The following is a 112,718-nucleotide window of genomic DNA, read 5'->3' on the forward strand; positions in this document are numbered from 1 at the left end:
TACTCAATCATTCTCAAAGGAACCTCATACGAGGTTCTATATAAGCTCTACTGGCTTAGTTCACTAGCACACTGTTGAGTTCTCAAGCAACACACCTCGAGTCGCACCGCTTTCACGCGGCCTTACTCGAAGCGAGTATTCCTAGCAGTTTTTGGTGGGACACCCACTCAATCGCGGTGAGCGAGAGCTTGGTTCGTATCCCCGCCGCCCGGTTTCCCTGGCGACTTGGAGAACTTTACATGCCGAAAAAGGGCCCGAAACAGGGGGGTCCCTTAACAAGATCAGCGCAGGTCAGACCCCATGACGGAGCCCGCCTGAGGCCCAGTGTGCCCCGAACCGGCCGCGGGCGCCAGGGAAATGACATTGCTCCGAGTACATTGCACCGTATTGCACCGCGCCAAAGCTCCGCCTAGCGTCGGCCGCATGACCCTCGCCCACGACGACCTCGGCCCGAAGAACGGCCGGCCGGTCCTCCTCGTCCACGGCCACCCCTTCGACCGCTCGATGTGGCGTCCCCAGGCCGCGCACCTGGCCGGGCGCGGCCACCGCGTCGTGACCCCCGACCTCCGCGGCTACGGGGAGTCCCCCGGGCACGGCACCAAGACCACCCTCGACGTCTTCGCGAACGACCTCGTCGAGCTGGCCGACCACCTGGGGATGGAGCGCTTCGTCCTCGGCGGCCTCTCCATGGGCGGCCAGATCGTCATGGAGCTCGTCGCCCGCCACCCGGAACGGGTGACCGCCCTCGTCCTCGCCGACACCTTCCCCGGCCTCGACACCCCGGCGGCGAGGCAAGCCCGCATCGACACCGCCGCGAGGATCACCGAGGAAGGCATGGCGGACTACGCCGACGAGCTCCTCCCCAAGATGATCTCGAAGCAGACCCGCGCGGCCAGGCCAGACGTCGAAGCGCACGTCCGCGGGATGATGCGCAACGCACCCGAGAAGGGAGCCGCGGCCGCGCTCAGGAGACGCGCCGAGCGCCCCGACTACACCGGAGGACTGAAGAACATCTCCGTGCCGACCCTGGTCGTCGTCGGCAGCGAGGACGAGTTCACGCCGGTCGCCGACGCCGAGCTGATCCACCGCGAGATCGCAGCTTCGACCCTGGTGGTCGTCGAGGGCGCGGGCCACCTGCCTAACCTGGAATGCGAGACCGAGTTCAACCAGGCACTCGACACGTTCCTGACGAGCAGCAGCGGAGCCACGCCATGACCCAGCAGACCGTGTTCGTGACCGGCGCCAGCGCCGGCTTCGGTGACGCCATCGCGCGCCGGTTCGTCGCCGAGGGCGCCCGGGTGATCGCCGTCGCCCGCAGCGAGGACAAGCTCGAGAAGCTGGCCGGCGAGCTCGGTGACGCCGTCCTCGCCGTCAAGCTCGACGTCAGCGACACCGAAGCGGTCAAAACCACCATCGAAGGCCTCCCCGCGGACTGGCGCGAGGTGGACGTCCTGGTCAACAACGCCGGCCTGGCGAAGGGCCTCGAGCCCGCGCAGCGCGCCGACCTCCAGGACTGGGACGAGATGATCGCGACCAACGTCCGCGGCCTCGCCCACGTCACGCGCGCGCTGCTACCCGGGATGGTCGAGCGCGGCCGCGGCCACGTGATCAACATCGGCTCGATCGCCGGCACCTACCCCTACCCCGGCGGCAATGTCTACGGCGCGACCAAGGCGTTCGTCCACCAGTTCAGCCTCAACCTGCGCAGCGACCTGCACGGCACCGGCGTCCGCGTGACGAACGTCGAGCCCGGGATGGTCGGCGGCACGGACTTCTCGAAGGTCCGCTTCGACGGCGACCAGGAGAAGGCGGACAAGGTCTACCAGGGCACCACGCCGCTGACCGCGGACGACGTCGCGGAGTCCGTCTTCTGGGCGGCGAACCAGCCGAAGCACGTGAACATCAACGTCATCGAGCTGATGCCCGTGGTCCAGAGCTTCTCCGCGCTGCAGATCTACCGGGAGTCCTGAAACAGCGAGAAGAGCGCCTGCTGGGCCGGGTCCCGCTCGGTCGGCAGGCGCTTCGTCCGCGGCCGCCCGCCGGTGGACGGGTAGCGCAGCACCAGCTCGCCGATGCCCGCGAGCTGATCGAGCAGCTCGCGCACGGACAGGTTCATCCCGGCCCGGTCGGCCTCGCGCCGCATCAGGTGCGTCACGGTCGCCGCGAGCACCGACACGAGCCCGTGCGCGGCGATCCGCTGCCGCGTCCACTCCCAGCGCGGGGTCGGCCCGGTCACGGCCGGGCCGGTGAGCCAGCGGAACGTGGATTCGAGGTGGGTCCGCGCGCGGTACGCCGTGACGACGTCCCCGATCGGCCAGTCCCGGTCGGTGACCAGCACCTGCTTGCCGAAGAACTCCTCGTCGAGGCGGGCGACGGCGGCGGTGTCGATCCGCCGTTCCAGCCGGATCTCGCCGGGTTTCGTGCCGCTCAGCACCGCCGTCAGCACGCGCTCGACGCGCCGGCCGCGGGTGACGCGGCCGATCTCGGCGTGCACCTGGGCACGGTCGCCGCGGTGGGTGCCGGCGGCGAGGGCTTCGGCCAGTCCGTCGAGCTCGCGGGTCGCGGTGGCCAGCTCGTCGGCGAACGCGCGGGACTGGGCCGCGTGCAGCGTCGCCGAATGCGTGAGGATCACCCGCCGCCGGACGCCGTCGACGACGGCGTGCGTGTCCAGCGCGGTGAGGCCGGCGAACCGTTCGGGGTCGACGCGCTTGCGGGCGGACGCGGGCTGCGTCAGCAGCTCGGGGTGGTCGGGCAGCGGCAGCGAGCCGACGAAGCCGCTGCGGGAGCCCAGGTCGAGCTGGGCCGCCTGGCCGGTGTGGAAGATCAGCGTCGCCGGGCCCAGCTCCGCGGTCAGCGAGGCGAACGTCGGGGAGTCGTCACGCCGGTAGAGCCGGGACGCCAGCGGGATGGCGCCGTCGCGGGTCACCCGCAGGCCCGCGCCCGCCAGCACCTCCCGGCAGGCCGAGGGCAGCGTGCAGTCCGCGGGCGCGAACACCGCGAACTGCGGGACGTCCACGGCGAGGGCCGCGTGGTCGTCGAGCGTGGCCAGGACCGCCTCGGCGACGGTTTCCTCGATGCGCTCCAGACGGTCCGGGGTCAGCCGGTCCAGTGCCCGCCAGTAACCGTCCATCGAGGTCACCTTCGGCCGGACGAGATCGGCCACGGCGCAGTCCGCCCACCACTCGCCGATCGGCAAGCCGGGCGCGGTCGCGCGGTGCAGCACCGCGATCGCCAGCGTGGCGCCCAGGCTGGGCTTGGCGCGCACGACGTCGTCGACGCGGCGGACGAAGTCGAGCCGCTCGAGGGTCGCCCACACCGCGGCGACGTCGCCGTACGTCCGGTACGAAGCCGACGCGGGTTCGCCGCCCGGGACGGCGCGCGCGATCTCCTCGGCGGTCCCGAGATAGCGCTGGGTCACCACCCGCGGCTTGCCGTCGACCCGGGCGGACTCCGCCAGGTAGTAGTACGTCCGTCCGCCGATCTTCTTCCCGACCACCGATGCCACCCTTTAGGTAATACACGCCGGCGCACTGATCGACAACCAGCCGAGCATCCTGACCTGCGACGACGATCACGCGCACCGATCGGGTCAGAGAGGTGCGGAACGCACACTGGCTGGTCCCGCGAGGACGGTCCTAGCGTGGGTGGAATGGGACCCGAACCCGACGCCACCGCCCCGACCACCTCCGCGATGCGCCGCGCGCTCGCCCGGGCGCGTGACGGGAAGACACTGGACGTTGCCGAAGCGAGCGTCCTGCTGCACGCCCGCGGCGACGACCTCACCACGCTTTCCGAGTACGCCTCCCGCATCCGCGACGCGGGCCTGGCCGAGGCCGGCCGCGCCGGCGTCATCACCTACAGCCGCAAGGTGTTCATCCCGCTGACCCGGCTCTGCCGCGACCGCTGCGGCTACTGCACGTTCGTCACGGTGCCGGGCCGGCTCGAATCGCCGTTCCTGTCCCCGGACGAGGTCCTCGACATCGCCCGCAAGGGCGCGGAGATGGGCTGCAAGGAAGCCCTCTTCACCCTCGGCGACCGGCCCGAGGACCGCTGGAAGGCCGCCCGCGACTGGCTGGACGCGCACGGCTACGACGACACGCTCTCCTACGTCCGCGCGATGGCGATCCGGGTGCTGGAGGAGACCGGCCTGCTGCCGCACCTCAACCCGGGCGTGCTGTCCTGGCAGGACTTCCAGCGCCTCAAGCCGGTCGCGCCGTCGATGGGCATGATGCTGGAGACCACCGCGACCCGGTTGTGGAGCGAGAAGGGCGGGCCGCACTACGGGTCACCCGACAAGGATCCCGCGGTCCGGCTGAGGGTCCTCGAAGACGCAGGCCGCAGCAGCGTCCCGTTCACCACCGGTGTCCTGATCGGCATCGGCGAGACGTTCGAGGAGCGCGCCGACGCGCTGTTCGAGATCCGCAAGATCGCCAAGACCTACGGTGGCATCCAGGAAGTCATCGTCCAGAACTTCCGGGCCAAGCCGGACACGAAGATGCGCGCGACGCCGGACGCCGACCTCGAAGAGCTGGCCGCGAACATCGCCGTGGCGCGGCTCGTGCTCGGCCCGAAGATGCGCATCCAGGCGCCGCCGAACCTGATCGGGCGCCAGTACGACCTGATGATCCGCGCCGGCATCGACGACTGGGGCGGCGTCTCGCCGCTGACCCCGGACCACGTCAACCCGGAACGCGCGTGGCCGCAGATCGACGAGCTGGCCCGCCGCACCGGGGAAGCCGGTTTCGACCTCAAGGAACGGCTCACGATCTACCCGGAGTACGTCAACGCCGGCGAGCCGTGGCTGGACCCGCGGATCACCCGGCACGTCGCCGCGCTCGTCGACGCCAAGACCGGGATGGCCCGCGAAGGCGCGATGCCGGTCGGCATCCCGTGGCAGGAGCCGGACGGCGGCTGGCAGGAGTCCGGGCGCACCGACCTGCACACCGAGATCGACACCACCGGCCGCACCGAGGACCGCCGCAGCGACTTCGACTCCGTCTACGGGGACTGGAAGGAGATCGGCGACCGGATCAAGACCGGGCCGCAGAAGTTCGACTCCACCGTGCTGGAAGCCTTGCGCAGCGCGGAAAAGGACCCCGCCGGGCTGTCCGACGACGCCGCGCTCGCGCTGCTGTCCGCCGACGGCAAGGAACTGGACGCGTTCACGAAGCTGGCCGACGACCTGCGCCGCGAGACGGTCGGCGACGACGTCACGTTCGTCGTCACGCGGAACATCAACTTCACCAACGTCTGCTACACGGGTTGCCGCTTCTGCGCCTTCGCCCAGCGTCGCACCGACGCCGACGCGTACACGCTCTCGCTGGAGCAGGTCGGCGACCGCGTCGACGAGGCGTGGGCCGCCGGCGCGACCGAGATCTGCATGCAGGGCGGGATCCACCCGGACCTGCCGGGCACCGCGTACTTCGACCTCGCGGCCGAGGTCAAGCGCCGGCAGCCGGAGATCCACCTGCACTCCTACAGCCCGATGGAGGTCGTGAACGGCGCTTCACGCACCAACCTGTCGCTGAAGGACTGGCTCATCAAGGCCAAGGAAGCCGGCGTCGACTCCCTGCCGGGTACGGCCGCGGAGATCCTCGACGACGACGTCCGCTGGGTGCTCACCAAGGGCAAGCTGCCGACGTCGGAGTGGATCAAGGTTGTCACCACGGCGCACGAGATCGGGCTGCCGACGACGTCCACGATGATGTACGGCCACGTCGACACTCCCGCGCACTGGGTCGCGCACCTGAAGCTGCTCGCGAAGCTGCAGCGCGAAGGCCTGGAGAAGCACGGGCGACGCGGGTTCAGCGAGTTCGTGCTGCTGCCGTTCATCCACCAGAGCTCGCCGATCTACCTCGCCGGCCTCGCCCGCCCGGGCGCGACGCAGAACGAGAACCGCGCGGTGCACGCGCTGGCCCGGCTGCTGCTGCACGGGATGATCGACAACATCCAGAGCTCCTGGGTGAAGCTCGGCACCGAGGGCAGCCGCGCGGTGCTGCAGGGCGGCGTCAACGACATCGGCGGCACGCTGATGGAGGAGACGATCAGCCGGATGGCCGGCGCGTCGAACGGGTCGTACAAGACGATCAGCGACATGCGCGAGATGGTCGAACCCCTGGGCCGCCCGCTCGTGCAGCGCACCACGGGTTACGGCCGGCCGTCGGCCGAGCGGATCGCCGCGGCGGAGGCTTCGGACGGCGTCGCGACCGCGGTCCGCAAGCCGCTGCTTCCCCTGCTCACGCCGTAAAAGCGGTAGCGGGCGCCCGGCTCCGGGGCGCCCGCTACTCTTCCGGTCCATGGGGGTTTCTCGCTTCGCACCACTTCTCTTCGTCGCGCTTCTCGCCGGTTGCAGCACTCCGCCGCCACCACCACCGGCCCCGACACCCACGGCGACGCCGAGCCCGACGTACGCGCCGCCGCCGTCGGCCGGACTGTCGCTTTCGGTCGGTCAGGTCGAGGCCGGCCTCGGGCACCGCGCGAGCGTCCTGACGCTGACCAACCGGGACACCACACCGCGGAAGGTCACCGGCTACCCGGACCTGAAGATCCTCGCGGGCGACGGTTCGTCGCTCGAGGTGAAGGTCGAGCACGGGACGTCGTACTTCGCGCGGGACCTCGGTCCGCAGGACCTGACCGTCCAACCGGGTGAGAAGGTCGTCGCGGTGCTCGCGTGGTCGGCCACCGTCACCGATGGCGACAAGCGCTCCGGCGCGGCGATCTCGGTGGTGCCCGTTCCCGGCGAGCCCGCGCAGGCGCAGCCGCTGGACACCGACCTCGGCACCACGGACACCGTCACCGTCAGCTCGTGGGCCACCGAGGTCGGCGCGTGATGACCTTGTGTCACCGATCACAAACCGACAGTTGACCAGCCGGACTCTGTGCTAACTCTGTTCCTTCACCCGCCGGAAGGGACCTCGATGAGCACCTCCGTAGCGCCACTGGAAATGGTCGACACCGACCGCTACCCGCTCACCGATCCGGACAGTCCCGCGTGGCGCGTGACCGTCGACCGCACCCGCGCGGACCTGGCCGACGTCGGCTGCAGCGTGCTCGCCGACTTCATCCGCCCGGAACTGCACGACGTTCTCCGCGCGGAGTGCGCGGCGCTCGAACCGCACGCGTACACGAAGATCGAAAAGGTCAACGCGTACAACACCGCGATCGACGAGCCGCTGCCCGACGACCACCCGGGCCGGACGATCATGGAGCGCGGCAACGCCTTCGTCGCGCGTGACCGCGTCCCGGCGTCGTCGCTGATCAGCCGGCTCTACACGAGCCCGCTGTTCCAGCGGTTCGTCGCCGACTGCTTCGGCCTGCCGGAGCTGCACGAGCTCGCCGACCCGCTGTCCGGGCTGACGCTCAACGTGATCGCGCCCGGCCGCGCGCACCCGTGGCACTTCGACACGAACTCCTACACCGTCAGCATGCTGACGCAGGCCGCGGACGACGGCGGAACCTTCGAATACTGCCCGGGCATCCGGTCGGCGACCGACGAAAACTTCCCGGCCGTCCGGGCCGTGCTCGACGGCGAAAGCACCCGTCCGGCCCAGCGCCTGAGCCTCCGTCCGGGCGATCTGCAGCTCTTTCAAGGGCGCTTCGCCTTGCACCGGGTCAGTACGGTGAGGGGCGAGGTCGCGCGTCACTCGGCGATCTTCGCCTACAGCGAGCGCCCGGGGGTCATCGGCAGCGCGGAGCGGACCAGGCAGTTGTTCGGCCGGGTCCTGCCGGCGCACCTGGCCGGGCGCACCGACCGGGGCGACGAGCTGCTCGACTAGATCAGGAGCCTGGCCTGTGCCTTTCGACTCGACCGGCAAGATCTCGTTCGACCACATCTACACCGCACCCGACCCGCGGCCGTTCTTCGGCACGCTGCGTCGCGTCGGCTACGAAATCCCCCAGCTCGCGAAGCCGTACTTCGCGACGCTGATCGGCGAACACCCCGCCGACCAGCCGACCGTGCTCGACGTCGGCTGCTCGTACGGCGTGAACGCCGCGCTCCGCCGCTGCGACGCCACGATGGACGACCTCTACGCGCACTACACCGCCCCGGACGTGCTGGCGCTGAACCACGCGGGGCTGATCGAGGCCGACCGGGCCCTGATCACCGGCTCGGGCGGCGCCAAGTTCTTCGGCCTCGACGCGGCGGCGCCGGCGCTCGAGTACGCGCTTTCCGCCGGGTTCCTCGACGAGGCGATCCACGCGGACTTCGAAAGCGACGACCCGGACAGCACCCAGCGGAAGCTGCTCGACGACGTCGACCTGGTGATCTCGACCGGCTGCGTCGGCTACGTCACCGAGAAGACGCTCGCCCGGATCGCCCGGGGCTCGCGGCCGTGGATGGCGCACTTCGTGCTGCGGATGTTCTCCTACGAGCCGGTGGCCGACAGCCTGGCCGGGCTCGGGTACGAGACCGCGCAGGTGCCGGGCGTGTTCCGGCAGCGGCGGTTCGCCTCCGCCGAAGAGCGGACGCAGATCCTCGACACCCTCGACGCCGCCGGGGTCGACCCGGCCGGCGTGGAGTCCGACGGCTGGCTCTACGCGCAGCTGTATGTTTCCCGCCCTGAAGGCGCGGCCGCGGAACTCGCGGCCGTGCTCGCCACTTCCCAGCAAGAAGGATGACCGTGAGCAGTCCGGATTGGTCCACCCGCACCTTCGGCAACGAGGACCGGCTCCCCCGCGTCCCCGTCCCTGCGCTGGAGGACAGCGGCCGCCGCTTCCTCGAGTGGTGCGCGCCGCTGCTGACGCCGGACGAGCTGGCCGAGACCGAAGCGGCCGTCGCGGAGTTCCTGGCCGGCCCCGGGCCGGAGCTGCAGGCCGCGCTCGAGGAGTACGACCGTTCGCCGGGCGTGCACAGCTGGCTCGACACGTTCTGGCCGTACCGCTACCTCGGCCGCCGCGACCGGATCGCGCTCAACGCCAACTTCTTCTTCCTGTTCCAGGACTCCCCGCTGGGCCAGGTGGAGCGCGCGGCCGAGCTGGCCGCGTCCGCCGTGGACTACAAGCTGAAGCTCGACGACGAGCTGCTGCCGCCGGTGCTCGTGCGCGGCGTGCCGCAGTCGATGGTGCAGCACAAGTACCTGTTCTCGGCGACGCGCATCCCGGGCGAGCTGCTCGACACCGCGCGCACGCGGTTCCCGTCGCCCGAGCGGCACATCGTGGTGTTCCACCGCGACACGCCGTTCCGGCTCGACGTCATCGCCGAGGACGGCCGCCCGTACTCGCCCGAGCAGATCGCCGACGGCCTGCGGGCGATCCTCAAGGACGACCACGTCACCGACGTCCCCGTCGGGCACTTCACGACGAAGGCGCGTGCGGAATGGGCGGTCACCCGTAAGGCACTGCTCGACGCGGGCAACGCTCCGGCACTCGAGACCATCGAGACGGCGTTGTTCTGCCTGTGCTTGGACGACTTCACGCCGTCCGACGCCCTGGAAGCGAGTGACCGGCTGCTGCACGGCGACAACCGCTGGTACGACAAGGCCGTGTCGCTCATCGTGTTCGAGGACGGCACCGCGGGGATCAACGTCGAGCACTGCGAACTCGACGGCACCACGATCCTCGGCCTCACCGACGCGCTGCTGAGCGGCTCGCGGGAAACCCGGGAAAGCGCCGAGGGCGTCCCCGGCCACGAGGTCGTCGAGTTCACGCTGACCGACGCTCTGCGCGAAGACGCCCAGGCCGCGGGAGCTGCCTTCCGGGCGTACGCGGACGCGACGGCGACGCAGACCGTGTCGTTCGACTTCGGCGCCAACCGGGCGAAAGAACTGAAGATGTCGCCGGACGCCTTCGCGCAGATGGCGTACCAGCTGGCGCACCGCCGGGCGAAGGGCCTCACGGGCGCGACGTACGAGTCGATCGCCACCCGGCAGTTCCGGAACGGCCGCACCGAGGCGATGCGGGTCGTGACGCCGGAGGTCGTGCGCTTCGCCGACGTCCTGACCTCCGACGCCTCCGTGGAAGAGAAGCGTTCAGCGTTTCGCGCGGCGGCCGCGAAGCACGTCTCGCGGGCGAAGGAGTGTCAGGCCGGCGACGCGCCGGAGCAGCACCTGTGGGAGCTGCAGCTGATCGGGAAGCGCCGGGGCGACCCCGAGGTCGCGGCGCTGTACAGCTCGCCGGGCTGGGTCAAGACGCGCGACGACTACCTGAGCACCAGCTCGGCGCCGTCGGTCAACATCCAGTACTTCGGGTTCGGTTCGACGAGCCCGCAGTGCATCGGCATCGCGTACGTGCTGCTGCCGGACCGCTGGAACATCTACCTCAGCACGCCGAAGCACGTCTCGGCCGAGATGTACCGCTTCGCCGACGAACTGGCTGTCGCGGTGCGGGAGCTGCAGGAGCTACTGGCCGAGTAGGCGCCGCAACCAGGTCAGCCGGGCTGCGCGCGCGGCCCGGCTGACCCGCGCTTCCGGGGCCAGCGAGTCGAAGCCGTGGAAGCCGCCGGGCCAGACGTGCAGCTCGGCTTCGCCGCCCGCCTGCCAGAGCCGGCTCGCGTAGGCGACGACCTCGTCGCGAAACGTCTCCGCCGTGCCGACGTCCAGGAACGCCGGTGGCAGGCCGGAAAGGTCGGTGGCGCGGGCCGCGGCGGCGTAGGGCGGGACGTCGTCGAGGTCGCCCAGGTACGCCGTCCAGCCGACGGCGTTGGCCGTGCGGTCCCAGAGGCCGCGTCCGTCGAGGTCGACCGCCGAGGGCGTGTCGTTGCGGTCGTCGAGCATCGGGCAGAGCAGCAGCTGCCCGGCGACTTCCGGTCCGCCGCGGTCGCGGGCGAGCAGCGCCGTGGCCGCCGCGAGCCCGCCGCCCGCGCTGATGCCGCCGAGCACCACCGGGCCGGCGTGGTGCTCGACCGTCCACAAGAGACCGGCGTAGCAGTCTTCGACCGGTACCGGGTAAGGGTGTTCGGGCGCGAGCCGGTAGCCCGGCGAGACGATCGTCAGGTCGAGGCCGCCCGCCCAGTCCAGCAGGTTCGGCACGTCCTGGCCGAGGTGGCTGCCGACGATCGTGCCGCCGCCGTGCACGTAGTACAGGACCCCCGCGCTCGACGCCGGCGTCATGACCAGCAGCGGAACGTCCCCCGCGTACTCCTCGGCGACCTTGTGCGCCGGGTACGCGGCGGCCAGCTCTTCCACGGTCCGGTGCTCGGCGGCGTTCAGCTCACGACGGCCGGGGATGTCGTCGAGCGAAGCCAGCGGCGGGCGCAGCGCCCGCAGGGTTTCGACGACCGGCGCCAGCTCCGGGTCGAACGGCGGCGGCGTCATCCCGTCGGGTCCGAGACGACGAGGACCAGCGAGCCTTCGAACGTCTGCTGCTCGCGCAGGCGGCCGTAGCGGCGTTCCCACGTGCCGTCGTCGAGGTCGTGCTGCAGCTCGGCGGCGAACCGGTGGTGCACGCGGTCGTCGACGAAGCTCCACGCCGAGCACGACAGCCGCGCGCCCGGGTCGAGCAGGCGCTCCGGGCGGGCGTAGTAGGCCTCGTTGAAGCCGTCGGTGCAGTCGATCGGGATGGGCACGGGGACGATCGACGTGTGGCCGCCGAGCCCGTCGGCGATGTCGTCGACCGACGGGTAGCGCCGCGCTTCGGTCTCGATCACCTCGGGCGCGTAGTCGAGCAGCCAGAACCGCCGCAGCAGAGCCGGGTCGCAGGTCAGGATGGCGATCGGGCCGCGGGTGACGCGGCGCAGCTCCTTCAGCCCGGTCCACAGGTCGTTCCACTGGTGGACGCTGAACGTGCTCATCGCGCCCTCGAACGCCCGGTCCGGGAACGGCAGCTTCTCGGCCACGGCGTCGACCGCGGGCGGCAGGTCCGCCGGGCGCTGCGCGCGCATCGACGCGGACGGCTCGACCGCGGTCACTTCCCGGTCTTCGGGTTCGTAGGCGCCGGCGCCCGCGCCGACGTTGAGCACGGTCCGCGCGTCCCCCAGCGCGTCGAGGATGTACTGGCCGATGCGGGGATCCGGCTTGCGGTAGTCGGTGTAGACCCCGCCGATCGCGCCGTAGTCCGCGTCCCCGGCGCTGCCGTCCGCACGTCGCTGGCTCATGACTGAAAACTATCAGCGCCTCCCCACCGCCGAGGCGTTGCTCCGCCGGGCGTAAGCGGACGTCGGACATCCGGCGCAGTCGTCAATTCCTGTCGCAAAGTTGCGTAAGTTAGTCCAACTATTGCGATTTCTTGTCCGAGATTCGTATGATCCGGATCACAGAGGTCCCCACCTGCTGCGGAAAGGCCAGTGCCGCCCATGTCTCCCAGCTCTGTCTTCAGCGCGCCCGAAAAAGCCCCGGATCGCCTCCGGGCCAAGAGATTCGGTGCTCTCGCCGCCGCCGTGACCGTCGCGGCCGGCCTGACGATCGCCGCCGTTCCCGCCGGCGGGTCGGCCCTCGCGGCCGGCCGCGGTGCGAGCGTGCCCTTCCTCGAACAAGAGGCGGAGAACGCCGCCACGAACGGCTCGGTCATCGGCCCGAACCGCAACGCGGGCACACTCGCCGGCGAGGCGTCCGGCCGCAAAGCCGTGACGCTGTCCGGCCAGGGCCAGTACGTCGAGTTCACGCTCACCGCCGCGGCGAACTCGATCGACTTCCGCTACAGCGTCCCGGATTCGGTGAACGGCACGATCTCGCTGTACGTCGGCGGCGCGCACAACCGCGACGTCCCGCTGACGTCGAAGTGGGCTTGGTACTACGGCTCGTACCCGTTCACCAACAACCCGGGTGACGGCCACGCGCACCACTTCTACGACGAGACCCGCGCGCTGCTCGGCACGTCGTACCCGGCCGGCACGAAGATCAAGCTGCAGGTCGACGCGGGCGACGTCCCGGCGACGATCGACCTCGCGGACTTCGAGCAGGTCGGCGGGGCGGCCACGCGGCCGGCGAACTCGGTGTCCGTCACCGACTACGGCGCCACGGCCGGTGACACGAGCGACGACGCTTCGGCGTTCGACTCGGCTGTCGCGGCCGCTCGCAGCCAGGGCAAGGAGGTCTGGATCCCGTCCGGCACCTTCACGCTCGGGCACCACATCACCGTCGACCAGGTGACGATCCGCGGCGCCGGCCCGTGGTACTCGGTGCTGACCGGCCCACGCGCCGGGATCTTCGGCAAGGGCGAACCGGCCAGCTGCGGGACGTCGACGTACCCCGGCAACGGCGCGGTCCCGGGCACGAGCAGCGCCGTGAAGCTGTACGACTTCGCGATCATCGGCCAGGTCGACGCCCGTGTCGACTGCGACCAGTCGAACGCCATCGGGGGCGCGCTGGGCGGCGGCTCGGTCGTGCAGAACCTGTGGCTGCAGCACACGAAGGTCGGACTGTGGCTGGACGGGCCGTTCGACGGGCTCACCGTGTCCGGCAACCGGATCCTCGACCAGACCGCCGACGGGCTGAACCTGCACCAGGGCATCAGCAACGTCACCGTGACGAACAACTTCCTGCGCAACACCGGCGACGACGGCCTGGCGATGTGGTCCGAGCACGACGCCGACCACCACAACACGTTCTCGTTCAACACCGTCCTGCTGCCGATCCTCGCCAACAACATCGCGATCTACGGCGGGCACGACAACACCGTCGCCGACAACGTCGTGGCCGACAACCAGGACCAGGGCGGCGGCATCCACATCGCCAACCGGTTCAGCGCGGTGCCACTGGCCGGCACGACGACCGTCGCGCGCAACACCGCGATCCGCACCGGCGTGCTCGACTCGAACTGGCAGTTCGGCGTCGGCGCGTTGTGGTTCGACGGCCGCGACTCGGCGATCACCGGCCGCGTCGACGTCACCGACCTCGACCTGCAGGACAACAACTACGAGGCGATCCAGTTCATCGACAGCGCGACGACCGACGTGCACTTCACCAACGTCCGGATCACCGGGGCGGGCACGTTCGCGTGGCAGATCCAGGCCAAGCCGACGGGGTCGGTGAAGAACGTCGTCGCGACCGGCGTCGGGCGGGCCGGCGTCTACAACTGCATGGGCGCGGACGCGATGGCCGGGCTGGCCGACCAGGGTGGCAACTCCGGCTGGTCGACGACGTTCTGCGGTTCTTGGCCGACGCCGGTGTACGGCTCGGACAACGGCGGCACGACAACCACGCCGCCGACCACTACCCCGCCGACCACCACTCCCACCCAGCCGAGCGGGAACCTGGCGCTGCACAAGGCGATCAGCGCGTCCGGCTCCCAGGGCGGCTTCCCGCCGGCCAACGCGGTCGACGGCGACGCGAACTCTTACTGGGAGAGCGCGAACAACGCGTTCCCGCAGACGCTGACCGTCGACTTCGGCAGCACGGTTTCGGTGTCGCGGCTGGTGCTGAAGCTGCCGCCGTCCTCGGCGTGGGGTACGCGCACCCAGACGATCGCCGTCGACGGCGTCAAGGCCGCGGCGGGCTACACGTTCAACCCCGCGTCGGGGAACACCGCGACCATCACGTTCCCGGCGACGTCCGCGCGCACCCTGCGGCTGACCTTCACCGGCAACACCGGCTGGCCCGCCGGGCAGCTGTCCGAACTCGAAGCCTATTCATCCTGAGAGGTGATGACGATGTCCCGCATCCCGGCTCTCCTCGCCGTCGCGCTCGCCGCGTCCGGCCTGGCGGTGCTGTCCGGCAGCACTCCGGCCGCGGCCGCCACCTGCCCGACGACGGCGTCCGGCGGCGCGAGCGTGCCGTTCCGGACCGTCGAAGCCGAGTGTTCCGCCACGAACGGCTCGGCCGTCGGCCCTGACTACACGCAGGCTTCGATCGCCTCGGAGGCCTCCGGGCGGCAGGCCGTGCGGATCACGACCGGCCAGTACGTCGAGTTCACGCTGCCCGCGGCGGCGAACTCGATCAACGTCCACTACAACCTGCCGGACGGCTCGTCCGGGCGGCTTTCGGTGACGGTCAACGGGTCCAAGCTCGCGCTGCCCGTGACGTCGCGCTACACCTATGTGGACACCGGCTTCATCACGGGCTCGAAGACGCACCACTTCTTCGACGACGCCCGCCTGCTGCTCGGGCAGAACTTGGCGGCGGGCGCGAAGGTCCGGGTCTCGGCCGACTCCGGTGACGTCGGGCAGGCGACCATCGACCTCGCCGACTTCGAGCAGGTCGGCGGCGCGGGCACGAAACCGTCGGCCGCGTTGTCGGTGACCGACTACGGTGCCACGGCGAATGACTCGTCCGACGACTCGCAGGCGTTCCGCAACGCCCTTTCGGCGGCGCGCTCGCAGGGTCGCGAGGTGTGGGTGCCGTCCGGGCGGTTCGAGATCGGGTCGGCGCTGCAGATCGACCAGACGACCGTCCGCGGCGCCGGTCAGTGGTACACGGTGTTGCACGGCAACAACATCTTCAACAACGGCAGCGCGTCCGGGAACATCAAGCTGCACGACTTCGCGGTGTTCGGCGACGTCACCGAGCGCAACGACGGCAGCCCGGACAACGCGTTCCACGGCGTCCTCGGGAACGGCTCGGTCGTCAGCGGCCTGTGGATCCAGGACACGAAGTGCGGGCTGTGGCTGATGAACGGCGCGTCGTCCAACCTCACCATCGAGAACAACCGCATCCTGGACACGCAGGCCGACGGCGTGAACTTCGACGGCGCGGTGACGAACTCGACGTTGCGCAACAACTACCTGCGCAACAACGGCGACGACGGACTCGCGCTGTGGTCCAACGGCCAGGCCGACTCGGGCAACTCGCTGATCGACAACACCGTCGTGCAGCCGAACCTGGCCAACGGCATCGCGCTGTACGGTGGCTCGAACAACACGGTGAGCGGGAACCTCGTCCAGGACACGAACGCGCTCGGCGGCGGGTACCTGGTGGCGAACCGGTTCAACTCGGTGCCGCTCGGCGGCACGGTGACGCTGGCGAACAACACGGCGCTGCGAGCCGGGGCGCTCGACCCGAACTGGCAGTTCGGCGTCGGGGCGCTGTGGTTCGACGCGCGCGACCAGGCGATCACCGGCGTCACGATCCGCGTCACCGGGTTCACCGCGATCCAGAGCCCGTACGAGGCGATCCAGTTCATCGACGGCGACGGGCAGGGCAAGCAGATCCAGGGCATCACGATCGACGGCGTCTCGGTGCAGGGCGCCGGGACGTTCGTGGCGCAGTCGCAGACGCAGGGGTCGGTGTCGATCAGCAACCTGACGGCGTCCGGCGTCGGCGTGACCGGGACGTACAACTGCCCGTACCCGACGTCGATCCCGCGGATGACGTTCGGCGGGTCGGGCAACAACGGCTGGACGGGCACCTGGAGTGACTGTTCGACGTGGCCCGCGCCGAACTCGGGGCCGCCGCAGCCGCCCACGTCCGGCAGCAACCTCGCGCGGGGGAAGGCGATCAGCGCGTCGGCGTCGGTCGGTGGGTTCCCGCCGTCGAACGCGGTGGACGGGGACGCCGGCTCGTACTGGGAGAGCGCGAACAACGCGTTCCCGCAGACGCTGACGGTGGACCTGGGCGCAGCGGCGTCGATCAACAAGGTGACGCTGAAGCTGCCGCCGTCGTCGGCGTGGGGCGCGCGGACGCAGACGGTGACGATCTCCGGCAGCCAGGACGGCGGCTCGTACACAACGCTGGTGGGTTCGCGCGGCTACGCGTTCGACCCGGCTTCCGGCAACACGGCGTCCGCTTCTTTCACGGCGACGTCCCAGCGTTTCGTGCGGCTGACGTTCACCGGCAACACGGGCTGGCCCGCGGGTCAGGTGTCCGAGTTCGAAGTGGCGGCTTCGTAGCCGGTCACCCGGCGAGCCCGTACCGGTCCCCGGGACCGGTACGGGCTTGTCATACTTTTGCGCCCGGTTGCTGTAAAGTTTCACTCATGACGCGTCGTCTTGCCGAAGTCGCCCGCCAGGTCGGGGTCAGCGAAGCCACGGTCAGCCGGGTGCTCAACGGCCGGTCCGGGGTGTCCGCGAGCACCCGGGCCGCCGTGCTCACCGCGCTGGACGTGATGGGCTACGAACGCCCCACCCAGCTGCGCGGCGAGCGGGCCCGCCTGGTCGGGCTGGTGCTGCCGGAGCTGCAGAACCCCATCTTCCCCGCGCTGGCCGAGATCATGGGCAACGCCCTCGCGCAGCAGGGGTTCACGCCGGTGCTGTGCACGCGGACCGCGGGCGGGGTGTCGGAGGCGGAGTACGTCGAGCTGCTCCTGCAGCAGCAGGTGTCGGGCGTGGTGTTCGCCGGCGGGCTGTACGCGCAGGCGGACGCGATCCACTCGCACTACCACCACCTCGTCGAGCGGCGGCTCCCGACGGTGCTCATCAACGCGGCGGTCGACCACCTCGGCCTGCCCCAGGTGTCGTGCGACGACGCGGTGGCGGTCGAGCAGGTCGTCGGGCACCTGAGTTCGCTCGGGCACGAGAAGATCGGGCTGGTCCTGGGGCCGTCGGACCACGTGCCGTCCCAGCGCAAGCTCGAGGCGTTCCAGTCGTACGCGGCGAAGCTCGGGTTGCCGGTACTGGACGAGCTGGTGGAGCACGGCATGTTCTCGATCGAGGGCGGCCACGCGGCGGCGGCCAGGCTGTACCCCCGCGGCGCGACGGCGGTGTTGTGCGCGAGCGACCTGCTGGCCCTGGGCGCGGTGCGCGCGGCGCGTCGGCAGGGGTTGTCGGTGCCGGAGGACATTTCGGTGGTCGGCTACGACGACTCGGCCCTGATGAACTGCACCGACCCGCCCCTGACGACCACCCGCCAGCCGATCGAGGCAATGGGCCGCGCGGTGGTGGAGCTGCTGGTGAAGCGCATCAACGGCGGCGAGGTGGCGGCCGAGGAGCTGCTGTTCGCGCCGGAGCTGGTGGTCCGGGGCTCCACGGCCCGCCGCACCGCCTGAGGCAGGCCCAAGAGGGCGCGGCGACTCCGGTCGTCGCGCCCTTTTTCGCGCCCGCGGGTCGCCCGAGGTGAGCGACGGGTTCGAAACCCGTCGCTCACCTCGCACTGGCGCTCACCAACCACTCGCGGCCTGTTCGTAACTTGCAACTTCTCGTCGCCTTATTGCGTCGATCTGCTCTCACACTTTAGAGTGACCGCAATCACGTGACAGCCGTCGCGACCCCGAGAAGAGGCTTGAGATGAGCAGTCCCTGGTCCCGGACCGTGTCCCGCCGCACGTTGTGCCTGATAGCCGCGGGAGGTCTGGCACTCTCGCTGGCCGCCTGTGGCGATGGGGACACCGCCGCCCAGACCGGCGGCAAGGTGAAGATCACGGTCACCGGCCAGCCGCCGACCAGCCAGCCGTTCGAGCGCAGCGTGTTCGACGCCGACGTCAAGGAGTTCGAGGCCGCCCACCCGAACATCCAGATCGAGCCCCACGAGGGGTTCATGGACCCGAAGACGTTCTCCGCGAAGCTCGCCGGCGGGCAGCTCGAGGACGTCTACTACGTCTACTTCACCGACCCCGCGCAGATCATCGCGCGCCGTCAAGCCGCCGACATCACGGAAGCCGCGAAGAGCGTTCCGCACATCAACGACATCAAGCCGGAACTGCTCGACAACTTCCGTGACGCGAACGGCAAGCTCTACGGCCTGCCGACCATGAACTACACGATGGGCCTGGTCTACAGCCGTCCGCTGTTCCAGAAGGCCGGGCTCGACCCCGACAAGCCGCCGACCACCTGGGACGAGGTCCGCGCGGACGCGAAGAAGATCGCCGCGCTGGGCAACGGCGTCGTCGGGTATGCCGACTACAGCAAGAACAACCAGGGCGGCTGGCACATGACCGGCTGGATGTACTCGATGGGCGGCGACATCGCCCGCAAGGACGGCGACAAGTGGGTCGCCGACTTCGACAACGAGAAGGGCAAGCAGGCCCTGCAGTACCTGCACGACATGCGCTGGACCGACAACTCCATGGGCGCCAAGCAGCTCCTGGAAGCCACGGACGTCCAGCGCATGATGGGCGCCGGCCAGCTCGGCATGTACATGGCCGCTCCGGACAACGTCCCGGTGCTCGTCAAGCAGTTCAACGGCAAGTACGAGGACTACGGCATCGCCGGCATGCCCGGCGGCCAGGGCACGCTCCTCGGCGGCGAGGGCTACATGATCAACCCGAAGGCCTCGCCGGACAAGGTCAAGGCCGGCCTCGAGTGGATCCAGTGGAAGTACCTCAACCCGGACCGCTTCGAGAAGCACATCCAGCAGTACGTCGACGGCAAGCAGCCGGTCGGCCTGCCCGCGGAGCCCACGCCGGACGTCTGGACGGGCTCGGTCCGCGAGCAGCAGCTGGCCCTGAAGGCCAAGTTCGCGAACGTCCCCGCGAAGAACTACCAGTCCTATGTGGACACGACCAGCAAGATCAAGGGCAGCATCGAGCCGCCGGGCGCGCAGCAGATCTACGCCGCGCTCGACAGCGTGATGCAGGCGGTCCTCACCGACCAGAACGCGAACCTCGACCAGCAGCTGTCGTCCGCGTCCTCGAAGGTCAACAGTGTCCTCGCCCAGGTCAAGTAGCCTCCTCGCCTGGCCCGCGACGTCTTCGTCGCGGGCCAGGCGGCCGGTCGCCTCGCCGGAAGAACGCCGCCGCACCGGCCTCAAGCGCAAGCTCAAGGAGAACCTCACCGCGTACGGCCTGCTCTGCGCCGCGCTCGTGGTGTTCGCGCTCTTCTCCTGGTACCCGATCGTGCGCGGCGTGCTGCTGAGCTTCCAGCAGGTCGACTTCGTCAACGCGCCGACGTGGGTCGGGTTCGACAACTTCCAGCGCCTGTTCGACGACCCGCTGTTCGGCGTCGCCTGGCGCAACACGCTGCTGTTCACCGGGCTGGCGCTGGTCTTCGGCTTCGCCGTCCCGTTCCTCACGGCCGTGCTGCTCAACGAGATCCGGCACGCGAAGGCGTTCTTCCGGCTCGCCGTCTACCTGCCGGTGATGCTGCCGCCGGTCGTGACGGCGCTGATGTGGAAGTGGTTCTACGACCCGGGTCCCGGCCTGTTCAACTCCGCGCTCGGCGCGGTGGGCCTGCCCGGCGGCCAGTGGCTCGACTCGTCCACCACCGCGATGCTCTCCCTGGTCTTCGTCTCGACATGGGCCAACATGGGCAGCACCACGCTCATCTACCTGGCCGCGCTCGGCACGATCCCCGGCGAGCTGTACGAAGCAGCGGAGCTCGACGGCGCCGGGCTGTGGAAGCGGTTGCGGCACGTGACGTTCCCGCAGACGCGGTTCGTGCTGCTGGTGCTCCTGCTGCTGCAGATCGTCGCGACCATGCAGGTGTTCACCGAGCCGTACGTGATGACCGGCGGCGGGCCGGACGACTCGACGGTCACCGTGCTCCTGCTGCTCTATCGCTACGCCTTCGTCTACAACGACTTCGGCTCGGCGAGCGCGATGAGCCTGCTGCTCTTCATCGCACTCGGCGTGTTCTCGGCGTGGTACGTCCGGCTGACGCGGAAGGCGGACCAGTCATGAGGACCCTCGTTTCGCCCGGCGCGTTGCGCAGCCCGCGCGGCAAAGTCGTCTACGGCGTCGTCTTCGCGTGCACGCTCGCGGTGTTCGTCCTGGCCTTCATGTTCCCGCTCTACTGGGTGATCACCGGCGCGATGAAGTCCCCGCAAGAGCTGGCGCAGACACCGGCGACGCTCGTCCCGTACGAGTGGCACCCGGAGACCTTCGCCGACGCCTGGAGCCAGCTGAGCCTGGGCAAGTACTTCCTCAACACGCTCGTCGTCGCCGGTGGCGCGTGGCTGGTGCAGCTGGCCATCGACGTCCCGGCCGCCTTCGCGCTGTCGAAGCTGCGGCCGAAGTTCGGCAACGTCGTGCTCGGGTTGATGCTGGCCACGCTGATGCTGCCGGCCACGGCATTGCTCGTGCCGACGTACGTGACGGTGACGGACCTGCCGCTGCTGCACCTCAACCTGATCAACTCGCCGACCGCGGTCTGGCTGCCCGCGGCGGCGAACGCGTTCAACATCTACCTGCTGAAGCGGTTCTTCGACCAGATCCCGGACGAGCTGATCGAGGCGGCGCGCATCGACGGCGCCGGGCCGGTGCGCACGCTCTGGCGGATCATCCTGCCGATCTCGCGGCCGATCCTGGCCGTGGTGTCGATCCTCGCGGTGGTCACCGCGTGGAAGGACTTCATCTGGCCGCTGCTGGTGTTCCCGGACACCGAAAAGCAGACGCTCTCGGTGATGCTGCAACGGGTGGCGATCGACATGCCGCTCAACGTGCTCGTCGCCGGGATGGTGCTGGCCAGCCTGCCGATGGTGGCGCTGTTCCTGGCGTTCCAGCGGCAGATCCTCGCCGGGCTGACCGCCGGCGCCGTCAAGGGCTGAGCCGCACCCGGGGTTTCCACAACGACTAGGAGGGCACTTTCGTGACCGACAAGACCGGCTGGTGGCGGAGCGCGGCGATCTACCAGGTCTACATCCGCAGCTTCGCGGACGGCAACGGCGACGGCATCGGCGACCTCGCCGGCGTCCGCGCCCGGCTGGACCACCTGGCCGACCTGGGGATCGACGCGATCTGGTTCACCCCGTGGTACCCCTCGCCGATGGACGACGGCGGCTACGACGTCGCCGACTTCCGCGACATCGAGCCGCTCTTCGGCACGCTCGCCGAGGCGGAGGACCTGATCGCCGAGGCGCACGCGCGCGGCATCCGGGTGATCATCGACATCGTGCCCAACCACTGCTCCGACGAGCACCGGTGGTTCCAGGCCGCGCTGGAGGCGGGCCCGGGATCGCCGGAGCGGCAACGGTTCTGGTTCCGGCCCGGCCGCGGACCGGACGGCGCCGAGCCGCCGAACAACTGGAAGTCGCGCTTCGGCGGGTCCGCGTGGACGCGCGTCGGAGACGGCGAGTGGTACCTGCACCTCTACAGCTCGCGCCAGCCCGACTTCAACTGGGACAACCCGGAGATCCGCACGGAGTTCGAGGACGTGCTGCGGTTCTGGTTCGACCGCGGGGTGGACGGCTTCCGCATCGACGTCGCCGACGGGCTCGTGAAGGACCCGCGGCTGCCCGACGTCGACGAGGGCGACGAGACGCCGTTCTCCGACATGGAGGGCCTGCACGAGATCTACCGGTCGTGGCGCAAGATCGCCGACAGCTACGCGGGCGAGCGCGTGCTGGTCGGCGAGATGTGGCTGCCGGACATGTCCCGCGCGGCGCGCTACCTGCGCCGCGACGAGCTGCACTCGGCGTTCAACTTCGACTTCCTGGTGTGCCCGTGGGACTCCGCGCGCTTCCGGGACGTCATCTCCCGGACGTTGCGCGCGCACGACGAGGTCGGCGCGCCGGCCGCGTGGGTTTTGTCGAACCACGACGTCACGCGGCACGTCACGCGTTACGGCCGCCAGGGTGACACGGGGTTCAGCTTCGCGAACCGGCTGCACGAGCTGCCGGTGGACCTCGAGCTGGGCACCCGGCGGGCCAGGGCGGCGGCGCTGCTGACGCTGGCGCTGCCCGGCGGCCTGTACGTCTACCAGGGCGAGGAGCTGGGGCTGTGGGAGATCCTGGACATCGCCGACGACCTGCGCCAGGACCCGGTGTGGGCCCGCACGAACGGCACCGACCCGGGCCGCGACGGCTGCCGCGTGCCGATCCCGTGGTCCGGCGACGAACCGCCGTTCGGCTTCGGGTCCGGGGACGCGTGGCTGCCCCAGCCGGCGGAGTGGAAGGCCTACACGGCGGAAGTGGAGGCGGCGGACCCGGCGTCGATGCTCTCGCTGTACCGCGACGGCCTGCGCCTGCGGCGGGACCTCCCGGCGGGTGAGCTGGAGTGGCTCTCCCTCGGCGCCGACGTGCTGGCGTTCCGGATCGGGACGGAGTTCACGTTCGCGCTGAACTTCTCGGCCGCACCGGTGCCCCTGCCATCGGGTGAGGTGCTGCTGGCCAGCGGGCCGGTCGACGCGCAGCTGCCCACGGACACCGCCGTCTGGCTCCGCTCCTGAAACGCACCGGAGGCCGTCGCCGAGCGGACTCGGCGGCGGCCTCCGGTGGATCAAGCCCTACTTCGTGAGCTGCAGGACGTCGATGCCGCGGACGTTGTCGGCCACGTAGACGTACTTGCCGTGCCAGTACGGCGCCCACGCGCTCGCGTCACCCGGGCGGTAGTACGCGATCTGGCGCGGGTTCGTCGGGTCGCTGACGTCGAGGAACCGGGTGCCCTGCGCGTAGAACGACTGCACCAGGATCTTGCCGCGGACGTCGAAGTAGTGCGCGGAGCAGTCGTCCGACGCCGGGTCGCTGCCCTCCTGGCCGTTGACGCCCCACGTGCCGACGCTCTGCAGGCGGAACGGCTGCTCGGGCGTCGAACGCCAGCCTTCGCCGTGGTAGGAGCCCTTCAGCGACGAGATCGTCAGGACGCCGTCGCCCGCGCAGCCGTCGACGAAGTTCTCCTCCGTCGCGTAGATCAGGTCCTGGCCGCGCCACGCGCCGTCGCCGGCGCGGTTCCCGGCCGGGTGGAAGCTGTTGTGCATGAACCGCGAGGGCGCCGCGGTCTCGGCGATGCCACCACCGGCGTACGGCACCGGCTCGTGCGCCGTCGCGCGGCGGATCCGGCCGGTCAGCGGGTCTCGGTGAATCCCGGAAGTCCAGTAGCCGCGCACGCCGCCGCGGCCGGACACCCAGGCCACGCCGTCGCCGTCGACCTGGACGTCGTGCACGTAGTCGGTCTTGCCGTCGTTGCGCGCCAGCTCGATCGGCTGCGGGTTCACCTTGGGGTGGCGCGGGTCGCGGACGTCGGTGACCCAGATCGGGCGGCCGCCCCAGTCGGCCGGCTGGTCATCGGCCTTCGCCGGGCCGCCGGTCCACAGGTACCGGCAGCCGTCGACGCAGCTGGTCGTGTGCCCGGCCGGGACCTTCGTGTAGCTCAGGATCGCCGGGGCCTCGGGCTTCGAGACGTCGACGACGTAGATGCCGGACTCGCCGGTGTGCGTGGTGCCGCCGAACGCGCGCGGGTCGCGGGACAGGAACACCAGCTTGCGGGCCTGGTCGACCTCGGTGTCCTCGGTCTCCCACAGCCCCGGCAGGCTGACCTGCCCGACCAGCTTCGGCGCGGCCGGGTTCTTCGTCAGGTCGTAGACCTTCAGCCCGAACTCGCCGGAGACGACCATGACGTCGCGGCGGCCGTAGTCGAGGAAGTTGACCGAGATGGCGCCGGCGGCGTCCGGCACGTTGCCGACGGCTTTGACGTTCTTGATCGCCCCCGGGTCACCCAGGGTGCGGGTGGCGGGAACTGCGGGTTTGTCGTCTTCGCCGCAGGCGGCGGCCGGAAGCCCGGTCGCGACCAGCGTGGCGCTGACGGTGACGGCGGCGAAACACGACCGGAGCCAGGTGCGCACGAAACCTCCCAGAACGCGTGATCCCGGGGAACGGTACGACGGAGATCAACCGGACACAACCGCCTTTGGTTGCCTCCTGACTGGTAGGACTGGCGCATGCGCTTGCTCGTCCTGCTCGCCTCGCTCGTCACGGTGGCCCTCGCCGTCACGGGCTGTTCCGATTCCGACGCCGCCCGGCCCGGCGTCCTGTCCGCCGGCATCCGCGAGCCCGCGACGCTGCTGCCCGCCGACGTCACCGACCAGGCCGGCCGGCTGGTGACCGGGGCGCTGTGGACCCCGCTCGCCGACTACGACGCGGCGACCGGGAAGCTCACGCCGCGCGCGGCCGAGTCGATCGAGAGCACCGACCGGGTGCACTGGACGGTCAAGCTGCGGCCGGCGACGTTCCACGACGGCACCCCGGTCACCGCTCAGTCCTATGTGGACACCTGGAAGGCGATTGCGGCTTCACAATGGGCATCCGCGCCGGTGCTGACGAAGTTGTTGCGCGCCCGTGAGATCCGGGCGTCCACTCCGGACACGATCACGCTCGCCTTGGATCGCCCGTCCGGCCAGGTGCCGGCCTTGCTCTCGGCGCCGGGCCTGGTGCCGCTGCCCGCGTCGGTACTCACGTCGCACGACTGGAAGGGCTTCGCCGCGGCACCCGTCGGGAACGGCCCGTACCGGCTCGACGGCGCGTGGCGGCCCGGCTCCGGCGGCACGCTGAAGCGAGTCGGTTCCGGGCAGGCCGAGGAGATCGAGCTGCGCGTCGGCGATCCGACGGCCCAGTACGACGCGGTCAAGGCGGGCACCCTCGACCTCGCCACCGAGGTCCCCGGCGAGAAGCACGACGCCATGCACGGCGACTTCGGCGAAGACCACCACGCGACCTGGGCGCTGCCGCGGGCCGGCTACCTGGCGTTCCCGGTGGCGAACCCCCGCTTCGCCGACGCGACGGTCCGTCACGGCTTCGCACTGGGCGTCGACCGCGCGGCCCTCGAGGCCGGCCCACTGGCCCACCAGGTCGACCCGGCCAAGGCCCTGCTGCCCCCGGCGGACGCACCCGGCGAGCGATCGGGCACGTGCCGGCCGTGCAGCTTCGATGCGGCGGCGGGCAAGGCCCTCCTGCGGCAGGCAGCCTTCCCCGGCGGCGCGACCGTCTACTTCGGACCTTCGACCGAGGCCTGGACGCGGACGCTGGTCGTCGGCCTGCACAAGTCGTTGGACATTTCAGTGACCGCGCAACCCTTGTCCGGCCCGCCGGACGGACCGTCCACACTGGACGTCTCACTGGCCACCGCGAGCCCGTACGAACTGCTGTCGACGCTGGCCGCGGAGTCGGGGTACACCGACGAGGTGTTCCGCCAGAACCTGGCACTCGCGGACGCGGCGGCGACGCCGGAGGAGTCGGGCGAGCTGTACCGGCTGGCGGAGAACCAGCTGCTGCGCGACCTCCCGGTGGCCCCGCTGTGGTCGGGCCACGGCCACGCGGTCTGGGCACCCCGCGTCCACGACGTCCTGACGACGCCGTTCACCGGCCCGGTGCTGGCCGGAATCGGGGTCTCGTGACCTGGGACCCGGCGCCGCTGCCCGAGGTCGTCGAGCTGTTCTCGCGCCTCCGCGCGCCCTGGTGGATCGCGGGCGGCTACGCGATCGAGCTCGCGGTCGGGCACGCGTTCCGCAACCACGGCGACGTCGACGTCCTGCTCCTCCGGCGCGACCAGCTCGCGGTCCAGGAGGCACTGACGACGTGGGAGTGGTGGGCTGCGGACCCGCCCGGCACGCTCCGGCCGTGGCGGCGCGGCGAGCTGCTGCCGCCGGGCGTCGACGACATCTGGTGCCGCCCGTCGGCGTCGGCGCCGTGGCGGATCCAGGTCATGCTCGACGAGACCGAAGGCGACTCGTGGATCTCTCGCCGGGACCCGGCCGTGCGGCGGGCCGTCACCGAGCTGGGCGCGGTCACGGCGGGCGGAATCCCCTACCTGGCACCGGAAGTCCAGCTTTTCGCCAAGGCCCGGCACCCCCGCCCCAAGGACGAGCTGGACTTCTTGGCGGCGCTGCCGGTCCTGGACGACTCCCAGCGGCAGTGGCTCGCGGACGCACTCGGGCGCACGTACGGCTCGCACGCCTGGCTCGACCGGCTTTAGACCACGGCGTGCTCGACCAGGGTGTCGATGAACGCCGTGGTCAGCGGGTCCGGCGCGGCCCGCGTGTAGGCCGCCAACGTCCGGCGCACCGATGTCGAAGGCCGCAAGACTCGCCCCTCGAACCTCGCCGGCAGGACGTTCGCCGGAACCAGCGCCGGCCCCAGACCCGCCGCCGCGAGAGTGGGAGCCGCCGCCGTCTGCTCGGTGCGGACCGCCGCTCGCGGGCGGAACCCGGCCGCCGCGCAGGCCGCGTCGACCAGCTCCGCCAGGCCGTTGCCCGGCGCGTAGTGCACCCACGCGCAGTCCGCCAGCGTCGCGAGGTCGACCTCACCGGTCGCGTCGTCCTCCGAAGCACCGTCCGCCGGGAGCACCACCACGAACTCCTCGACCCCCAGCTCGCGCACCGGCCCCGGCCAAGGTGACGGCAGCGGGCCGAGCGCGACGTCGGCCTCGCCCGCGGCCATCGCGTCACGCAGCTCGTCGGCGTGCCGGAACTCGAGCAGCCGGACGTCGACGCCGGGCCGGTCGCGCCGCCACACGCGCAACGCCGGTGGCAGCACGCCGAGGCTCATCGAGTAGACCGTCGCGACCTGCAGCTCCCCCGCCGTCGTGCCGGACGCGAGGCGGGCGGCGCAGCGCGCGCGTTCGGCGTCGGCCAGCGCCGCCCGCGCGTGCGGCAGCATCGCCCGGCCCATCGGCGTGAGCCGCACGCCGCGGGGCAGCCGTTCCAGCAGCGGCCCGCCGAGGCCCTGTTCGAGGGCCCGCATCTGGTGCGACAACGCGGGCTGCGTCACGTGGAGCTGCTCGGCCGCGCGCGTGAACGAGCCGGTGTCGACCACCGTGACCAGGTACTCGAGCTGCCGCAGGCTTGTCATGAACTCAACTTATCGCAACGGTGAGAACTAAGCCTTGGACTTATCACGAGCGCGCGACCAGCCTGGAAGACATGGAACGCAAGACAGCCCTGGTCGCCGGGGCGAACGGGATCATCGGCCGGAACCTCGTCGAGCACCTGCGAGCGGACGGGCGCTGGGACGTCATCGGGCTCTCCCGCCGCGGTGGTCTCGCCGTCGACCTGCTCGACGCCGCCGACACGCGGGCGAAGGTCGGCGCGCTGACCGGGGTCACGCACCTCTTCTACGCGGCGTACCAGGACCGGCCGACGTGGGCCGAGCTGGTCCCGCCGAACCTGGCGATGCTGACGAACCTCGTCGAGGCCCTGGACCCGGCCGCGCTCGAGCACGTCAGCCTGATGCAGGGCTACAAGGTCTACGGCGCGCACCTCGGCCCGTTCAAGACGCCGGCACGCGAGACCGACGCCGGGCACATGCCGCCGGAGTTCAACGTCGACCAGCAGCGGTTCCTGGAGCGGCGAGGGGGTTCGTGGTCGGCGATCCGGCCGTCGGTGGTCGGCGGCACGGCGTTGGGCAACCCGATGAACCTCGCGCTGGTGATCGCGGTGTACGCGTCGATCTCGAAGGAGCTCGGCCTGCCGCTGCGGTTCCCGGGCAAGCCCGGCGCGTACGACAGCCTGCTGGAGATGACGGACGCGGGCCTGCTGGCCGACGCGACGATCTGGGCGACGGACCAGGAGGGCGCGTTCAACATAGCGAACGGCGACCTGTTCCGCTGGCGCGAGCTGTGGCCGAAACTGGCGGCGTACTTCGACCTCGAAGTCGCACCCCCGCTGCAGATGTCCCTTGTGGACGTCATGGCCGACAAAGCTCCACTGTGGACTTCGATGGCCGCTCACCACGGCCTGTCGGCGTCCTACGCGGACGTGTCGGCCTCGTGGGGCTTCGGCGACTTCGTGTTCGGCTGGGACTACGACATGTTCGCGGACACGTCGAAGTCACGCCGCGCGGGGTTCCACGGGTACGTGGAGACGGAGCAGATGTTCTACCGGCTCTTCGACGAGTTCCGGAAGGCGCGGGTGATCCCCTAGCCGGTCACGTCCCGGCCGGAGATCACCGTCGACCGGACGCGAATGATGCTTTCGTCAAGCTTGCGCAGCTCACGGAACGGATTGGCAATCCTCCGGTCGCGTCGCATGACGATCCAGTGAAGCGCGGCGGTGACGGTGGCCAGGGTGATCGCCGCGGTGAGCAGCATCGGCAGGCCGATCCAGCCGATGAAAGTCACCACCGCGAGCACCGCGGCGCCCGGAATCGAAACTCCAAAACCGACCAGAGCCGTCAGTATCGTCAGATCCTCGCCGTCACCACTGGGCGACAAGGCATCGAGCAAATTGTCAAGTCGGTCCAATTCTCCCGCCAGCCCAAACAATCCGAAGCCGACGAAGGTGAGCGCCACGCCGATCGTCGTAGCCCAGCCGAGCCACTGCAGCCCCCACGGCCACCACCCGAACGCTGTTCCGGTCGCTCTGGTCACCCCGGTCACATACGGAACCAGCAGGAGGATCGTGAGGGCGGTCCGGGCCGACGGCCGGAGGACGACCGGCTCGTGCGGGTCCTCTGTCACCGCCTTCCACTGGTTCTCCGTCACGCGGAAACCGGCCCGGCCGAACCGGTACACCAGATCCAGAAGGATCGGGGTCGGCAGAGTGCCCAGCAGAGCACGGTGGTTCGGGAGCACCTGGGCGTCGTCGAGGACGAGGTCCACCCCTGTCCGCGCTTCGTCCGGGTACTCCAAGTAGAGCCTGCTGAGCGCCATTCCGTTGCTCAGGTGGTCGCGGGTCGCGAAACCGACCGAGTCGCCGATGTCCCGGATGCGCTGATCGAGCGGCTCATGGTCGACCGGAGTGTAGGTTCGCGACGCGCCGAGCACCCCGATCGGCAGCGCCAGCCGTGGATCGATCCGGCCAAGATCGAGTGGTATATCGTAAAGCGGGCTGGAGTTGTCGATCAAGAACCCGATTCGGCCCATGATTTCGTTGATCGCCCGCGGCCCGTCCCGGTTGAACGGCACCCAGAGCCAGTCGTGGCGCGGTTCCGCTGCTGTTCCGCGCTCGGCGCGGTACAGCTCTTCCTCGATGTCCGGGTTGTTCACCAGCGCCGCCAAACGCCAAGCAGCAGTGAAGGACACCTGGGTCTGGTCGCCCAGCAGGTCGACGAGCGCCAGGGCCGCGGCCGCGGTGCCGACCGCGGCGATGTCGTCGACCGCGGCCCTTGACCCCGCCTTCGCACGCTCGGCGAGCACCGGGATCGCCAGCTCACCGGTCGAACGCAATGCCATCCGAGCCGCGGGGACGTCGTCGGCCAGATCGCTGAGCGTCTCGACCGCGAAACGCAATCGGGACGCGGCCAGCGCCTCGATCGCCAGTTCGTCGTGCTCCCGCGCCGCTCGGGTGAGCCGGGCCAGCAGCGCCGCGCCCCGAGGTCCGGGATCCGCGGCAACCGTGCCGAGCGCCGCCACCACCAGGTGGTCGGCGGCCTCGCCCTGCCCGAGCGTCGCCTCGAAGTGGTCCAACACCTTGCCGGCGAGGTCTTCGTCGATCTGGCGGGCCTCCGCCAGGCACTCAAGAGCCAGCAGCTTGTCCCGGTCGTCCCCCGCGAAGATCTGCTCGACGACCGGAGTGCAGTCGCGGTTCGCACCACCGCACCACAGCTTCACCGTCTCGCGCCAGCGGTGGGGGTTGCCAGCGTAGAGGTGCAGCAGCCGCTCCGGGCTGTCCGCCAGCTCCATGGCGGCGAGGTACTCCTGCAGCGTCAGGTGCGGGAACTCATAGAGCAGGTTCCCCTCGTCCACCTTGACCAGCAGCCCACTGCGGTCGACGATCTCTTCGAGCATTCCGGCGGCGTGCTTCGCCTCCAGGTTGAACCGGCCGAGCACCCGCGTGATGTTCGTGAGGAGCTCGCTTTCGGACACGGTCCGGCGGTCCGTCCCGGGCGCGATGGCCCCCTGCGCCTGGACCGCGATGGCCCGCAACGCCATCAGCTTGTGCCCGGCCTTGTAGATCGCGAGCTCGCGGCTGCGGCCGAGCTGGGAGTCGCGCCGCAGCAGGTGCATCACGGCCATCTCGTAGAACTCGGTGCGTGAGTTCGGCAGCATCGGGCCGAGCCCGGGGTCCGCGTCGTGCAGCGACGCGATCATGGTGAGCAGCAACGGGGTCCTGGCCAGCCGCATGATGGCCGGGCTGGCCCGCAAGCCGGACATCATCTGCTCGACCTCGTACCGCGCGTCGTCCAAGTGCTTCGACTTGAACCAGAGTCCCAGGAACCGGCGGATGGCCGCGTCGTCGAAGCCGGCCACCCGGACGTCCTGCTCGAAGTCCGGCTGCAGGTCGAAATCGTAGACCGCGTCGCGGCAGGTGACGACGATCTGACACTTCGGCCATTTTTCGGCGAACTGCTTCAGCTGTTGTGACACTTCTACTTTGCGGTCCGTCACGATTTCGTCGAAGCCGTCGAAGAAGACGCTCAGGAGACCGTCCGCCAACGCCCGTTCGAGAAAACGGTCCGGCTTCTTCACCCCGCCGCGCGTGAACGCATCGGCGATCAGGTCGAGGAGCGAGTCTTCCCCGCGATTGCGGCGGAAGAGCTCGACGAAGACGGGGACGCGGTCGAAGGCCCCCGGCTCGTTCGCCCATTTGACCATGGAGTTCTTCAACAGCATGGATTTGCCGGCACCGGCAGCGCCGAGCACGACCATCCTGGACTTGGTGCGGATGCTGCCGTAGATGTCCTCGCGACGACCGTCGACCTCGTGCTGGAGGGGAACGTAGACATCGCTGACCGTGATCTTGGTGTTGGCGAGGAAACCGAGGGCGTGATTGTTGTAGCTCTCCGCGACACCACCCGCATACCGTCGCAGGTCACGTTTTCCGAGGGTACGGCGGCGACTGTGGAGCACGCGTGGCCAGAACTGCTGACCGAGGTGCTTCGCTCCTTCACCGAGAAATTGCTTGACCAAAAATGTGGCGGCCGCGAAAAATATCGCCAGAACGGCAGCTAAAGTCCATTGCGTCGGCACGGCTCGACCCTTGTGCTCGGTTTCTGCGGATTTCCGGTTTACCAACCGATCCGCCCGGCCGTCGACCGCCGGATACCGAGTTCACCTGAATGTCGGAGTTCTAGCCGCGGCCGATGAACGGCATGGTCGTCGCGGTGACGGTGAGGAACTGGACGTTGGCGTCCAGCGGCAGCGAAGCCATGTACCGCACCGCGTCGGCCACGTACCGGACGTCGAACGTCGGCTCGGCCACGATCCGGCCGTCGGCCTGCGGGATGCCCGCCGCCATCCGCTCGGTCATCTCGGTGGCCGCGTTGCCGATGTCGATCTGCCCGCACGCGACGTTCCACGCGCGGCCGTCCAGCGAGATCGAGCGGGTGAGGCCGGTGATCGCGTGCTTGGTCGCGGTGTAGGCGACGCTGGCGGGCCGCGGGACGTGGGCGGAGATCGAGCCGTTGTTGACGATCCGGCCGCCACGCGGGGCCTGGTCCTTCATCAGCCGGACGGCCTGCTGCGCGCAGAGGAACATCCCGGTGAGGTTGACGTCGACGGTCCGTTTCCAGTCCTCGACGGACAGATCGGCCACGGTCCCCGCGGCGCCGATCCCGGCGTTGTTGACGAGCAGGTCGAGCCGTCCCCACCGCTCGCGAACCGCGGCGAACAACTCGGCGACGGAGTCTTCCCGCGCCACATCGGTGGGCACGACGAGCGCGCCTTCGAAGCCCGCGGCGGTTTCCTCGAGAGCGGCAGCGCGCCGGCCGGCGAGGGCGACCGACCAGCCGTCCTCGAGAAGGGCCCGCGCCACCGCCCGCCCGATGCCCGAGCCGGCCCCGGTCACCACTGCCGTCTTCGCCATCACGCCTCCTAGACTGCCCACATGGGACTTCGCGAGCGCTTCCAGGCCGGGCTGGCCCGGCAACTCGGCCACCCTAGCGGCCTGCGCGGACGTCTGGTCGGGTCGGCGCTCAACCGCCGGAACCGGGAAGCGGTCGTGAAAGCGGTCGCAGCGCTGGAGCTGTCGGACGGCGGAACGGCACTGGACATCGGCTTCGGCGGCGGGCTGGGTCTTTCCTTGCTCCTGGGGAAAGCCGGCAAGGTGCACGGCGTCGAGGTCTCGGCGACGATGCTCGAGCGGGCACGCGGGACGTTCCGCGGGGAGATCGCCGCGGGCAGGCTGGTGCTGAGCGAGGGACCGATGACGGCACTGCCACTCGACGACGATTCCGTGGACGCGATCGTCACGACGAACACGGTCTACTTCGTCGACGACCTCGCCGCGGCGTTCGCCGAGATCGCCCGGGTGCTCGCGCCGGGCGGGCGCTTCGTGCTGGGCGTCGGCGATCCGGACCTGATGGGCCGCGCGCGGATGCTGACCGAGAACGGCTTCCGCATCCGGCCCCTGCCCGAGCTGGAGGCGGCGCTGACCTCGGCCGGGCTGAGTGTCGTCCGGCACGACCGGTTCGCCCACAGCGGCCTGGGCTTCCACCTGCTGGTCAGCGGCGAATAGCGGGGCCCGGCGCACGCCGGACCCCGCCACGAACCTACTTCGCCGCCACGCCCAGCGCCGCGAGGGCCGGGCCGGCCATGATCACGCCGTTGCCCGTCACCGTGTCGAAGCCGGGCGTGCCCAGGTCGATCGCCGACGACACCAGTACCGAGCGGATCTGGGCCGGGGTCGCCGTCGGCTTGCCCGACAGCAACAGCGCCGCGATCGCCGCCGCGTGCGGGGCCGCCGCCGACGTCCCGTAGAACGGCTGGAAGCCCGTCACCGACGTCGCCACGCCGTCGGCCGCCGTGATGTCCGGCTTGCTGCGGGTCGTGCCGCCCGTCGAGGACACGTTGCCGGCCGTGATCGCCGTGCCGTCCGCGTTGTAGAACAGGTGGCGCTTGCCGTCGGAGGAGAAGCGCTCCCACTTGCTCGCCGCGGTGAACTGGCCCGGGTACGGGCCCGCCGGGTTGGCCGGGTCACCGGTCTCCAGCGGCCGCGTGAACGCCGGGCCGGCCGGGGCCGCCGCCACGCTGAACGCGTTCGCCGCCGCCGAGTGGCCGTTCGTGACTCCGTTGGTGCTGAACGCCTTCAGCGAACCCGAAGCCACGAACCGGCCGCGGATCACGTTGAGCGCGATGAACCGGTCCGCGCCGCTGTACTTGACCACCGCGACCTTGTAGCCGGAGCCCGTGGAAGGCACCGAAGCGATCTCGTACGGGTTCTGCGAGCCGGACTGGCCGTTCTCGCTCGACGCCACGACGCTGCCGGCCGAGTTCAGGATGAACAGGTCGTAGTCGTTGGCGGACTTGCCCCACGGGTCGGACCAGAACAGCGTCACCGGCTTGCCGAGCGAGCCGGCCGAAAGCGCGTCGAAGTTCTGCGTCGTGGCGCTCGGGTCGAAGTCGTGCGGGGTGCCGGTGACGCCGCTGATCTTCGACGACGAGGCGCGGAAGTCGCCTTCGTAGTAGCCGCTGGTGCCGTCGGTCGCGTTGCCCGAGTTGCCGGCCGAGGAGAAGTACAGGACGCCGGCCGCGGTGACCTCGTTGACCGCCTGCGCGACCTGCGTGTCCTGGAACGGCGACTCGTCGAAGTAGGCGACGTCGTCGACGATGATCGTGCAGTGGCCGGTGGTGCGCAGCGCGCGGATGTTCGCGGCGAAGCTGGCTTCGCTCGTGAACGCGGTCGCGAAGCCGAGGGCGGCGTTCGGCGCGAGGTCGTGGACGATCTCCAGCATCGCGGTGCCTTCGTCGCCGCTGCCCTTCTGGCCGGACAGGACGTCCACCGCGGGCAGCTCGCCGGCGCTCTGCGACTTCGCGAGCGAGTCGACGCCGTCGGAGAGCACGCAGACCTTGACGCCGGAACCGCTGACGCCGTAGGTGGTGCGGGCGGTGTCGGCGCCGTGCGCCTTGTCGCCTTCGGACACCTGGGTCGCGGCGGCGGCCTGCGCGGCGGCGACGCGGAAGTCGCGGTTGCCCTGCTCGCTCCAGGTCGTCGCCTGCGCGGCCGGCTTGATCTCGGCAACGTCGGCGCGGCCGGCGATCGCGTCCACGGCGGACAGCGGGAGGTCGGCGCGGACACCATCGGGTGAGGCGAAGCGGACGGTGCCGCCCGCGGCCTTGACCGCGTTCGCGACGGCCTGGTCACGGGTGGCGGTGATCTCGACGGAGACGGTGCCGGCGGTGCTGACGCCGAGGCCGGAGCGGTAGTCGGGCAGCTTCGCGGCCAGGGAGCGGTCGGACCGCAACCGCTTCTCGACGACCAGTTGGCTCGATTGCTTGCGCTCGGCGGGAGTCAGGCTCTTCTTGATGCTCTGGAGCGCGTTGATGCCCGCCTCGGTGCGCGCGGTCGCCGCGTCCACCGTGGACGGCTGCGCCACCGAAACCCCCGTCGTCAGCAGCAACGCACCGACCGTCAGCGGAACCGCGTGCGCGGCGACCCGGCTGAATCTCACCATCGATTTCTCCCTGCGCTACTCGGTCACTCGACCGAATGACACCCGACCGGGTGTAATGGGGAGAATCTAAGGAGTGACCGGACGGGGAACCAGCGACCAAAGTCGGGAACGTCCGTGCGCCCACATACTGGAACGCCCACGGAAATGTGAGAACGTTTCGCCACACCGGAACTGTCGGTACCCCGCCGTACGCTCCGCGGCGTGGACAAGATCGAAATCCTGCGCGCCACGGCCGGCCAGGCCGGCGCCCTGACCGCGTTGATGCTCGCTTCTTCGGCCTACCAAGGCGACTACGCGTCCATCCTCGACGGCTACGCGGTCACGCCCGGCTACGTCGAGCGCAACCCGACCTTCGTGGCCATGGCCGGCGACGAGCTGCTCGGCTTCTACTCGCTGCTCGAAGCCCCACCGGAGCTCGACATCCTGTTCGTGGCGGACGCCGCGCAGGGGCTCGGCCTCGGGGCGCGACTGGTCGCGCACCTGCTCGGGGAAGCCCGCGCGCGCGGCATCACGAGCGTCCGCGTCGTCTCGCACCCGCCCGCGCTGGCGTTCTACCTCCGGATGGGCGCGCGGCGCACCGGCACGATCCCGCCGTCCCCGCCCAAGGTCCGGTGGGAGCGGCCGGAGCTCCGCTTCGACGTCCCTACAGGTTGATCATGTGCCCGGCGAGGCCGTGCAGAGCTTCCTTGACCGCCTCGCCCAGCGTCGGGTGGGCGTGGACGTTCCGGGAAACCTCGTGCACCGTCAGGTCCCACTGCTGGGCCAAAGTCAGCTCCGGCAGCAGCTCGGTGACGTCCGGACCGATCAGGTGCCCGCCGATCAGCTCCCCGTACTTCGCGTCGCTGATCAGCTTCACGAACCCGCCCGCGTCACCGAGGCCCTGGGCCTTTCCGTTGGCCGTGAAGGGGAACTTGGCGACGCGGACGTCGAAGCCCTTGTCGCGCGCCTGCTCCTCCGTCCAGCCGAAGCTGGCGATCTGGGGCTGGCAGTACGTCGCGCGCGGGATCATCGGGAAGTCGAGCTCCATCGTCTCCGCGCCCGCGATCGTCTCCGCCGCCACCACGCCCATCGACTCCGACGCGTGCGCCAGCATCAGCTTCGCCGTGACGTCGCCGATCGCGAAGATGTGGTCGACGTTCGTGCGGCCCCGGCCGTCGATCGCGATCGCGCCGCGGTCGGTCAGCGCGACACCCGTCTTCTCCAGGCCGTAGCCCTCGACCCGCGGCTGGAAGCCGATGGCCTGCAGCACCTTGTCGGCCTCGAGGACCCGCGTGCCGTCCTTCTCCGAAGTCACCGTCACCCGCACCGACGAACCGGATTCGTCGATCGACTCGACGCGGGTCGAGGTCAGCACCTTGATGCCGAGCTTGCGGTAGCGGCGCGCCAGCTCCGCCGACACCTCGGCGTCCTCCAGCGGCACCATCCGGTCGAGGAACTCGACGATCGTGACGTCGACGCCGTAGTTGTGCAGCACGTAGGCGAACTCGACGCCGATCGCGCCCGCGCCGGCGATCACGATGCTCGACGGCAGCTCGCTCGAGAGGATCTGCTCTTCGTAGGTCACCACGCGCGAGCTGCGCGAGGTCCCCGGCAGCAGGCGGGTCGTGGCGCCCGTGGCGATGATGCAGTGCCCGAACGTGATCCGCGAGCCGTTCACCTCGAGGGTGTGGTCGTCGACGAAGGTGCCGTGCCCGTCGAACTCGGTGATCTTGTTCTTCTTCATGAGGAAGTGCACGCCCTTGACGCGCCCGTCGGCGACCTTCCGGCTCCGCTCGTAGGCGGCCGTGTAGTCGACGCGGATCGGGCTGTCGGAGGAGATGCCGAACGCCTTCGCCTCCTGCGTCACGACGTGCGCCAGCTCGGCGTTGCGCAGCAGCGCCTTCGACGGGATGCACCCGACGTTCAGGCAGACGCCACCCCAGTACTTCTCCTCGACCACCGCGGCGCTCAGCCCCAGCTGCGACGCGCGGATCGCCGCGACGTAGCCGCCCACTCCGGCCCCCAGTACGACGACATCAAAGTGTTGTGCACTCATACGCCCGAAACTACCCCTTCGGACAGGCACGGGCGGGGTGACGCGGACCTCAGGCGGCGACCGGCGGCTCCTCGCCGCGCAGCGTCACCAGCAGCGCGGTCACCGCCGCCATGATGCGGGCCGTCGCCTCCTCCAGCACCTCGCGGGTGAGCGGCCGGTCGAGCAGGTCGGACAGGTCGACCGGCGGTCCCGCAACCAGCTCGACCGTCTTGCGCGGCACCCCGCGGGGGAACCAGGCCGTCGACGGCAGCAGGTGATGGGTGCCCCAGTTGGCCACCGGGATCACCGGCGCGCCGGTCGCCAGCGCGGCGCGCACGATGCCGGTCTTGCCGCGCATCGGCCAGCCGGCCGGGTCGTTCGAGAACGTGCCTTCGGGGAAGACCGCGACGCACTCGCCGTCCCGCACCGAGGCGACGAGGTCGCGGTAGGCCTCCGCCGCCGTCGCCGCGCCGCGGTACACGGGGATGTGCCGCCCCGAGCGCATCACGCGGCCCAGGACCGGCACCTTCCACAGCGACGCCTTCGCCAGGTAGCGCGGCACGCGGCCGGCGGCGAGGCAGAACGCCGTCAGCGTCGCCGGGTCGGCGAACGACAGGTGGTTCGACGCCACCAGGACCCCGCCGGACTTCGGGATGTGGTGCGAGCCGCGCACCCGGAAGCGGGTCGTCTGGACGAGGAACTGCCAGACCACCTCGATCGCGAAGCTGTACCAGGCACCCCGGCCGGCCCGGGCGAAGCGCCGGCCGTAGGCGAGCATCTGGCGACGGGTGAGCAGCTCACCCTCGCTGTCGAGGGCGGTCCAGCGGTTCATGACTGTCATTCGTAGCCGACGACCGGCCGGATCGGCCCGCGCACCGGCCGAACGCGGCGCAGATCACACGCGCTCGAGCACGACCACGGGGATGTGGCGGTCGATCTTCTTCGTGTACTCGTCGTAGTCCGGCCAGACGGCGGCGAGCTTCTTCCACACCTTCGCCCGCTCCTCGCCCTCGATCGTGCGGGCACGGGCCTTGAACTTGTCGGCCTTGATCTGGACCCCGACCTCGGGGTTCTCGACGAGGTTCAGGTACCACGCGGGGTGCTTCGGCGCGCCGCCGGCGGAGGCCACGACCACCGGGTTGCCGTCGGCCTCCTGGTAGATCAGGGCGAGCTTGCGCTCCTGGCCGGTCTTGCGGCCCTTCGTGGTCAGCAACAGCGTCGGGACGCCTTCCTGCCACTCGTGACCGACTTCGCCGTCGGTCTCCTCGTAGCGGCGGATGTGCTCATCACCGAACAGCATGCGGGAATCCTTTCGCGGTCGATCGGAAGTGGCGTACTCACTACTTGAGGATTCTCCTTGTTACCAGGACACGGACTTTCGCTGATCTTCCCCCGTGCTTCCCTCGGTCAATTCACTCGTTCGGGTCAGGTCCCCCGGCCAGCGGCTTCTCCCGGCCCACCCCCCTCCCAGTAGATTGCACCGACCGAGCTTGCGGAGACACCCGAAACCGATCTTGGAGGAGCCAGCCATGAAGGCCCGGCCGCACGTGACACTCGAAGACGTGGCACGCAGCGCGAACGTCTCGCTCGCGACGGCGTCGCGGGTGCTCAACGGCACCGCGTCCGTCCGCGCCGACCTGCGGGAGCGGGTGTCCGCCGCCGCGGCCGAGCTGGCCTACGCCCCGAACGCGCACGCCCAGGCGCTGGCCGGCGGCACCCACCGCACGGTCGGCGTGATCTGCCACGACGTCAGCGACCCGTACTTCGCCGCGATCGCCGGCGGGGTGATGCGGGTGGCCACCGACAACGGGCTGCTCGTGATGCTGGCCGGCACCTTCCGCGACCCCGACCGCGAGGTCGCTTACGTCTCGACGCTGCGCGCGCAGCGGGCTGCGGCGATCCTGCTGATCGGCTCGGCGTTCGAGGACCGCGCGTGGGAACGCGCGATGGCGGCCGAGCTCGAGCCGTACCGCCGCGGCGGCGGGCAGGTCGCGGCGGTCAGCCGCCACCGCGGGCTCAAGATCGACACCGTGCAGCCGGACAACAAGGGTGGCGCCGCGGCGCTGGCCAAGGCGCTGGTCGGGCTCGGCCACAAGCGGTTCGCCGTGCTCGCCGGCCCGCGGAAGCTGAGCACGGTCATCGACCGGCTGGCCGGGTTCACCGACGCGCTCGCCGAACACGGCATCACCCTGCACGAAGACGACGTCATCGAGGCCGCGTTCACCCGCGACGGCGGCTACGAGGCGACGAAGCGGTTGCTCGCCGGCCGCAAGCGCAAGCTGCCGACCTGCGTCTTCGCCGTCACCGACGTGATGGCGATCGGCGCGCTGACGGCGTTGCGCGAGGAAGGTCTCTCCGTGCCCGGCGACATCTCCGTCGCCGGGTTCGACGACATCCCGGTGGTCCGCGACCTCGCCCCGGCGCTGACCACCGTCCGGCTGCCGCTGGAGGAGCTGGGCGAACGGGCGATGGACCTGGCGATCAAGGGGGCCGGGGGCACCCGGCCGCGGACCGTCCGGCTGTCGGGCGAGGTCGTCTTGCGGGAAAGCACCGCGCGCCCCAAGCGCTGACCCGGACGGGCCTTGTCGTGCTCTGGCACAGGCCCTACCGTGGCCGTATCGTGCACTGGAGAAAGCGCTTTCTGACTTGCGGAGGTCTCCCGATGCTCCTGCTCCCGGTTCCCGGCGGCGGGCTCGTGAACTGGTCACCGTCCGGCCCGGCGCTCCCCGAAGCAGCGTGCACGCCGCCGTCGTCCCGGATCGCCTACGCCGCCGTGCACGTCGTCGCGGACGCGCTCGCCGACGAGCCCGGCGCCGTCGACTGGGACACCACGCTGGCCTTCCGCGAACACCTCTGGGCGTGCGGGCTCGGCGTCGCCGAGGCCATGGACACCGCGCAACGCGGCATGGGCCTCGACTGGGCCACGACGAAGGAGCTGGTCACCCGCACCGGCGCGCTCGCCGCGGGACGTCGCTGGTGCGCCGGCGTCGGCACCGACCAGCTGCCGCCGGGGACGGCGACCATCGCGTCCATTGTGGACGCCTGGCGCGAGCAGCTGGACCTGGTCGGCGGCGCCGGCGCGGTCCCCGTCGTGATGGCGAGCCGGGCGCTGGCCGCCGCGGCGCAGGGCCCCGGCGACTACCACGCGGCCTACGGGAAGCTGCTGTCCGAGGCGGGCGGCCCGGTCCTGCTGCACTGGCTCGGCGAGCAGTTCGACCCCGCGCTGGCCGGCTACTGGGGCCACCACGACGTCCGCGCCGCGGCCCGCGAACTGGCGACCCTGTGCGCCGAGCACGCGGGCACGATCGCCGGGGTGAAGGTCTCGGTGCTGGACGCCGAGGTCGAGACGGAGTTCCGGCGCGCGCTCCCCGGGAGCGTCGCCTGCTACACCGGCGACGACTTCCACTACCCCGAGCTCATCGCCGGCGACGAGCGGGGCCACAGCGAAGCCCTGCTCGGCATCTTCGACCCGATCGCGCCGGTCGCCGCGGCGGGGCTGCGCCGCCTGGACGACGGCGACCGCGCCGGGTTCCACGCCCTGCTCGACCCGACCGTGCCGCTGGCGCGAGAGATCTTCCGCGCGCCGACGCGGCACTACAAGACCGGCGTCGTCTTCCTCGCCTGGTTGAACGGTCATCAAGAGCACTTCCGGATGCTCGCCGGGAGCGAGTCCGCGCGCACGATCACCCACCTCGCGACGCTGCTGCGGCTGGCCGACGCGGCCGGCGTGCTCGCCGACCCCGAGCGGGCCGTCGCCCGGATGCGGCCGTTGCTGCGGGTCGCGGGGGTCGTGTGATGGACCCGCGGTTCAGCCTCAACCAGATCACCACCAAGGCCTGGTCGCTGCCCGAAGCGGTGGCCGGGTGCGCCGCGGCCGGCGTCGGCTGGATCGGGCTGTGGCGGGACAAGGTCGCGGAAACCGGCGTCGACGAGGCCGCACGCCTGCTGAAGGAACACGGTGTCCGGGTTTCGTCGTTGTGCCGCGGTGGGTTCTTCACCGGGGTGACGCCGGAAGGGTCCCCTGTGGACGGTGTGGCGCAGACGCGGGAAGCGATCGACGAGGCCGCGACGCTCGGTGCCGACGTCCTCGTGCTGGTCGTGGGCGGGATCGCGGGCAACGACCTCGCCGCGTCCCGGCAGCGCGTCGCGGACGCCGTGGGCGAGCTCGCACCGTATGCAGGGGAACGCGGCGTGCGGCTCGGCCTGGAGCCGCTGCACCCGATGCAGTGCGCGGACCGGTCCGTGCTGTCCACTGTGGAGCAAGCACTGGCGATCGCCGTCGAGCACCCGGCGGAGCAGGTCGGCGTGATCGTCGACGAGTTCCACGTCTGGTGGGACCCGCGGATCGAGGAGTCGATCGCCGCGGCCGCCGGCCGGATCGCCGGGTTCCACGTGTGCGACGTCCTCGTGCCGCTGCCCGACCCGCTGCTCGGCCGCGCGCTGCCGGGCGACGGCCCGATCGACCACCGCCACCTGCGCGCCCACGTCGAGGCCGCCGGCTACACCGGCCCGATCGAGGTCGAGGTGTTCAACGCCGGGCTGTGGGCCCGGCCGGGGGCGGAGGTGCTGGCCGAGACCGTCGCGGCGTTCGAGCGCCACGTGGCCTGACCCGCCGGTAGGCTGGCTCCATCAGGCGGACGGGGGTCGCTCGGTGGCGGAAGACGACGGGGCGGTCCGGAGCGTGCTGCGCGCGTTCGACCTGCTGGCCCACTTCACCGACCGCCGCCGGACGTGGTCGGTCAAGGACCTCACCGCCGCGAGCGGCCTGGCGAAGACGACGGTGCTGCGGCTGGTCGCCACCTGCGAGCAGCGGGGCCTGCTGTGGACGCGCCCGGACGGGCGGGTCACCGTCGGGCCGGGGATGCTGCGCTGGGCCCAGCTGGCGAACGCCGCGTGGCAGCTGCCCGAGCCGGTCCGCCAAGTGCTGCGCGAGCTGGCCGAGGAATACGGCGAAACGGTCAACTTGTACGTCCGCAGCACCGAAGTGCTCGTCTGCGTGGCCCAGCAGGAGGGTTCGCGGGCCATCCGGCACGTCGGCCACGTCGGGGACGAGCTGCCGCTCGGGTGCGGGGCCGCCGGGAAGGTGCTCGCCGGCGCCGAGGGCGTCGCGGTCGGGCACGGCGAGCCGGAGCCGGGCGCGTCCAGCGTCGCCGCCCCGGTGCTCGACGCCGACGGGCGGCTGCTGGCCGCGCTGGCCGTCACCGGCCCGACCACGCGGTTCACGGCCGAGGCGGTGGCGGAGTTCGGGGCCGGAGTGACGGACGCCTCACGACGCATTTCGCGGATCGGTTTCGGTGGCCGGCCGGAGTAGAACGTAGGCTCCCGGCATGCCGAACCTGCTGGTGGTGGAAGACGACGCCGCGATCGGCAGCGTGCTCGAATCGACCCTGCGACTGCACGGTTACCAGGTGTGCTGGCGCCGCGACGGCCGCACCGCCCTGCAGGCCGCCGCGTCCGGCGACTTCGACCTGGTGCTGCTCGACCTCGGCCTGCCCGACCTCGACGGCGTCGAGGTCTGCCGCCGCCTGCGGGCCGCGCTGCCCGCGGCGGTGCTGGTCATCCTCACCGCGCGGCAGGAGGAGATGGACGTCGTCGTCGGCCTCGACGCCGGCGCGGACGACTACCTCACCAAGCCGATCCGGCTGGGCGAGCTGCTGGCCCGGGTGCGCGCGCACCTGCGCCGCGGCGCGCCGGCCGCGGCCCGGCCCCCGGTGACCATCGGCGGGCTGACCGTCGACATCGCCGGCCGCCGCGCCACCCTGGGCGGGCGCGAGGTCGTGCTGCGGGCCAAGGAGTTCGACCTGCTGGCGCGGCTGGCCGAGCAGCCCGGGGTCGCCGTCAGCCGCGAGACGCTGATGTCCGAGGTCTGGGACGCGCACTGGTACGGCTCGACGAAGACGCTGGACGTGCACATCGCGGCGGTGCGCCGCAAGCTCTCGTCGGCGGCCGGGCCCGACGCCGAGGTGCCCCGGATCGCCACCCTGCGCGGCCACGGGTACCGGCTGGAGGACCCCGCCCGGACCGTCGCCGAGGGGTAGCTGTGCGCCGCCGGATCATCTCCTTGACGGTGCTGGCCGCCCTGGTCGCGACCGTGCTGTTCGCGTTGCCGCTGTTCATCGCGGCCATGCAGTACTACCGCGACGACACCAAGGCGGACCTGGAACGAGCCGCGGACGCGACGGCGCTCGGCGTGGCCGACGAGCTCGCCGCCGGGCGCCCGCCGGTCCTGCCGCCGCTGGACGACGACGAAGCCGGCACCGAGGTCGGGATCTACGGCCCGGACGCGCGGCTGCTGACCGGCCGGGGTCCGGCCGTCGGCGGGTCGGTCGAGCGGCAGGCGGCGAGCGCCACGCTGGACGTCGTCATCGGCCGCGAAGCCGACGAAGTGGTGCTGGCGGTCCCGGTGCTCAACGGCGCGCGGGTGACCGGGGTGGTGCGCGCCGCGATCCCGATGTCGGAGCTGCGGATGCGGGTCGGGCTGACCTGGCTCGGCATGGCCGCGCTCGCGGTGGTGGCGATCGGGGCGAGCTGGCTGACGGCCCGGCGGTACACGACCCGGCTGGTCCGGCCGCTGGAGGAGCTGGCCGCCGCGGCCGGCCGGCTCGGCGAGGGCGACTTCACCGCCCGCGGCCCGCGAGCAGGGATCGCCGAGATCGACCGGGTCGGCGAGGCGCTGGCCGCCACCGCGACCCGGATCGGCGAGACCCTCGAGCGCGAGCGCGCGTTCTCCGCGGAGGCGTCCCACCAGCTGCGGACCCCGCTGACCGGGCTGCGCCTGCAGCTGGAGGCCGCGCTGGAGACGCCGGACGCGGACCCCCGGGAAGCGATCCGCGCCGGGATCGCGTCCGCCGACCGGCTGGAACGCACCATCGAGGACCTCCTGGCACTGGGCCGCGAACGCCGGGCCCCGCGGGCCGAGCTCGACCTCGACGCCCTCCTGGAGGAGATCCGGCAGGCCGGCGAGGCGCTGCTCGCACCGCACGGGCGCACGCTGCGGATCACCCGCGAGGAGCCGCCGCCGGCACGGGTGGCGGCCGCGGCGGTCCGCCAGGTCCTCGGCGTACTACTGGACAACGCGGCGACGCACGGTCGTGGAACGGTGACGCTGGTCGCCCGCGACGCGGGCGACGCGCTGGCCATCGACGTCGCCGACGAGGGCCCCGACCTGGGCGAAAAGGACCCGTTCGCGACGGCGGCGGCCGGCCACGGCATCGGCCTGCGGCTGGCCCGCAGCCTCGCCGAGGCGGAAGGCGGCCGCCTCCGGCTCAGCCGTCCCGACCCCCCGACGTTCACGCTCCTCCTCCCAGCCGACGAACCCCCCACCCCGACGTGACGAACCGGGCATCACACGTGACTGGACGGGCATCACACGTGTCTGGGGAGGCATCACGCGTGACTGGAGGGGCATCGCGCGTGATGCCCCTCCAGACACAGGTGATGCCCGGCTGGTCACGGGTGCCGGCTACATCGGGAAGACCGCCCGGAGGGCGGCCGAGATCGGTTCGAGGTCGGCGACGAGACCGTCGAGCTCTTCGGGGCTCAGTGCGTTGTACGGCGCTTCGGCGAGCCGGTCGGTCAGCGCCTCGACGCGGCCCTTCGTGGCCTCGCCGGCGGGGGTGAGCCAGCCGTCGGCGCCGATGAGACCGCGGGCGCGCATGCCGTCGACGACCGCGTCCAGCTGCGCCGCCGGGAGGTGCCAGACCCGGCCGAACTTCTCCGCGGCCGTACCGGTGGACAAGGCGTGGAGCACATGAGCTTCCGTCCCGCCGATGCCCTCGGTCAGCAACGCGACGGTGTGCCCGTCGCCGCGCTGCTCGCGCAGCAGGGTGGCCGCGTGCCACAGCCGGGCCACCGGTTCCTGGGGTACCGGCACCGTGCGCAGAGCGGCGAAGAGGGGGCGCCCCTCCACCGGTGCGCTGGTCGCCGCGGTCAGCAGGAGGTCGGCGGCGCGCGCGACGGCGGGGTCGTCGGCGAGGTCGCCGAGGATCCGGCGGATGCCCGCGACGCAGCCCTGTTCACGCGCGGCCAGCGCCGCCTCGGGCGTGGTCAGGTCCCACACCTGGGGGATGTGGCGGGCCACCTCGCCGGGGGCGAAGTTGTAGAAGACCGCGTGGACCACCTCGGCCGGCACGGCCCGCCCGAACGGCGCCGCCCGTCCGGCGAAGTAGGCGTCCCACGGGTTGCGCAGACCCAAGGCCATCAGGGCCGCGTCCGGCTCGTCGGTGAAGTAGGGGACCAGACCGAGCGGCTCGACCAGGTCGTACATGCGGCGGGCGACGGGTTCCGGGTGCGACATCGTTCATCCTGTGGGTCCAGGCGGCGCCCTGGGTGGCGGCCGCTCACCTACTCCACGAACTGCGTACCCCGGATCCGACACCCGAGCTGCCATCAATTTTTGGCGGGCCCAGGCCGCCTGGAACGAATCGCCACGTTTCGCGCGTCTTGTGCAATGAATCACCTGTGATTCATCTGTACGCGCAACGTTGCCCTGTTTTGCGTGCCGAAGACGGCAGATACCGTCGTCGGCATGAATCTGCGAGCCGCGACGGTGCGGCGGAAACCGGTCACCGATCTGGTCGCCGAAAGTGATCATGGCACGTTGAAGCGGTCGCTCGGGCTCGGGCAGCTGACCATGCTGAGCATCGGCGCGACGCTGGGCAGCGGGATCTTCGTCGTCCTCGGCGAAGCCGTCCCGGTGGCCGGGCCGGCCGTGGTCCTCTCGTTCGCGCTCGCCGGGGTCACCGCACTCTTCTCCGCGCTGTCCTACGCCGAGCTCGCCGGCATGATCCCGCTGTCCGGTTCGTCCTACTCCTACGCCTATGCCACGCTCGGCGAGCTGGTCGCCTGGGTCTGCGGCTGGTGCCTGGTCCTCGAATACGGCGTCTCGGTGGCCTCGGTCGCCGTCGGCTGGGGGCAGTACCTCAACGAACTGCTGCGGCTGGCCTTCGGCTTCGCCATCCCGGACGCGCTCAGCCAGCCGCCGGGCTCGGGCGGGATCGTCAACGTGCCCGCCATCGTCGTCGTGGTCCTCGCGATGCTCCTGCTGCTGTCCGGCGCGAAGGAGAGCGCGCGGGCCAACGCCGTCATGGTCGCCGTCAAGATCGTGACGCTGGTGCTGTTCTGCGCGATCGCGTTCACCGCGGTCAAGGCTCGGAACTTCACGCCGTTCCTGCCGCTGGGCCTCGCCGGGATGAGCGCCGGCGCCGCCAAGCTCTTCTTCTCCTACATCGGGTTCGACGCCGCGTCGACCGCCGGCGAGGAGGCGAAGAACCCGCAGCGCGACCTGCCGCGGGCGATCCTGCTCTCACTCGGCATCGTCACCGTGCTGTACTGCCTGGTCGCCGTGGCCGCCGTCGGCGCGCTGCCGTGGCAGGAGTTCGACGGCCAGGAGGCGGCGCTGTCGCACGTGCTCTCCGTCGTCTCGGGCAACCCGTTCTGGGCCGGCCTGCTCGCCGTCGGGGCGATCGTGGCGATCTCCAGCGTCGTGCTGACCGTCCTCTACGGACAGACCCGCATCCTGTTCGCGATGTCCCGCGACGGCCTCGTGCCGCCGTCGCTGTCCAAAGTGGACCCGAAGTCGGGCTCGCCGCGGATCAACACGCTGGTGGTCTCGGGGTTCGTCGCCGTCCTGGCCGCGTTCATCCCCCTGGGCAAGCTCGCCGACGCCACCAGCATCGGGACGCTGTTCGCGTTCCTGCTGGTCAACATCGCCGTCCTGCTGCTGCGCAAGCGCCAGCCCGACCGGCCGCGCACGTTCCGCGTGCCGCTCTCCCCGGTGACGCCGCTGCTGGGCGTCCTCTGCTGCGGCTACATGATGTTCAGCCTCGACGGCGCCACCTGGGTCGTCTTCGGCGCCTGGATGGCGCTGGGCCTGCTGATCTACTTCGGGTACGGCATCCGGCGGTCGAGGCTCGCATGAGGGTCGCGATCCACCAGGGCCCGGTCGACGCGCTCCCCGACGCCGTCGCGGCATCCGGCGCGGACCTCGTCGTCACGGCGGAGATGAGCACCACCGGCTACCACATCGGCGCCCGCACGCACGAGCTCGCGGAGCCCGCCGACGGCCCGACCGCGGCCAGGATGTCCGCGCTGGCGAAGGAAACCGGCGTCGCATTGGCGTACGGCTACCCGGAAGCCGACGGCGGAGACGTCTACAACAGCGTCCAGCTCGTCGACGCGACCGGGCAGCGACGCGCGAACTACCGCAAGACGCACCTGTTCGGCGACCTCGACAAGGCGTGGTTCACCCCGGGCGACGAGCCGGTCGTGCAGGCCGACGTCGCCGGCGTCCGGGTCGGGCTGCTGATCTGCTACGACGTCGAGTTCCCCGAGCTGGTGCGCGCGCACGCGCTGGCCGGCACGGAGCTGCTGGTCGTGCCGACCGCGCTGATGAGCCCGTACGAGCTGGTCGCCGACACGCTGGTGCCGGCGCGGGCCTACGAGAGCCAGCTGTTCGTTGCCTACGCCAACCGTTGCGACGTCGAACAGGAGCTGACGTACTGCGGACGCTCCTGCGTCGTCGCGCCCACCGGCGAGGTGCTGACTCGCGCCGGCTCCGGCCCGGCGCTGATCACCGCCGAAGTGACCCGGGAAGCGCTCGCCGCGTCCCGGCTGGAGAACACCCACCTGGCCGACCGGCGGCCCGAACTGTACCGAGGAACCACCGCATGACCTCCGCTGTCCCGACCGCGATCCACCACGACGAGCCGGCGGGCCGCCCGATCACCATGTTCGGCCCCGACTTCCCGTTCGCCTACGACGACTACCTCGCCCACCCCGCCGGGCTGGGCTCGGTGCCCGCTCACCGGCACGGCACCGAGGTGGCGGTGATCGGCGGCGGCCTGTCCGGCATCGTCACGGCGTACGAGCTGATGAAGCTCGGCCTGCGCCCGGTGGTCTACGAAATCGCCGAAATCGGCGGCAGGCTGCGCACCGTGCGGTTCCCCGGCTGCCCGGACGACGTCGTCGCCGAGATGGGCGCGATGCGCTTCCCGCCCGCGTCGACCGCGCTGTTCCACTACATCGACAAGGTCGGGCTCGAGACGACGCCGTTCCCCAACCCCCTGGCGCCGGGGACGCCGAGCACGGTCGTCGACCTCAAGGGACAGACCCACTACGCGCGGACGCCGGCCGACCTGCCCGCGGTGTTCGCCGACGTCGCCGCCGCGTGGGACCGGACGCTGGCCGAACACGCGTCGTTCGCCGAGATGCAGACGGCGATCCGCGACCGCGACGCGAAGACGGTCAAGCGGCTGTGGAACGAGCTCGTCCCGAAGCTGGACGACCAGACGTTCTACGGGTTCCTCTGCGACTCCCCCGCGTTCGCCTCCTTCCGCCACCGCGAGATCTTCGGCCAGGTCGGCTTCGGTACCGGTGGCTGGGACACCGACTTCCCCAACTCCATCCTGGAAATCCTGCGCGTCGTCTACACCGGCGCCGACGACGAGCACCGCAGCATCGCCGGCGGCAGCCGGCAGCTCCCCCTGCGGCTGTGGGAACACGCGCCGGCCGAGGTCGCTTTCTGGCCCGCCGGAACGTCGCTGGCTTCGCTGCACGAGGGCGGGCCGCGTCCGGGTGTCACGCGGCTGCACCGGACGGCGCCGAACAACATCACGGTGACGGACGCGTCCGGGCACATCCGGACGTTCCCGGCGGCGGTGTTCACCGCGCAGAGCTGGATGCTGCTGTCCAAGATCGAATGCGACGAGGCGCTGTTCCCGATCGACCACTGGACGGCGATCGAGCGCACCCACTACATGGAGTCGTCGAAGGTGTTCGTGCCGGTCGACCGGCCGTTCTGGCTCGACCCCGACCCGGCGACCGGCCGCGACACGATGAGCATGACGCTGACCGACCGGATGCCGCGCGGCACCTACCTGCTCGGCGACGACCCCGCGAAGCCGGCGGTGATCTGCCTGTCGTACACGTGGGCCGACGACTCGCTGAAGTGGCTGCCGCTTTCGGTGACCGAGCGCGTCGAGGTGATGCTGCAGTCGCTGCGCGAGATCTACCCCGGCGTCGACGTCCGGAAGCACATCATCGGCGACCCGGTGACCGTGTCGTGGGAGGCGGAACCGCACTTCATGGGCGCGTTCAAGGCAAACCTGCCCGGACACTACCGCTACCAGCACCGGCTGTTCACGCACTTCGTCCAGGACGAGCTGGCGGAGCGTCACCGCGGGCTCTTCCTGGCGGGTGACGACGTCTCGTGGACGGCGGGCTGGGCCGAAGGCGCGGTGCAGACCGCGCTCAACGCCGTTTGGGGCGTGCTGCACCACTTCGGCGGCGAAACGGACCCCGCGAACCCGGGGCCCGGCGACGGCTTCGCCGACATCGCCCCGATCACGCTGCCGGACTGAGCATGCCCCGATCGTGGTACCCGGGAGACTGAACTGCCCTGTTCAGCGGGCCGTGCGACGATGGGACCATGAACACCGAGCCGGCGCCGAGATGGCGAAGACTGGAACCGGACGAACGGAAGGAACAGATCTACGTCTGCGCGGCGCGGCTGTTCGGTGACCGGCCCTACTCTGAAGTGTCCACTTCGGACATCGCCGCCGCGGCCGGCGTCGCGCGAGGGTTGATCAACCACTACTTCGGCACGAAACGCGAGCTGTACCTGGAAATCATCCGGCGCGCGCTGACCGTGCCGCGGCTGGCCGTCGAGATCCTGCCGGACGGGCCGCTCGAACTGCGCGCCGACGTCGCCATCGAGTGGTTCCTCGACATGGTCACCAGCCAGGAGCGGATGTGGCTGGCCGCGATCGCGCCGGAGGGCATCGGGCGCGACCTCGAGGTGGAACGGATCCTCGAAGAGGCCGACCGCGAGTCCGCCGACCGCGTGCTCGAAGCCGTCGGGCTGTCCAGCGAAAGCGAACACGGGCCCGAGCTGAACGCGCTCGTGCGCGCGTTCGGGGGGATGGTGAAGTCCGCCGGCCGGGAATGGCTCGTGCGCGGGTCGCTGACCCGCGCCCAGGTGCACCTGCTGCTGTCCAAGTCGCTCGTCACGCTGGTCGGCGAGATCTTCCCGGCGATCCAGGCGGCACCGGCGCAGCCGGACGGTCGCGAATAGACCGAAGCCCCCGGCGCCACGAGGGGGAGGAGGGCGCCAGGGGCTCCGGGTCGGCGGCGGACCGCCGACGCACGCTCACGGTACGCCGGAGCGCTGTCAAGTCGCTGTCAACCCTTGTCGTCCGCTGGGCCGTCCGATTCGCGCAGTTGCCCGAGCCGGTGGGCGAGGCCGTCGAGACAGCGCTGGACCGCGTAGTCGTACACCTGGGCGTAGTACCCCGCGGCGAGGTCGGGATCGCCCATCAGGTCGTGCATCGCCGAGCCGAGCTCGGCCATCCCGGGCAGGTCGGCCCGCTCGCGGTAGGTCGCGTACTCCTCGGTGTTGTCGATCCGCAGCGCGAGTGCGCCGTCGCGGTCGTCCTCCATCGCGACGAACTGGCACGCGGTCATCAGCAGCAGGTTGTAGGCCATCGGGCTCTCGCGGCCGAAGCCGGCCCGGAGCAGCACGCCGACACCGGCGTCGATGCTGCGCGTGGCCGCCTTGACGGACGGGCCGAACAACGCGAGGCGCCGCGCGCAGCCCGGGTAGGCCCGCAGCACCGCGCGCAGGTTGGCCAGCAGCTCGGTGAACCAGTCCTGCCACGGCAGGTGCGCTTCGGGCAGCTCCAGCAGGCCGACCACCCGGTCGACGACGGCGTTGACCACCGCGTCCCGGTCGCCGACGTGGTGGTAGATCACCGCGGGATAGGCCTCGACCGCGCGGGCGAGCTCCCGCAGCGTCCAGTTGTCGAGGCCACGTTCGCCGGTGAGCGTCGTCGCCGCGCTGATGATCCGGTCGGCCGTGAGGGCCGGGAGCCCCGCCGCGGCCCGCGACCGGGGGCGCTGTCCGGTACCCGAGGATGAGGTCGGCATGGGGGGTAACGGTAACCGCACGGGTGGGACCGGTGCCAGCTCCGCACGGGTACGGCAGGATCGGGACATGGCACGCGCACAGGCCAACGGTCTCGAGCTCGAATACGACACTTTCGGCGATCCGGGCGATCCGCCGCTGGTACTGGTGATGGGCCTCGGCGCCCAGATGATCACCTGGGAGGACGGTTTCTGCGAGCTGCTGGCCGGCCGCGGGTTCTTCGTGGTGCGCTACGACAACCGGGACGTCGGGCTCTCCACCTGGCTCGACGAGCTGCCCGCGCCGGATCTGGCCGCGCTGGCGGGCGGCGACCTTTCGACGGCGCCGTACCTGCTTTCGGACCTCGCGGACGACGCCGTCGGGCTGTTCGACGCTCTCGGCATCGACCGCGCGCACGTCGTCGGCGCGTCGATGGGCGGGATGATCGTGCAGCAGCTGGCGATCGACCACCCGGACCGGCTGCTGTCGGTCACCTCGATCATGTCGACCACCGGCGACCCGGCGGTCGGGCGGGCCGAACCGTGGGCACTGGCGCTGCTGACGCGGCTACCGGCGTCGACGCGCGAGCAGGCGCTGGCCGACAGCGTCGACGGCTACCGGCGGCTCGGGTCACCCGGCTACCCGGACGACCCGGCGTTCCTGCTGGCCAAGGCGACGCTGCACTACGACCGCGCCCGCCACCCGGTGGGCACGCTGCGCCACGCGGCGGCGATCCTGGCTTCGGGCGACCGGACGGCGGGCCTGCGTTCGGTGCGGCTGCCGGCGTTGGTGGTGCACGGCGACGCCGACCCGCTGATCGACGTCAGCGGCGGCAAGGCGACGGCGGAGGCGATCCCGGGCGCGGAGCTGCTGGTGATCCCGGGCATGGGCCACAACCTGCCGCACGCGGTCTGGCCGACGCTGACCGCGGCGATCGCCGGCCTGGCAGGTCAATAAGGCGTCAAGAACCCGGGGTCCGGGCGTACGGAACGCGTCCGGGCCCGGGTTCCCCGGCTTGCCGCGGGGTTCGCTGGACGGCATGAGTGGTGGCTTCGGGTTCCCGTTCGGCTGTGCGACGGCGGTGGTCGCGGTGCTACTGGCAGAACTGTGCGGGGCGACGGCACATCCGTGGTACGCGCTGGTCACGCTGGGCGCGGTGGTGCTGCTGACGGCGTTCTGGAGTACGGCCACCGCCGCGATCGGGGTCGCGGCGGTGGCGTGGGCACTGGACTCGGGGTTCGTGCTCGGCCGGGCCGGCGAACTCGCCTTCTCCGCGGCGGCCGGTCTCGCCGCCTTGGCCTTCGCCGCGCTCGTCGCCTTCGGCTCCTTCGCGCGGCTCATCTCCCGCGCTTCGGTGCCGGTCCGGATCCCGGCTCCGCGCCGTCCGGCCGAGGTCCCGGCTTCCCAGGCGATGACCACGGCGAGCTGACCCGGTTCCGGCCTCCGGCCGGTCCGGCCTCGGGTCCGGCCTCCAGCCGGCGGGATCGGGAGGCCCGCCGGCCGTGTCGACCCTCCAGACACACGTGTCGTCCGTCCAAGCACGCGTGTCGTCCGTCCAGGCACGCGAGTTCGCCGTTCCGACACACCGGACTCGCGTGGTCGGAAGAGCATCTCGCGTGAGTGAACGGTCGACACGCGTGTCTGAGGGTCGACACGTCAAACCGTGCGCGGGGGCGAAGCCCTGCGCGCCGCCAAAGCCGCGATGATGCGCGGCAGACCGGCGGGATGGAGCGGGTCGATGTCCGTCAGGTCGCGGACGCGGCGCAAGCGGTAGTCGACCGTGTTCGGGTGGACGTGCAGGCGGGCCGCCGTGCGGCGGCGGTTCGTGTCCAGCTCCAGGTACGTCGACAGCGTCTCGACCAGCTCCGGGTGCGCGTCCAACGGCGCCAGCACCGCCGCGAGCCGGTCGCGGGCCTCGCCCGGACGGGTCAGCTGGTACTCCATCAGGACGTCGTCGAGGCGGTACAGCCCCGGCGGGCGCCCGAACCACCGGAGCACGTCCAGCACCTCGCTGGTCCGCCCGGCCACGAGCCGGACCTCCGGCGGCGTCGCGGTGTCGGCCGCCGCCAGCACGTCGACGCCCGCCGCGCGCCCGGCCGTCTCCAGCAGCGTGCCCCACTCCGAGACCGTCGACAGCCGCCCGGCCAACGGCAGCAGCACCAGCCCGCCCGGGCCGTCCAGCGACGCCAAAACGCCGTCGCCGCAAGACTGTTCGAACGCCGCCAGGAACCGCCGCAGCTTCCGGCGGATCGCGATGTCGGCGTCGACGCCCGGGGACGCCTCGTCGGCGTGCGGCCCCAGTTCGACGCTCAGCACCAGGTACCGCGCGGGCAGCGTGATCCCGGCACTGCGGGCGACGACGTCGACCGGGCCGCCGTCGGCCAGCACCGAAAGCAGCGTGCGACGCGCGGTGTGCTCCTGCCCGACCTTCGTGCGCAGCTCCTCCAGGTAGCCCCGCGTGACCGCGCCGGTGACGGTGCCGACGAACGCCAGCACCCGATCCGCGACGTCGAGGAGGTCGGCGACGTCCGCGCTGCCCGCGTCGGCCGAGCCGACGGCGAAGATTTCCCGCGCGCCGACGTGGTACGCGGTCAGCACGGCCTCCAGCGGGAAGCCCTCCTCCGCGCGGCGCACCGCGGACGCGCCGATCTGCCGCAGCTCGGCGTCGTTGAGCTGCCGGTCTTCGCGCAGGCTCCGGGCGAACGCGCGCACCGCCTGCCGGGTGATCCGCGCGATGTCGCCGGCGAGCTCCTCCACCGGCAGCCGCCGGTAGTCCGCGACGTCCTCCTGGATGCGCGTCAGCACCCGCGCGATCAGCTCCGGCTCCTCCTGGGTGAGCCGCTCGTGGACGCGCTGCCCGCCGAGGGCCAGGTCGCCGCCGGTTTTGTGCTCCGTCACAACCGATCCCCTCGTTCTCTGCCCGGATTCCCAGTCAATCCGGGCACCGTCGGTGCCGATGGTGTCACGGAGACCAATCATCGGCACAACGTCAAGGAGGACGGCGTGCGAGTGAGGACAACGGCGTTCATCACGATCTTGGTCGCGGCTCTCGCGACGACGGCGGGTACGGCCGAAGCGAGCACCGCAGGCGAGTACGTGGCACTCGGGGACTCGGCCGCGGCCGGCCCGCTGATCCTGCCCCCGGACCTCTCGTCCCCGGGCTGCCTCCGGTCGCTCGCGAACTACCCGCACGTCGCCGCGAAGCAGCTCGGCACCCCGCTGAAGGACGTCACGTGTTCAGGCGCGACGACCGCGGACATGTACGCGCCGCAGTCGACGGAGACCGGCGCGGTCCCGCCGCAGCTGGACGCGCTCGGCGCGAGCACGAAGACCGTGACGCTGACCATCGGCGGCAACGACGTCGGCCTGGTCGGCGCCGCGACCAGCTGCATCAACCTGCTGCCCGGCATCAACCCGGACTGCGTCGACCGCTACACCGCCGGCGGGCACGACCAGCTGGCCGAGAAGATCGCGGCGTTCGAGCCGACGTGGGGCGCCCTGCTGGACGCGATCCATGCGCACGCACCGAACGCGGCCGTTTTCGTCGCCGGGTACGGCACCTACCTGCCGCACAACGGGTGCTGGCCGGTCGCGCCGCTGACCCCGCGCGACGCGAACTACATCCAGGGCAGCGTCGACAAGACGAACGCGGCCCTGGCCCGCCAGGCGGCGGCGCACAACGCGCGGTACGTCGACGTCCGGACGGCGTCCATCGGGCACGACGTCTGCAAGCTGCCCGGCGTGAAGTGGTTCGAGAGCGTGATCCCGACGTCGGTCGCGGCCCCGTTGCACCCCAACGCCACCGGGATGCGCCACATCGGGGCGCTGGTGACGGCGGCGATCGGCGGCTGAGGCCGGGCAGCACCGCGCGAGGTGGCGCACGATCGCGGCCGGCGCGGCGGAATGCGGCTGCGGCAGGCAGCTCGAGCCGGGCGCGCCGCGGCGATCAGCGGCTGAGACCGGGCAGCACCGCGCGAGGTGGCGCCGTCCGGTCGCGGCCGGCGCCACGAAACGCGGCTGCGGTAAGCAGCTCAAGCCGGGCACGCCGCAGCGGCCGGCCCGCAACCGCGGCGATCAGCGACTGAGACCCGGCCAGCGCCGGGCGGCACGGGGTGCGGCTGCAGTGACCAGCGGCCGTGCTCGCGGCGATCGGCGGCTGAAGTCCGGGCGCCGGTCCCCCCGACCGGCGCCCGGACGCCGTGGTCAGTGGCTGAAGTCCCAGCGGCTGGCGCCGTGCGGCTCAGCGCTGGCGATGCCCACCGCCCGGTGCAGTGCGAGCCGGTACAGGTGCCAGGGCGCGGGGCCGGCGCCCGGTGCCATGAACGGCGCGTTGAACCCGCCGTTTTCCACCGTCGCGGGCCAGCCGCCCTCGCCGTAGACCGCCGCCACCCGATCCAGGGTGGCGGTGTCCGCGACGCGGTGGGCCTCGCCCTCCATCGTCAGGTCCAGGCCGTTCAGGCGCACCGACACGCTGCACGCCGGGTTCGCCGCCAGGTTGCGGGCCCGGCGGGTGCCCGGCCCGCTCACGAAGTACAGCGCGTCGTCCACCCAGATGGCTCCGACGCCGGCCGCGTGCGGGCGGCCGTCGGGGCGGACGGTGCCGACGAAGAACGTCAGGTTTTCGTGCGGGGTCTGGGTCGCGAGGAGGTCGCGCGCCCTGCTCCACGGCAGCGCCGCGGACCCGGTCCGGTCGAGGTTCTTGGTGTGCGTGGGTTCCGTCATGCCTACGCGTCGAACGGGAGGATCGCGGATCGACACGCTTCCAGGGTTTTCGCGCCGCCGGGGTCGTCGTCGCTGGTCGCGGGCACGATCGCCAGCTCGTCGATCCCGGCTTCCGCGTACTCGGCGGCCTTCGCGGCGACCTCCTCGCGGGACCCCAGCAACCCCACCACGGCGATCGCCGACGCCGGCACCGCGGCCAGCAGCTCACGCGGGTGCGGACGCGTGCGCGCGAAGTCGACGAGCTCCCCGAACCCCGCCGCGCGGAACATCTCGCCGTAGCCCGGCGCCGCCAGGTACCCGACCACGCCGCGACGCAGTTGTTCGAGCGACGCCGGCCCGGGATCCACCGCGCCGACCACCCACGCAGCGACCGGCGGTGGCACTACACCCGCCCGCGCGGCCGCTTCCCGCAGCCCACGCACCAGCGTCGCCGCCGCGGCCGGGCTGACCAGGTTGACCACCATCCGGTCGGCGTGCCGCGCGGCGACGTCGAGCGCGCGCGGCCCGAACGCCGCGATCGTCAACGGCGATTTCGGCGCGGCCAACCGCAACCGGTACCCCTGAGAACCCACCACCGATCCGTCCACAGTGGACTTATCGCCGGAAACCAGCTGCCGCACGGCGATCGCCGACTCCTCCAGCGCCGTGGCCGCGCGCGAGCGGGACCGGCCGTGCCACCCCCGCACCACGACGTCGCTGGACGTGCCGAGCGCGACGCCGGTCGTCCGCCCGGTCAGCGCCGCGACCGACGCCACGCCCATCGCGATCGTCGCCGGGTCCCGCACGGTCACCGCCAGCGGCCCGAAGGTCAGCGAAAGGGACGAAGTCGCCGCACCGATCGCGGTCCCCAAGGCGAACGCGTCCCACGTCGCCATCTCGCCGATCCACAGCTCTTCGTACCCGGCGGCCTCGGCGGCGCGCGCGGTTTCGAGGGCCTCCTCCGGCGGACGGTCCTGCCAAAGCCCCAGCGACACCGAAAGCCTCATGCGGTGACCACCATCGTGACGACCGTGGTGAACGAGCCGCCGATGTTCAGCGTCAACGCCGTCCGCGCGCCGTCGACCTGCGTCTCGCCCGCCTTGCCGGTCACCTGCCGGGCGACGTCATGCAGCATCCGGACGCCGGTCGCGCCGACCGGGTGGCCTAGGCCGAGCAGGCCGCCGCCCGGGTTGATCCCGGCCGTGTCGAGGCCACCGTCGGCGATGAACTTGCCGCCGTCGCCGGGCGGCGCGACGCCGAGGTGCTCCAGCGCGACCAGCCCGGTGATCGTGAAGCAGTCGTGCAGCTCGACGACGTCGAGCGCGTCCGGCCCGGCCACGCCCGCGCGCTCGTACGCGTCGGTGACGGCGCCGCGCAGGTGCGGGAACAGGTACTCGCCGTCCGCGGACAGTTTCTCCCGGAGGCCGATGTGGGAGGTGCGGTGGCCGAAGCCGGCGATGCGCGGGAAGCCGCCGCCGAGCCGCTCGGCGAACGCGGGCGAGGCCAGCAGAACCGCCGCGGCGCCGTCGGTGATCCGGCCGCAGTCCTGCTTGCGCAGGCTTCCCTCGATCACCGGGTTGAGGTCGTCGTCGGCCCCGAAGGCTCCCGGAGGGAAGCGCCAGTCGCGGGCCTGGGCGAGTGGATTCGTTGCCGCGCGGTCGAAAGCGTGCGACGCGAACTGCCCGAGATGCTCCGGGTCGAGCCCGTATCGCGAGTCGTACACCGAAGCGACGTCGGCGAAAAGCGCGGGCCACGGGAACTTCGCGGCGACGGCTTCGTGCCCGGCCCACGCGGCGGACCCGAGGTGCTCGGCGGCCCGCTGCCCGTCGACGTTGCGCATCAGCTCGACCCCGACGACCAGCGCCACGTCGTAGCGGCCCGCCTCGATGTCGGCGCACGCGGCGAGGACGGCGGTGCTGCCGGACGCGCACGCGGCTTCGTGCCGGGTCGACGGCACCCCGTCCAGCTCCGGGACGGCCGCGACGAGCAGCCCGCCCAGCTGCGCTTGCCCGGTGAACAGCTCCGCCGCGAGGTTGCCGACGTGCGCGACGCCGACGTCTTCGGCCGTGACACCGGCGTCCGCGAGGGCGGCCGGGACGACCTCGGCGAACAGCTCGAGGATCCCGCGCCCCTCCTTCGCGTAGTTGCGCGCGAAGTCGGTCTGCGCCCCGCCCAGCACGAACACGGTCATGGCCTCACTCCAGACTTTCCCGCAGCTGCCGCTTCAGGATCTTCCCCACCGGGTTGCGGGGCAAGGCGTCGGTGTACTCGAGCCGTTCCGGCAGCTTGAACGCGGCCACCTTCTTCTCGCGCAGGTACGCGACCAGCTCGTCGAGCGACGGCTTCCGCGCCCCGGGCACGACGACCGCGCACACCCGCTCCCCCATGACGTCGTCGGGCACGCCGATGACACCGACGTCGGCGACGTCCGGATGCGCGGCCAGCAGGCCCTCGACCTCGGCGGGCGAGATGTTCATCCCGCCGCGGATGACCAGGTCCTTCATCCGGTCGACGTACTTGAGGAACTCCCCGCGCTCGCCGGCGATCTCGAAGACGTCGCCGGTGCGGAAGTGCCCGTCCTCGTCGAAGGACGACGTGTCCAGCGGCTCGCCCACCGACGTCAAATAGCCGGCGAACACCGTCGGCCCGGCGATGTGCAGCTCACCCGGGCGCCCGGGTCCGGTCACGTGCTCGCCGGTGACCGGGTCGTGCAACCGCACCGACGTCCAGCCGGCGACGGGCGTCGACCACGTGACATCGGAAGCGTAGTTCGGGAAGTAGCTCGCGCGCTGCTCCGGGTCCGGGATGTCGATCGGGCCGGACAGCAGCGCGGTGCCTTCGTTGGAGCCGAAGAAGTTGATGATGTCGATGCCGTACCGCTCGGCCCAGGTGCGCACGAGCCACGGCGAGAGCGGCGCCGAGCCGGAGCCGATCTTCCGCAGCGCGGAAATGTCCACTCCGGACAGGATCTTTTCGTTGTGCAGCAACATGGTCAGCAACGCCGGCGGCGCGAGCGTGTACGTCACGCGTTCGGCGGCGAGCTGCCCCAGGAACACCGGCAGGTCGAACGGGTGGTGCGGGACGAAGACCGCACCGGTCAGCAGCCACGGCAGGAACATCCCGCCGATGCCGGCCATGTTCGTCATGGGGAACGGCGACAGCAAGACGTCTTCGGACGTCAGGCCGGCCGCCTGCGCGCAGCCCGCGGCCGTCGCGAGCCAGTCGCCGTGACAGCGTGGAACCGCTTTCGGCTCGGCTTCGGTGCCGGACGTCCAGCAGATCGTCACGCAGTCGTTCACGTCGGTGTCGAGTTCGGACAGATAGGCGTCCAAAGTGGAGCGGTCCGCTTCGGACAGTGGATCTTCGGGCCAGGCCAGGGCGCCGGCCGGTTCGTCGTCCCCCCGGGCGACGACGAACCGGACCGACGGCGCCGAAGCGCCGATTAGCCCAAGGGCCGCCCCGGCGAGCTCGTGCTCGCCGTATCTGGATGCGGTCACCACCGCGACAGCCCCGGTGCGCCGGCACATCGGACCCATCTCGTACTCCCGGTAGGACACCGGGAACGGGGTGACCACGGCACCGATCCGCACGATCGCGAGGAACGCCTGCACCAGGGCCGAGCAGTTCGGCAACTGCACGGCCACTACGTCGCCTGCTCGCACCCCTCTGGCGAGCAGGAACGCGGCCAGGACGTCGACGCGTTCGTCGAGCCGGTTCCAGGTCCACCGCACCGGGTCGCGTCCGACCAGTGCGGTGGTGTTCGGTGGATCGACCAGCGCGAGACCCTCCGGGTCGGCACTGACCCGCTCCTTCACGAGCCGGTCGATCGTCTCCGCACTCCACCATCCCCGCGTCCGGAAGTCCCGGGCGCGACCCTCTCGATGGCATCTCATGAACGGAGGTTTTCCAGCTGGTCCGCCCGGACCCAGGTCGCGTGAAAACCGAGCGGAACCCGCTGGGGCAACAGGACCCTGGCCACGGGTCCGGCAGCGAGCTCGGCGGCGTCGAAGATGTCCAGTTCCGAGCGTCCCTCACGCTCGTCCTGCACGAACGTCACCAGATAACCGTCCGCCGAATCGGCGGCTGCTCCGTCGCGGGGTGCGAACGGGGCCTCACTGCCCCACCGGCCGGGACCGAACCGGTATTCGGTCTTGGAGCCGGCAAGATTGTCGTAGCGCACGAGCCCGTCGAACTTCAGCGTCGACTCAGGCGAGATGTGCACCGCGTAGGAGTACCGGTTCCGCGTGCCGACCCCACGGGAGTCGACGGTCGGGAACTCGGTGTTGGCGTCGTCGAGCGGGGCCTCGCGGCACACGCCGGTCCGCAGGTTGAAGCGGTAGCGGTGCAGCTGGGCGTCGAGGCGCAGGTAGGAGAGCATCTTCGCGAGCGGCGTGTGCGCGTCGGGCCGGGGCGCCGGCTTCTGCACGCGGCAGACGTCGAGGATGACTTCCTCGCCCTCTTCCCAGGCGTTGACGACGTGGTAGATGTAGCACGGGCTCGCTTCGAACCACCTGATCTGGCTACCGTCCCCGTAGCGTGGCATGACGCCGAAGCGGCTCGGCATCGAGCGGTCGAAGTGGAGCTTGTGCCGCCCCTGTTTCGCCGCCTGCACGTCCTGGACCAGCGGCAGGTCCATCAGCACGGCGTAGTGCTCGGTGATGGCCATGTCGTGCGGCAGGCGCGGGCCGGGCAGCTCGATCTCGGTGGTGGTCACGACCTTGCCGTCCGCGCTGATCACGCCGTAGCGCAGGTACGGCGGGCGCGGGCCGTAGTCGAACCAGAACAGCTCGCCGGTGGCCTCGTCCACCTTGGGGTGGGCCATCATGTCGCCGACCAGCGTGCCGAGGAAGTCTTCGGCGCCGAGGGTCTCCAGCGAGAGCGGGTCGACGCCGTACGGCGAGCCGCACAGGTACCAGGTCGCGAGGATCCGGCCACGGTGGAAGACGACGTCGGTGTTGGCGTTGTCCTTGAGGCCCAGGCCGTGGGTGTTGCCGAACGGGTTGTCCGCCGGGTTCTCCATGACGCCGGTCCAGAGGCCCTTGCCGGCCTCGGACTCGGCCTCGAAGGCCTTCGTGCGGACCCAGCGGTTGCGGTAGCGCGCCTTGCCGTTCTCCAGGTGGACGGCGTGGATCATGCCGTCGCCGTCGAACCAGTGGTAGCGGCCTTCGGGGGCGAACCGCGGGTTGGGGCCGTTGCGCAGGTAGACGCCGTTGAGGTCCTTCGGGATCTCGCCGATGACCTGCAGGTCTTCCGCGTCGATCTCGGTGCTGACCGGGGCGTAGACGCCGAGCAGGTAGGGGTTGGCCTCGCCGGTGTCCGCCGTCCGGGCCACCATCAGCGGCTGTTCGGAGGTGCTGGTCATCGGGCTGCTCCCTGGTCGTCGGGCTCACCGCGCTGGCTGATGAGGATGAGACTATGATTTGTGTAGTCAGGTGTCAATAGGCTTCTTTAGGTGTAGTCAGGTGTACGCTGAGGCCGTTCGTGGAACAGGGGGATAGACGGTGACCGAGGCGACCGCACAGCGCATCCGGCCCGCGGGGGATCCGCTCCGGAGAGCACTCGAACTGGTCGGCGACCAGTGGACCTTGCTCATCCTGCAGAGCCTGTTCCTGCGCTTCAGACGCTACGAAGAGCTGCGGCTACGACTGGGCATCTCGCCGACGGCGTTGTCCGGGCGTCTACGGGACATGGTGGAGGCGGGCATGCTCACGCGCGTGCCGTACCGCGACGCGCGGCGCACGCGGCACGAATACCGGCTCACCGAGCGCGGCCTGGAGCTGTGGCCGCTGCTGATTTCGATCTGGGCCTGGGAGCGGGAGTGGGTCGAGGGCCGCCGCGAGGTGCTGCCGACGCTGATCCACCTCGACTGCGAACTGGCTACATCAGCGCCCCTCGGCTGCGGGGCCTGCGGCCGCCGGGTCGACGCGCGCGACGTCCGGGCCACCCGGCTCGACACCACCGGCGTGGCGGCCGCGACGGCGTCCAAGCGCTTCCGCCGCAAGGACGCGGAATCCCTGGCCGGCGACCCGATGATGTTCTTCCCCGACACGATGGAGCTGCTGGGCGACCGCTGGTCGACGGGGCTCCTGGTGTCCGCACTGCTCGGCTGCCGGCACTTCTCGGAGTTCGAGCGGGAGCTGGGCATCGGGCCGAGCGTGCTGTCGGCGCGGCTGAGCAAGCTGGTGGAGGTGGGTGTCCTGCGCACCGGCACCGCCGCCACGCGCACGGACGCCCGCGACTACCGGATGACGGCGAAGGGGCTGGCGTTCTTCCCGGCGCTGGCGTTCATCGCGGAGTGGTCGCGCGGCTTCGAGGTGGCGGGCCAGGAGCCGGACATCACGCTCCACCACGTCGAATGCGGCAACCGCCTGCGGCCGATGCTGCTGTGCGACCACTGTGGCCGCCCGCTGACCCGCCAGTCGGTGCAGTTCGGCGGGGTGCCGTCCCCCAAACGCTGATGACGTGACGTAATCGACTCGCCAAGCGGTTTGTCTGATGCCAGGCTGGAGCGGTCACACGTCGTCAGTTCCGGAGGTAAGCATGAGTGAACCGAATCCGTCGCCCAGCGGCGAGGAGGACGACGTCAAGCGCAAGTTCCGGGAGGCGCTGGAGCGCAAGCAGGCGCACGCCCGCTCGGGAGCGTCCCACGAGAACGGCGGCGGCAAGAACCAGCACGCCCACGGGCCCGCGGCCAACAAGAGGACCTTCCGCCGCAAGAGCGGCTGAGCCTCGCCGGGCCGGAAAACGCCCCCGCCCTTCCCTGGGGGGCGTCCCCGGTCCCAGTGTATCGGCGGGCACCGACGAAACCGCCCGGCAAGCTGCCGGGCGGTTTCGTTTTCCACAACACGGTGGGGCTGTGGACAAGCCGCTACGGCGTGAATGAACCCAGGTGGTCCAGCACCACGAACTCGCTCCCCGGCGAAGCCGCCGCCACCGCTTTGCGCAGCACCTCCAACCCGCCGTTGGGGTCGTGCGCCTGTCCCAGCGGCAGGTCGAAGTCGTCCCAGTGGGTCGCCGCTACCAAGCGTGGGTTGCCCAGCGTGCGCAGCAGCCTCGGCACGTATTGCGTCACCTTCGCGCCGCCGACCGGTACGCACACGGCGTCCGGGCGGAGAGCCGCCAGCTCGGATTCGATGTAGTTCGAGCCGCCGAAGTTCACGACGCTCGCTCCGCCGCCGGTGACCGCGTACGCCAGCGTGCCGCCCTCCACCAGGTCCTCGATCACGCGCGGGCGGTCGCGGCGGGACAGCGGGCGCGACCCCGGGAACGGCACTCGCGCGCGCTCGCCCGTTGCCGAGTGCAACGACCTCAGGATCCGGATCGAGTAGCCGTCGAACGTCAGGTCCTCGCCGCCGCTCGCGATCGACAGCTGGTCCTCCGGGGCGCCCAATGCTGCCATGAGACTCAAATGGGTCTCGGTGCCGATCACCGTCGCTCCGGTGCGTTTGGCCAGGTAGGGGACGTCCGTGAGGTGGTCGTAGTGGCCGTGCGTCACCAGGATGTGGTCCGCACGCAGCTCGCCGCGGTCGAGGTAGCCGTCGATCAGCGGCTTGTTCACCGACAGCGGCGTCTTCGGGTCCGCGCCCGCCGGGGTGTACGTGCCGGTCTTGAACCGCGTCAGCCACGGGTCGATGAGGATCGTCTTCGTGCCGGCCGAGCCCGGCACGCGGATCTCCCAGCCGTTGTTCCCCCACCACCGCAGCGTCATCCGCGAAGTGCCCGAAGCGGCGGCCGCCGCCGGAGCGCCCGCCAGGATCGCCGCCGCGGCCGCACCCGCGCCCAGTAGCCCTCGTCTGCTGAAGTCCATGACGGGCACTCGACCACGTCCCCGATGGCGCTGTCCAAGATCGAGACGTCGGCATGTCGATATGCGGACGGGTATCGTCGCAGCGTGGACCACCTCCGTTCGCTGCGGTACTTCCTGGTCGTCGCCGAGGAACTGCATTTCGGCCACGCCGCCGACCGGCTCGGCATCGCGCAGCCGCCGTTGAGCCAGCGCGTCAAGCGGCTCGAAGCCGAGCTGGGCGCGAAGCTGTTCGACCGCGGCCGGCGCGTCACGCTCACCGAAGCCGGCGAAGTGCTGCGCGCCGAGGCCCGTGACCTGCTGAGCCGCTGGGACCGCATGACGGCGCTGGTCGCGAAGGCCGAGCGCGGCGAGATGGACGCCCTGCGAGCGGGCGTGCCGCCGGAGCTGCCCGGGCGGGTGCTCGCCGCGCTCCTGACGGCCTTCGCCACGCAGTTCCCGGCGGTCCGGCTCGACCTGCAGGAGCTGACGACGGCCGAGCAGGCGCGGCTGCTGGCCGACCGCTCACTCGACGCCGGGCTCCTGCAGCTGCCGGTGGACGTCGTCGGGCTGGAGCTCGGGCCGGCCGTCGACACGCCGCTGGGCGTGGTCCTCCCCCGCGACTCGCCGCTGGCCCGGCACGCGTCGCTGTCCCTGGCCGACCTGGCGGGCGAAGGCCTGGTGCACGCCCCGCGCGCGGCGGCGCCCGGCAGTTACGACGCGCTGCTGCGCACGTGCTGGGACCACGGCTTCCGCCCGGCGTCGATCCGGCACGCGCGCAACCCGGAGTTCGTGCTCGGCCTGGTCCTGGCGGGGCACGGCGTGGCGTTCGAGCCACAGGCCCGCAAGGAACCGCGCGTGGTCTGGCGCCCCCTCGACGGCGAGGTCCTGCGCGCACGGACGGCGTTCGCGTGGCCGTCGTCGAGCCCGCACCCGCAGGCGGCGAAGCTGGCGGAGATCGCGGCGGAGGTGCTGCGCGACGACGGGATCTCGCGGCTGGTGCCGCCGGACGCGGGTGGTGCACGGCCGTGGGACGTCTTCTACGACCGCAGCTGAGGGCGCCCGCCTTCCGCTGAGCGAGGGGGTCGTGAGTGAGAAACAGGGTTAGAACACTGTTTCTCACTCACGACTCAGCCGCGGCAGACCGCGCCGCTACGAGCGCAGCTGATCCACCGCCGTGCGGGCCGCGTCGCCGATTGCTCGGTCGATGTCCGGGCGCCTCAACGTCTCCGCGCCGCCTACCGTGAACACCGCCACCGCGTACGACGCGCCGTCCGGGTATGTCACCACGCCGATCTCGTTGCGGATTCCCGGCATCGTCCCCGTCTTGGCCGCCACCGCCACCTCCGGGGGAAACCCCGCCGTCAGCCGGTGCCAGCTCACCTGCGCCGACATCCACTCCAACACCTGCGCGCCGGGCCCAGGGTCGCTCCACAGCGCCGACAGCAACGAAGTCATCTCACGCGGCGTCGTAGCCGAAGTCCGCAAAGGATCCAATGCCCGCAACGGAACTCCCGCCGCCGTGTCCTCCATGATCGTGCGCAGTAGGTCACGGGGCGCGCCGATCACCGAAGTCCGGGTCAACCCCAGCTCCGACAGCAACGACCGCACGTTCGCCACGCCCACCCGGTCGAACAGCAGGTCCGCGGCCGTGTTGTCCGACACCGAAAGCGCCAGCGAAGCCGCGTCGCGCAAGCTGTACGACGCGTCGTCCGCGAAACCCGCCGAGCCGCTGCCGCCGAGGCGGTCCGCCGCCGATGCCCGCACCCGGTCCGTCGGGTCGAGCTGGCCCGCCGCCACCTGGCGGGCGAACTCGTACGCCAGCGCGACCTTCACCACCGATGCCAGCACGACCGGCGAATCCGCGGCGAGACCGCAGGAACCCGAGGCGCCGAGACGGCGGGCGTGCAGGAAACCCCGCACGCCCACCGCTGCGAAGATATCCGGAAGACTCACACGGTCATGATGGACCGCAGCCGCCCGACCTCCGCCATCCGGCGCTCCGCGAGGCGGTCGGCCGCCGTCGCCGGGGGTACTCCGTCCGCTTCAGCCAGCGCGAACACGGCCTTCGTCGTGTCGAAGATCGCCGTCGTCTTGCGCTTCGCGCGCTCGAAGTTGAAGCCGTGGCGCTCGTCGTCCACCTGGATCACGCCGCCGGCGTTGACCAGGTAGTCCGGCGCGTACAGGACGCCGCGGTCGGCGAGCTGCTTGTCGATGCCGGCGTGCGCGAGCTGGTTGTTCGCCGCGCCGCACACGATGCGAGCGCCGAGCACCGGCACCGTCGCGTCGGTCAGGACGCCGCCCAGCGCGCACGGCGCGAAGACGTCCAGCTCGGTGCGCAGCAGGGTGTCCACATCGGACACGACCTGCACGTTCGGGTAGATCGACCGCGTACGCGAGATCGCCGGCTCGTAGACGTCGGTGATGGTCACCTGCGCGCCGGCGTCCACGAGGTGCCCGACGAGGATGTGCCCGACCTTGCCGACCCCGGCCACGCCGACGCGCTTGCCGGCCAGGTCCGGGCTGCCCCAGAGGTGCTCGGCCGACGCCCGCATGCCCTGGAACACGCCGAACGCCGTCAGCACGGAAGAGTCGCCGGCGCCGCCGTCCTCGGGCGAACGGCCGGTGACGAAGTCGGATTCGCGGGCCACGACGTCCATGTCCTGCACGAACGTGCCCACGTCGCACGCCGTGATGTAGCGGCCGCCGAGGGACTGCACGAAGCGTCCGAACGCCCGCAGCAGCGCTTCGGACTTGAGCGTCTTCGGGTCGCCGATGATGACGGCCTTGCCGCCGCCGAGGTCGAGCCCGGCCAGCGCGTTCTTGTACGCCATGCCCTTGGACAGCGCGAGCACGTCGTCGAGCGCGTCCGTTTCGGTGGCGTAGGGGTGGAAGCGCGTCCCGCCCAAGGCGGGCCCGAGCGCGGTGGAGTAGATGCCGATGATGGCTTTGAGGCCACTGGCCTGGTCGTGGCAGTACACGACCTGTTCGTGCCCGGACGACCGGGCGAACACTCCTTCGGTCACGGTGGTGACTCCTTTGTCTCCCGCGCCCGGTTCGTGGCCGGGACGCGCTTCAACAGTGACGGGGAGGCAGGGCGGAGGTCGTCCGCCCGAGTGCTTCCCGGCACCAACCTAGATCACGGACTCAGCCGCGCACCACCGCACCAAGGGTGTTCATCGCCGTCTCCAGCTGGGTGTCGGAGAGGTACGGCGCCGGGCCGAAGCGCAGGTACGGCCCGCGGCTGTCGGTGCGGACGCCCTGGGCGGCCAGCGCCGCCTGCAGGCCGGCCGCGTCGGCGCAGCGCAGCGAGAGGAACCCGCCGAGCCGCGCCAGCTCCACCGAACGGTCCCGCGTGACGACGTCCTCGGGCAAACCGAGCGAGTCGAACACCGACGCGAGCAGCCCCACCTGGTGCTGCGACACCTCGCGCAGGAACTCCGGCGTGAGGCCCTGCTCGGCGAAGAACCGCTGGACCCGGGCGCCGCGGTAGTGGCTGGCCGGGTCGTAGGTGGCGCCGGCGAACCGGTCACCGCCGGTGGCGTAGGCGACCTTGCCCGGGTCGCGCTCGTCGGCGAGCGCCCCGAACTCGGCGTACCAGCCGGTGATCACCGGGCGCAGCTCCTGGGCGTGCGCGGGCAGCCGCAGGAAGCAGTTCCCCTCGCCGAGCTGCAGGTACTTGTAGCCGCCGCCGAGCACCCAGGCGTTGGTGAGCCCGAGGTCGTGCAGCGGGAACGGCACGACGCCGAGCGCGTGGTAGGCGTCGACGACGAGCTCGATCGACCGGTCGCGGCACGAGTCGGCCAGGTGCGCGAGCCCCGGGACCAGCCGCGACGTCTCGAACAGCACGGCCGAGACGAGCACCGCCGCCGTGTTGTCGTCGACCTCGGCGGCGACACGCTCGGCGAGCGTCGTCACCGGGTCCAGGGGCACCCGCACGACCTCGACGCCCTCCTCCTCGAGGCGGGCGAGCTGGCGGCGCAGGGTGTGGAACTCGCCGTCGGTGGTGACCAGGCGCGGTCTTCGCGGCAGCTCCATCGCCGACAGGAACCGCAGCACCAGGTCGTGCGTGCTCGCGCCGAGGGCGTACTCGCCGTGCGGGTCGCCGAGCAGCAGGCGGAACCCCGCGCGCAGCTCGTCGGCCTTCGCGAACGCGCGCCCCCACTTCTCGTCGACGTCGCGGGCGGCGTCCGAGAAGGACTCCCGCAGGCCCTCCTCCGCGACGTCGGGCCACGCCTGGTGCGAGTGCCCGGACAGCAGCAGGCGCTCGGCGACGCCGAAGCGGGAGTAGTGCGGGGCGAGCGCGTTGTGGTCACCGCGCAGGTCGTCCAAAGTGGTCACAGTCGGCTCCGTACGGCCCAGAGATCCGGGAACATCGGCTGGAAGAGCGTGGTACGCAGGTAGGTCGCGCCGGACGATCCCCCCGTCCCGGTCTTGTCGCCGATGGTGCGTTCGACCATCTTCACGTGCCGGTAGCGCCACTCCTGCATCCCTTCGTCGAGATCCACCAGACATTCCGCGACGACCGACGGTCCGCCGTCGTCGCTGTACACGTCCAGCAATATCGCCTGCAGGGCGGAAGAGGGCTCCACCGGTCGAGTGACGTCTCGGTCACACTCGACCGCGTAGCCAGAAACCTTGAGGTACGCGAGAAAAGAGTCGAACAAGGACGGTCGCGCCATCGCCTCGGCGATGCCTTTCCGCTGCTCGCCGCCTTCGGGGTAGTGCGCGAACACGCGCTCGTCACGCCGTCCGAGCATGGCTTCCAGCTCGCGGAACTGGGCCGACTGGAAGCCACTCGAAGCGTCCAAACGGGCGCGAAAGCTCGTGAACTGGCTGGGCGTCATGGTTTCCAGGACGTCGATCTGCGCGACGGCGACCTTGAGGATCGTCAGGATCCGGCGCAGGACCCGGATCGAGATCGCGGTGTTCCCCTTTTCGAGGTTGCTCTGGAGGAACTCCGCCTCGTGCAGGATCTGCTTGAACCACAGCTCGTACACCTGGTGGATCACGATGAACAGCAGCTCGTCGTGCTCGTCCGAACGCGGGCGCTGGGCTGCCAGCACCTCGTCCAGCGCCAGGTAGGAGGTGTAGCTCAGGGCTTCCTGCGTCTTGGCGTCGATATCGGTCATCCTTGCGTCACCTCGTCGAAATGGCGCTGAGCGGCCGGAGCCAGCGCGGTGTACAGATCGTGGAACAACTCGACCGCCGCCGCCCGGCGGTCCGGTGCGGGGACCAGGTCGGCGGGCAGTTCGGGGTCGAGCGACGGGAACGCCCGGAACGTGTGCACCAGCCGGGTCCGCACCTCGAACGCTTCGGCGTCCGAAATCTTCTTCCCGGGGTACGCGCCGAACTGTCCGACGAAAGTCGCGTAACGCGCCGCGAGGTCGTCGAGGTCCCAGGCTCGGCCGGCGAAGCGGCGGACGTCGAGCGCGGCCGACGGGCGGCCGAGCAGCAGCCCGGCGTGCTCGGTGACGTCCAGCTCGCCGAGCAGGGCGACGACCTCGGCCTCGCGGTCGTGCGGGGCGATCCAGGTGCCGTCCTGGTAGGGGCCGAACCCGAGGAACCGCAGCCGCCGCACCAGGCGTTCGCGGGCCTGGCGGTGGGTCTCCGGGATGCTCTGCCAGAGCACGGTCCACTCGCCGGCGGCGCGCTCGCGGCGGCCGAGGGAGAAGATCCGGTGGTCGCCGTCGGCGAGCAGTGCGACGGTGCGGCGGGTCAGCGAGTAGTGCACGGTGCGGCCCTCGCGATGACGCTGGAGCAGCCCGCGGCGCACCACGCGGGTGAGCGCGATCCGGGCCGCGCCGTCGGAGAACCCCAGCTCGGCGAGCGCCGCGACCAGGCCGCCCGACCACACCCGGCGCGTCTCGCGCGGGTGGACGTAGCTGCCCAGCAACGTCACGACCAGCTCCTGAGGGCTGGCGTCGAAGGCGTCTCCGGGCATGGCGCAACTCTATACACCTCAGGCCGCTGCGGTGTAGCTTGATTTGCGTGACGTACTTCGCGGACCTCAGCTCGCGGCAGGTCGCGGCCCTCGCCGACGGCTCGCGGGTGCCGGTGCTGCTGCTCCCGCTCGGCGCGGTCGAGCCGCACGGGCCGCACGCGCCGCTGGGCACGGACCCGCTGATCTCGCGCGGCATGTGCGAGCGCGCGGCTTCTCGCCTGGCCGCCGACGACGACGTCCACGTGCTGGTGCTGCCCGAGGTGCCCTACGGCGTGACGCGGTTCGCGGCCGGGTTCGCCGGCGGCGTCCACATCGGCGAGGAGACGCTGCACTCGCTGCTCGTGGACATCGGGTCGGCCCTGATCGGCCAGCGGTTCAAGCGGATCCTGCTGGTCAACAACCACTTCGAGCCCGCACACCTGGTCACGCTCCGGCGGGCGGTGGAGACGTTGAACTTCGCCTACGACGGCCGTGTCGCGCTGCTCGACCTGGTCCGGCGCCGGCACGCGCAGCGGCTGACCGACGAGTTCCGCTCCGGCGAGTGCCACGCGGGCCGCTACGAGACGTCGCTCGTGCTCGCCGACCGGCCTGAGCTGGTCGACCAGCCGCTGATGCGGACGTTGCCGCACGTGCCCGTGAGCTTGGCTTCCGCGCCCGAGGACGGCGGTTTCCTCGCGATGGGGATGACCGAGGCGTACTGCGGCGCGCCGGCCGAGGCGACCGCGTCCGAAGGCGAAGAGACGTTCTCGACCCTGACCGACCTGCTGGTGGAAGCGATCCGGGAGCTGGCCCGTGAGTGAGCCGTTCAACCTCGCCACGCACTTCCTCGACCGGCACGTGGCTTCGGGCCGCGGCGACCGCACCGCCCTGTTCGTCGGGGACCGCGCGGTGAGCTACGCCGAGCTGGCGCGGCTGACCAACCGCGTCGGGAACGTGCTGCTCGACGCCGGTGTCCGAAGAGGACAGCGCGTGCTGCTGGCGCTCAGCGACGGCGACGAGTTCGTCGCGACCTGGTACGGCGCCCAGAAGATCGGCGCGGTCACCGCCGAGGTCTACCCGTTCCTGCAGCCCAAGGACTACGCGTACTACCTCGGCTACACCGAAGCGGTCGCGGTGGTCGCCGACGCCGTCACGGTGCCCGCCCTGCGGGAAGCGGGCGCCACCGGGCTTCTGGTCACCGGAGTACCCGAAGACGAGCTGCGGCCGGGCGAACGTCCGTTCCGGTCCCTGGTGGACGCCGCACCGGACACTTTGGACGCGGCTCCGACCACTGTGGACGACGTCGGGATCTGGAAGTTCACCACCGGCAGCACCGGCGCGCCCAAGGCGTGCGTGCATCCGTTGCGCAGTGCGAAAGAGAGCTTCGAACGGTACGCCGTCCAGGTGCTCGGGCTGCGCGAAGACGACCGCGTGCTGGCCGTGCCCAAGCTGTTCTTCGGCTACGCGCGCGACCTCGTGGCGTTGTTCCCGTTCGGCGTCGGCGCGGCCGGGATCGCGTTCCCCGAGCGCAGCACGGCTGACCTGGTGTTCGAGCTGATCGCGCGATATCGGCCGACGGTCCTGGTGAACGTGCCGACGATGATGAGCGCGATGGTCGCGCACCCGGCCGCGGCGGCGCAGGACCTGAGCTGCCTGCGGATGACGACGTCCGCGGGCGAGGCGCTGCCCCCGGAGCTGCACCGGAAGTGGGACGCGGCCTTCGGGGTGCCGGTGGTGGACGGGATCGGTTCGTCCGAGGCGTACCACATCTACCTGTCGAACCGCCCGGGGCACGCGCGGGCCGGCACCCTCGGCACGCCCGTCCCCGGCTACACCGCCCAGGTCGTCGACGAACTCGGGAACCCGTTGCCCGACGGGGAAATCGGCCCGCTGCGGATCACCGGGCCGACGATCGCGCTGGAGTACTTCGGCGACGCCGAGAAGTCGGCCGGGACGTTCGACGGCGACACGCTGACGTCCGGCGACCTCTTCAGCCGGTCCGACGGCTTCTTCCGCCACCACGGGCGCGCGGACGCGCTGCTCAAGGTCGGCGGGGTGTTCGTCGCGCCCGGCGAGATCGAGGACTGCCTGCTCGGGCACCCCGCGGTCGTCGACTGCGCGGTGGTCGGGCACGAAGTCGACGGCCTGGTCTTGCCGCGCGCGTACGTCGTGGTGCGAGCGCCGGTGCCGGCCGATGAGCTGAAGGACCACGCGAAAGCCCACCTGGCCAAGCACAAGTACCCCCGCGAAGTGGTGTTCATGACGGAACTTCCCCGTACCGCCAACGGAAAGCTCGACCGGCGCGCGCTGGCGGGCCGGCCGTGAGCCGCCTGGTCGTGGTCACCGGCGGCACCCGCGGGATCGGGGCCGCGATCGCGGCGCGGTTCTCCGCGGCGGGCGACAAGGTCCTCGCGCCCGGCCGCGCCGAATGCGACGTCACCGACGAAGACGCCGTCGCGGCCTACTTCGCGTCCGCCGGGCCGGTGGACGTGCTCGTGAACAACGCGGGAATCTCCGCCAGCGCACCGCTGGCGAAGACTTCGCTCGACGACTGGCGGTCGCAGATCGAGGTCAACGCGACCGGCGCGTTCCTGTGCACCCGCGCGGTGCTGCCGGGGATGCGCTCGCGGGACAGCGGCCGGATCGTCACGGTCGCGTCGACGGCGTCGCACGTCGGCTACCGCTACACGGCCGGGTACACGGCGTCGAAGCACGCGGCGGCCGGGCTGATGCGGGCGGTCGCGGCGGAGCTGGCCGGCACCGGCGTCACGGCGAACGCGGTCTGCCCGGCGTTCGTCCGCACCGACATGACGGCGACCTCGGTGGCGCGGATCCGGGAACGCACGGGACGCGCTTCGGCGGAAGCGGAAGCGGCGCTGGCATCGGCGTCCCCGCTCGGCAGGCTGCTCGAACCTTCGGAGGTGGCGTTCGCCGTCTCCTTCCTGGCGGCGCCCGAAGCCGCCGCGATCAACGGCCAGACCCTCGTACTCGACGGCGGAGGAATCCAGTCATGAGCCCGTTCCGCGCGACCGCACCGCTGACGAAGGAGTGGGAACACTTCGAGTTCACCCTTGCCGACGGCGTCGCGACCGTGACGTTCACCCGCCCGGAGAAGCTGAACGCGCTGACGTTCGACGTCTACGCCGACCTGCGGGACCTCGTCATCGAGCTGCCGCAGCACGAGGACGTGCGGGTGCTGGTGATCACCGGGCAGGGCCGCGGGTTCTGCTCCGGCGGCGACGTCGAGGAGATCATCGGCGAGCTGCAGAAGTTCGAGACGGCGGAGCTGCTGGAGTTCACCCGCATGACGGGCGCGGTGGTGAAGGCGCTGCGCGAGTGCCCGCTGCCGGTGATCGCGGCGGTCAACGGCGTGGCGGCGGGCGCGGGTTCGGTGATCGCGCTGGCCAGCGACTTCCGGCTGCTGGCGGAGTCGGCGAAGTTCGCGTTCCTGTTCACGAAGGTGGGCTTGGCTGGGGCCGACATGGGGTCGGCGTACCTCTTGCCGCGGCTGGTGGGCCTGGGTCGCGCGACGGAGCTGCTGATCCTGGGCGACAAGCTGCCGGCCGCCCGGGCGCTGGAGATCGGGCTGGCTTCGCAGGTGGTCCCCGACTCGGACTTGCCTTCGGTCGCTGCCGCCTTGGCCCGTCGTCTGGCGGACGGCCCGGCCCTGGCGTACGCGACGACGAAGGTGCTGCTGACCCGCGAGCTGGACATGGACCTGGGCAGCGCGATCGAGCTGGAGGCGATGACCCAGGCCCTGCTGATGACGGCGAAGGACCACAAGGAGTTCTACGCGGCGTGGACCGCGGGCCGCGAACCCCGCTGGACCGGCCGCTAGACCCGGACCACCGCGATCTTCGACTCCTCCAGTGAGCCGAAGTACAGCTGACCCTGCCATTCCCGCACGCCCACCAGCATGTGGAACCCGTCGATCTCGCCGCGCAGTTCCTTCACCACCTTGCCGTCCGGCGCGACGCCCAGGACGCCCACCTCGCGGCCCGGCTTGGGCTGCAACCACGTCGGGAGGGCGCGGACGCCCGCTCGGAGCGGGGCCGGCAGGCGGCGGACCACGTCCAGCGCCGCCACCTTCGGGGAGGCCTGCGTGATCCAGATCAGGCCGTCCGTGCCCGTCGAGATGTTGTCCGGGAAGCCCGGCAGGTCGTCGACGAAGACGTCGGTGCGGCCGTCGTCCAGCCACACCCGCGTCACGCGGCACGCGCCCGTCTCCGCGACCGCTACGAACGACTCGTCGGGGGCCAGCGCCACGCCATTGGCGAACTGGAGTCCGTCGAGGACCAGGTCGATCGCGCCGTCCGGGGTGCGGCGCAGCAAGCGGCCGCCGGCGGTCTGCTCGATGAGGTCGTCGCGCCAGTTGTCGATGCCGAAGCGGCGCGAGGAGTCCGTGAAGTAGATCGTGCCGTCCGACGCCACCGCCGCGTTGTTGCAGAACACGAAGTCGAGCCCCAGCGCCGAGGTCGCCAAGGTCTTCACGGCGCCGCCGGCCAGCGGGACCACGAGCAACCCCGCCCGCGCGTCGCAGATCAGCAGCTCGTCGTCGCCGTACAGCTCCAGGCCCAGCGGGCGGCCGCCCGTGTCGGCGATGGTCACGGTGCCGCTGCCGTCCGGGGTGTACCGCAGGATGCGGCCGTCGTCGACGCCGGTGTAGATCCGGCCCTGGGCGTCGAGGACGACGTCCTCCGGGCCGTGGCCGCCGATGGGGATGAGCGTGACGTGACGACCGGACAGCATCGACCATCTCCTACCGGTAGGTCAGCAGCGCAGCCGCGTCGGCCTCGAAGTGCGGATGCTCGTTGAAGGACAACAGGGTAACGCCACCGCGGCCGGACACCAGCTTCGTGATCCCGCCGTTGACCGTGACGCGGTTGAGCTTGAGCAGCCCGGCTTCGGGAGTGCCCATGAGCAGGCCGCAGATCGTGGCGATCACGCCGCCGGAGGTGAACACGACCGCGTGCTCGCCCTTGCCCAGCGACGCCACCAGATCCGTGAGCGCGCCGCGGCAGCGCTCGAGGAACGCGGGCCACGTCTCCGCGCACGGCCCGTCGGAGCCGGCCGACGTCCACGCCGTCAGCGCCGCGTCGAGCAGCCCCTGGTACGCGCGGGAGTCCTCCTGCGGCGCACCGCCGGCGTGGTGCAGCGCGATGTCGACGTGGTCGTACTCGTTCCAGCGGGGATCCTCGACGACCGGGACGTCCGTGCCGACGACCTTCAACGCCGTCGCCGCGGTGTCCCGCTGCCGCGCGAGCGTTCCCGAGCGCGCCTGGCTGAAGGAGACATTGCGCCGCAACAGTTCCGCACCGACCACAGTGGACTGTTCGAAGCCGCGCGGCGACAGCGCGTCGTAGTCCTCGGCCCCGAACGACGCCTGCCCGTGCCGGACCAGGTAGATCGCGCCCACTCAGACCCTCCCCTTCGCGATGATCTCCCGGCAGCGCCAGTCGAGGTAGCCGACGAACTGCCAGAAGTCCTTGAACGCCGGGTTGCGGGTGGCGCCGTCGTGGTAGCGCCGGTACAGCTGCTGCAGCACCGCGGCGAGCCGGAACAGGCCGTAGACCTCGTAGAACCGCCAGTCGCCGATCGTCAGCCCGGTCTTCTCGGCGTGCCGCGCGACGAACTCCTCGCGTGTGAACGTCCCCGGCAGGTGCGTCGGCTGGCGGCGGCTCGCCTTCATGACGTCGTCGTCATCGGCCTGGACCCAGTAGGCGAGCATGCTGCCCAGCTCCATCAGCGGGTCGCCGAGCGTGGCCATCTCCCAGTCGAGGACGCCGGCGATGTTCAGCGTGTCCGGGCCGTCGAGGACCAGGTTGTCGAGGCGGTAGTCGTTGTGGATCAGGCAGATCTTGACCTCGCCGGGCTGGTTCGCGGCCAGCCACGAGCGGACCTCGGCGAAGTCGCCGACGTTGTCCGTGCGCGCCGCGACGTACCGGTCCGACCAGCCGCGGATCTGCCGTTCGACGTACCCCGCGCCCTTGCCGAGGTCGGCCAGCCCGGCCTTCTCGACGTCGACCGCGTGCAGGTCGACCAGCCGGTCGACGACCTTGCCGGACAGCGCCCGCGCCTGGTCCGGCGTCAGTGTCATGCCGTCGGGGAGGTCGCCGCGCAGGATCAGGCCGTCCAGCTTCTCCATGACGTAGAAGTCGCCGCCGAGCAGGGCCGGGTCGTCCCCGAACGCGAGCATCCGCGGCACGTACGGGAACACCGGCCGCAGGGCGTGCTGCACGCGGTACTCGCGCCGCATGTCGTGCGCCGACGCCGCCTTGGGCCCGGCCGGCGGGCGGCGCAGGATCAGCTCGCGATCGGGGTAGGTCAGCAGGTACGTCAGGTTCGACGCGCCGCCGGGGAACTGCCGGACGGACGGCGGCTCGTCGCCGAGGCCCTCGACCCGCTCGGCCAGCCAGGCGTGCACCGCGGCCGCGTCGAAGGCGTCTTCCTCGCGCACCTCGACGGTGGTCATGCGAACTTCCGCAGGATCGAGGCCGGCACCACGCGCATCGCGAGGCTCAGCGGCACCCACGGCCACGCCGGGACGTACGCCCGCGCCCGTTCGGCCTCGACCGCCTTGACCAGGGCCCGCGCGCCGCTCTCGGCCTTGGCCAGCAACGGGTTCCGGCCGATCCGGTCGTTCATCTCCGACTCGATGTAGCCCGGCCGGATGTCGGTGACGGTGATGCCCTTGCGCTTGAGCTCCAGGCGGGTGCCGTCGACGAACGCCGAGATCCCGGCCTTCGAGGCGGCGTACGCGGTGAGGTTGCCCGGCAGGCCGCGGATCGCGCTGAACGACGAGACGACGGCCAGGTGCCCGGCGCCCTGCGCGCGGAAGATCCCGGCGGCGGCCTCGATCTGGGCGGCGGCCGCGACGAAGTTGACCTCGAGGGTCTGCCGGTTGGCGTCGAAGCGGCCCTTCCCGACCGGCTGGCCCTTCCCGAGCCCGGCGTTCACGATCACCCGGTCGAGGGACCCCAGCTCGGCGCGGAACTCCTCGAAGACCGTGAAGACGCTGTCGTGGTCGGTGACGTCGAGCTTGCGCGTGACGACCTTGATCCCCGGGTGCGCCGCGGTCAGCTCGGCCGCCAGCTTTTCGAGCCGGTCGGTGCGTCGCGCGCAGAGTGCGAGATCGCGCCCTTTCGCCGCGAACTGGCGGGCCATGCCTTCGCCCAACCCGCTGCTCGCGCCGGTGATCAGGATGTTCTTGCGGACGACCATGCGGGGGATGCTACCCGGAAGTAATAAGACCGGTGGCCCGGCGCTGGGGGCGTCGCCGGGCCACCGGTCATCGCGCGGCCATCCCGGCCGGTCGCACAACGCGGCCGGGCGAGCCGGAGCCGTTGTCCACGGCTGTCACCGCGCCGGATGGGCCGTGAGGGGGAGGCGGAGCCACCGGTGCGGGCAAGTCATACAAGCGCGTCCGCCCAGGCCGGGGCAATGGTTCACAGTTGCCAGTACTAGCCCGTTCGCCCGAGCGGGCCCCCGGGTCCCGGCCGGCGGCGACCCCCGGCGAAGGGGACGGCCCCGGCAAATCAGTCGCGGACCGTGTCCGCCCACGTCCGTTCGGGTTGGTAACGTGCACCGTGTCGGGGATCGTCGGGGGACGTTACGGGGCGGGTCGGCCATGGCGGGCAGCACGGCGGGCGGTCAGCAGGGTGAACGCACCGCGTTCGCCACCCACCTGCGCGCGGCCATCGCCACGAGTGGTCTCTCCCTCGACCGGATCCAGGCGCGGTTGCGCGCCCGCGGCGTCGTCGTCAGCGTCACCGCCCTCAGTTATTGGCAGTCCGGCAAGCGCCAGCCGGAACGGCAGAGCTCGCTCTCGGCCGTCCGCACGCTGGAAGAAATCCTCGACGTCCCGGCCGGATCCCTGCTCGGGCTGCTACCGCCGCCCCGGCCCCGCGGCGGCGCCGGGAAGCGCCACGCGGGCGGCGAGCCCCTGACGTTCCCCCGCGAGACGCTCCAGCCGCTGCTGGACAAGGTCGGCGCGCCGGACGCCCTCGAACGTCAGCACCCGCTGAAGCTGGTCGGGCTGCACGACCTGTGCGAGATCGCCGCGGACGGCGGCCAGCGCGCGGTCACCGCGCGGGCGGTGTTCCAGGCGGGCGCGGACGGCCTGGACCGCTGGCTGCTCGTCTACACCCAGGACGACCCGGCCGCCGGCGCGCCGGAGCTGCACGCGGTGCGCAACTGCCGGGTGGGCCGCGCCGAGACCGACGAGGCCCACGGCCTGATCGTCGCCGAGCTGATCTTCGACCAGCCGATCGACCGCGGCGAGACGCACCTGATCGAGTACACGCTGACCAACGGCGGGCCGCCGTACCCGGAGTGCCGCAACACCTACTACCGCGAGTTCCGGCGGCCGGTCCGGGAGTACCTGCTGGAGGTCCGGTTCGCACTGGGCACGGCGCCCGAGCGCTGCTGGCAGTACGCCCGCAACGGCGGGACGGGCGCCACCCGCCGCCCCCTCAAGCTCGACGGCGGCGACGGCGTCCACGCGGTGGCCCTGGACTTCGGCCCCGGCGTGTTCGGCATCGACTGGGACTGATTCACCCCCGCTGCGCGGCCGCCGCGGTGGCCAGCTCCGTGCGGTTCGCGATCCCGAGCTTGGCGTAGACGTGCGCGAGGTGCGTCTTCACCGTGCCGCGGCTCATGAACAGCCGGGTGCCGATCTCCGGGTTCGTGCAGCCCTCGGCCGCGAGCTTCACGACCTCCAGCTCGGTCGGCGTCAGGCTGCCCCAGCCGCTCGACGGGCGGCCACGCGCACCCCGGGTCCGGCGGACGAACGCGACGACGTCGTCGAGGCTCATCGGCTCGTCCTCGGTCGTGAGGTCGAACCCGCCCGGCCTGCGCGGGAAGCCCAGCTCCGTCCGCACCCGCGTGGCCGAGACGAAGACCCGCGCCGCGTCGGCCTCGCGGCCGGTGCGGGCGAAGAGCGCCGTCAGCGCGTCCAGGCTGTCGAGAACACCCAGGCGGAGTCCGTGGTCGAGGCGCAGCGCCAGGGCCTCGTGGTGCAGCTCGGCGGCCTGCTCCGGCGCGGCCAGGTACCCCTGCTGGTCCAGCGCGTCGGCCAGCGCCGACCGCAGGCCCCAGCGCCGGGTCAGCTCGACGGCGGTGGTCAGCACGGCCGCGGCTTCCTCGGTCCGGCCCAGCTCCCGCAGCACGGCCCCGCGTTCGGCGAGCCCCTGCGACGCCATGTACGTCCCGGGAACGGCCTCACGGGCGAACCACCGCTCGGCTTCGTCGAATGAGCCGCGACGCCGGTGCAGCTCGCCCATCACGCCCGCCATACCGGGCACGAAGACGTCGCCGGCGGTCTCGAGCAGCCGCAGGAACGGTTCCATCACGCGGAACCCCGCGTCGACCTCACCGGCCAGGCAGTGCACCAGTGCCAGCCGGCACAGCGTCGTGTTGACCCGGTGGAAGTCCCCGAGCGGCGCGGCGACCTCGACGGCGTGCTCGGCGAGTCCGCGCGCCCGCGGCAGGTCCGCCGACGCGAGCGCGATCGCCGACCGGGCACTGAGGACGGTCGAGGCGAGTCCGCGATCTCCTCGGCGAAGGAGCCCTTCGGCCGCTTCGGCGAGCAGCGGGTCGGCTTCGCCGTGCCGGTCGCGGGCGTGGAGGACGATTCCGCGCAGCATCACCGCGCTGTCGCGGGCGAAGCCGTCGTTTTCCGCCGCCTTCTCGGCTTCGAGGGCGAGGTCCCAGGCGGCGTCGAAGTCCGTGTAGAGGTGCCCGAGGGCGGTCAGCGAGAGGCATCGCGCGCGCAGCCCCGCCTCGCCGACTTCGGTGGCGATCTCCAGTCCCAGGCGCGCGGCTTCGAGGTCGAACGGCGCCGTCGTGTCGGCGACCAGCCCCATCCCGGTGAGCAGCCGGGCCTGCAGCGGCGAACGCTCGTCCGGGCAGCGGGCGACCGCTCGCTTGAGGTACGCCAAGCCCTCGTGGCCGCGGCCCCGGAGGTTCCACAGCCACGCGACGGCGGCGGCGAGCCGGCGTCCGCGCTCGGGATCTTCCCGCATCAGCCCCCATTCCAGGGCCGCGCGCAGGTTGTCGCGCTCGGGTTCCATCCGCGCGCGCCACGCGTCCTTATCGCGGTCCAGGTCGGGTTCGGCGGCTTCGGCGAGGGCCAGGAAGTGGTCGAGGTGGCGGTCGCGGACGGCGTCGGTCTCCCCTGCTTCGGCGAGCCGGGCCGCCGCGTACTCACGCAGCGTCTCCAGCATGCGGTAGCGGCCGTTTTCGGCCAGTACCAAGGACTTGTCGACGAGCCGGCCCAGCGCGACCGGGCCACCCGCGGCGTCCAGGGTGAACCCGCCGGCGAAGACGGAGAGCCGGCGGAACACCGCGCGGTCCGCGTCGTCGAGCTGGTCGTGGCTCCACGCGATCGACGCGGCGAGGGTCTGCTGCCGGGCCGGCACCCCGCGCGGGCCGCGGGTGAGCAGCGCGAAACGGTCGTCGAGACCGGCGTCGATCTGGTGCGGGGTCAGGGTTCCGAGCCACGCGGCGGCGAGCTCGACGGCCAGCGGGATGCCGTCGAGCCGGGTGCAGACGGACCGGACGGCGGCCGCGCTGGAAGTGTCCAAAGTGAACAGTGGGCGGACCGCGCCCGCCCGTTCGACGAACAGCGCGACCGCCTCCTCGACGGCCAGCGGCGGCACGCGCCACACCGTCTCGCCCGGCACGCCGAGGGGTTCCCGGCTGGTCGTCAGCACGGCGACCTCGGGGCAGGACCGGAGCAACTCGACGGCGAGGTCCGCGACGCCGTCGAGGACCTGTTCGCAGTTGTCGAGGCAGAGCAGGACGCGCCGGTCGCGCAGGTGGGTCACCACCGACCGGACGGCGCCGACGTGCGGCTCGACGGGCACCCCGAGCGTCGCGGCGACCAGCTCGGCGACTTCGGCGGGCTCGGTGTCGAGTTCGACCCACCACACCCCATCGGGCCATCGTCCGGCCCCGGCGGCGGCGACCTGCGCGGCCAGCCGGGTCTTGCCGCTGCCGCCGGTCCCGGCCAGCGTGACGAGCCGTCCCCCGGCCAGCCGCCCCTCGATGTCGTCGGCTTCGGTTCCGCGGCCGACGAAACCGGTCAGCTGCACCGGGAGGTTGTTCGGGGTCGTGTCGAGCGAGCGCAGTGGACCGGGGCTGCCGCCGAGCTGGAAGATCCGCTCGGGCGCGGTGAGGTCCGGCAGCCGGTGGACGCCGAGGTCGTGCAGCGGCTTGCCGGGCAGTCCGGCGGCGGCGGGCGCGGAGACGAGCGTGCGGCCGTCGGCCAGCTCGCGCAGGTGCCGGCAGCGCCGGACAGCGGGTCCGGTCGGCGTGCCGTCGTCGCGGATCAGGGCCTCGCCCGTGTGGACAGCGGCGGGTCCGGTGGTCAACGTCGCGACGGCCTCTTCGGGCGTCGCGAAAACGGCCGGAGGTTCGTCGCCGGCGCACAGGATCGTGACCGTGCCCGCGGGCACCAGGTTCGTCTCGCTCATCGCCCGGCCAGTCTGCCAGCGAATCTCGGCCAGGTGGCAGATGTCCGCACCCCCGCCGCCTGCGAACTTCGACCCCATGGACACCTTTGAAGACCTGCTGGCCCGCTGGCGCGACGCCGAGACGCGCGGCGACACCACCGCGTCCTTCCTGGCCGACGGCTTCCGCGGCGACGGGCCCGACGGACTGGTGCTCGACCGCGACCACTGGCCCGGCCGGGCGCCGACGGCGGCGTTCCGGTGGACCCGGCTGGAGGTGACCGCCACCGTCGGTGTCGCGACCGGTCACCGCGACGGAGTGGGCTGCACGGTGGTGGCCGCCCGGCGCGATGACGGCTGGCGGATCGTCAACGTCCAGCGCGGCTCATGACAGCTTGGTCCGCAGCACCTTCCCGGTGGCGTTGCGCGGCAGTTCGTCCAGGAACTCGACGTCGCGCGGCACCTTGTAGCGCGCCAAGTTCGCCTTCACGTACTCGCGGACGCCCTCGACGTCGAGGTCCGCGCCGTCGGCCAGGACCACGAACGCCTTGAGGCGCTGGCCGAACTCCGGGTCCTCGACGCCGATCACCGCCGCCTCCAGGACGTCTTCGCGCTCCACCAGGAGGTTCTCCACCTCGATCGGGAACACGTTCTCGCCGCCGGAGACGATCATCTCGTCGTCGCGGCCGTCGATGAACAGGAGGCCGTCTTCGTCGAAGTGGCCGACGTCGCCGCTCGACAGCAGGCCGTCGATGATCTCCTTGTGGCGGCCGTCGGTGTAGCCGCCGAAGCTGAGGCCGCTGCCGACGAACACCCGGCCGGTCACGTGCGGCTCGGTGATCTTTCCGCCCTTTTCGTCGTACAGCGCGACCTTGCAGCCGACCGGTGCCCGGCCGACCGTGCCGGGCGCGCGAGCCCAGTCTTCCGGCGTCGCGACCGTCGCCACGGCGACCTCGGTCGAGCCGTAGAGGTTGTGCACGACCGGGCCGAACGCCTCGTTCGCGCGGTTGCCGAGGTCCGGCGACAGCGCGGAGCCCGCGACGAAGATGATCCGCAGCGCCGACGTGTCGTACTTCGCCCGGACGTCCTTCGGCAGGTCGACGATGCGCTGCAGCATGGTCGGCACCAGCACGAGCGCGGTGCACTTGTGCTCGGCGACGCCGCGCAGCGCCTCCTCCGGCGTGAACTTGCGGCGCATCACGACCTTCGAGCCGAGCGCGAAGGAAAGGATGAACTGCGAGAGCCCGGTGCCGTGGAACAGCGGCGCGCCCATGTAGGTGGCCTCGTTGGACCGCAGCGGGATCCGGTCGAGGAACTGCGCCGACGCCAGCGCCGAGGTGTGCGGCCGCGGCGCGCCCTTCGGCGTGCCCGTGGTGCCGCTGGTCAGCAGCACGAAACCGCCCGGCTTGGCCGGCGCGGGCCACGGCCGGTCGTCGGTGCTGGCGATGATCTCGGACAGCACCGGCACGTCCCGGTCGCTCAGGTCGCTGTCCGGGTCGACCCAGGCCAGGTAGCGCTCGACGCCGTCGGGGATGGCGTCGAGGAGGTTCGTGAACTCCTGGTCGTACACCAGCGCCGTGACGCCCTCGCGCTTGGCGACGTCGGCCAGCTGCGGCTTCGCGAACCCGGTGTTCATCAGCAGCAGGCGGACGCCGAGCTTGCCCGACGCGGCCATCGTGATCACCAGGCCGCGGTGGTCGCGGCACAGCGCGGCGACGACCTGACCCGGCTTGATCCCGCGCTCGGACCAGGCCCTGGCCAGCGCGTTCGACTGGTCGTCGAGCTGCTTGTAGGTCAGCGGGCCGAGCTCGTCGACGATGCCGACGGCGGTCGGGTCGCGGCGGGCGGAGATGTGGTTCGCGCCGGCGAACGGGCCGAACTTGCGCAACGCGACCAGCGACCGGACCCCCTCGTCGAGCCGGGGGAAGGGGACGAGACCCGCGCGGCGCATCACGTCCACGCTGCGCGCCGTCTCCGCCACCTTGTCCGCCACCTGCGTGGCGAGCTCGACCAGGCTCATCCGGGCACCTCCGTTGCTGCGGGAAGAGAGCCCATGCCGACGGCGGGCGTACCGGCGGTATGGGGGCTACTGGACAGTAAACCAACGGCGCCGCGAGCGCACCAGCCGCGCGTGGCCCGGTTTTTGTCGGTGGTGGCCGTCATGATGTCTTTCGTGCAGGTGATCGCCGGGCGGGAGGAGGACGGGAGCTTCACCGTGCACGCACCGTCGTCGACGGCGAACGGCCTGGACGAGGCGGGTTTCGCGGCGCTGGCCCGGGAGCTGGAGGCGACGCTGCGGCCGCGCTGGGTGTTCCCTTCGGTGGAGGGCGTGTACCCGGTGCTCGTCGCGGCCGGGGTGCGGGTCGGGCGCTGCTACGACCTCGCCCTGGCCGAGGGGCTGCTGCTGGCGCACGAGGGCCGGGAGGGGCAGTCGCGCAGCCTGCGCGCGGCCTGGGCCAGGGCGAACGACGAGGAGCCGCCGCTCGACTCCGCGGACGTCGAGCTGGCGCAGCCGACGCTGTTCGACACCCGGGTGCCGACGCTGCCCGAGGGCGTGACGGTCGTCACGGCGGTCCGGCGCGTGCTCGCGGAGCAGGAGCGGCGGGTCGCCGCGGCCGGGCACCCCGACCGGATGCGGCTGCTGCTCGCCGCGGAGTCGGCGAGCGCGCTGGCCGCGGCGGAGATGTCGGCCGACGGCCTGCCGTGGCGCGCCGACCTGCACGAGGCGCTGCTGGTCTCCCGGCTCGGGCCGCGGGTGCGCGCCGGCGAGCGGCCGAAGGTGCTGGTGGAGCTGGCGGCGAAGATCAGCGAGGCGTTCGGCGGGCGGCCGGTCAACCCGGACTCGCCGCCGAGCGTGGTCAAGGCGCTGGCCCGCGCCGGGATCGAGGTCCCGGCGGCGCGGAAGTACCTGCTGAAGGGAATCGATCATCCCGCCGTCGCGCCGTTGCTGGAGTACAAGGAGCTGTCGCGGCTGTACGCGGCGAACGGCTGGTCGTGGCTCGAGGAATGGGTCACCGACGGCCGGTTCCGCCCGCACTACGTCGTCGGCGGGGTGGTGTCCGGGCGCTGGGCCAGCCGCGGCGGCGGGGCGCTGCAGATCCCGAAGGTGCTGCGCACGTGCGTGCGCGCGGACCCGGGCTGGAAGCTGGTGGTGGCCGACGCGGCCCAGCTCGAACCGCGGGTGCTGACGGCGTTGTCGGGCGACCGCCGGCTGGCCGACGTCGCGGCGGCGACCGACCTGTACGCCCGCCTCGGCGAGGCGCTGTTCTCGGGCGCCCGCTGGGTCCCGGCCCCCGACGACGACCGCGACGACCGGGCGCGCGCGAAGATCGCGATGCTCTCGGCGATGTACGGCGGCACGTCCGGCGAGGCGGGGCCGCTGCTGGCGTTGCTGCGCCAGCGTTTCCCGGACGCGGTGTCCTATGTGGAGCACGCGGCGCAGGCGGGCGAGCGCGGCGAACGCGTCCGCTCCCGGCTGGGCCGGACATCGCCCGCCCCCTCGGCCGCCTGGCGCGCGCTGACCGGCGGGCTGGCTTCGGACGAGGCCGGGGAGCTGAAGGCCCGCCGCGCGTCACGAGGCTGGGGCCGGTTCACGCGCAACTTCGTCGTCCAGGCGAGCGCGGCCGACATGACGGCGGTGATGCTGGCGACGCTGCGCCAGCGCCTCCCGGATCCGGCCCACCTGGTGTTCTTCCAGCACGACGAAGTCATCGTCCACACCCCGGCGGACCTGGCGGAGGAGGTGTCCGCGGCGATCACGGACGCGGTGGCGGAGGCCGCGAGAATGCTGTTCGGGGAGGCCTGCCCGGTGCGGTTCCCGATGCAGGTCGCGGTGGTCGACACCTACGCCGACGCGAAGTAGCCGTACCCGGACGGACGACACGCGCACGCAGATGGACGACACGGCGATCGATCGTGTCGTCCGTCCAGGTACGCGTGTCGTCCGTCCAGGTACGCGTGTCGTCCGGCCGGGTACGCGTGTCGTCCGGCCGGGTACGCGTCAGCCGAACATCGAGAGCGTCTGCGTGCCGACGTCCTGGTTCGGCAGGGTCTTGCCCGGGTTGCCGCGGAAGTCGGTCCAGACCGGGTGCAGGCCGAAGTCGGCACCGACCGCCGCCGCGGTGTAGTCGCCGATGAACACGCCCTGCAGCTCCTTGCCGGTCTCCGCGCCCGTCGACACGAACTGGACCTGCGGGTTCGCCGTCTGCGTCGTGATCCGGCGGATCGGGGACGAACGGTCGCCCCAGCCGGTGGCGTAGGCGTAGTCGAGGCCGATGCCGTGCGGGTCGTACGCACGGGTGTAGAACGTGACCGCGACACGTCCGGCCAGCGCCGCGACCGCCGGGAACACCTCGTCGGCGTCCGTGCCGATCTTCACGGGCTTCGACCAGCCGTGGCGGCCGTCGGACCCGCTGAGGAACGCGTCGCCGTTCGTCTTGACCGACTCGCCGTCGCGGTAGGTGCCGTTGCGGTCGTCGGCCCAGGTCACCCACAGGTGATCGGTGACGCGGTCGTAGGTCAGCTGCGGGAAGCTGTTGACCCGGAAGTTCTCCCCGGTCAGCGCGTTGTTGGCGACGTCTTCGTCGACTGGGAAGTCGAAGTCGAGCGCCACCTCCGTGTTCCGGAACGTGCGTCCGCCGTCACGCGAGGTCGCCACGACGACGGCGTCGTGATCGGACGGCTGGTCGCACGCCGCGGTCGCGCACACCGACGTCTCGTAGGCGATCTGGAGCGTCTTGTCACGGGTGACGACCGGGTTCGAGCCGCTGCCGTAGGGCGTGATCCCCCCGTGGAAACCGGACAGTGACGGCGAAACCCGGCGCATCGGCGACCACGTCCGGCCGAAGTCGGCCGACTTCGACAGCACGATCGGCGACTCGGTGAACTCGCCGTCGGCGTCGTAGGTGAACTGCGTCCAGGTCACGTAGACGTCGCCGGACACGGGGTCGGCGGCGATCCACTCCTTGTCGTTGAAGATGTTCGTGGGCGTCGGCGTGCCGGCCGGCGTGAGGCCGTCGAGGTGCAGGATCGCCGGGTCGCCGAAGCTGCGCCCGCCGTCGTGGGACACCGAAACGGCGATGCCGCTGGCGAGCTGCTGGTCGTCGGGGACCGCCGCCCGGCTGAACAGGAGCGTGGCGTAGTAGACGGTGTTGTGCGGCCCGAACGCGACCGCCGGGTCACCCGCGGCGTCCATGTAGGACAGTGGAGCCGGCGCCCCGGTCGGGAAGTCCAGGTGCGGCAGCTGGACGTTCGCCCAGGTCCGGCCGCCGTCGAACGACGTGTAGGCGAAGCCGCCGGAGTCGTTGCGCGCCTCGCGGGTGTTGTAGAGCCGGTAGTCGTTCGAACCGGCGACGATGTTGCGCGGGTTCTCGGGGTTGACGGCGACGGTCGTCTCGTTCTGGGCGGTGCTGCAGCCGGTCTGGCTGCCGGTCGGCACGACGGTGTCACCGTCGATGACGTCGTTGTTGGGGGCGAGCGGCCGGTAGGGGTTCGGCTTGCCGATGTAGGTCTGGCAGAGCGCGGACAGCGCCGGATCGTCGCCGTCTTCCTCTTCCTCCTCGGCGAACTGCTCCTTCAGCAGCGGGTTCGGCACATCGTGCCGAGCCTCCGCCGCGATCTTGTGCTTGCTGTGCAGCGGATCCACCGGCAGCGGCGACCCTCCGCCGGCGGCGTGCGCGGCCGGCGCGAGGACGACGGCGAGCGGCAGGACGAGCGCGGTGAGCGTGGCGAAGATTCTGCGCTTGGCGGATGAAACACCTGAGGACATCGGAAGATCCTTTCCCAGGAGGTCTTCAGCCGTCCCAGGCTTGACGCCCGTCCACGCGCGGTCAACCGACGGAAGTTCGGAGCCGGACATACCGGATTTCGGTAGCCTGGACCGATGATCGACTACGGGCTGGATCTCTCCGCGGTGGACCGTGACCGCGCGCTGCCCGACCTGGTGGCCGAAGGGGACGAACTCGACGCCCTCGTTTCCGCGGAAGCCGACTGGTCCCGGCCCACGCCCGCCGCCGGGTAGACGATCGCCCACCAGATCGCGCACCTCGCCGCGGCCGACCCGAACGTCTAGTCGCCCTACGGACTCCGGAAGCCTTCGACGTCGTGCCGGCGGACGCCGACCTCGATGCCGCCGCGGGTGCGGCCCGGCGCACTCGACTTCTGCCTGCGCGTCACCCAACGCCGGACGCCGGCCGAAACCAGCCTCACGGCCGACGGCGACCACGCGCGGAAGTGGCTGGAGCTCGCCCGGGTCTTCCTCTAGGCCAGCGCGTCGTCGATGGCTTTCGTGATCCGCTTAAGCGACACGGGGTGCGCCGTCCCCAGCGTCTGCGCGAAGAACGAAACCCGCAGCTCCTCGATCATCCACCGCACTTCGTCCAGCGCCGGCGACGACGTGCCCGGCGGCAGGGAAGCCACAGCGTCGGCGTACTCGCCGGTGATCCACGCGATGTCCGCCGTGCGCTGCAGGTCGCGGGTCGGCTCCGAAACCAGCTTCTCCAGCCGGCGCGAGATCCCCTGCAGGTAGCGCACCACGTTGCGCAGCCGCGAAGCACCCGTCGCCGTCACGAAACCCGGGTGGACCAGGCCCGAAAGCTGGGCCCGGATGTCGGCCAGCGACTCCGCCGGTCCGCGCGTCGAGGGCAGCGCCACCTCGACGTCGTTCGCGGCGCGGAGGATCTTCTCGACGTCGGTCAGCACGTCCAGCACCACCGGGTGCAGGCCCGCGCGGACCTTCTCCAGCAGGACCTTGAAGCCGGTCTCGTCGAACACCGGGCCGCCGCCGGCCGTCATCAGCGCGTCCACCGCGCAGTCGACGCAGTCCTCGAGCAACGCCGCCACGCTGCCGTGCGGGTTCCGGTTCAGGACCAGCTTCGACGAGTTCGACAGCGACCGCGTGATGAACTTCATCGGCGAGTTCAGGTTCAGCCGCAGCATCCGCCGCGTGCCCGCCCACATCGCGTGTTCCTGCTGCCCCGGCGTGTCCAGCATCCGCACCGCCACCGACGCGCCCTCGTCCACCAGCGCCGGGTACGCCTTGACGTCGTGGCCGCGCTGCGTCGAAGCGAACACGCGGGGCAGCGAGCCGAAGTCGGGCTTCGTCAGCCCGGCCTTCTCCAGGCTGTTGGCCGCCTTCGAGATCGTCTCCCGGACCTTCGGCGCCAGCTTGAGCCGCAGCAGCGAGATGTCCTTGCCCTCGGCGACCTTCTTGCCCCGCTCGTCGACCACCCGGAACGTCATCTTCAGGTGCTCCGGCACCGAAGCCGGGTCCCAGTCCGCGTACGGCACCGTGATCCCCCGCAGCGCGCGCAGCTCGCGGCCGAGCACCTCCAGCAGCGGACCGTCCGAAGGGGACACTCGCGAAAGGACGTACGCCGCGGTGTCCGGCGCCGGGACGAAGTTGCGCCGCAACGCCTTCGGCAGCGACTTGATCAGCTGCGTCACCAGTTCCGCGCGCAAGCCGGGTACCTGCCAGTCGAAACCGTCCTCGGTGACCTGGTTCAGCACGGGCAGCGGGATGTGCACGGTGACGCCGTCGGCGTCCGCGCCCGGCTCGAACTGGTAGGTCAGCTTGAAGACCTGCGTGCCCTGCGTCCACGAGTCGGGGTAGTCGCCCTCGCGGACGCCGCCCGCGGTCTCGTTGATGAGCATGGACTTCTCGAACGAGAGCAGGTCCGGCTGCTCGTGCCGCGTCTTCTTCCACCAGGTGTCGAAGTGCCGCACCGAGACGACGTCCGCGGGCACCCGCTCGTCGTAGAACTCGTACAGCGTCTGGTCGTCGACCAGGATGTCGCGCCGCCGCGCGCGGTTCTCGAGGTCCTCGACCTCTTCCAGCAGCGCCCGGTTCTCGGCGAAGAAGTGGTGGCGCGTCTGCCAGTCGCCCTCGACCAGCGCGTGCCGGATGAACAGCGCCCGCGACATCTCCGGGTCGATCCGGCCGTAGTTGACGCGGCGGTCGGCGATCAGCGGGACGCCGTACAGCGTCACCTTCTCGGTCGCCATCACCGCGCCCTGCTTGCGTTCCCAGTGCGGCTCGGAGTAATTGCGCTTGACGACGTGCCCCGCCAGCGGCTCGACCCACTCCGGCTCGATGCGCGCGTTCACCCGCGCCCACAGCCGCGACGTCTCGACCAGCTCGGCCGACATCACGAACCGCGGCTGCTTCTTGAACAGCGCCGACCCGGGGAAGATGCCGAAGCGGGCGCCGCGCGCGCCCAGGTAGTCGCCCTTCGCCGGGTCCTTGAGCCCGATGTGCGAGAGCAGCCCGGCGATCAGCGACGTGTGCACGCGCTGCGGGTCCACCGGGGCCGTGTTCGTGTTCAGGGAGATGCCGAGCGGTTTCGCCAGCTGCCGGAGCTGGCTGAAGATGTCCTGCCACTCGCGCAGGCGCAGGTAGTTGAGGTACTCGGTGCGGCACATGCGGCGGAACTGGTTGCCGGACAACGCCTTCTGCTGCTCGGCGACGTACTCCCACAGGTTCAGGTAGGCGAGGAAGTCCGACGTCGGGTCGGCGAAGCGCGCGTGCTGCTGGTCGGCCGCCTGCTGCTTCTCCGCCGGCCGCTCCCGCGGGTCCTGGATGGACAGTGCCGCCGCGATGATCATGACCTCGCGGACGCAGCCGTTCTTCGCCGCCTCCAGCACCATCCGGCCCATCCGCGGGTCGACCGGCAGCTGCGCGAGCTTGCGGCCGATGTCGGTGAGCCGCCGGTCCGACGAGCTGGTGGCGGTGCTGTCGAACGCGCCCAGCTCCTGCAGCAGCCCGACGCCGTCGGTGACCTGACGACGGTCCGGCGGCTCGACGAACGGGAACGCCGCGATGTCGCCCAGCCCCAGCGACGTCATCTGCAGGATGACCGACGCGAGGTTGGTCCGCAGGATCTCCGGGTCGGTGAACTCCGGCCGCGCCTCGAAGTCCTCTTCGGAATAGAGCCGGATGCAGATGCCGTCGGACGTCCGGCCGCAGCGGCCCTTGCGCTGGTTCGCCGACGCCTGCGAGACCGGTTCGATCGGCAGGCGCTGCACCTTCGTGCGGTGGCTGTAGCGGGAGATGCGCGCGGTGCCCGGGTCGACGACGTACTTGATGCCCGGCACGGTCAGCGACGTCTCGGCGACGTTGGTCGCGAGCACCACCCGGCGTCCGGTGTGCTGCTGGAACACGCGGTGCTGGTCGGCCGCCGACAGCCGCGCGTACAGCGGGAGGACCTCGGTGTTGCGCAGGTCCGCCCGGTTGAGCACGTCGGCGGTGTCACGGATCTCGCGCTCGCCGGAGAGGAACACCAGGACGTCGCCCGGTCCCTCGGCGCACAGCTCCTCGACGGCGTCGAGGATGCCCTGCGTCTGGTCGCGCTCGTCGTCACCTTCAGGGTCATCGGGGTCGACGAGCGGCCGATAGCGCGTCTCGACCGGGTACGTCCGGCCGGAGACCTCGACGATCGGCGCGTCGTCGAAGTGCTTCGAGAACCGCTCGGGGTCGATCGTCGCCGAGGTGATGATCACCTTGAGGTCGGGACGGCGCGGCAGCAGCTGCTTGAGGTAGCCGAGGATGAAGTCGATGTTGAGGCTGCGCTCGTGGGCCTCGTCGATGATCAGCGTGTCGTACTGGCGCAGCGAGCGGTCGGTCTGGATCTCGGCCAGCAGGATGCCGTCGGTCATCAGCTTGACCAGCGTGTCCTGCCCGGACTGGTCGGTGAACCGCACCTTGTAGCCGACGGTGTCGCCGAGCTCGGTCTTCAGCTCGCTCGCGATCCGGTCGGCGACCGTGCGGGCGGCCAGGCGCCGCGGCTGCGTGTGGCCGATCTGGCCGCGGATGCCGCGGCCGAGCTCGAGGCAGATCTTCGGCAGCTGAGTGGTCTTGCCCGAGCCGGTCTCCCCCGCGACGATCACGACCTGGTGCTTCGCGATCGCGGCGCCGATCTCGTCCTTGAGCTTGCTGACCGGCAGCTCTTCGGGGTACTCGATCTTGGGCACGCTTTCGCGGCGCGCCGCGATCCGCAGCTCAGCCTTGTCGATGTCGGCGGAGATCTGCGCGAGGGCGGCGTCGCGATCGCGAGCTTTGCGGGCGCCGTCGAGCCGCCGGCGCAGCCGCTGCTCGTCACGCGGCATCAGCTCGGGCAGGCGCGCACGCAGCGCTTCGAAGGGGGATGACGTGGACATGCTTGGACCGAGGATAGCCGTGCGTGACGACGCGGGCCTCCCAATATCCCCGTGGCGTGACCGGGCGCACGCGAAAGGCCCCGCACCGGGTGGTGCGGGGCCTTTTCGAAACGAGGCTCAGCCCTGCTGGCCGGGCTGCTGCGGGTACTGCTGCTGCGGCTGCGGCTGGCCCTGGAACTGCTGCGGCTGGCCGCCGGCGTACGGCTGCTGCTGGCCCGGCGCCGGCGGCTGCTGGGCGAACTGCTGCTGCGGCTGCGGCGCGGACTTGGTGCGGCTGATCGCCACCGAGCCGCCGATCAGCACGAGGCCGAGGACGCCCAGCCCGATGCCGAACGTCGGCTGCATGTCGGTGGCCCAGGACAGCAGGCGGAATTCGTAGTCGAACTGCTCCAGGACGAGCGATCCGAAGCCGAGGACGGCGAACAGGATGCCGATGCGCATCATGATCGAAGACATGGAAAACCCCCAACAGGAAAGGGAAACAGGAGCCGGCCGCCCCGACGGCCCGCAATGGGACTCGAACAGTAGCGGCCGGTTCCCGAGCTGTCCCCGGATTTCCCGTTTTGTTATCTCATGTCCGCTGGAGCGAGTCCGGGCCCAGGTCGGCGAGGGTGCGGTGGCCGGAAAGTCCCATGGTCAGGTCGAAGTCGGCCAGCAAGCTCCGCAGCACGTGCCGGACGCCGTCCTCGCCCGCGTGCGCCAGCCCGTACACCCACGGCCGGCCCACCAGCACCGCCCGCGCGCCCAGCGCGATCGCCTTCAGCACGTCCGCGCCGGTGCGGACGCCCGAGTCGAAGAGCACCTCCATGCGGTCGCCGACCGCCGCGACGATCCCGGGCAGCGCTTCCAGCGCCCCGATCGCACCGTCGACCTGGCGGCCGCCGTGGTTGGAGACGACGATGCCGTCCATTCCGGCCTCGGCCGCGCGGCGCGCGTCGCCGACGTGCTGGATGCCCTTGAGGACGATCGGGCCGTCCCAGTGCTCGCGCAGGAACGGCAGCTGGTCCCACGTCCGGTCGGTGCCGGTGATCATGCCGATCCAGGTGAGGATCGCCGTGCCGCGGTCCTCTTCCGGCGTCTTCGCCAGCCGGGACAGGAAGACGGGGTCGGTGAACGGGACGGCGAGGCCCTCACCCTGCAGGAACGGCAGGTAGGACTGGTCCAGGTCGGACGGTCGCCAGGCCAGCGTCCACGTGTCGAGCGTGACGACCAGCGCCGTGTAGCCGGCCGCCTTCGCCCGGGCCAGCAGGCTCGCGCAGACGTCCGGGTCGCCGGGCCAGTACAGCTGGAACCAGCGCGGGCCGTCACCGTTGGCCGCGGCGACGTCCTCGATGCCGGTGGACGACGCCGTGGACAGGATGAACGGGAGCCCCACCGAGGCGGCGGCGCGGGCGGTCGCGGATTCGGCGTCCGGGTGCACGATCGACTGGACACCGACGGGCGCGACGGCCACCGGCGCGGCCAGCCGGGTGCCGAGCACGGTCGTCGAGAGGTCGCGGTCGGTGGCGCCGGTCAGCATCCGCGGCACGACGCGCCAGCGGTCGAACGCCTCGCGGTTGGCGCGGGCTGTCGCGCCGGAGCCGGCCGAACCCGCGACGTAGGAGAACGGGCCGGGCGCCATGACCTCACGGGCCGACGCTTCGAGCTTCGTCGCGTCGGTCGAGCACGGCGGCAGCACCCCACCGAGTCCTTGCAGGTAGAGCTCGTTCTGGTAGCTGCCGAAGCGTTCGGTCACGGCTTCCTCCTCGCGTTCGAACGCGCACTGTACTCGCCGGTAACGGCTCAGGCCGGGGCACGCCGCATCGGCTGCATCGGTGGCCCGCCGGGCGGGTGGAACGCGGCTCTGTGGTCGCGGAACCCGAGCCGCCGCCCCGACCTCACACCACCGGACGCCGCATCGGCTGCACCGGCGGCCCACCAGGCAGGTGGAACGCCGGTCTGTGGTCACGGAACCCGAGCCACCGCCCCCACCTCACACCACGGGACGCCGCATCGGCTGCATCGGCGGCCCGCCGGGCGGACGGAACGCCGGTCCATGGTCGCGGAACCCGAGCCGCCGGTAGAGGCGCGTGCTGGCCGGCGAGCTGGCCTCCAGGTAGGTGGGCACGCCCTCGGCGTCGGCCCGGTCGAGGCCGTGGCGCAACAGCCGCCCGCCGATGCCCCGGCCCTGGTGGCCCGGCCGGACGCCGATGAACTGCGCGTGCCAGAGCGGTCCGGGCGGTTCGAGGCCGGCCATGAGGCCGAGCAGCGCGCCGAGCCGGCCGGTCTCGGCCGCGTCGAGTCCGGGGATCGGGTCGTCGTCCCCGCCGGCGGGGAGCCAGATCACCGCCGCCGTGTGGTCGCCGGTCACGTCGACGTGCCCGGCCGCGAAGCCGGCTTCGAGGAGCGCGCCGAAGAACGCGGGGTGCGAGACGGTGCGGCGGCGGCCGGCGTCCGGGAACACCCAGCGGCTCATCGGGTCGTCCTGGAACGCCTCGACCAGGATGCCGAGCACGGTGTCCACTTCGGACGGATCCGCGGCGCGGACGTCGCTCATCGCGTCTCCGCGAGCTCGTCCTCGCGCAGCGGGCCGCCGATGCCCGCGTAGACGTCCGGCCGCCGGGTGCGCAGTGCTTCGGCCCGCAGGAAGCCGGCGAGACCGGCGAGCACGAGCAGCCCCGGCAGACCCCAGCGCAGCAGCGGGATCGAGCCCGCCGGGCCGAGCAGGACGTCGAAGTTGACGATGATCAGCACCAGGATCGCGGTCAGCGTCACCGCCGCGAGCGCGGGTGCGCCCAGGCGCCGCCACCCCGTCTCCCGGCCGGGGCGACGGCGGAAGAACCCGATGACCGACAGCGAAACCGCGATCATGATGATCGTGACGCCGGTCGAAGCGGTGACGCCGGTCCAGGTGAACAGGTCCGTGAACGGGTCGCGCCCGGCCAGCGCGAAGACCGCGACGACGACGATCCCGATCGAGGTCTGGACCAGTGAGCCGCCGATCGGCGCGCCGGTGCGCTTGCTGGTGCGGCTGACGCCCTCCGGCAGCAGCCCGTCCCGGCCCAGCGCGAAGAAGTACCGCGCGACGGCGTTGTGGAGGCTCAGCAGCGCGGCGCACTGGCTGGTCAGGAAGAGCACGTACGCCGTGTCGGCGAACGCGGTGCCGACGTACTGCCCGCCGAGCCCGAACAGCAGGCCCGGCCCCTCGGCGGCGGCGCGCTCGACGACGTGGTCCGGACCGGTCGCGACCGCCATCCCGAGCGAGGAGACGACGTAGAGCACCGCGGTCAGCCCGATCGCGATGTACGTCGCGCGGCCCACCGTCCGGCGCGGGTCGCGGCACTCCTCGCCGTAGGTGGCGGCCCCTTCGAAGCCGAGGAAAACCGCTATGGAGAAAGCGAAAACGGCGCCGACGCCCGCCGTGAAGAGGCTCGACGGCTCGAGCGGGACGAGCGAAACGGAGCCGCCGGCCGGGTGGCTGAACATCCCGGCGTTCAGCACCACGAGCACCAAGACCTCGAGGCCGAGCGCGACGCCGAGCACCTTCGCGTTGAGGTCGATCCGCAGCACGCCGCCGGCGCCGACGACCAGCACCATCAGCAGCGCGATCGGCCACCACGGCAGGTCCCAGCCGAACTTCGAGTTCAGCCAGGTGGACACGGAAAGGCCGAACAGGCCGAAGACGCCGGTCTGGATGGAGCTGTAGGCGAGCACCGTCACGTACGCGACGGCGGTGCCCGCCGAGCGCCCGATCCCGTGCGCCACATAGGGGTAGAAGGCGCCGGCGTTCGTGATGTACCGGCTCATCGCGGCGTACCCGACGCCGAACAACGCGAGCACCGGGGCCAGCAGGACGAACGAAAGTGGCACACCGACGATGCCTGTCACAGCGTAGGTCGCCGAAACCCCGCCGGCGATCGCGTACAGCGGACCGGCCGCCGCGACGACGAAGAAGACGATCTGGGCGGCGCCGAGCCGCTTCTTCCCGAGGCCGCGCCCCGGTGACTGGGTACCCATGAACCTTCCCCCGCGCCGTAGGTGATCTTGGCGCGGCGCCCCAGAGTAGGGGGTCCGCACCGGACGGCGGTACGTCCGTTCGGGGTAAACCGTGACGGCACCGAAAGTGCGCCGAAGCCGGACCGCTATCTTCGGCATCCTCACTTCGACCGCCCAGGGGGCCGTTTTCCGTCATGCGCCGGCTCACCTTGGTCGATTCCTTCTTCTTCCTCGGCCACGACGAGTTCACCGGCCGCCCGTCGCTCAGCCGGACGTCACTGGGCATCGGCCTGGCCGGCGCGGCGTTGTGCGACCTGCTCTTCACCGACCGGATCACGGTCGAGAACGGGAAGGTGCGCGCGATCGCCACCCGGCCACCGGGTATTCCGACGGCCGATCACGTGCTTTCCGAAATCGTTTCGGAAACGGGGGCGCACAGCGTGCGCGACTGGGTGGACCACCTGCGCGGCGAACTGCCCACGGTCGCCGCGGACAACCTCGTGGGGCTCGGACTGGTCCGGCGGACGCCGATGCTGTTGCGGCGCAGGCATCGCTACCCACCGGAGGACCTGCTGGTATCGACGGCGGCCCGCAGCAAGGCCCGGGCGGCGGTGTTCGGAGTGGACAGGCCCGACCCGCATGCGGCGTGTCTGGCCTTGCTGGCTTGGACCGCGGGTGTCGACGACCTGTGCGAGCCGGAGCTCGGCCGGGCATCGGTGCGGGCTTGGATGGCCGACACGCACCACGAGATGCCGCGGCGCATTTCCGACGTGATCAGCGGAGTGGCAGCCGTGGCGGCGGCGGTGGTTTACACCGGCGACCGGAAGTGACTTGGGGCAGCGCCGGCGACCGCACGTGACCCCGGCGGGGCGGCGGTAACCGGCGGTGTGGCAGGGCCGCGGCTGGCCCCACCGACGCCGGCGGCCGCACGTGACCCGAGGCGGGCGGCGGCGTGGCAGTACCGCGGCAGCTGCCACCCACGCCGGCGATCGCAAGGGGGCGACCGCAGCCGCACCGGCGACCGGAAGTGACTTGGGGCAGCGCCGGCGACCGCACGTGACGCCGGCGGGGGCGGCGGTAACCGGCGGCGAGGCAGGGCCGCGGCTGCCCTCACCGACGCCGGCGGCCGCACGTGACCCGAGGCGGGCGGCGGCGTGGCAGTACCGCGGCAGCTGCCACCCACGCCGGCGATCGCAAGGGGGCGACCGCAGCCGCACCGGCGACCGGAGGTGATCGGCCGGGTGGCGATGGCCGCAGCGGCCCTCACCGACTCCGGCGGCCGCGAGTAACCCAAGGCGGGCGGCGACAGGGCAGCGCCACTGCAGCCGTCACCCACAGCGGTGACCTGCGACCTCGCGGGGCCCACGCCCGCCCCCGTCTACCTCAGCGGCCGGAAGTGACCCGTGGGTAACATGGGCGCGTCCGCCGTCGACGTCCCCTTGGAGGAAACATGCGTGCGCACGATGTGGTCCTTTTCGGCGCCACCGGGTTCACCGGGGGCCTCACCGCCGAATACCTGGCCCGCCACGCGCCCGCGGACCTGCGGTGGGCGCTCGCCGGCCGGAACCTCGGCAAGCTCGAGGCCGTCCGCGCGCGGCTCGCTGACATCGATGACCGGTTCGCCGCGCTCGACCTGCTCGTCGCCGACTCCGGCGACCCCGCCTCCCTCAAAGCGGTCGCGGAGGCCACCAAGGTGGTCATCACGACCGTCGGGCCCTACCTCACCCAGGGCGAGCCGCTGGTGGCCGCCTGCGCCGCGGCCGGTACCGACTACGTCGACCTGACCGGTGAGCCCGAGTTCGTCGACCGGATGTACCTGGCGCACGACCGCCGGGCCCGGGAGACCGGTGCGCGGCTGGTGCACGCCTGTGGCTTCGACTCGATCCCGCACGACCTCGGCGCCTACTTCACGGTCAAACAGCTGCCGGAAGGCGTGCCGCTGAAGGTCGACGGCTACGTCCGGGCCAGTGGGATGCCCTCGGGTGGCACCTTCCTCAGCGCGCTGACCATCATGTCCCGGCTCCCCGCCGGGGCTCGGGTGGCGAAAGAACGGTCCGCCGCCGAACCTCGGCCGGCCGGGCGGTTCGCCCGTGCGCCGCTCGGACGGCCGCACCGGGTCGCCGACGCCGGCTGGTGGGCCGTGCCGCTGCCGACCATCGACCCTGAGATCGTGCGCCGGTCCGCGGCCGCGTCCGAGCGCTACGGGCCGGACTTCACCTACCGGCACTTCGCCGCGGTCAAGCACCTGCCGGTGCTGGCGGGCGGCGCGCTCGGGGTCGGCGCGCTGTTCGCGGCGGCGCAGATCCCGCCCGCGCGGCGCGGGCTCTCCCGCCTGCTCGCCCCCGGCGACGGCCCGAGCCCCGAGCGTCGCGCCCGGTCGTGGTTCTCGGTGCGGTTCATCGGCGAGGGCGGCGGTTCGCGGGTCGTGACGGAGGTGTCCGGCGGCGATCCCGGCTACGACGAAACGGCGAAGATGCTCGCGGAATCGGCGTTGTGCCTCGCCACCGACAAGCTCCCGGAAACGGCGGGCCAGGTCACCACGGCGACCGCGATGGGCGACGCGCTGATCGAGCGGCTCACCAAAGCCGGGATGCGGTTCGCGACCCTCTGAATTTCACGCTTTCACAGCACCGAACGTGAAATTCCGGTGCTGTGATGAATCTTCTGCCGCTCCTCACCCGCGGTTAGCGTCGATCGGGTTCTCCTTCCCCCATCGCGTTTTTCGCAAGGAGCGTCATGAGATTGCCGCAACGGTTCGCCGCGCTCGGCGGGGCGACGGCGGCGGGCATGGTGGTGGTCGGCATCGCCGTCGCCGCGCCCGCGCAGCCCGCCCCCGAGCCGCCCCCGTCCGCCGCGCAGGCCCAGGCCAACGCCACGAGCGCCGCGGCCGGGCTCGTCAACACCCGGCCGGCCGCCCTCCACGCCGGGGCGCACGACAAGTTCGTCCAGCGGGACGTGCGGTCGGCGGCCGGCCTGTCGTACGTCGTCTACGACCGCACCTACGACGGCCTGCCCGTGATCGGCGGCGACCTGGTCATCGCCACCGACGCCACGGGCACCGTGAAGACCACCTCCGTCGCGCAGAACCAGACGCTCGGCGACCTCGACGTCCACGGCGCGAAGCTGACCGCGCAGCAGGCCGAAACCGTTGCGCGCAACCAGGTCCGCGGACCGAATAGCCTACCCGGCGGCAAGCTCGTCGTGGTCGCCGACGGCAGCGGCCGGCTCGCCTACGAGAGCAACGTCGAAGGCACCGACTCCCGCGGCGAGCCGAGCAGCCTGAGCGTCTACGTCGACGCCGTGGACGGCCGCGTCCTGCGGACCGTCGAGCACGTCGCCGCGGGCACCGGCACCGGCAAGTGGAACGGGCCGTCGCCGCTGGCCCTGAACACGACGAAGTCCGGCAGCACGTACTCGATGGCCGACCCGAACACGCCCAACCTGGACTGCCGCAACTACAGCAGCGACTCCGTCCTCACCGGACCGGACGACAGCTGGGGCAACGGCACCGGCACGAACATCGAGACCGGCTGCGCGGACGCGCTGTTCGTCGCGCAGACCGAGAAGAAGATGCTCTCGGAGTGGGTGGGCCGCAACGGCTTCACCGGCAACGGCGGCGCGTGGAAGATCCGCGTCGGCCTCGACGACGAGAACGCGTACTACTACAACTCGCGCCCGGCGTACGTGAACCTCGGGCACAACCCGAGCGGCGAGTGGGTCGGCTCGCTCGACATCCTCGGCCACGAGATGGGCCACGGCATCGACGACTACTCCGGTTCCGGCGGCTTCTCCGGCGGCGGCACGCAGGAGTTCATCGCCGACACCTTCGGCACGGCGACGGAGTTCTACGCGAACGAGCCGTCGCAGTACGACCCGCCGGACTACGCGATCGGCGAGGAGGTCAACCTGGTCGGCACCGGCGCGATCCGGTACATGTACGACCCGTCGAAGGTCGGCGACCCGAGCTGCTACTCCAGCTCGACACCGAACGCCGAGGTGCACAAGGCGGCCGGGCCCGGCGACCACTGGTTCTACCTGCTGGCCGAAGGCAGCAACCCGACCAACGGGCAGCCGACCAGCTCCACGTGCAACAACACCACGATCACCGGCCTCGGCATCCGCAAGGCGATCAACATCATGCACGGCGCCGTGCAGCTGAAGACGTCCGGCAGCACCTACCTGCGCTACCGCACGTGGACGCTGCAGGCCGCGAAGAACCTGTACCCGGACAGCTGCGCCGAGTTCGACGCGGTCAAGGCGGCGTGGAACGCGGTGAGCGTCCCGGCGCAGTCCGGCGACCCGACGTGCACCGGCACGCCGCCGACCACGACCACGACCCCGCCCACCACGACGACGCCTCCCCCGGGCGGGTGTAGCGGCCAGCTGGTGCAGAACCCGGGCTTCGAGTCCGGCAAGGCGTCGTGGACCGACCCGAACACGACGATCGGCCAGTTCGGCAGCCAGGCGCCGGCGCGCTCGGGCACCTGGGACTCCTGGCTCGGCGGCTGGGGTTCCGCGCACACGGACACGCTCACGCAGGCGGTCACCATCCCCGCCGGCTGCCGGGCGAGCCTGACGTTCTGGCTGCGCGTGTGGACGGCCGAGACCGAGAACGTCGCGTACGACAAGCTCGTCGTCTCCGCCGGTTCGACGACGCTGGCGACGTACTCGAACCTCGACCGGAACTCGGCCTACGCGCAGAAGACGCTCGACCTGTCTTCCTACGCCGGGCAGACGATCACGCTGAAGTTCGCCGGGACGGAGGACCAGTCGCTGCAGACGTCGTTCGCCGTCGACGACACGGCGGTCGCCGTCGGCTGATCCCCCGACGAGGCCTGCCCCCTACTTTGGTGGCAGGCCTCGTTGCGCCGGATGCGTCCGGTATTCATGCTTACGCGAATGGAAGCGTTCCCCGAGGACAACACCGAGGTCGCCGAGGCGATCCGGGAGGGACCGTTCGAGGTGGCCTTCGACCTCGCGATCCGGCACCGCGGGCTGAGCCTGGAGGCCCTGCAGCGGCGGATGGCCACCCACGGCGCCCAGGTCAGCCTGGCGACGCTGAGCTATTGGCGCCGCGGCCGCCGGCACCCCGAAAGACACCGCTCGCTGCACGCGGTGGGCGTGGCCGAAGGCTGTCTGGGCCTGCCCGCGGACGCGTTGACGGCGCTGGTCACGCGGCCTCGCGAGCGCCGGGTCGAGCCGTGGCCCGGCGGGATCAGCCTGGCCGGCGCGCTCGGCTCGGAGCCGACGGAGCTGGCCTCGTGCGACGGCATCGACCTCGACGGCAACGCGCGCCTGGCGCTGGCTTCGGTGCACCAGCGCGCGAAGCTCGGCCCGGACCGCACCGAGCGGTCGGTCCGCTCGGAGCTGGTGGTGACCAGCCGCGAGGACGGCGTCGACCGCTGGGTGTCGTTCTTCCGCCCCCAGACCGGCGGCGGCCACCGGCCGGTGCTGCGCTCGGCGCACAGCTGCCGCCCGGGCCGCGTCCGCCGCGACGCGGATTCCGAGCTGGTGGCGCTGGAGCTGCGCTTCGACTACCCGCTGCGGGCGGGCGAGACGTACGTGTTCGACTTCGAGTTCGGCTACGACGGAACGCCCCCGGAGACGAGCTACCTGCAGTTCGGTGTGCGCGCACCGGCCCGGCAGATCGTCCTGCAGGCGTGCTTCGACCCGGCGGCGGTGCCGGTGCGCTGTTACCGCTACCACCGCCCGCACGAGGGCGGCCCGGCCGCGGACCGGCCGGAGCTCCCGGTGGGCCCGAGCGCGACGAGCCACATCGCGGTGCTCGACGCCCAGCCCGGCGTCTACGGCATGTGCTGGGAGTGGGACTGACCGGTCGTGAGTGAGAAACAGTGTTCTAACCCTGTTTCTCACTCACGACCGACCTGCGCCGAGACCCTGCCGATCTCGTAGTCCGCCTCGTCGAACTTCCCCACCGTCGACCGCAACCGTCCGGTCGAGAACGGCCAGCTGAAACTGTTGCGCCCGTTGACGTCCGTGTAGTAGCTCGAACACCCGCCCGACTGGTACACCGTCCCCGGCAGGGCCGCCTGGACCTCCGCGTTGAACGCGTCCTGGACGGACGGCCGCACCGACACCGATTCCCAGCCCGAGTTCAGCGTCCGGGTCACCGCCGCCACCGTGTGGCGCAGCTGGGCCTCCAGGATCATGAACGCCGACGAGTGCCCGGTTCCCAGGCTCGGCCCCAGCAGCAGGTACAGGTTCGGGAACCCGGCCACCGTCGTCCCCGCGTACGCCCGCGGGCTGCCCTTCCAGTGGTCGTCCAAGCTCCGGCCGTCGGCGTCGAAGACCCGGGAGGACACCGGCATGTCGAGGATGTGGAAGCCCGTGCCGAAGATGATCGCGTCGACCTCCGCGGCCGACCCGTCCGCGCCCAGGACACGATCGCCGGAAACCGAACGCACCGCCGTCGGGTGAACGTCCACATGGGACTTCGTCAGCGACGGGTAGTAGGTGTTCGACATCAGGAGCCGCTTGCAGCCGAGCGTGTAGTCCGGCGTCAACGCGCGGCGCAGCGCGGGATCCCGGACCGCCAGCCGGAGGTGCGCGAGGCCGATCTTCTGCACCTGCCGCAGCAGCCACGGGTGCCGGAACCCGAAGCCGAGCGTCTCCATCACGCCGTACTCCGCGCTCCGCAACGCCCGCTGCAGCGCCGGGAACCGCCGCAGCAGGAACCGCTCGACGCCGGGAACGTGGTGGTCCGGCTTCGGCAGCACCCACTGCGCCGTGCGCTGGAACAGGTGCAGCCGCGCCACTTCCCCCGCGATGCGCGGGACGAACTGGACCGCCGACGCGCCGGTGCCGATCACCGCGACCCGCTTGCCCGCCAGGTCGTAGTCGTGGTTCCAGCGCGCGGAGTGGAAGACCTCGCCCGGGAAGTCCGCGAGCCCCGGCAGGTCGGGCATCAACGGCTCGTGCCACGGACCCGTGCCGGCGACCAGGATCCGCGCGGTGTACGGACCCCGGGACGTCTCCAGCTCCCACCGGGAACCGTTCCACTGCGCGCGGGTCACTTCGACGCCGTAACGGATCTTCGACGTCACCCCGAACCGCGACGCGGTGTCCGCCAGGTACGCACGGATCTCGGCCTGCCCGGCGAACGCCCGCGTCCACCCGGGGTTGGGCGCGAACGAGTACGAGTACAGCGCGGACGGGACGTCGCACGCGCAGCCCGGGTACGTGTTGTCCCGCCAGGTCCCGCCGAGCGCGTCGGCCTTCTCCAGCACGGCGAGGTCGTCCACGCCGGCCTGGCCGAGCCGGATGGCCGCACCCAGCCCGGACGCCCCGGCACCGACGACGAGGACCGCGAAGTGGCGTTGCTCCATATTTCGGAGACTAACAGTATTCCAATACTCACGGTACCCCGATTCCGGACCTCGCTAGAGTGGCGGTCATGGCCCGACTCACCCGCGCGGAAAGCCAGGCGCGCACCCGCGAGCAGCTGATCGAGACCGCCAAGCTGCTCTTCCTGCGCGACGGCTACTCCCTGACGTCGCTGGAGAAGGTCGCGGACGAAGCCGGGTACTCGAAGGGTGCGGTGTACTCGAACTTCCGCAACAAGGACGAGCTCTGCCTCGCGGTGCTCGACCGGATCCACGACGAGCAGGTCGCACTGGTCGCCGAAGCGCTGGTCGGCGCCGACGGCGTCGAGGGGCTGCTCGCCGCGTTCCAGACCTGGGCCGAGCGCAGCATCGGCGACGAGGCGTGGACCGCGCTGGAGGTCGAGTTCGCCACGAACGCCCGGCGCAACCCGCACGTGCGCGCCGAACTGGCGACGCGGGACAAGGCGATTCGCGACACCATCGCGGGCCTGCTCACCGGGTACGCCGAGCGGTTCGGGATCACGCTCCCGATGTCGGCCGACGACGCCGCGACGGCGTTGCTCAGCCTCGGCATCGGCCTCGGCGTCCAGCGGGCGATCGACCCCACGATCCCGGTGAACGTGCTGCCGGACGTCATCCGCATCTTCACCGGGATCCGCTGACCCCGCGAAATAGTCTGTTTTCCCTTCCCGGATTTACCTAATTGCCGAATCCGTGTCCACTGAGGACGGAAACGCGCTGTTCAGGAACGTGAACGTCTTCCGCCTCTTGTGAAGCCCCTCACCCTTCGCTACCGTGGCGCTACGCCGCAGCACCACCCGATGTCCCGAAGGCGACGGTTCCCGCGAGCCGCCGAATTACGGGCTTCGTCCGCCATGCCAGAAAGCCGTGCTCCCCCACGGCCGATCCCCGCGGAAAGGGTTTTCCCATGAGCAAGAAGTTGCGGCCGGTCTTCATCGGCGCGCTCGGCGCGGCCTCCGTCGCCGCCCTCGTGATCACCACTCCCGCACTCTCCTCGGCGACACCCGCGCCACTGGCCGCGAGCAGCGCGTCCGTGCTCGCCACCGGCGACCTTTCGGTCGCGGCGAAGAAGGAGATCGCGATGAAGCTGGTCTCCAGCGCGGAAAACTCCTCGCTGGACTGGAAAGCGCAGTACAAGTACATCGAGGACATCGGTGACGGCCGCGGCTACACCGCGGGCATCATCGGGTTCTGTTCCGGCACCGGCGACATGCTGGAGCTCGTCGAGGCGTACACGAACTCCGTCCCGAACAACCCGCTCGCCAAGTACCTTCCCGCGCTGCGGAAGGTGAACGGCACCGACTCGCACAGCGGGCTCGGCTCGGCGTTCGAAAGCGCGTGGAAGCAGGCCGCGGCCACCACGGAGTTCCAGAGCGCGCAGAACAGCGAGCGCGACCGCGTGTACTTCAACCCCGCGGTGAGCCAGGGCAAGTCGGACGGCCTGAGCAACCTCGGCCAGTTCGCCTACTACGACGCGATCGTGATGCACGGCCCCGGCGACAGCTCGGACAGCTTCGGCGGCATCCGCAAGGCCGCGATGAAGAAGGCGAAGACGCCGGCGCAGGGCGGCAACGAGACGACCTACCTCAAGGCGTTCTTCGACGCCCGCAAGGTCATCATGAAGCAGGAGGAGGCGCACGCCGACACCTCCCGCGTCGACACCGAGCAGCTGGTGTTCCTCAACGCGGGCAACTTCGACCTGCACACCCCGCTGAAGTGGAAGGTCTACGGGGACAGCTACACCATCAACTGACGCCCGGCGCGGCCCGCGTGGCACCGGTAAACTCTCCCGCATGCGCAGGAGATCCCTCGGTGCCACGCTGGCCGCGGCCGCGCTGCTGACCGGGGCCGCCACCCCGGCCGGCGCCGCGTCCACCGCGTCGACGGCGTTCAGCGGGGGCGCGGGCCAGGTGGTCCGCGTCGTCGCCGCCTCGGCCGGCGCGGCCACGGCCGTCCTCACCGCCTGGGAACGCGAGGGCGGCGACTGGGTCCGCGCGCACGGCCCCGTCTCCGCGTACGTCGGCAAGAGCGGCGTCGGGCAGGCGAGCGAAGCGACGTCCCGCACCCCCGCCGGCGTGTGGCCGCTCACCGAAGCGTTCGGCAGCGAGCCCGCGCGGACCCGGCTGCCCTACCGCGAGGTCACCACCTCGGACTGGTGGGTCTCCGACGCCGGATCGCCTTACTACAACACGCATTTCTCGTGCGCCCCCGGCACGTGCCCGTTCGACGAGACCGCCGGGGAGAACCTCGGCGAGGCGGGCCCGGTCTACGCCCACGCCGTCGTCATCGACTACAACCGCGCTCCCGTGGTCCCCGGCGCCGGCTCGGCGTTCTTCCTGCATGTCGCCAACGGGAAGCCGACCGCGGGCTGCGTCGCGATCCCGAAGCCCGACCTCGAAACGCTCCTGCGCTGGCTCGACCCGGCGAAGCACCCCGTCATCGAGATCAGCGGCTGAGCAGCTCGTCCGCCGTGCGGGTGTTGATGATCCGCTCCGGCCCGATCCCCGCCTCGATCGCGCGCTCGCAGCCGTAGCCCTGCCAGTCGAGCTGGCCCGGCGCGTGCGCGTCGCTGTCGATGGCGAACTCGCAGCCGATCTCCGCGGCCAGGCGCAGCAGCTTCATCGGCGGGTCGAGCCGTTCCGGGCGCGAGTTGATCTCCACCGCGACGCCGTTCTCGCGGCACGCGGTGAACACCGCTTCGGCGTCGAACTCCGACTGCGGACGTCCCTTCCCGACGACCAGCCGTCCGGTGCAGTGCCCCAGCACCCGGACGTGCGGGTTGCGCACCGCGGCCAGCATCCGCCGGGTCATGTCGCGCGCCGGCATGCGCAGCTTCGAATGCACGCTGGCGACGACGAAGTCCAGTTCCCCCAGCAGGTCTTCCTCCTGGTCGAGGGCGCCGTCGTCGAGAATGTCGACCTCGATGCCCTGCAGCAGCCGGAAGGGGGCCATCAGCTCGTTGGCCTTGGCGACGATCAGCATCTGCGTCCGCAGCCGCTCCGGCGAGAGCCCGTTCGCGACGGTCAGCCGCGGCGAGTGGTCGGTCAGCACCATCCACTCGTGGCCCAGGTCCCGCCCCGCGACGGCCATCTCGCCGATCGAGCTGCCGCCGTCCGACCAGTCGGAGTGCGTGTGGCAGTCGCCGCGCAACGCCGAGCGCAGTGGTTCGCCGGAGGGCAGTTCCTTCTCGACGATCTTCCCCCGGTACGCCGGGTCGCGGCCGGCCAGCGCGTCCTCGATGACGCCGGCGGTGGCCTTCCCGATGCCGGGCAACGACGTCAGCGTGCCGTTCTCGGCCATCTGCGCCAGCTGCCCGGCGTCGGTCTTGTCGACGGTCGCGGCCGCGTTCCGGAACGCGCGGACGCGGTAGGTCGGTTCTCCCGCGCGTTCGAGCTGGAACGCGATCTCCCGCAAGGCCCATGCCGGATCCATGGGACCTGTCTACCCCCTCGGGGGCAGTTGGTGCAGCTCGACGTCCTTCAGGGTGCCGCTCTCGATGCGGCAGGTCTGGTACGTGCAGAACGGCTGGCGGCGGCGGTCGGTCGGCGAACCGGGGTTGAGCAGCCGCAGCCCCGCCCGGGTCGTCGTGTCCCACGGGATGTGGCTGTGCCCGAACACCAGCACGTCGGTGTCGGGGAACTGCGCGTCGCACCGCTGCTCTCGGCCCTGCTTCGCGCCGGTCTCGTGGATCACGGCCAAGCGCACGCCGCCGAGGTCCGCCCGCGCGATCTCCGGGAGCCGCGCGCGCAGGTCGGCGCCGTCGTTGTTGCCGTAGACGCCGATCAGCCGCTTGCTGCGGGCTTCGAGCTCGTCGAGCAGGCCGGTCTCGACCCAGTCGCCGGCGTGCACGACGACGTCGGCCGCCGGCACCTCGTCCCACACCTGCGCCGGCAGCGGACGGGCGTGGGTGTCGGAGATGAGCAGCAGCCTCATCCGATGGCCTTGAGGACCCGTTCCAGGAACCCGCCGATGTGGTCTTTGAGGAGCGCCGCGGCCCCGTCGGCGTCGCCCTTCTTGGCCGCCGCGAGCACCGCCTTGTGCTCCGTCCACTCCTTCTTCCAGCTGGGGTTGGCTTCCCAGCCGACGACGCTGATCAGGGCCGCGCGGTCCTTGAGGTCGTCGAGGATGGAGACCAGCAGGGGGTTGCCGCAGCCGCGGTAGAGGGCGCGGTGGAAGCGGCGGTTGAGCAGGCTCAGCGCGGCCTGGTCCTTGTCGGCGATGGCCGTCGACGCCTCCTTGAGCGCCTCCGCGGCGTCGTCGAGCAACGCGGAGTCGCGCCGCTCGACGGTCCGCCGGACGGCTTCGGGTTCCAGGACCATCCGGACGTCGTAGACGGACTTCGCGAGCTCGGCGTCGACCAGGACCACCGACGCGCCCTTGTACGGGCTGAACGTCACCAGGCCCGAGTTCGAGAGCACCTTGAGCGCCTCGCGCACCGGCGTCTTCGACACGCCGAGCCGCGCGGCGAGCTCCGCTTCGACGAGGGGTTGACCGGGCACCAGCTCGCGGGTCAGGATGCCGCGGCGGATCTCCTCCAGGACCACTTCGGTCCGGGAGGCGGGCAGGCTGAACGTCCCGGTCATGTTGCGCTCCTCGCTCGTGTCGCACCCCATTCAACCAGGCCCCCGCGATCATATATCAGATGCCATACTGGATCGCATGAAAGCACCCGAGGAGCTCCGCAGCCACCGGTGGTTCGGCGGCGACGAGCTGCGCAACTTCAGCCACCGCGCCCGCGGCCGTCAACTGGGCTACAACCCGGAAGAGCACCTCGGCAAACCGGTCATCGGCATCCTCAACACGTGGTCGGACATCAACCCCTGCCACATGCACCTGCGCGAACGCGCCGAGCAGGTCAAGCGCGGCGTCTGGCAGGCCGGCGGCTTCCCGCTGGAGTTCCCGGTGGCCACGCTGTCGGAGACGTACCAGAAGCCGACCCCGATGCTCTACCGCAACCTCCTCGCGATGGAGACCGAGGAGATCCTGCGGTCCTACCCGATCGACGGCGCCGTCCTGATGGGCGGCTGCGACAAGACGACGCCGGCGCTGCTGATGGGCGCGGCGAGCGCCGGGCTGCCCGCGATCTTCGTGCCGGCCGGGCCGATGCTGCGCGGGCACTGGCGCGACGAGGTCCTCGGCAGCGGCACCGACATGTGGAAGTACTGGGACGACAAGCGCGCCGGGCTGATCGGCGACGCGGAGATGTCCGAACTGGAACGCGGTCTCGCGCGGTCGCCGGGGCACTGCATGACCATGGGGACGGCGTCGACGATGACGTCGGCCGCCGAGGTGCTCGGCATGACGCTGCCGGGAGCCGCGTCGATCCCCGCCGTCGACTCCGCGCACCACCGGATGGCCGCGGCGAGTGGCGCGAGGATCGTCGACATGGTCTGGGAAGACCTGACCGTGGGGCAGATCCTGGACAAGCGGGCCTATGCGGACGCGATCACGACGGTGCTGGCGCTCGGCGGGTCGACCAACGCCGCGATCCACCTGATCGCGATGGCCGGGCGCAGCGGGATCCCGGTCTCGCTGGCCGATTTCGACGCGCTCGCCCGGCGCGTGCCGGTGCTGGCGAACATCCGTCCCGGCGGCGCCTGGCTGATGGAGGACTTCTACTATGCGGGCGGCCTGCCCGGGCTGCTGTCGCGGCTGACCGACCTGCTGCACCTCGAACGGCCCACCGTCACCGGCCGCACCCTCGGCGAGAACCTTTCCCAGGCGAAGGTGCACAACGACGACGTCATCCGGCCGCGCGAGAACCCACTGGCCGCCGAGGGCGGAGTGGCGGTGCTGCACGGCAACCTGGCGCCGTCGGGGGCGGTGATCAAGCACATCGCCGCCGAGCCGCACCTGCTGACGCACACCGGGCCGGCGGTGGTGTTCGAGGACTACGCGGACCTCAAGAAGCGGATCGACGACCCGTCGATCACCGCGGACTCGGTGCTGGTGCTGCGCGGTTCCGGCCCGCTCGGCGGCCCCGGCATGCCCGAGTACGGGATGCTGCCGATCCCCTCGCACCTGCTCGCCGCCGGGGTCCGCGACATGGTCCGCATCTCCGACGCCCGGATGAGCGGCACGAGCTACGGGGCGTGCGTGCTGCACGTGGCACCGGAGTCGCACGTGGGCGGGCCGTTGGCCCTGGTCCGCGACGGCGACCTGATCACGTTGGACGTGCCCGCCCGGGCGCTGCGGCTCGAGGTGTCCGATGAGGAGCTGGCGCGACGTCGTTCGGAGTGGGCCGCGCCGGCGCCGCGGTTCGAGCGTGGTTACGGCGCGCTCTACAGCGAACACATCACGCAGGCGGACGAAGGCTGCGACTTCGACTTCCTGGCGCGGGCGGGCAACAACCCGGAACCCGACGCGCGTTGACCTCTCGTGACCGGTTCATCCCCCGTTAGGGCGAGTCGTACGGCTTGTCCGGGTGCCCCGTACGCTGATCCCGTCACCGGCGCGATCCGGTGCACGCGTTGAAGGGGTGGAGAGTTGCCGTACGAACCGCGCTGGCCCGAGTCACACGGTGAGCAGACGGACGTCCTGCCGGTCGTCCGGCCCGAACCGGATCCGGCACTCACTCCGGTTCAGAAGCTCGCCCGGCGGATCAACCTGCGCAAGGCCGGCTTGATCGCGGGCGGGGCCCTCGGCCTGCTCGTCGCGATCTACGGCATCGACCTGCTGGTCAGCCAGGGCAGCGTCCCGCGCGGCGTGACCGTGGCGGGCGTCGACGTCGGCGGGATGGATCGCCAGGCCGCCGAGCAGGAGCTGCGCGGGCAGATCGAGCCGCGGCTGACGCGCCCCGTCGCTGTCACCGCGGGCGATGTCCAGGGCACGCTCTCGCCGACCGTCGCCGGGCTGAAGCTCGACTGGCCGCAGACCCTCGACCAGGCCGGCGAGCAGCCGCTGAACCCGTTCACGCGCCTGGCGTCGCTGTTCTCCAGCCGCGAGGTCGGCGTCGTCAGCCACGCCGAGGACACGAAGCTCACCGCCGCCCTCGACAGCCTCCGCGGTCAGGTCGACCGCGACCCGGCCGAGGGCACCGTGAAGTTCGAGGGCACGAACCCGGTCGCCGTCGCGCCGAAGCCCGGGCAGAAGCTCGACGTCGCGGCCGCGAAGGCCGCCGTCGTCGAGAAGTGGGCGCGCGGGGAGACCCTGGCGCTGCCCGTCACCACCACGCCGGTCCGCACCACGCCCGAGGGCGTCCAGGCCGCGCTGGAGCAGTTCGCGAAGCCCGCCGTCTCGGGCCCGCTGGTGGTCAAGGGCGACGGCAAGAACGCCACCGTGAAGCCGGACGCGATCGCCGCGGCGCTGAGCTTCGAGCCCGCCGATGGTGGCGGCCTCACCCCGAAGATCGACAACGGCAAGATCGCCGAAGCCGCCGGGCCGCAGCTGAAGTCCACCGAGAAGGAGGGCAAGGAGGCGACCATCGTCTTCGAGGGCGGCAAGCCCACGGTCGACCCGTCCACCGACGGCCGGACCGTCGACTGGGACCCGAGCCTCAAGCCGCTGCCCGACGTCCTCAAGAAGACCGACGGCCGCGAGGTCGCCGCGATCTACAAGGACAGCCCGGCGAAGGTCACGACCGAGCAGGCGAACCAGCTGGGCGTCAAGGAGGTCGTCGGCGAGTTCACCACCGGTGGCTTCGCGGCCGACTCCGGCACCAACATCCGCGTCGTGGCCCAGAAGGTGAACGGCGCCATCGTCAAGCCCGGGGAAACCTTCAGCCTCAACGGGTTCACCGGCCCGCGCGGCAAGCCGCAGGGCTACGTCGAGGCCGGCGTGATCGAGAACGGCGCCCCGGCGCGCGAGGTCGGCGGCGGCATCTCGCAGTTCGCGACGACGCTGTACAACGCGTCGTACTTCAGCGGCATGAAGGACGCGGGGCACAAGGAACACAGCTACTACATCAGCCGCTACCCCGCCGCGCGCGAGGCGACGGTGTTCCAGAACCCCAACGGCGCCAGCGTCATCGACATCAAGTTCACGAACGACTCGCCCACCGGCATCGCGATCCAGACGATTTGGACGCCGTCGTCGATCACCGTGAAGCTGTGGGGCACCAAGCGCTACACCGTCGAGTCGATCCAGGGCGGCCGGTCCAACCCGACCGACCCGCCGACCAAGCCGGGCCCGGCGGAGAACTGCCACGCGTCCAACGGCGCGCCGGGGTTCACCACGAGCGACACCCGCGTGCTCAAGGACGCCGCTTCGGGCCGTGAGGTCAGCCGCTCGACCCGCAACGTCCGCTACAACCCGCAGCCGAAAATCACCTGCGGCGAAGGCCAGTGACCTCCTAACGGCCGTTCACGCACCGCGTCCGCGGCGGTACCGTGGGTGTCCATGGCGACGCGCGCGGCAGGGTTCCGGGACGTCCTCGCGGTGGCCGAGTTCCGGGCGCTGTTCTCCGCCCAGCTCGTCTCGGTCACCGGTGACCAGCTGGCCCGGGTCGCGCTGTCGATCCTGGTCTACGACCGGACGAAGTCGCCGGGCTGGGCGGCGCTGGCGTACGCGCTGACGTTCCTGCCGGACCTCGTCGGCGGGCCGCTGCTGTCCGGGCTGGCCGACCGCCACCCGCCGCGCACGGTGATGGTCCTGGCCGACGTCCTGCGCGCGCTGGCCGTCGCGGCAATGGCGTGGCCGGGTCTCCCCCTGCCGGCGGTGGCCGGCCTGCTGGTCGGCGTCCAGCTGCTCAACCCGGTGTGGAACTCCGCCCGCGCGGCGCTGCTGCCGCAAGTGTTGCCGGGTGAGACGTTCGTGCCCGGCATGGGCCTGCTGATGATGCTGGTGCAGGCGGGCCAGGTCGCCGGCTTCGCGCTCGGCGGGCTCCTGGTCGCGGCCATCGGCACCGGCGGCGCGCTAGTGGCGGACGCGGTGAGCTTCGCGGCGTCGGCACTGTTCCTGGTCACCGGCGTCCGGTCCCGGCCGCCGCGGGAGTCGTCGGGCGTCCGCTGGTGGCGGCACGTGCGCGCGGGCTTCACCGTGGTGGCGGGCGACCGGCGCCGGCTCGCGCTGGTCGCGCTGGGGTGCGTGTCGGGCATCTACATCGCGGGTGAGGCGATCGCGGCGCCGTACGCGGCGGAGCTCGGGGGCGGCGCGGTGGTCGTCGGGCTGTTGCTCGGGGCGTACGCGCTGGGCAACGTGCTCGGGATGGCGGCGCTGTCCCGGATCCCGGCCGAGCGGCGCGCGCGGCTGCTGGGACCGTTGGCGGTGCTGGCGTGCGCGGCGCTGCTGGGCTGCGCGCTGCGGCCCGACCTCGAAGCCACGCTGGCGCTGCTGACGCTGTCCGGAATGGCCAGTTCGTACAACCTCATCGCCAACACGACGTTCGTCCAGCTGACCCCGGACGCCCAGCGCGCGCAGGCGTTCGGGTTCGCGCTGACGGCGTTGCGGGTGTCGCAGGGACTCGGCGTGGTGCTCGCCGGGCTCGCGGCCGAACGCGCGGCGCCGCACGGGGTCGTCGCCGGGGCCGGGGCGATCGGGGTGGTGGCCGCCTTCGGCGCGGCTTCGCTGTGGCGGCGAGCGCAACCGGAACCCCGGTGACCGGCGGGAGGCCGGTCACCGGGCACGGTTCAGGACCGCGTCCAGTCGGTCGGGCACTGCGGCAGCGGTGTCGAGACGCCGGGGCGGGTCCAGTCGGTCGGCAGCTCGCGGACGGTCCAGTCGGTGGGCAGTTCGCGGGCGGTCCAGTCCGTCGGCAGCTGACGCGGGGTCCAGTCCGTCGGGATCGCGCGGGTCCAGTCGGTGGGGAGCTGACGCGTCCAGTCGGTCGGCCGCTGCGCGCGACGGCGGGACGGGACGATGTTGGCGTTGGGCAGGAAGTGCGACATGATTTCTCCTGTTCGACTGGATCTTGCACAGTGCGTGACCGGACGGTAGCCCGACCAGCCTAGTGACACACCGCGTTCATTCGATTACAGTGACGATTTCCGCGAAAGGGTTCGTCCTGAGCAGAAGGGCGTTTCGTGGGATTGTCCGGGTCCCAAGGGCGAAAGCCCAGCTCAGAACGTCCACGATCGGGTATCCGTACGTGGGCGATGTGGAAGCTGGCCACTCCGGTGTTCGGCTATGTCCTCATCGTCGACGCGCTGGCACTGGTCGCGGTCCTCGCCACGACCGCGCTCGTGCCGGTCACCACCCAGTCCCTGCTCTGGTGCGGTCTCATTCTGGGCGGCGAGATCGTGCATCTCGAAGCGGCGCAACGCATCGAGCGGATCCGGGAGCTCGCCGCCGACGGCCGGCCGCACATGCACCTGCAGTCGATCTGGATCTTCGCCGGGCTGCTCCTGCTGCCGCCGCCATTGGCCACGCTCGTCATCGTCGTCAGCTACGCCCATTCCTGGGTCCGCGTTTACAAACGGCGCGGCGTAATTCACCGGAAAGTGTTTTCCGGGGCGACCGTCATCCTCGCTTGTTTCGCCGCGGGTGCCGTTCTGTCGGCCGGCACCGGGCACGTGGCGCCGTACGTGCCGTACCTGGACGGGTTCGGCGGGATGACCGCGCTGCTGCTGTCCGGGATCGTCTACTTCGGACTCAACTACGTGCTGGTCATCCTCGCGATCCTGATGAGCAACCCGGGCAAGCCGCCGCGACAGGCGTTCGGCAACCCGTCGGACGTGCTGATCGTGCTGGCCGCGGTCGGCGTCGGCTGCGGGATCGCGCTGGTGATGACGGTCCGGCCGTGGCTGCTGCCGGTGCTCATGGTGACGCCGGTGGCGCTGCACATCGGCCTGCTGCTGCCGCAG

At 71.3% G+C, this 112,718-nt stretch carries 97 protein-coding genes (1 of these 97 running past the window's edge); 55 read left to right on the plus strand and 42 right to left on the minus strand.

Annotated features, from left to right (window positions below; all coding sequences use genetic code 11):
* The first annotated feature begins 423 nt into the window (after positions 1–423).
* Together ACZ7PG_RS21355 and ACZ7PG_RS21360 are read left to right on the plus strand one after the other, a co-directional pair.
* A complete protein-coding gene (locus ACZ7PG_RS21355) occupies positions 424–1,215 on the plus strand; it encodes an alpha/beta fold hydrolase (protein WP_470240836.1) in 792 nt (263 codons plus the stop codon).
* Positions 1,212–1,970, plus strand: coding sequence for an SDR family oxidoreductase (locus tag ACZ7PG_RS21360; RefSeq protein ID WP_470240837.1), 759 nt, complete (start codon positions 1,212–1,214; stop codon positions 1,968–1,970). The genes ACZ7PG_RS21355 and ACZ7PG_RS21360 overlap by 4 nt, the downstream gene beginning before the upstream one ends.
* On the opposite strand, the gene ACZ7PG_RS21365 is transcribed toward ACZ7PG_RS21360, so the two are convergent.
* Entirely contained in the window at positions 1,955–3,496 is a 1,542-nt protein-coding gene (locus ACZ7PG_RS21365) for an IS1634 family transposase (RefSeq protein WP_470240838.1), read from the minus strand. The genes ACZ7PG_RS21360 and ACZ7PG_RS21365 overlap by 16 nt on opposite strands.
* 153 nt (positions 3,497–3,649) lie before the next feature.
* Here ACZ7PG_RS21365 and ACZ7PG_RS21370 point away from each other — a divergent pair, with 153 nt between their 5' ends.
* From ACZ7PG_RS21370 to ACZ7PG_RS21390, 5 genes are all read left to right on the plus strand, one after another.
* Positions 3,650–6,247, plus strand: a complete 2,598-nt coding sequence (locus ACZ7PG_RS21370; RefSeq protein ID WP_470240839.1) for a bifunctional FO biosynthesis protein CofGH — start codon at positions 3,650–3,652, stop codon at positions 6,245–6,247.
* Positions 6,248–6,296: 49 nt separating this feature from the next.
* Complete coding sequence (locus tag ACZ7PG_RS21375; protein ID WP_470240840.1) at positions 6,297–6,830, plus strand: DUF4232 domain-containing protein; 534 nt, start codon at positions 6,297–6,299, stop codon at positions 6,828–6,830.
* A gap of 87 nt (positions 6,831–6,917) precedes the next feature.
* The gene (locus ACZ7PG_RS21380) at positions 6,918–7,775 is read left to right on the plus strand and encodes a HalD/BesD family halogenase (RefSeq protein ID WP_470240841.1); all 858 of its coding nucleotides are present in this window, start codon (positions 6,918–6,920) and stop codon (positions 7,773–7,775) included.
* Between the two features lie 16 nt (positions 7,776–7,791).
* Positions 7,792–8,619, plus strand: coding sequence for a class I SAM-dependent methyltransferase (locus ACZ7PG_RS21385; RefSeq protein ID WP_470240842.1), 828 nt, complete (start codon positions 7,792–7,794; stop codon positions 8,617–8,619).
* Positions 8,616–10,352: a choline/carnitine O-acyltransferase gene (locus tag ACZ7PG_RS21390; RefSeq protein ID WP_470240843.1), complete on the plus strand. Its 1,737-nt coding sequence runs from the start codon at positions 8,616–8,618 to the stop codon at positions 10,350–10,352. Before ACZ7PG_RS21385 ends, ACZ7PG_RS21390 begins: the two co-directional genes overlap by 4 nt.
* On the opposite strand, the gene ACZ7PG_RS21395 is transcribed toward ACZ7PG_RS21390, so the two are convergent.
* Together ACZ7PG_RS21395 and ACZ7PG_RS21400 are read right to left on the minus strand one after the other, a co-directional pair.
* A complete protein-coding gene (locus tag ACZ7PG_RS21395) occupies positions 10,338–11,252 on the minus strand; it encodes an alpha/beta hydrolase fold domain-containing protein (protein WP_470240844.1) in 915 nt (304 codons plus the stop codon). The two genes, ACZ7PG_RS21390 and ACZ7PG_RS21395, sit on opposite strands and share 15 nt — an antisense overlap.
* A complete protein-coding gene (locus tag ACZ7PG_RS21400; protein WP_470240845.1) occupies positions 11,249–12,031 on the minus strand; it encodes a class I SAM-dependent methyltransferase in 783 nt (260 codons plus the stop codon). Before ACZ7PG_RS21400 ends, ACZ7PG_RS21395 begins: the two co-directional genes overlap by 4 nt.
* A 198-nt stretch (positions 12,032–12,229) precedes the next feature.
* Between ACZ7PG_RS21400 and ACZ7PG_RS21405 the strand changes: the two genes are divergently transcribed.
* The 7 genes from ACZ7PG_RS21405 to ACZ7PG_RS21435 all read left to right on the plus strand — a co-directional run bounded on the left by ACZ7PG_RS21405 (position 12,230) and on the right by ACZ7PG_RS21435 (position 22,845).
* A complete protein-coding gene (locus ACZ7PG_RS21405) occupies positions 12,230–14,512 on the plus strand; it encodes a discoidin domain-containing protein (protein ID WP_470240846.1) in 2,283 nt (760 codons plus the stop codon).
* A gap of 6 nt (positions 14,513–14,518) precedes the next feature.
* A complete protein-coding gene (locus ACZ7PG_RS21410) occupies positions 14,519–16,699 on the plus strand; it encodes a discoidin domain-containing protein (RefSeq protein WP_470240847.1) in 2,181 nt (726 codons plus the stop codon).
* Positions 16,700–16,785: 86 nt separating this feature from the next.
* The gene (locus tag ACZ7PG_RS21415; RefSeq protein WP_470240848.1) at positions 16,786–17,793 is read left to right on the plus strand and encodes a LacI family DNA-binding transcriptional regulator; all 1,008 of its coding nucleotides are present in this window, start codon (positions 16,786–16,788) and stop codon (positions 17,791–17,793) included.
* A gap of 238 nt (positions 17,794–18,031) precedes the next feature.
* Positions 18,032–19,408 carry an ABC transporter substrate-binding protein gene (locus tag ACZ7PG_RS21420; protein ID WP_470240849.1) on the plus strand — a complete coding sequence of 459 codons (1,377 nt, stop codon included), beginning with the start codon at positions 18,032–18,034 and terminating at the stop codon, positions 19,406–19,408.
* Entirely contained in the window at positions 19,386–20,360 is a 975-nt protein-coding gene (locus ACZ7PG_RS21425; RefSeq protein ID WP_470240850.1) for a carbohydrate ABC transporter permease, read from the plus strand. The genes ACZ7PG_RS21420 and ACZ7PG_RS21425 overlap by 23 nt, the downstream gene beginning before the upstream one ends.
* Positions 20,357–21,226 (plus strand): carbohydrate ABC transporter permease, encoded by an 870-nt coding sequence (locus ACZ7PG_RS21430; RefSeq protein ID WP_470240851.1) that lies wholly within the window; start codon positions 20,357–20,359, stop codon positions 21,224–21,226. Before ACZ7PG_RS21425 ends, ACZ7PG_RS21430 begins: the two co-directional genes overlap by 4 nt.
* Before the next feature lie 41 nt (positions 21,227–21,267).
* A complete protein-coding gene (locus tag ACZ7PG_RS21435) occupies positions 21,268–22,845 on the plus strand; it encodes a glycoside hydrolase family 13 protein (RefSeq protein ID WP_470240852.1) in 1,578 nt (525 codons plus the stop codon).
* A 57-nt stretch (positions 22,846–22,902) separates the two neighbouring features.
* Here the strand turns inward: ACZ7PG_RS21435 and ACZ7PG_RS21440 are convergent, their stop codons facing one another.
* Positions 22,903–24,237, minus strand: coding sequence for an LVIVD repeat-containing protein (locus ACZ7PG_RS21440; RefSeq protein WP_470240853.1), 1,335 nt, complete (start codon positions 24,235–24,237; stop codon positions 22,903–22,905).
* 96 nt (positions 24,238–24,333) lie between these two features.
* Between ACZ7PG_RS21440 and ACZ7PG_RS21445 the strand changes: the two genes are divergently transcribed.
* Both ACZ7PG_RS21445 and ACZ7PG_RS21450 read left to right on the plus strand, forming a co-directional pair.
* Positions 24,334–25,785 (plus strand): peptide ABC transporter substrate-binding protein, encoded by a 1,452-nt coding sequence (locus ACZ7PG_RS21445; RefSeq protein ID WP_470240854.1) that lies wholly within the window; start codon positions 24,334–24,336, stop codon positions 25,783–25,785.
* A complete protein-coding gene (locus ACZ7PG_RS21450) occupies positions 25,782–26,363 on the plus strand; it encodes a nucleotidyltransferase domain-containing protein (RefSeq protein ID WP_470240855.1) in 582 nt (193 codons plus the stop codon). The genes ACZ7PG_RS21445 and ACZ7PG_RS21450 overlap by 4 nt, the downstream gene beginning before the upstream one ends.
* On the opposite strand, the gene ACZ7PG_RS21455 is transcribed toward ACZ7PG_RS21450, so the two are convergent.
* Positions 26,360–27,238 (minus strand): LysR family transcriptional regulator, encoded by an 879-nt coding sequence (locus ACZ7PG_RS21455; protein ID WP_470240856.1) that lies wholly within the window; start codon positions 27,236–27,238, stop codon positions 26,360–26,362. The genes ACZ7PG_RS21450 and ACZ7PG_RS21455 overlap by 4 nt on opposite strands.
* Positions 27,239–27,309: 71 nt before the next feature.
* On the opposite strand from ACZ7PG_RS21455, the gene ACZ7PG_RS21460 reads away from it, so the two are divergent.
* Positions 27,310–28,308 carry an SDR family oxidoreductase gene (locus ACZ7PG_RS21460; RefSeq protein ID WP_470240857.1) on the plus strand — a complete coding sequence of 333 codons (999 nt, stop codon included), beginning with the start codon at positions 27,310–27,312 and terminating at the stop codon, positions 28,306–28,308.
* On the opposite strand, the gene ACZ7PG_RS21465 is transcribed toward ACZ7PG_RS21460, so the two are convergent.
* On the minus strand, positions 28,305–31,295 hold the full coding sequence (locus tag ACZ7PG_RS21465; RefSeq protein WP_470240858.1) for an NACHT domain-containing protein: 2,991 nt from the start codon (positions 31,293–31,295) through the stop codon (positions 28,305–28,307). The two genes, ACZ7PG_RS21460 and ACZ7PG_RS21465, sit on opposite strands and share 4 nt — an antisense overlap.
* A 100-nt stretch (positions 31,296–31,395) precedes the next feature.
* Positions 31,396–32,130, minus strand: coding sequence for an SDR family oxidoreductase (locus ACZ7PG_RS21470; protein WP_470240859.1), 735 nt, complete (start codon positions 32,128–32,130; stop codon positions 31,396–31,398).
* A gap of 21 nt (positions 32,131–32,151) precedes the next feature.
* Here ACZ7PG_RS21470 and ACZ7PG_RS21475 point away from each other — a divergent pair, with 21 nt between their 5' ends.
* Positions 32,152–32,781 carry a class I SAM-dependent methyltransferase gene (locus ACZ7PG_RS21475; protein ID WP_470240860.1) on the plus strand — a complete coding sequence of 210 codons (630 nt, stop codon included), beginning with the start codon at positions 32,152–32,154 and terminating at the stop codon, positions 32,779–32,781.
* Between the two features lie 34 nt (positions 32,782–32,815).
* Here the strand turns inward: ACZ7PG_RS21475 and ACZ7PG_RS21480 are convergent, their stop codons facing one another.
* Complete coding sequence (locus ACZ7PG_RS21480) at positions 32,816–34,717, minus strand: S8 family serine peptidase (protein WP_470240861.1); 1,902 nt, start codon at positions 34,715–34,717, stop codon at positions 32,816–32,818.
* A 261-nt stretch (positions 34,718–34,978) separates the two neighbouring features.
* Between ACZ7PG_RS21480 and ACZ7PG_RS21485 the strand changes: the two genes are divergently transcribed.
* The gene (locus tag ACZ7PG_RS21485; protein WP_470242367.1) at positions 34,979–35,371 is read left to right on the plus strand and encodes a GNAT family N-acetyltransferase; all 393 of its coding nucleotides are present in this window, start codon (positions 34,979–34,981) and stop codon (positions 35,369–35,371) included.
* Here ACZ7PG_RS21485 and lpdA read toward each other — a convergent pair.
* The 3 genes from lpdA to ACZ7PG_RS21500 form a co-directional block, all read right to left on the minus strand.
* A complete protein-coding gene (lpdA, locus tag ACZ7PG_RS21490) occupies positions 35,361–36,752 on the minus strand; it encodes a dihydrolipoyl dehydrogenase (RefSeq protein ID WP_470240862.1) in 1,392 nt (463 codons plus the stop codon). The two genes, ACZ7PG_RS21485 and lpdA, sit on opposite strands and share 11 nt — an antisense overlap.
* 49 nt (positions 36,753–36,801) lie before the next feature.
* Positions 36,802–37,563, minus strand: coding sequence for a lysophospholipid acyltransferase family protein (locus tag ACZ7PG_RS21495; RefSeq protein WP_470240863.1), 762 nt, complete (start codon positions 37,561–37,563; stop codon positions 36,802–36,804).
* Between the two features lie 63 nt (positions 37,564–37,626).
* Positions 37,627–38,031, minus strand: a complete 405-nt coding sequence (locus ACZ7PG_RS21500; RefSeq protein WP_470240864.1) for a nitroreductase family deazaflavin-dependent oxidoreductase — start codon at positions 38,029–38,031, stop codon at positions 37,627–37,629.
* A gap of 229 nt (positions 38,032–38,260) precedes the next feature.
* Between ACZ7PG_RS21500 and ACZ7PG_RS21505 the strand changes: the two genes are divergently transcribed.
* The 6 genes from ACZ7PG_RS21505 to ACZ7PG_RS21530 all read left to right on the plus strand — a co-directional run bounded on the left by ACZ7PG_RS21505 (position 38,261) and on the right by ACZ7PG_RS21530 (position 44,064).
* Positions 38,261–39,301 (plus strand): LacI family DNA-binding transcriptional regulator, encoded by a 1,041-nt coding sequence (locus ACZ7PG_RS21505; protein ID WP_470240865.1) that lies wholly within the window; start codon positions 38,261–38,263, stop codon positions 39,299–39,301.
* A gap of 92 nt (positions 39,302–39,393) precedes the next feature.
* Complete coding sequence (locus tag ACZ7PG_RS21510) at positions 39,394–40,527, plus strand: dihydrodipicolinate synthase family protein (RefSeq protein ID WP_470240866.1); 1,134 nt, start codon at positions 39,394–39,396, stop codon at positions 40,525–40,527.
* Entirely contained in the window at positions 40,527–41,339 is an 813-nt protein-coding gene (locus ACZ7PG_RS21515; protein WP_470240867.1) for a sugar phosphate isomerase/epimerase family protein, read from the plus strand. The genes ACZ7PG_RS21510 and ACZ7PG_RS21515 overlap by 1 nt, the downstream gene beginning before the upstream one ends.
* A 43-nt stretch (positions 41,340–41,382) precedes the next feature.
* Complete coding sequence (locus ACZ7PG_RS21520) at positions 41,383–42,042, plus strand: IclR family transcriptional regulator (RefSeq protein ID WP_470240868.1); 660 nt, start codon at positions 41,383–41,385, stop codon at positions 42,040–42,042.
* 16 nt (positions 42,043–42,058) lie between these two features.
* Entirely contained in the window at positions 42,059–42,769 is a 711-nt protein-coding gene (locus ACZ7PG_RS21525) for a response regulator transcription factor (RefSeq protein WP_470240869.1), read from the plus strand.
* A 2-nt stretch (positions 42,770–42,771) separates the two neighbouring features.
* A complete protein-coding gene (locus ACZ7PG_RS21530; RefSeq protein ID WP_470240870.1) occupies positions 42,772–44,064 on the plus strand; it encodes a sensor histidine kinase in 1,293 nt (430 codons plus the stop codon).
* 129 nt (positions 44,065–44,193) lie between these two features.
* Here the strand turns inward: ACZ7PG_RS21530 and ACZ7PG_RS21535 are convergent, their stop codons facing one another.
* Positions 44,194–45,027, minus strand: coding sequence for an SCO6745 family protein (locus ACZ7PG_RS21535; RefSeq protein ID WP_470240871.1), 834 nt, complete (start codon positions 45,025–45,027; stop codon positions 44,194–44,196).
* A gap of 231 nt (positions 45,028–45,258) precedes the next feature.
* Between ACZ7PG_RS21535 and ACZ7PG_RS21540 the strand changes: the two genes are divergently transcribed.
* The 4 genes from ACZ7PG_RS21540 to ACZ7PG_RS21555 all read left to right on the plus strand — a co-directional run bounded on the left by ACZ7PG_RS21540 (position 45,259) and on the right by ACZ7PG_RS21555 (position 49,803).
* Positions 45,259–46,650, plus strand: a complete 1,392-nt coding sequence (locus ACZ7PG_RS21540) for an amino acid permease (protein ID WP_470240872.1) — start codon at positions 45,259–45,261, stop codon at positions 46,648–46,650.
* On the plus strand, positions 46,647–47,402 hold the full coding sequence (locus tag ACZ7PG_RS21545; protein WP_470240873.1) for a carbon-nitrogen hydrolase family protein: 756 nt from the start codon (positions 46,647–46,649) through the stop codon (positions 47,400–47,402). The genes ACZ7PG_RS21540 and ACZ7PG_RS21545 overlap by 4 nt, the downstream gene beginning before the upstream one ends.
* Positions 47,399–49,090 (plus strand): flavin monoamine oxidase family protein, encoded by a 1,692-nt coding sequence (locus ACZ7PG_RS21550; protein WP_470240874.1) that lies wholly within the window; start codon positions 47,399–47,401, stop codon positions 49,088–49,090. The genes ACZ7PG_RS21545 and ACZ7PG_RS21550 overlap by 4 nt, the downstream gene beginning before the upstream one ends.
* Positions 49,091–49,158: 68 nt before the next feature.
* Positions 49,159–49,803: a TetR/AcrR family transcriptional regulator gene (locus tag ACZ7PG_RS21555; protein ID WP_470240875.1), complete on the plus strand. Its 645-nt coding sequence runs from the start codon at positions 49,159–49,161 to the stop codon at positions 49,801–49,803.
* Between the two features lie 107 nt (positions 49,804–49,910).
* Here the strand turns inward: ACZ7PG_RS21555 and ACZ7PG_RS21560 are convergent, their stop codons facing one another.
* Positions 49,911–50,654 carry a TetR/AcrR family transcriptional regulator gene (locus tag ACZ7PG_RS21560; protein ID WP_470240876.1) on the minus strand — a complete coding sequence of 248 codons (744 nt, stop codon included), beginning with the start codon at positions 50,652–50,654 and terminating at the stop codon, positions 49,911–49,913.
* A 67-nt stretch (positions 50,655–50,721) separates the two neighbouring features.
* Between ACZ7PG_RS21560 and ACZ7PG_RS21565 the strand changes: the two genes are divergently transcribed.
* Positions 50,722–51,588 (plus strand): alpha/beta fold hydrolase, encoded by an 867-nt coding sequence (locus tag ACZ7PG_RS21565; RefSeq protein ID WP_470240877.1) that lies wholly within the window; start codon positions 50,722–50,724, stop codon positions 51,586–51,588.
* Positions 51,589–51,670: 82 nt separating this feature from the next.
* Positions 51,671–52,060 (plus strand): hypothetical protein, encoded by a 390-nt coding sequence (locus tag ACZ7PG_RS21570; protein ID WP_470240878.1) that lies wholly within the window; start codon positions 51,671–51,673, stop codon positions 52,058–52,060.
* A gap of 227 nt (positions 52,061–52,287) precedes the next feature.
* Here ACZ7PG_RS21570 and ACZ7PG_RS21575 read toward each other — a convergent pair whose 3' ends face one another.
* The gene (locus ACZ7PG_RS21575) at positions 52,288–53,529 is read right to left on the minus strand and encodes a PucR family transcriptional regulator (protein WP_470240879.1); all 1,242 of its coding nucleotides are present in this window, start codon (positions 53,527–53,529) and stop codon (positions 52,288–52,290) included.
* A 111-nt stretch (positions 53,530–53,640) separates the two neighbouring features.
* On the opposite strand from ACZ7PG_RS21575, the gene ACZ7PG_RS21580 reads away from it, so the two are divergent.
* Complete coding sequence (locus tag ACZ7PG_RS21580) at positions 53,641–54,483, plus strand: SGNH/GDSL hydrolase family protein (RefSeq protein WP_470242368.1); 843 nt, start codon at positions 53,641–53,643, stop codon at positions 54,481–54,483.
* Between the two features lie 351 nt (positions 54,484–54,834).
* Here ACZ7PG_RS21580 and ACZ7PG_RS21585 read toward each other — a convergent pair whose 3' ends face one another.
* The 5 genes from ACZ7PG_RS21585 to ACZ7PG_RS21605 form a co-directional block, all read right to left on the minus strand.
* Positions 54,835–55,353, minus strand: a complete 519-nt coding sequence (locus ACZ7PG_RS21585) for a pyridoxamine 5'-phosphate oxidase family protein (protein ID WP_470240880.1) — start codon at positions 55,351–55,353, stop codon at positions 54,835–54,837.
* A gap of 2 nt (positions 55,354–55,355) precedes the next feature.
* Positions 55,356–56,339, minus strand: a complete 984-nt coding sequence (locus ACZ7PG_RS21590; RefSeq protein WP_470240881.1) for an LLM class F420-dependent oxidoreductase — start codon at positions 56,337–56,339, stop codon at positions 55,356–55,358.
* A complete protein-coding gene (locus ACZ7PG_RS21595) occupies positions 56,336–57,523 on the minus strand; it encodes an acetyl-CoA acetyltransferase (protein WP_470240882.1) in 1,188 nt (395 codons plus the stop codon). The genes ACZ7PG_RS21590 and ACZ7PG_RS21595 overlap by 4 nt, the downstream gene beginning before the upstream one ends.
* A 4-nt stretch (positions 57,524–57,527) precedes the next feature.
* On the minus strand, positions 57,528–59,147 hold the full coding sequence (locus ACZ7PG_RS21600; protein WP_470240883.1) for a class I adenylate-forming enzyme family protein: 1,620 nt from the start codon (positions 59,145–59,147) through the stop codon (positions 57,528–57,530).
* Between the two features lie 74 nt (positions 59,148–59,221).
* On the minus strand, positions 59,222–60,694 hold the full coding sequence (locus ACZ7PG_RS21605; protein ID WP_470240884.1) for a carotenoid oxygenase family protein: 1,473 nt from the start codon (positions 60,692–60,694) through the stop codon (positions 59,222–59,224).
* Positions 60,695–60,833: 139 nt separating this feature from the next.
* Here ACZ7PG_RS21605 and ACZ7PG_RS21610 point away from each other — a divergent pair, with 139 nt between their 5' ends.
* The gene (locus tag ACZ7PG_RS21610) at positions 60,834–61,790 is read left to right on the plus strand and encodes a winged helix-turn-helix transcriptional regulator (RefSeq protein ID WP_470240885.1); all 957 of its coding nucleotides are present in this window, start codon (positions 60,834–60,836) and stop codon (positions 61,788–61,790) included.
* Positions 61,791–61,872: 82 nt separating this feature from the next.
* Entirely contained in the window at positions 61,873–62,058 is a 186-nt protein-coding gene (locus tag ACZ7PG_RS21615) for a DUF5302 domain-containing protein (protein ID WP_004559232.1), read from the plus strand.
* A 142-nt stretch (positions 62,059–62,200) separates the two neighbouring features.
* Here the strand turns inward: ACZ7PG_RS21615 and ACZ7PG_RS21620 are convergent, their stop codons facing one another.
* The gene (locus ACZ7PG_RS21620) at positions 62,201–63,139 is read right to left on the minus strand and encodes an MBL fold metallo-hydrolase (protein WP_470240886.1); all 939 of its coding nucleotides are present in this window, start codon (positions 63,137–63,139) and stop codon (positions 62,201–62,203) included.
* Between the two features lie 84 nt (positions 63,140–63,223).
* On the opposite strand from ACZ7PG_RS21620, the gene ACZ7PG_RS21625 reads away from it, so the two are divergent.
* A complete protein-coding gene (locus tag ACZ7PG_RS21625; RefSeq protein ID WP_470240887.1) occupies positions 63,224–64,171 on the plus strand; it encodes a LysR family transcriptional regulator in 948 nt (315 codons plus the stop codon).
* A gap of 96 nt (positions 64,172–64,267) precedes the next feature.
* Here the strand turns inward: ACZ7PG_RS21625 and ACZ7PG_RS21630 are convergent, their stop codons facing one another.
* From ACZ7PG_RS21630 to ACZ7PG_RS21650, 5 genes are all read right to left on the minus strand, one after another.
* The gene (locus ACZ7PG_RS21630) at positions 64,268–65,044 is read right to left on the minus strand and encodes a serine hydrolase (protein ID WP_470240888.1); all 777 of its coding nucleotides are present in this window, start codon (positions 65,042–65,044) and stop codon (positions 64,268–64,270) included.
* Positions 65,045–65,067: 23 nt separating this feature from the next.
* Complete coding sequence (locus ACZ7PG_RS21635) at positions 65,068–66,141, minus strand: Glu/Leu/Phe/Val dehydrogenase dimerization domain-containing protein (RefSeq protein WP_470240889.1); 1,074 nt, start codon at positions 66,139–66,141, stop codon at positions 65,068–65,070.
* Between the two features lie 121 nt (positions 66,142–66,262).
* Positions 66,263–67,456, minus strand: coding sequence for a kynureninase/PvdN C-terminal domain-containing protein (locus ACZ7PG_RS21640; protein WP_470240890.1), 1,194 nt, complete (start codon positions 67,454–67,456; stop codon positions 66,263–66,265).
* Complete coding sequence (locus tag ACZ7PG_RS21645) at positions 67,453–68,247, minus strand: tryptophan 2,3-dioxygenase (RefSeq protein WP_470240891.1); 795 nt, start codon at positions 68,245–68,247, stop codon at positions 67,453–67,455. Before ACZ7PG_RS21645 ends, ACZ7PG_RS21640 begins: the two co-directional genes overlap by 4 nt.
* Positions 68,244–69,059 carry a PaaX family transcriptional regulator gene (locus ACZ7PG_RS21650; RefSeq protein WP_470240892.1) on the minus strand — a complete coding sequence of 272 codons (816 nt, stop codon included), beginning with the start codon at positions 69,057–69,059 and terminating at the stop codon, positions 68,244–68,246. Before ACZ7PG_RS21650 ends, ACZ7PG_RS21645 begins: the two co-directional genes overlap by 4 nt.
* Before the next feature lie 47 nt (positions 69,060–69,106).
* Between ACZ7PG_RS21650 and ACZ7PG_RS21655 the strand changes: the two genes are divergently transcribed.
* Genes ACZ7PG_RS21655 through ACZ7PG_RS21670 form a run of 4 tightly spaced genes read left to right on the plus strand, consistent with a single transcriptional unit; the run spans position 69,107 to position 72,876 of the window.
* Complete coding sequence (locus tag ACZ7PG_RS21655; RefSeq protein WP_470240893.1) at positions 69,107–69,859, plus strand: creatininase family protein; 753 nt, start codon at positions 69,107–69,109, stop codon at positions 69,857–69,859.
* The gene (locus ACZ7PG_RS21660; RefSeq protein WP_470240894.1) at positions 69,852–71,363 is read left to right on the plus strand and encodes a benzoate-CoA ligase family protein; all 1,512 of its coding nucleotides are present in this window, start codon (positions 69,852–69,854) and stop codon (positions 71,361–71,363) included. Before ACZ7PG_RS21655 ends, ACZ7PG_RS21660 begins: the two co-directional genes overlap by 8 nt.
* Positions 71,360–72,052 (plus strand): SDR family NAD(P)-dependent oxidoreductase, encoded by a 693-nt coding sequence (locus ACZ7PG_RS21665; RefSeq protein WP_470240895.1) that lies wholly within the window; start codon positions 71,360–71,362, stop codon positions 72,050–72,052. The genes ACZ7PG_RS21660 and ACZ7PG_RS21665 overlap by 4 nt, the downstream gene beginning before the upstream one ends.
* A complete protein-coding gene (locus ACZ7PG_RS21670; RefSeq protein ID WP_470240896.1) occupies positions 72,049–72,876 on the plus strand; it encodes an enoyl-CoA hydratase family protein in 828 nt (275 codons plus the stop codon). Before ACZ7PG_RS21665 ends, ACZ7PG_RS21670 begins: the two co-directional genes overlap by 4 nt.
* Here the strand turns inward: ACZ7PG_RS21670 and ACZ7PG_RS21675 are convergent.
* Genes ACZ7PG_RS21675 through ACZ7PG_RS21690 form a run of 4 tightly spaced genes read right to left on the minus strand, consistent with a single transcriptional unit; the run spans position 72,873 to position 76,259 of the window.
* Entirely contained in the window at positions 72,873–73,787 is a 915-nt protein-coding gene (locus ACZ7PG_RS21675; protein WP_470240897.1) for an SMP-30/gluconolactonase/LRE family protein, read from the minus strand. The genes ACZ7PG_RS21670 and ACZ7PG_RS21675 overlap by 4 nt on opposite strands.
* Positions 73,788–73,797: 10 nt before the next feature.
* Positions 73,798–74,454, minus strand: coding sequence for a histidine phosphatase family protein (locus ACZ7PG_RS21680; protein ID WP_470240898.1), 657 nt, complete (start codon positions 74,452–74,454; stop codon positions 73,798–73,800).
* Positions 74,455–75,510 (minus strand): phosphotransferase family protein, encoded by a 1,056-nt coding sequence (locus tag ACZ7PG_RS21685; RefSeq protein WP_470240899.1) that lies wholly within the window; start codon positions 75,508–75,510, stop codon positions 74,455–74,457.
* Positions 75,507–76,259 carry an SDR family oxidoreductase gene (locus ACZ7PG_RS21690; protein WP_470240900.1) on the minus strand — a complete coding sequence of 251 codons (753 nt, stop codon included), beginning with the start codon at positions 76,257–76,259 and terminating at the stop codon, positions 75,507–75,509. Before ACZ7PG_RS21690 ends, ACZ7PG_RS21685 begins: the two co-directional genes overlap by 4 nt.
* 406 nt (positions 76,260–76,665) lie before the next feature.
* Between ACZ7PG_RS21690 and ACZ7PG_RS21695 the strand changes: the two genes are divergently transcribed.
* Positions 76,666–77,589: a hypothetical protein gene (locus ACZ7PG_RS21695; RefSeq protein WP_470240901.1), complete on the plus strand. Its 924-nt coding sequence runs from the start codon at positions 76,666–76,668 to the stop codon at positions 77,587–77,589.
* Position 77,590: 1 nt separating this feature from the next.
* Here the strand turns inward: ACZ7PG_RS21695 and ACZ7PG_RS21700 are convergent, their stop codons facing one another.
* Positions 77,591–80,590, minus strand: coding sequence for a helix-turn-helix transcriptional regulator (locus ACZ7PG_RS21700; protein WP_470240902.1), 3,000 nt, complete (start codon positions 80,588–80,590; stop codon positions 77,591–77,593).
* On the opposite strand from ACZ7PG_RS21700, the gene ACZ7PG_RS21705 reads away from it, so the two are divergent.
* Complete coding sequence (locus ACZ7PG_RS21705) at positions 80,589–80,879, plus strand: nuclear transport factor 2 family protein (RefSeq protein WP_470240903.1); 291 nt, start codon at positions 80,589–80,591, stop codon at positions 80,877–80,879. The two genes, ACZ7PG_RS21700 and ACZ7PG_RS21705, sit on opposite strands and share 2 nt — an antisense overlap.
* Here the strand turns inward: ACZ7PG_RS21705 and ACZ7PG_RS21710 are convergent.
* Positions 80,874–82,508, minus strand: a complete 1,635-nt coding sequence (locus tag ACZ7PG_RS21710; protein ID WP_470240904.1) for an acyl-CoA synthetase — start codon at positions 82,506–82,508, stop codon at positions 80,874–80,876. The genes ACZ7PG_RS21705 and ACZ7PG_RS21710 overlap by 6 nt on opposite strands.
* Positions 82,509–82,661: 153 nt before the next feature.
* Between ACZ7PG_RS21710 and ACZ7PG_RS21715 the strand changes: the two genes are divergently transcribed.
* Positions 82,662–84,350: a bifunctional 3'-5' exonuclease/DNA polymerase gene (locus tag ACZ7PG_RS21715; RefSeq protein ID WP_470242369.1), complete on the plus strand. Its 1,689-nt coding sequence runs from the start codon at positions 82,662–82,664 to the stop codon at positions 84,348–84,350.
* A 138-nt stretch (positions 84,351–84,488) separates the two neighbouring features.
* Here ACZ7PG_RS21715 and ACZ7PG_RS21720 read toward each other — a convergent pair whose 3' ends face one another.
* Positions 84,489–86,255, minus strand: a complete 1,767-nt coding sequence (locus ACZ7PG_RS21720; protein WP_470240905.1) for a sialidase family protein — start codon at positions 86,253–86,255, stop codon at positions 84,489–84,491.
* A 114-nt stretch (positions 86,256–86,369) separates the two neighbouring features.
* Here ACZ7PG_RS21720 and ACZ7PG_RS21725 point away from each other — a divergent pair, with 114 nt between their 5' ends.
* Both ACZ7PG_RS21725 and ACZ7PG_RS21730 read left to right on the plus strand, forming a co-directional pair.
* Positions 86,370–86,507, plus strand: a complete 138-nt coding sequence (locus tag ACZ7PG_RS21725) for a hypothetical protein (RefSeq protein WP_470240906.1) — start codon at positions 86,370–86,372, stop codon at positions 86,505–86,507.
* Between the two features lie 105 nt (positions 86,508–86,612).
* A complete protein-coding gene (locus ACZ7PG_RS21730; protein ID WP_470240907.1) occupies positions 86,613–86,750 on the plus strand; it encodes a hypothetical protein in 138 nt (45 codons plus the stop codon).
* Here the strand turns inward: ACZ7PG_RS21730 and hrpA are convergent.
* The 5 genes from hrpA to ACZ7PG_RS21755 all read right to left on the minus strand — a co-directional run bounded on the left by hrpA (position 86,747) and on the right by ACZ7PG_RS21755 (position 94,636).
* Positions 86,747–90,640 carry an ATP-dependent RNA helicase HrpA gene (hrpA, locus tag ACZ7PG_RS21735; RefSeq protein WP_470240908.1) on the minus strand — a complete coding sequence of 1,298 codons (3,894 nt, stop codon included), beginning with the start codon at positions 90,638–90,640 and terminating at the stop codon, positions 86,747–86,749. The two genes, ACZ7PG_RS21730 and hrpA, sit on opposite strands and share 4 nt — an antisense overlap.
* 117 nt (positions 90,641–90,757) lie before the next feature.
* Entirely contained in the window at positions 90,758–91,096 is a 339-nt protein-coding gene (locus ACZ7PG_RS21740) for a hypothetical protein (protein WP_470240909.1), read from the minus strand.
* A gap of 115 nt (positions 91,097–91,211) precedes the next feature.
* Complete coding sequence (locus ACZ7PG_RS21745) at positions 91,212–92,375, minus strand: lactate 2-monooxygenase (protein WP_470240910.1); 1,164 nt, start codon at positions 92,373–92,375, stop codon at positions 91,212–91,214.
* Between the two features lie 237 nt (positions 92,376–92,612).
* Positions 92,613–93,176 carry a GNAT family N-acetyltransferase gene (locus ACZ7PG_RS21750; protein ID WP_470240911.1) on the minus strand — a complete coding sequence of 188 codons (564 nt, stop codon included), beginning with the start codon at positions 93,174–93,176 and terminating at the stop codon, positions 92,613–92,615.
* Entirely contained in the window at positions 93,173–94,636 is a 1,464-nt protein-coding gene (locus ACZ7PG_RS21755) for an APC family permease (protein ID WP_470240912.1), read from the minus strand. Before ACZ7PG_RS21755 ends, ACZ7PG_RS21750 begins: the two co-directional genes overlap by 4 nt.
* Before the next feature lie 173 nt (positions 94,637–94,809).
* Between ACZ7PG_RS21755 and ACZ7PG_RS21760 the strand changes: the two genes are divergently transcribed.
* The 4 genes from ACZ7PG_RS21760 to ACZ7PG_RS21775 all read left to right on the plus strand — a co-directional run bounded on the left by ACZ7PG_RS21760 (position 94,810) and on the right by ACZ7PG_RS21775 (position 100,447).
* On the plus strand, positions 94,810–95,445 hold the full coding sequence (locus ACZ7PG_RS21760; protein WP_470240913.1) for a GOLPH3/VPS74 family protein: 636 nt from the start codon (positions 94,810–94,812) through the stop codon (positions 95,443–95,445).
* A gap of 620 nt (positions 95,446–96,065) precedes the next feature.
* A complete protein-coding gene (locus ACZ7PG_RS21765; protein ID WP_470240914.1) occupies positions 96,066–97,226 on the plus strand; it encodes a saccharopine dehydrogenase family protein in 1,161 nt (386 codons plus the stop codon).
* A 125-nt stretch (positions 97,227–97,351) separates the two neighbouring features.
* On the plus strand, positions 97,352–99,436 hold the full coding sequence (locus ACZ7PG_RS21770; RefSeq protein WP_470240915.1) for a M4 family metallopeptidase: 2,085 nt from the start codon (positions 97,352–97,354) through the stop codon (positions 99,434–99,436).
* A gap of 78 nt (positions 99,437–99,514) precedes the next feature.
* Positions 99,515–100,447, plus strand: coding sequence for a hypothetical protein (locus ACZ7PG_RS21775; RefSeq protein WP_470240916.1), 933 nt, complete (start codon positions 99,515–99,517; stop codon positions 100,445–100,447).
* 38 nt (positions 100,448–100,485) lie between these two features.
* Here ACZ7PG_RS21775 and ACZ7PG_RS21780 read toward each other — a convergent pair whose 3' ends face one another.
* Positions 100,486–101,961: a flavin-containing monooxygenase gene (locus tag ACZ7PG_RS21780; RefSeq protein WP_470240917.1), complete on the minus strand. Its 1,476-nt coding sequence runs from the start codon at positions 101,959–101,961 to the stop codon at positions 100,486–100,488.
* Positions 101,962–102,029: 68 nt separating this feature from the next.
* On the opposite strand from ACZ7PG_RS21780, the gene ACZ7PG_RS21785 reads away from it, so the two are divergent.
* The 3 genes from ACZ7PG_RS21785 (at position 102,030) to ACZ7PG_RS21795 (ending at position 104,435) form a co-directional block, all read left to right on the plus strand.
* A complete protein-coding gene (locus ACZ7PG_RS21785) occupies positions 102,030–102,620 on the plus strand; it encodes a TetR/AcrR family transcriptional regulator (RefSeq protein WP_470240918.1) in 591 nt (196 codons plus the stop codon).
* A 266-nt stretch (positions 102,621–102,886) separates the two neighbouring features.
* A complete protein-coding gene (locus ACZ7PG_RS21790; protein WP_470240919.1) occupies positions 102,887–103,732 on the plus strand; it encodes a chitosanase in 846 nt (281 codons plus the stop codon).
* 40 nt (positions 103,733–103,772) lie between these two features.
* Complete coding sequence (locus tag ACZ7PG_RS21795; protein WP_470240920.1) at positions 103,773–104,435, plus strand: L,D-transpeptidase family protein; 663 nt, start codon at positions 103,773–103,775, stop codon at positions 104,433–104,435.
* Here the strand turns inward: ACZ7PG_RS21795 and ACZ7PG_RS21800 are convergent.
* Genes ACZ7PG_RS21800 through ACZ7PG_RS21810 form a run of 3 tightly spaced genes read right to left on the minus strand, consistent with a single transcriptional unit; the run spans position 104,425 to position 106,562 of the window.
* Positions 104,425–105,411 (minus strand): PHP domain-containing protein, encoded by a 987-nt coding sequence (locus tag ACZ7PG_RS21800; protein ID WP_470240921.1) that lies wholly within the window; start codon positions 105,409–105,411, stop codon positions 104,425–104,427. The two genes, ACZ7PG_RS21795 and ACZ7PG_RS21800, sit on opposite strands and share 11 nt — an antisense overlap.
* A 9-nt stretch (positions 105,412–105,420) precedes the next feature.
* A complete protein-coding gene (locus ACZ7PG_RS21805; RefSeq protein WP_470240922.1) occupies positions 105,421–105,912 on the minus strand; it encodes a metallophosphoesterase family protein in 492 nt (163 codons plus the stop codon).
* Positions 105,909–106,562 (minus strand): GntR family transcriptional regulator, encoded by a 654-nt coding sequence (locus ACZ7PG_RS21810; RefSeq protein ID WP_470240923.1) that lies wholly within the window; start codon positions 106,560–106,562, stop codon positions 105,909–105,911. The genes ACZ7PG_RS21805 and ACZ7PG_RS21810 overlap by 4 nt, the downstream gene beginning before the upstream one ends.
* 76 nt (positions 106,563–106,638) lie before the next feature.
* On the opposite strand from ACZ7PG_RS21810, the gene araD reads away from it, so the two are divergent.
* The 3 genes from araD (at position 106,639) to ACZ7PG_RS21825 (ending at position 111,516) form a co-directional block, all read left to right on the plus strand.
* Positions 106,639–108,351, plus strand: coding sequence for an L-arabinonate dehydratase (gene araD / locus ACZ7PG_RS21815; RefSeq protein ID WP_470240924.1), 1,713 nt, complete (start codon positions 106,639–106,641; stop codon positions 108,349–108,351).
* Positions 108,352–108,465: 114 nt separating this feature from the next.
* The gene (locus tag ACZ7PG_RS21820; protein WP_470240925.1) at positions 108,466–110,265 is read left to right on the plus strand and encodes a VanW family protein; all 1,800 of its coding nucleotides are present in this window, start codon (positions 108,466–108,468) and stop codon (positions 110,263–110,265) included.
* Between the two features lie 51 nt (positions 110,266–110,316).
* Positions 110,317–111,516: an MFS transporter gene (locus ACZ7PG_RS21825; protein ID WP_470240926.1), complete on the plus strand. Its 1,200-nt coding sequence runs from the start codon at positions 110,317–110,319 to the stop codon at positions 111,514–111,516.
* A 29-nt stretch (positions 111,517–111,545) separates the two neighbouring features.
* On the opposite strand, the gene ACZ7PG_RS21830 is transcribed toward ACZ7PG_RS21825, so the two are convergent.
* Entirely contained in the window at positions 111,546–111,803 is a 258-nt protein-coding gene (locus ACZ7PG_RS21830) for a hypothetical protein (protein ID WP_470240927.1), read from the minus strand.
* Positions 111,804–112,010: 207 nt separating this feature from the next.
* On the opposite strand from ACZ7PG_RS21830, the gene ACZ7PG_RS21835 reads away from it, so the two are divergent.
* A protein-coding gene (locus ACZ7PG_RS21835) for a GGDEF domain-containing protein (protein WP_470240928.1) crosses the window boundary here: on the plus strand, positions 112,011–112,718 show its 5' portion. Its footprint extends 567 nt past the window's final position; only the first 708 of its 1,275 coding nucleotides appear in the window; the start codon lies at positions 112,011–112,013; the stop codon falls past the right edge of the window.

The sequence above is a fragment of the Amycolatopsis sp. NPDC114504 genome (genome assembly GCF_055633595.1).

Coding starts and splice junctions, on each gene's coding strand:
- ACZ7PG_RS21685 (WP_470240899.1), bottom strand. CDS start 75,510: ATGACCACCGTCGAGGTGCGCGAGGAAGACGCCTTCGACGCGGCCGCG.
- ACZ7PG_RS21825 (WP_470240926.1), top strand. CDS start 110,317: ATGGCGACGCGCGCGGCAGGGTTCCGGGACGTCCTCGCGGTGGCCGAG.
- ACZ7PG_RS21710 (WP_470240904.1), bottom strand. CDS start 82,508: ATGAGCCTGGTCGAGCTCGCCACGCAGGTGGCGGACAAGGTGGCGGAG.
- ACZ7PG_RS21540 (WP_470240872.1), top strand. CDS start 45,259: ATGAATCTGCGAGCCGCGACGGTGCGGCGGAAACCGGTCACCGATCTG.
- ACZ7PG_RS21595 (WP_470240882.1), bottom strand. CDS start 57,523: ATGACCGTGTTCGTGCTGGGCGGGGCGCAGACCGACTTCGCGCGCAAC.
- ACZ7PG_RS21475 (WP_470240860.1), top strand. CDS start 32,152: ATGGGACTTCGCGAGCGCTTCCAGGCCGGGCTGGCCCGGCAACTCGGC.
- ACZ7PG_RS21830 (WP_470240927.1), bottom strand. CDS start 111,803: ATGTCGCACTTCCTGCCCAACGCCAACATCGTCCCGTCCCGCCGTCGC.
- araD (WP_470240924.1), top strand. CDS start 106,639: ATGAAAGCACCCGAGGAGCTCCGCAGCCACCGGTGGTTCGGCGGCGAC.
- ACZ7PG_RS21730 (WP_470240907.1), top strand. CDS start 86,613: ATGCCGCCGCGGGTGCGGCCCGGCGCACTCGACTTCTGCCTGCGCGTC.
- ACZ7PG_RS21370 (WP_470240839.1), top strand. CDS start 3,650: ATGGGACCCGAACCCGACGCCACCGCCCCGACCACCTCCGCGATGCGC.
- ACZ7PG_RS21750 (WP_470240911.1), bottom strand. CDS start 93,176: ATGAGCGACGTCCGCGCCGCGGATCCGTCCGAAGTGGACACCGTGCTC.
- ACZ7PG_RS21445 (WP_470240854.1), top strand. CDS start 24,334: ATGCGCTTGCTCGTCCTGCTCGCCTCGCTCGTCACGGTGGCCCTCGCC.
- ACZ7PG_RS21360 (WP_470240837.1), top strand. CDS start 1,212: ATGACCCAGCAGACCGTGTTCGTGACCGGCGCCAGCGCCGGCTTCGGT.
- ACZ7PG_RS21650 (WP_470240892.1), bottom strand. CDS start 69,059: ATGCCCGGAGACGCCTTCGACGCCAGCCCTCAGGAGCTGGTCGTGACG.
- ACZ7PG_RS21390 (WP_470240843.1), top strand. CDS start 8,616: ATGACCGTGAGCAGTCCGGATTGGTCCACCCGCACCTTCGGCAACGAG.
- ACZ7PG_RS21605 (WP_470240884.1), bottom strand. CDS start 60,694: ATGACCAGCACCTCCGAACAGCCGCTGATGGTGGCCCGGACGGCGGAC.
- ACZ7PG_RS21470 (WP_470240859.1), bottom strand. CDS start 32,130: ATGGCGAAGACGGCAGTGGTGACCGGGGCCGGCTCGGGCATCGGGCGG.
- ACZ7PG_RS21570 (WP_470240878.1), top strand. CDS start 51,671: ATGAGTGGTGGCTTCGGGTTCCCGTTCGGCTGTGCGACGGCGGTGGTC.
- ACZ7PG_RS21775 (WP_470240916.1), top strand. CDS start 99,515: ATGGAAGCGTTCCCCGAGGACAACACCGAGGTCGCCGAGGCGATCCGG.
- ACZ7PG_RS21720 (WP_470240905.1), bottom strand. CDS start 86,255: ATGTCCTCAGGTGTTTCATCCGCCAAGCGCAGAATCTTCGCCACGCTC.
- ACZ7PG_RS21805 (WP_470240922.1), bottom strand. CDS start 105,912: ATGAGGCTGCTGCTCATCTCCGACACCCACGCCCGTCCGCTGCCGGCG.
- ACZ7PG_RS21590 (WP_470240881.1), bottom strand. CDS start 56,339: ATGAGGCTTTCGGTGTCGCTGGGGCTTTGGCAGGACCGTCCGCCGGAG.
- ACZ7PG_RS21695 (WP_470240901.1), top strand. CDS start 76,666: ATGGCGGGCAGCACGGCGGGCGGTCAGCAGGGTGAACGCACCGCGTTC.
- ACZ7PG_RS21505 (WP_470240865.1), top strand. CDS start 38,261: ATGAAGGCCCGGCCGCACGTGACACTCGAAGACGTGGCACGCAGCGCG.
- ACZ7PG_RS21395 (WP_470240844.1), bottom strand. CDS start 11,252: ATGACGCCGCCGCCGTTCGACCCGGAGCTGGCGCCGGTCGTCGAAACC.
- ACZ7PG_RS21620 (WP_470240886.1), bottom strand. CDS start 63,139: ATGGACTTCAGCAGACGAGGGCTACTGGGCGCGGGTGCGGCCGCGGCG.
- ACZ7PG_RS21690 (WP_470240900.1), bottom strand. CDS start 76,259: ATGGTCGTCCGCAAGAACATCCTGATCACCGGCGCGAGCAGCGGGTTG.
- ACZ7PG_RS21795 (WP_470240920.1), top strand. CDS start 103,773: ATGCGCAGGAGATCCCTCGGTGCCACGCTGGCCGCGGCCGCGCTGCTG.
- ACZ7PG_RS21560 (WP_470240876.1), bottom strand. CDS start 50,654: ATGCCGACCTCATCCTCGGGTACCGGACAGCGCCCCCGGTCGCGGGCC.
- ACZ7PG_RS21380 (WP_470240841.1), top strand. CDS start 6,918: ATGAGCACCTCCGTAGCGCCACTGGAAATGGTCGACACCGACCGCTAC.
- ACZ7PG_RS21400 (WP_470240845.1), bottom strand. CDS start 12,031: ATGAGCCAGCGACGTGCGGACGGCAGCGCCGGGGACGCGGACTACGGC.
- ACZ7PG_RS21480 (WP_470240861.1), bottom strand. CDS start 34,717: ATGGTGAGATTCAGCCGGGTCGCCGCGCACGCGGTTCCGCTGACGGTC.
- ACZ7PG_RS21780 (WP_470240917.1), bottom strand. CDS start 101,961: ATGGAGCAACGCCACTTCGCGGTCCTCGTCGTCGGTGCCGGGGCGTCC.
- ACZ7PG_RS21725 (WP_470240906.1), top strand. CDS start 86,370: ATGATCGACTACGGGCTGGATCTCTCCGCGGTGGACCGTGACCGCGCG.
- ACZ7PG_RS21485 (WP_470242367.1), top strand. CDS start 34,979: ATGCTCGCTTCTTCGGCCTACCAAGGCGACTACGCGTCCATCCTCGAC.
- ACZ7PG_RS21495 (WP_470240863.1), bottom strand. CDS start 37,563: ATGAACCGCTGGACCGCCCTCGACAGCGAGGGTGAGCTGCTCACCCGT.
- ACZ7PG_RS21705 (WP_470240903.1), top strand. CDS start 80,589: ATGGACACCTTTGAAGACCTGCTGGCCCGCTGGCGCGACGCCGAGACG.
- ACZ7PG_RS21525 (WP_470240869.1), top strand. CDS start 42,059: ATGCCGAACCTGCTGGTGGTGGAAGACGACGCCGCGATCGGCAGCGTG.
- ACZ7PG_RS21755 (WP_470240912.1), bottom strand. CDS start 94,636: ATGGGTACCCAGTCACCGGGGCGCGGCCTCGGGAAGAAGCGGCTCGGC.
- ACZ7PG_RS21430 (WP_470240851.1), top strand. CDS start 20,357: ATGAGGACCCTCGTTTCGCCCGGCGCGTTGCGCAGCCCGCGCGGCAAA.
- ACZ7PG_RS21800 (WP_470240921.1), bottom strand. CDS start 105,411: ATGGATCCGGCATGGGCCTTGCGGGAGATCGCGTTCCAGCTCGAACGC.
- ACZ7PG_RS21355 (WP_470240836.1), top strand. CDS start 424: ATGACCCTCGCCCACGACGACCTCGGCCCGAAGAACGGCCGGCCGGTC.
- ACZ7PG_RS21545 (WP_470240873.1), top strand. CDS start 46,647: ATGAGGGTCGCGATCCACCAGGGCCCGGTCGACGCGCTCCCCGACGCC.
- ACZ7PG_RS21565 (WP_470240877.1), top strand. CDS start 50,722: ATGGCACGCGCACAGGCCAACGGTCTCGAGCTCGAATACGACACTTTC.
- ACZ7PG_RS21785 (WP_470240918.1), top strand. CDS start 102,030: ATGGCCCGACTCACCCGCGCGGAAAGCCAGGCGCGCACCCGCGAGCAG.
- ACZ7PG_RS21410 (WP_470240847.1), top strand. CDS start 14,519: ATGACGATGTCCCGCATCCCGGCTCTCCTCGCCGTCGCGCTCGCCGCG.
- ACZ7PG_RS21415 (WP_470240848.1), top strand. CDS start 16,786: ATGACGCGTCGTCTTGCCGAAGTCGCCCGCCAGGTCGGGGTCAGCGAA.
- ACZ7PG_RS21700 (WP_470240902.1), bottom strand. CDS start 80,590: ATGGGGTCGAAGTTCGCAGGCGGCGGGGGTGCGGACATCTGCCACCTG.
- ACZ7PG_RS21740 (WP_470240909.1), bottom strand. CDS start 91,096: ATGTCTTCGATCATGATGCGCATCGGCATCCTGTTCGCCGTCCTCGGC.
- ACZ7PG_RS21455 (WP_470240856.1), bottom strand. CDS start 27,238: ATGACAAGCCTGCGGCAGCTCGAGTACCTGGTCACGGTGGTCGACACC.
- ACZ7PG_RS21535 (WP_470240871.1), bottom strand. CDS start 45,027: ATGTCGCACCCGGAACCCGTCGCCCGCCGCATGTACGACCTGGTCGAG.
- ACZ7PG_RS21375 (WP_470240840.1), top strand. CDS start 6,297: ATGGGGGTTTCTCGCTTCGCACCACTTCTCTTCGTCGCGCTTCTCGCC.
- ACZ7PG_RS21405 (WP_470240846.1), top strand. CDS start 12,230: ATGTCTCCCAGCTCTGTCTTCAGCGCGCCCGAAAAAGCCCCGGATCGC.
- ACZ7PG_RS21585 (WP_470240880.1), bottom strand. CDS start 55,353: ATGACGGAACCCACGCACACCAAGAACCTCGACCGGACCGGGTCCGCG.
- ACZ7PG_RS21645 (WP_470240891.1), bottom strand. CDS start 68,247: ATGACCGATATCGACGCCAAGACGCAGGAAGCCCTGAGCTACACCTCC.
- hrpA (WP_470240908.1), bottom strand. CDS start 90,640: ATGTCCACGTCATCCCCCTTCGAAGCGCTGCGTGCGCGCCTGCCCGAG.
- ACZ7PG_RS21760 (WP_470240913.1), top strand. CDS start 94,810: ATGCGCCGGCTCACCTTGGTCGATTCCTTCTTCTTCCTCGGCCACGAC.
- ACZ7PG_RS21765 (WP_470240914.1), top strand. CDS start 96,066: ATGCGTGCGCACGATGTGGTCCTTTTCGGCGCCACCGGGTTCACCGGG.
- ACZ7PG_RS21460 (WP_470240857.1), top strand. CDS start 27,310: ATGGAACGCAAGACAGCCCTGGTCGCCGGGGCGAACGGGATCATCGGC.
- ACZ7PG_RS21670 (WP_470240896.1), top strand. CDS start 72,049: ATGAGCCCGTTCCGCGCGACCGCACCGCTGACGAAGGAGTGGGAACAC.
- ACZ7PG_RS21500 (WP_470240864.1), bottom strand. CDS start 38,031: ATGCTGTTCGGTGATGAGCACATCCGCCGCTACGAGGAGACCGACGGC.
- ACZ7PG_RS21675 (WP_470240897.1), bottom strand. CDS start 73,787: ATGCTGTCCGGTCGTCACGTCACGCTCATCCCCATCGGCGGCCACGGC.
- ACZ7PG_RS21770 (WP_470240915.1), top strand. CDS start 97,352: ATGAGATTGCCGCAACGGTTCGCCGCGCTCGGCGGGGCGACGGCGGCG.
- ACZ7PG_RS21615 (WP_004559232.1), top strand. CDS start 61,873: ATGAGTGAACCGAATCCGTCGCCCAGCGGCGAGGAGGACGACGTCAAG.
- ACZ7PG_RS21810 (WP_470240923.1), bottom strand. CDS start 106,562: ATGACCGGGACGTTCAGCCTGCCCGCCTCCCGGACCGAAGTGGTCCTG.
- ACZ7PG_RS21555 (WP_470240875.1), top strand. CDS start 49,159: ATGAACACCGAGCCGGCGCCGAGATGGCGAAGACTGGAACCGGACGAA.
- ACZ7PG_RS21420 (WP_470240849.1), top strand. CDS start 18,032: ATGAGCAGTCCCTGGTCCCGGACCGTGTCCCGCCGCACGTTGTGCCTG.
- lpdA (WP_470240862.1), bottom strand. CDS start 36,752: ATGAGTGCACAACACTTTGATGTCGTCGTACTGGGGGCCGGAGTGGGC.
- ACZ7PG_RS21790 (WP_470240919.1), top strand. CDS start 102,887: ATGAGCAAGAAGTTGCGGCCGGTCTTCATCGGCGCGCTCGGCGCGGCC.
- ACZ7PG_RS21510 (WP_470240866.1), top strand. CDS start 39,394: ATGCTCCTGCTCCCGGTTCCCGGCGGCGGGCTCGTGAACTGGTCACCG.
- ACZ7PG_RS21550 (WP_470240874.1), top strand. CDS start 47,399: ATGACCTCCGCTGTCCCGACCGCGATCCACCACGACGAGCCGGCGGGC.
- ACZ7PG_RS21515 (WP_470240867.1), top strand. CDS start 40,527: ATGGACCCGCGGTTCAGCCTCAACCAGATCACCACCAAGGCCTGGTCG.